The sequence below is a fragment of the Streptomyces sp. NPDC014891 genome (assembly GCF_043081085.1).
GTDB lineage: Bacteria > Actinomycetota > Actinomycetes > Streptomycetales > Streptomycetaceae > Streptomyces.
In genome coordinates this window covers 442,895-556,155 of record NZ_JBIBWF010000003.1, presented here as the reverse complement: position 1 = coordinate 556,155, position 113,261 = coordinate 442,895, and the positions used below count along the sequence as shown (strand labels likewise).

Below are 113,261 nucleotides of genomic sequence, written 5' to 3'. Positions count from 1 at the left end.
CGCGAGACGGCGAAGGAGCTGTCGGCCCGGCCCTCCGAGCCGGTCGTCCTCGCCTCCGGCAACCTCGGCCTCGTCTCCTTCCCCGACGTGCCGCACCGCATGACCCGCGAGGAGATCGACCTGCGCCACCCGGCCCTGCTCCGCACCCTCGCCCACCATCCGGGCGTCGGCTTCGTCCTCGTGGCGAGCGCCGAGCACGGCTCGGTGGTGCTCGCCCGCGACGGGGCGGAGGTGCCCGTCGCGGGCCTCGACGACGCGGGCCCCCTCGCCGCCTTCGGTCCCGGCGCGGCGCGGGCGGTGCGGCGCACGGACGGCTTCCCGCACGTCGCGGACATCATGGTCAATTCGATGTACGACCCGGCGACCGGCACCGTGCACGCCTTCGAGGAGCAGATCGGTTCGCACGGCGGCCTCGGCGGGGAGCAGTCGCGGCCCTTCCTCCTCTCGCCCCCGGAGCTGTCGCCGCCGGTCGGGGCGGGGGAGGAGCTGGTCGGCGCGGAGCAGGTGCACCGGGTGCTGCGGCGCTGGCTGCGGGAGTGCTCGGGTCCGCAGGTGCCCCTGGCGGCGCCGCCGACGGCGGAGGAGGACGCGGCACTCCACCGCCCGGCCGACCGGCCGGTCGCGCAGGACGAGAACCGCTGAGGGGACGTCGCCGGGGGGAGCCGCGGCGGAGCCGGCCGGCCCGCGGCTGTGCGGTGAACCGGTGAATCAGGGCTCCCATCCGTAGGCCGCTCGGGCGGATCCCGGACCGGGCGCGCGTGTCGGCACCCCTGCGGGGCAGTACGGATCTCCGTGAGCCCCGCGTCCGAACCGCCCGCCGCTCCCGCCGCCCCGGCGGGACGCCCGGCGCGCGCGAGGGCCGGTCGCACGAGGGCCCATTGCGCGGGGGCCGGCGGCGCGGAGCTCGGTTGTCCGAGCCCCGGGTGCGTGCGGCCCGGGTCCGCGGGGCCCGGGTGCGCAGAGCCCTGGTGGGCGATGCCCGGGGGTGCGAGGCGCGGGTGGGCAGGACCCGGTCGTGCGACGCCCGGTCGTGCCTCACCGCGCCCGGTCACCTGCCGGACCGGCGGGAGCGGGCCGCGGGCGACCGGCATCCCGCGGCGCCACCGCCGCCGCGGAGCGGGCCGGCCCCTCCGGATCGTGCTGCTCCTCGTCCTCGTCGCCCTGCTCGGCACCGGCGTGGCCGGTGTCCTCACCGGCGGGACCGAACTCCGGCCCGCCGCCGCCTCCCCGGCCTCCGACCCGGGCGGCGAGACCCACGACCCGGCCGCCACCGAGGCGGGACTGCCCGGCCGCTCCCGCCGGCACCGGACGGGCCTCCGCCCGGTCCGGCGCCCCGGCCGCCACCGGCCCGGCGCGCGGAACCCGCGCCGCGTCCCGGCCCCCGCCCCCGTCCCGGCCCCGCGCGGCGACGCGCTCCGGTGCGTGGTGATGCGCTGCTGAGAGGCCCGAACCTCCCCGCAGCCCCCCATCACCCCCGCACCACGAGGAGCTTCGCCATGCCCGTCGACCCGTTCGCCGTCCTCCAGGCCCTGGTACGCGCCGAGGCCTCCCGGGCCCAGCGCCCCGAACGCACGACGCCCGACTCCGCCGCCGACCCGGCCGCCGAACCCGGCCCGGCCCCCGCCCCCCAGCCGCCCGCGTACCGGGACGAACCCCTGCGCTGATCCTCCGTCACGCCCCGACGCGGGCCACGGCGAAACCCGATTCCGAACCGGTGTACGGACGTGCGAGGGTGTTCCGATGACCTCGACCGACCGGAACACCGGCCCCGATCGGTCCGCCGGACCCGCGTCCGGCGTCGAGTGGCGGGCGGTCCCGGGTCCCGGGGCCGCCGCCCCTCCCCGTCCGCCGCTCCCGCGCCGCGCCGCCCACCGGCTCCTCGCCTTCGCCCGCCGCCCCTACTGGGACCGCCCGGACCCCTCGTACCGCATCCGCCGCTGGCCCGACCTCACCGCCCTCTGCCTCGCCACGGTCTTCTTCTGGACGAGCCTGACCCCGTCCCTGGTGCCCCGGCCCTGGTACCTCCAGGGACTCGTCGGCGGGATCACCGCCGTCATCGGCTACGCCCTCGGCTCCGGACTCGCCTGGCTGTACCGGGCCCTCGCCCCCTGGCGGCCGCCCGCCCGCGTCCGGACCCGCTGCTGGCAGGCGTACTGGCTGCTCAGCCCGGTCCTCGCCGTGTGGTTCATCTCCGAGAGCGCCCGGATGCAACGTCAGCTCCGCGTCCTCCAGGACCTCCCGCCGGCCCTCACCTGGCACACCCCGATGATCGCGCTCATCGCCCTCGGCCTGCTGCTCGCCGCGCTCCTCGTCGCCCGGGCCGTACGCCTCGGCTCCGTCGCCCTGATACGGCAGCTCGGCCGGCTGCTTCCCCGGCCGCTCGCCTTCGCCGTCGGCGCGCTCGTCTCCACCCTCCTGGTCCTCGTCGGCGTCCGCGACATCGTCTTCGACCGGGGCGTCGTCGACCTCGCCGACCGGATCGCCGAGGCCACCAACGACGGCACCAAGGACGGCATCCGGCGCCCCGCCTCCCGGCTCGTCTCCGGCGGCCCCGGCTCCCTGATCCGCTGGGAGGACCTCGGCTACCAGGGCCGCAACTTCGCCGGCTCCACGCCCACCGCAGCCGCCCTCGGCGCCTGGACCGGGCGGCCCGCCCTCGCCCCCGTCCGCGTGTACGTCCCCTCCGCGCCGCCCGCCGCGTTCGACGACGAGAGTCCCTTCGCCGCCCAGGCCCGCCTCGCCGTCCGCGAACTCGACCGCACCGGCGCCTTCGACCGCGCCGTGCTCGCCGTCGCGGGCACCACCGGCACCGGCTGGATCGACCCGAACGTCACCGAGGCCCTGGAGTACATGTACGGAGGCGACACCGCGATCGTCGCCGTCCAGTACTCCTACCTCCCCAGCTGGGTGTCCTTCCTCGTCGACAAGGAGAAGGCGGGCCGGGCCACCCGGGCCCTCCTCGACGCCGTACGCGCCCGCCTCGACGCCCTCCCCGCCGCCCAGCGGCCCCGGCTCGTCGTCACCGGGGAGAGCCTCGGCGCCTACGCCGTCGAAGCCTCCTTCGACGGCCCCGACGACCTCCTCGCCTCCACCGACGGAGCCCTCCTGATGGGCGCCCCCGACTTCTCCCCGATCTCGCGCGAGATCCGCCGCGACCGCGACCCCGGCAGCCCCGTCTGGCGCCCCCAGTACCGGGGCGGCACCCACATCCGCTTCGCACAGTTCCCCGAGACCGACCTCGCCCGCCCGGCCGCCGCCGGGGAACACCCCCGCGCGGTCTACCTGCAGAACGCCTCCGACCCCGTCGTGTGGTGGTCGCCCGACCTCCTCCTCGAACGGCCGGCCTGGCTCGACGAACCCCTCGGCCCCGACATCACCCCCGAGATCACCTGGTTCCCCTTCGTCGCCTTCTGGCAGACCTCCGTCGACATGGCCGTCTCGTACGGGGTCGGCGCCCCGCACGGCCACCGCTACGGAGCGGGGGCCGTCGACGGCTGGGCCGCCGTCCTGCCGCCGCCCGGCTGGACGACCGCCGACACGACCCGGCTGCGCGCCCTCATCGGCGACCGGGCGGCGGCGTACTGAACCGCCGACACGGCCCCGGGCCCCTCGGGGGCGGGGCGCCGCCCGCATTACCCCGCACGTAATCGACCCCCGGCCACCCCCGGCGGCATGCTCGGGAGCACCGGGACCCGGGCGGCGCACTCCGCCCGGGCTCCGGGCCACCACCAGCCCGAACGTCCCCCCATGGAGGGTGATCCGCCATGTCCCAGGCCCTGCTCGCCGGTCTCGCCCGCACCAGCCGCCCCCAGTCCGCCGTGCGCAGGTTCCTCGCCCTCGACGCCGTCGTCACCGGGGCCAACGGAATCGCCTACGCCGTCGCCCCCGGCCCGCTCGGGGAGTTCCTCGGGGTCGACGCCGACCTGCTGCGCATCCTCGGTCTCCTGCTCGCCCTGTACGCCGCCGGGGTCGCCGGGCTGGCGAGCCGGCCCCGGCCGCCGGTGCTCGGCGTCAAGCTCGTCGTCGACATCAACGTGCTCTGGGCCGTCCTCAGCCTCGTCGCCCTCGCCGTCTGGCTGGAGCCGACCACCGCCGGCCTCGTCTGGACCCCCCTGCAGGCCGCCACCGTCGCCGGCTTCGCCCTCGCCCAGTGGGTCGCCCTGCGGGCCGTCGCCCGGACCCCCTAGGCGTCGAACGCGGGAAGCGACCGGAGATACGCCACCGTCGCCGGGTCGGCCGGGAGGAACGTCTCGATGGCCAGCTCGGCGACCGTCACGTCCAGCGGGGTGTTGAACGTCGAGATCGACGACACGAACGACAGCACCCGCCCGTCGTGCTCGATCCGCAGCGGCAGCGCGAAGTACGGGTACACCTCGTCCGGCCCCGGAGCGGTCGACCCGGGCCCCTCCTCCGAGCCCGGCGGCTGCGGATACGCCACCACCTCCTCGTACAGCGCGCGCAGCGATTCCGAGCGGGCCAGCGCGATCTGACGCTCCATCTGGTGCAGCAGATGCCCGCGCCACTCCGGCAGGTTCCTGATCCGGGGCGCGAGACCCTCCGGGTGCAGCGTGATCCGCATGGCGTTCAACGGCGGCGTCAGCAGGTGCTCCGGCAGCCCGTCGAGCAGCAGTCCGAGCGCCCGGTTCGCGGCCACCACCGTGTACGAGCCGTCCACCACGAGCGCCGGATACGGCTCGTACCCCTGCAGGAGCTGCTCGATGCCCACCCGCAGCGTCTCCAGACGCGGGGCGTCCATCGGCGACTCCGCGTAGCGGGGCGCGTAACCCGCCGCCAGCAGCAGCGCGTTCCGCTCCCGGACCGGCACCTCCAGGTGCTCGGCCAGCCGCAGGACCATCTCCTCGCTCGGCCGGGACCGGCCCGTCTCCACGAACGAGATGTGCCGCGCCGAGGAGTCCGCGCGCAGCGCCAGCTCCAGCTGGCTCAGCCTCCGCTGCTCCCGCCAACCGCGCAGCAGCGGACCCACTCCCGTGTCGCTCACCACCGTTGTCATGGCCAGACGGTATCCCAGAGGGGGACCCGGGTAGTTTCCCCCGGAGGCCCCAGTCAGCCACCCGCGCCACCCGACCGGAGGGAGCACCGCCGTGCCCACACAGCCGCTGTCGCAGAAGGAGATCGAGGACCGACTGCGGGAACTCCCCGGCTGGTCCGTCCAGGACGACCGGCTCACCCGCGAGTACCGGCTCGGCGACCACTTCGCGGCGACCGCGCTCGTCGTCCACGTGGCCCGCATCCAGCAGGAGCTCGACCACCACTCCGATCTGACCCTCGGCTACAACACCGTCGCCCTGTCGGTGCACACCCACTCCGCCGGCGGCGCGCTCACCGGGAAGGACTTCGAACTCGCCGAGCGCGTCGAGGGGATCGCCCCCGGCCACGGGATCGCCTGACCGGCGGTCACGCCCCCGGCCGGGGACGGCCACCCGCCCCTCCGACGGTCGTGCCGCACCCCTCGTACGATCGTCGTCATGGCGGAGACCGTGCTCGACTACGAGACCGAAGCGGCGCACTACGACCGGACCCGGGGCGGGGTGCCCCGGGCCGCCGCCGCGGCCGGGGCCGTGCTGCGGCTCGTGCCGCCCGGCGCCCGGACCCTGCTCGACCTCGCCTGCGGCACCGGCCTCGTCACCGAACGCCTCACCCGCCCCGGGCTGAGCGTCCTCGGGGCCGACGCCGCCCACGCCATGCTGCGGGTCGCCGCCGGCCGGGCACCGGGCCGCGTCCTGCGCGCGGACGCCCGGCGCCTGCCGCTGCCCGGCGCCTCCCTGGACGCGGTCGCCGCCGTCTGGCTGCTGCACCTCGTCCCCTTCGCCGCGGAGATCGTCGCCGAGGCCGCCCGCGTCCTGCGCCCCGGCGGGGTCCTCGTCGCCACCGTGGACAAGGACGCGTCCCACGACGTCGGCAGCGACATCGACGCGATCCTCCGCCCGCACCGCTCGGCCGCGACGGCCTCCGACCGGGGCGACCTGGTCGTCCGGTACGCCGCCGCCCACGGACTCGCCGCCGCCCCCGGGACCGGCTTCACGGGCCACGGCCAGGGCGCCACCCCGCGCGACACCGTACGGAAGCTGCGCGCCGGGTACTTCGCCTCCTGGTTCCCCGGCGACAGGGCCGCAGTCGAGCGGCTCGCCGCCGCCCTCGCGGCCCTCCCGGACCAGGACCGCCGCCGGCCCGACCCCCGGTACCGGCTGGCCTGCTTCGTCCGGCAGCGCTGAGCACGACGGACGGCGCGGCACACGGAGCGCCCGGATCGAGCGGGCTGCCGGAGGACCGGCCCGCACCGCTCCGGGCCCGCGCCGCTCCCCAGCCCGCGGCCTGCCCCGGCCGCCCGTCGGCGGTGCCGGGCGCTTTCAGGACCGCCCGCTCGCCCAGGTCGCGTCCGCGAACTCCGCGAAGGAGCGCGGCTCACGGCCCAGGACCCGCTTCACCCCGTCCGTCACCGAGGCGTTGTGGCCGTCGAGGAGCGTCGCGAACAGGGCCGCGAGCCACCGCGCCTCCGGCTCCGGCAGCCCGAACGCGGTGAGCATCCCGGCGTAGTCGGCCTGCGACACCGGCTCGTAGACCACCGGGCGACCCGAGGCGCGCGCGATCTCCGCCGCCACCTCCGCGAAGCCGATCGGACGGGGCCCCGTCAGCTCGTGCACCAGACCCGCGTGACCGCCCGTCGCCAGGGTCTCGACGACCACGTCCGCGAGGTCGTCGAGATCGACGAACGGCTCCGCCGTGTCTCCCGCCGGGAAGACGACCGCACCCTCCGCGACCCCCTCCGCGAGCAGCCCCTCGGAGAAGTTCTGTGCGAAGAACGCGGCCCGCACCACCGTCAGTTCCACGCCGACGGCCGCCGCCCGCAGGGCCTCCTCGGCCACGACCGCCTCCGGCTCGCCCCGGCCGGACAGCACCGTCACGCGCCGCACGCCGTGCTCCGCGGCCAGCCGGCCGAACGTCTCCATCGCCCCGACCCCGCCCGGCGCGGCCAGATCCGGGTAGTAGGCCACGTACGCGGCGTCCGCGCCCCGCAGCGCCGGACCCCAGGTCTCGGGCGCCTCCCAGTCGAACCGGGTGGCGCCGCTCCGCGACCCGGCCCGGACGACCGCCCCACGCGCCGTCAGCCGCTCGGCCACCCGGCGTCCCGTCTTGCCCGTGGCACTCGTCACCAGGACGGTGCCGCCCCGCCCGCCGGTGCCCTGCTCGTTCCGCGTGTCGTTCGTCTGCTTCGTCATGGGTCAAGACTCCCGCCCGGGACGCCCCCCGCCCATGCGGGGCCGTCTCGCGCACCTGTGTCTCCGTCTCACGCACCCGCTCAGGCCCTGCCGTCGGGCGTCCGCCGCCCTCGTGCGACGAGGGGAGTTCGACGACAGGTCCTACCCTGTTGCCCCATGGACGCACTCGCCGGACTCCTCGACGGACCCCGCGCCCGGGGCGCCTTCCTGCTCCGCATGGTCATGGAGCCGCCGTGGTCGGTGCGCATCGAGGACGGCGCACCGATCTGCGTGATGTGCGTGACCGCGGGCGAGGCCTGGGTCGTCCCCGACACCGGGGAGGCCGTTCCGCTGAGGCCCGGGGACATCGCCGTCGTCCGGGGCCCGGCGCCGTACACGGTCGCCGACGTCCCCGACGCCCCGCCCCGGGCGGTGATCGGGCCCGACGGCGTCTGCACCACCCTCAGCGGGGAGCCGCTCGCCGACAGCATGCGGCTCGGCGTCCGCACCTGGGGCAACGCCTCCGACGGCGGCACCACCGTCCTCGTCGGCACCTACCGGATGGACGGCGAGGTCGGCCGCCGGCTCCTCGACGCCCTGCCCGGGCTGATCCACCTCCCCGCGGACGCGTGGAACTGCCCCCTCATGCCGTTCCTCGGCGAGGAGATCGCCCGCGACGAACCCGGCCAGTCCGTCGTCCTCGACCGGGTCCTCGACCTGCTGCTCATCTCCGGCGTCCGCGCCTGGTTCTCCCGGCCCGGGGCCGAGGCCCCCGCCTGGTACCGGGCCATGGGCGACCCCGTCGTCGGCCGCGCCCTCCGGCTGCTCCAGGACGACCCGGCGCACCCCTGGACCGTCGCCTCGCTCGCCGCGAAGACGGGGGTGTCCCGGGCCGCGCTCGCCCGCCGCTTCACGGAACTGGTCGGCGAGCCCCCGATGGGCTACCTCACCGGCTGGCGGCTCGCCCTCGCCGCCGACCTGCTGCGCGACAGCGACGCCACCGTGGAGGCGGTCGCCCGGCAGGTCGGCTACAGCGGTGCCTTCGCACTGAGCGCCGCCTTCAAGCGGGTCAGGGGCGTCAGCCCGCAGGAGCACCGCGCCGGGGCGTGACCAGGACCCGGAACAGCAGGTCGGAGCGGGCCGGCCGGCCCGAGCGGGTCCCGGGTCCGCGTGCCCCGGGGCGGGCCCGACGTCCCGGAGTATGACGATCGGAGCAACAAAGGATCGAATTTCTTGCCGGATCGGCAACCCTTCTCGCGCTCGCCGCGGACGGACCGCACGCTGGACCCATGAGCCAGCACACCGCAACGCACCACGGCCACGCCCACGGCGACGGGCACGGCCACCAGCACACTCCCGGTGACCCGCACAGCACCGGGCACCAGCACCGCCCCTGCTCCCACCACAGCGGAGCCCCCCTCGACTGGAACGAGATCGCCCCGCTCCTGGAGCAGCAGGCGGAGACGGAGAGCCCCGCCTACGCCGACGCCGCCGCCTGGCTCGGCACCCTCGCGCCCGTGCAGGGCGTCCGCCGGGTCCTGGACGTGGGCAGCGGTCCCGGTGTCGTCACCGGGGTCCTCGCCGAGGCCTTCCCCGCGGCGGAGGCCGTCGCCGTCGACGGCTCCCCGGAGCTCCTGGCCCGCGCCCGGGAGCGCGCCGGGGAACGCGGACTCGGCGCGCGCGTCTCCACCCTGCACACCGAACTCCCCGCGGGCATCGCCGAGCTGGGCAAGGCCGACCTGATCTGGGCGGGCAACTCCCTGCACCACATCGGCGACCAGCGGGCCGCGCTCGTCGAGTTCGCCGGCCTGCTGAACCCCGGCGGTCTGATGGTGCTCGTCGAGGGCGGGCTGCCCGCCCGGCACCTGCCCTGGCACATCGGCTTCGGCCGGCCCGGCCTGGAGGCGCGCCTCGACGCCGCCAACGCCGACCGGTTCGCCGAGATGCGGGCCGAGACCCCCGGGCACAAGGACGAGCCGGACGACTGGCGGGCCCTGCTCGCCGACGCGGGCCTCACCCCCGCCGGCACCCGCACCTTCCTCACCGACGTCCCCGCGCCGGTGTCCCCGGTCGTCCGCGGCCTGGCCCTCGCCCACTTCGCCCGGGTCCGGGACGGCTTCGACGACCGGATCGACGCGGAGGACCGCGCGGCCCTCGACCGGCTCCTCGACCCGGCCGACGACCTGTCGCTCCACCACCGCACGGACCTGTTCTACCTGGCGGCCCGCACGGTCCACACCGCCCGCAAGGGCTGAGGACCGCGCGGCCCCCGCCGCGCCGTCCGCCGGAGGGTCAGGACACCGGCTCCAACCGCCACCACTGGAACGGGGAGTCGGTGTCCTCCCACTGCCGCACGTTGCCGCCGTCCTCCTCGGAGGCGTCGGCCACCTCCAGGAACAGCCCGCTGATGAAGCTCACCAGCGCGACCGTCCCGGGCGACTGCAGGTCCTGCTCGATGATCCACTCCTGCGCGCCGAAGTTGTTCGCCTTCCACTGCTGGATGTCGGCGCCGTTCTCCGTGGAGGCGTTGGCGACGTCGAGGCGCTTGCCGCTGGCGGCGTTGACCAGGTGGTAGAGCCCGCCGCCGTTCGGCACGGCCGTGATGTGCCAGTGCTGGCCGGGCGTGCCCCGCTCGGTGCCCTGCTGCACCTTGGCACCGCTGCGGCCCGACCCCTCGTACACCTCGAGGAGCAGCCCGCTGGCCACGTTCCGCACCCGGTACAGACCCTCCTCCACGGGCACCGGAGAACCACCACTCACCGCATCGACTCCCTCGCTCGCACCCGCGACCCGCCCGCACCGGCCGGCTCCGCGGTCCTCCGCCGACTCTATGCCGGGGGTACGACAGCGGCGCCGGGGCCCGGAAGGACCTCGGCGCCGTTGTCGTACCGCGACCGGTCAGGCGGCGAACTCCGCCGGGTCCGGGCCCAGCCGGCGGTCCTCGTCGAGGGCGGCGATCGCCGACAGGTCCTCGGCGTCCAGCTCGAAGCCGAAGACGTCGATGTTCTCCCGGATGCGGGACGGGGTGACCGACTTGGGGATCACCACGTTCCCCAGCTGGAGGTGCCAGCGCAGGACGACCTGGGCCGGGGTGCGCCCGTGCTTGCGGCCGATCGCGATGATCGCCGGCACGTCCAGGAGCCCCTTGCCCGAGCCGAGCGGCGACCACGCCTCGGTCGCGATGCCGTGCCGGGCGTGCACCTCCCGGGAGGCCTGCTGGGAGAGCTGCGGGTGGAGCTCGATCTGGTTGACGGCCGGCACGACGGAGGTCTCGCCGACGAGCCGCTCCAGGTGCTCCGGGAGGAAGTTCGAGACGCCGATCGCCTTGGCGCGGCCCTCCGCGGCGATCTTCTCGAACGCGCGGTACGTGTCGACGTACGCGTCCTTCGAGGGGACCGGCCAGTGGATCAGGTACAGGTCGACGTAGTCGAGACCGAGCTTGTCGAGCGAGGCGTCGAAGGCCTTCAGGGTCGAGTCGAAGCCCTGGTCGCTGTTCCACAGCTTGGTCGTGACGAACAGGTCCTCGCGGGGGACCCCGGACGCGGCGAGGGCACGGCCGGTGCCCTCCTCGTTCTCGTAGACCGCGGCGGTGTCGATCGAGCGGTAGCCGGCCTCCAGGGCCGTCGCCACCGCGGTCTCGGCCTCGGCGTCCGGCACCTGCCAGACGCCGAAGCCCAGCTGCGGCATCCGCACGCCGTTGTTCAGGGTGACCTGGGGAACCTTGCTGTCCGTGCTCACGTGGAGGGGATCCTTCTCTTCTCGCGGGTCGTGCCTGACTTCTCCCACCTTCAATGATCCGGGAGGCTCGTGCATTCCGTACGCGGATCCCGGCCTCCGGGGCGGGCCCGGAGCCGTACGGCGGACACGGCCCCCCGGCGGGACCGGGGGGCGGGCGTCCGCGGTGCGGCCGGGCTCAGCCGTAGAGCGCGGCGACCTCCGCCGCGTACGCCCGCTCGATCGCCTTCCGCTTGAGCTTCAGCGAAGGGGTCAGCAGCCCGTGCTCCTCGCTGAACGGATGCGCCAGGATCCGGAAGGTGCGGATGGACTCGGCCTGCGAGACGAGGGTGTTCGCCGCCACCACCCCCCGCCGGATCTCCGTCTCCAGCGACGGATCGCGGACCAGCTCCGCGGGCGAGAGCGGTGCCCGTCCCTGCATGGCCAGCCAGTGCTCCACCGCCTCCTGGTCGATGGTCACCAGGGCGGCGATGTACGGCCGGTCGTTGCCGACGACGATGCACTGGGCGATCAGGGGATGCGCCCGGACGCGTTCCTCCAGGGCCGTCGGCGCGACGCTCTTGCCGCCCGAGGTCACCAGGATCTCCTTCTTCCGCCCGGTGATCGTCAGATAGCCGTCCTCGTCGAGGGAGCCCAGGTCCCCGGTGGCCAGCCAGCCGTCGTTGAGGACCGCGGCGGTGGCCTCGGGGGCGTTGAGGTAGCCGGAGAACACCTGGCCGCCGTGGAGCCACACCTCCCCGTCGTCCGCGATGTGCACCGTGGTCCCCGGCACCGGCTGGCCCACCGTGCCGTACCGCGTCCGCTCCGGCGGATTGGCGGTCGCGGCCGCGGAGGACTCGGTCAGGCCGTACCCCTCGAAGACCGTGACCCCGGCGCCCGCGAAGAACAGCCCCTGCCGGCGGTCCATCGCGGAGCCGCCCGACATCGCGTGCCGGAGGCGTCCGCCGAGGGCGGCGCGGACCTTCGCGTACACCGTCTTCTCGAAGAACTGGTGCTGCACCCGCAGGGCCGCCGACGGCCCCGGCCCGGTGCCGAACGCCCGGTGTTCGAGGGCCTCCGCGTACGCGACCGCGACCTCGACCGCCTTGTCGAACGGACCGGTCTTCCCCTCCCGCTCGGCCTTGCGCCGCGCCGCGTCGAAGACCTTCTCGAAGACGTAGGGGACGGCCAGCACGAAGCTGGGCCGGAAGGCGGCGAGGTCCGGGATCAGTTCCGCCGCCGCCATCACCGGCTGGTGCCCGAGCTTCACCCCGGTGCGGACCGCCGCCACCTCCACCATCCGGCCGAAGACGTGCGCCAGCGGCAGGAACAGCAGCGTCGACGCCTCCTCGCCCGGCCGGGAGCGGAACACCGACTCCCACCGGCCGACCAGCATGTCCGTCTCGAACATGAAGTTGGCGTGGGTGATCACACAGCCCTTGGGACGCCCCGTCGTCCCCGAGGTGTAGATGACGGTCGCCACCGTCTCCGGGGTCACCGCCCGCCGGTGCCGGTGCACCACGTCCTCGCCGATGTCCGCCCCGGCGGCCGTCAGTTCGGCCACCGCACCCGCGTCCAGCTGCCACAGCCGCTGGAGCCGCGGCAGCCGGTCGATCACCGAGCCGATCGTCATGGCGTGGTCCTCGTGCTCCACCACGCAGGCCGTGACCTCGGAGTCGTAGAGCATCCAGAAGACCTGCTCGGCGGAGGACGTCGGGTAGACCGGCACGGGCTGCGCGCCGACGGCCCACAGCGCGAAGTCGAAGAGCGTCCACTCGTACCGGGTGCGGGACATCACGGCGACCCGGTCGCCGAACCGCACCCCCTCCGCGATCAGGCCCTTCGCCAGACCCAGGACCTCGTCCCGGAACCGCACGGCCGTCACGTCCCGCCACGCGCCGTCCGGCCCCTTCCGGCCGAACGTCACCCGGTCCGGCTCCGCCAGGGCACGCTCGAACACGGGGTCCGCCAGACCGCCGACCTGAGGCGCCGCCGCGACGGGCGGCACGGTGAACTCGCGCACTGACCTGCTCCTCGACGGCTCGATGGCTGGAAAAGCTCGTTGTAGCGCTCCGTACGGCGCGGGTGACGGTACCCCACCCGACTGCCCGGCGGGAGGGCCTTCACCAAGCCGGGACATTCCGTGTTCGCACAGGTCAGGGCGGGTGGGCGAACCAAGTCGCGGATGCCGCGGGTGCGTTACCGACCACCCGGTACGTCGACCGGGCGGGAATCTCCACGGAATCTGTACGGACCACTCACGCCCCGCCACCCGACGCGCCACCCCGCCTGCACCTGGACCCGCCGCCCCACGACGGCCCGACCATCCCCGCAGCGCCCGTACCGCGGCCCCCGCGGCTCCCCGGCCGCGCCCCGGAGGCGGCCCGGCCGAGCCCCGGAGGCCGACCCGGCCGCGGCTCACCGCCCAGGTCGCACCGCCCCGGTCAGCCCGGTCAGCCCGGCCGGTGCAGCCGGTCGCCGCCCGCCAGGATCGCCTCCGCCAGCGCGTCCGCCGCCTCCTGCGCCGCCCCGCCCCGCCGCCCCGCACGCAGCACGAAGCCGACCTCGCCGAGCTCCGGCAGCCCCGCCCGCGCCGGCACCGGCACCAGCCCCGGAGGCACCAGCCCCCGCGTGTGCGCCATCACCCCGAGCCCCGCCCGCGCCGCCGCCACGTTCGCGCTCAGGCTGGAACTCGTGCACGCGATCCGCCACGCCCGGCCCTGCGCCTCCAGGGCCTCCAGGGCCCGCGCCCGGGTGATCCCCGGCGGCGGATACAGGATGAGCGGCACCGGACGGTCGGGATCCAGGCGGAGCCCCGGCGCCCCGATCCAGATCAGGGAGTCCTCCCAGACCAGCCGCCCCTCGCTCTCCCCGCCGCGCCGCTTCGCCAGGATCAGATCCAGCCGCCCCGCGGCGAGCCGCGCCTGCAGCGTGCCGGACAGCTCCACCGTCAGCTCCAGATCGACCTCCGGGTGCTCGCGCCGGAACGACTCCAGGATCTCCGGCAGCCGGGTCGTCACGAAGTCCTCCGACGCCCCGAACCGCAGCCGTCCGCGCAGCCGCGTCCCGCCGAAGTACGCCGCCGCCCGCTCGTGCGCCTGGAGGATCGTGCCGGCGAAGCCGAGCATCGCCTCGCCGTCCTCGGTCAGCGCCACCCGATGGGTGTCCCGGGTGAACAGCGGCCGGCCCGTCGCCCCCTCCAGACGCCGCACGTGCTGGCTCACCGTGGACTGCCGCAGCCCGAGACGCTCCGCGGCCCGGGTGAAGCTCAGCGTCTGGGCCACGGCGAGGAAGGTGCGCAGATGCGCGGGCTCGTACACAGGACGACCGTAACCCCTGCCACGCCCTTCATCGCGCATCGCGATGACAGTCAGAGGACTGTGCGGGATTCCCGATCACCGGACCGTGGGCCAGGATGGACGGGCGCGACACCCCCGCACAGAGCAGTGGAGCCCATGACCGCCCGTACGCCCGCCCGCCCCCCACGCCACACCCCGGCCGGCACACCGCGCCGCATCCTCCGGCTGCCGTCACGGCTGCCCGTCGACGGGTACATCCTGGCGCTGCTCGGCACGGTCGCCCTCGCCGCGCTCCTCCCCGCCTCCGGCACCGCCGCCCACGTCGCGGAAGGCGCCTCCACCGGCGCCGTCGCCCTCCTCTTCTTCCTCTACGGGGCCCGGCTCTCCACCCGCGAGGCACTCGACGGCCTCAAGCACTGGCGACTCCACCTCACCGTCCTCGCCGGCACCTTCCTCCTCTTCCCCCTCCTCGGCCTCGCCGCCCGCGGCCTCGTCCCCACCGTGCTCACCCCGCAGCTCTACAGCGGCCTCCTCTTCCTCTGCCTCGTCCCCTCCACCATCCAGTCCTCCATCGCCTTCACCTCGATCGCCCGGGGCAACGTCCCCGCCGCGATCTGCGCCGGCTCCTTCTCCTCCCTCGCCGGCATCGTCCTCACCCCGCTGCTCGCCGCACTCCTCCTCGGCGGCAGCACGGGCGGCCTCTCCGCCGACGGACTCCTGAAGATCGTCCTCCAGCTCCTCGTACCGTTCCTCGCCGGACAATTCCTGCGCCGCTGGGTCGGCGGCCTCCTCACCCGCCACAAGAAGGTCCTCGGACGCGTCGACCGGGGCTCGATCCTCCTCGTCGTCTACACCGCCTTCAGCCAGGGCATGGTCGCCGGCATCTGGCACCTGGTGACCCCCGCCCGGCTCGGCCTCCTCCTCGCCGTCGAGGCCGTCCTGCTCGCCGCGATGCTCGCCCTGACCTGGTACGGAGCCGGACGCCTCGGCTTCGGCCGGGCCGACCGCATCGCCATCCAGTTCGCCGGCTCCAAGAAGAGCCTGGCGGCCGGACTCCCGATGGCCAGCGTCCTCTTCGGCCCCCAGGCCGCCCTCGCCGTCCTCCCCCTCATGCTCTTCCACCAGATGCAGCTGATGGTCTGCGCGGTCATCGCGAAACGCCGCGCCCGCGACCCGGAGGACGCCCCCGGGACGGAAGGGACCCCCGTGGCCCCCGCCGTAGGCCGGATCACACCCGCACCGACCACTGGATGATCATTCCGGCCGCTACGGTGCTCCCATGCCCGCACTCGATCCCGGCCGCACCGCGCTCGTCCTCGTCGACCTGATGGACCGCATCGTCGCGCTGCCCCTCGCACCCCGTCCCGGCACCGACGTCCTCACCGCCGCCAGCCGGCTCGCCGACACCTTCCGGGCCGCCGGCGCGCCCGTCGTCCACATCCGGGTCGAGCGGCCGAACGTCGCCGCCCAGCCGCCCGGCAGCGATCTCGTCGCCGGCCTCGTCCGGGACGGCGAGCCCGTCGTCGTCAAACGCACCATCGGCGGCTTCCAGGACACCGGACTCCACGAGCTCCTCACCGGGCTCGGCGCCACCACCCTCGTGTTCGGCGGCATCGCCACCAACCTCGGCGTCGAGTCCACCGCCCGCGCCGCCGGCGACCTCGGCTACGACCTCGTCTTCGCCGAGGACGCCATGAGCGCGCTCACCGCCGACGAACACCGCGCCTCCGTCGACCTCGACTTCCCGCGCCTCGGCACCGTCGCGCCCGTCGCCGCGATCACGCTGGACGGCCCCGAGTGACCCCCGCCCCGATACGCTACGGGGCCCGCCCCTGCTCCCTGGTCGTCTGCCGCGGCTGCTGCTGCGGCGACGCCCGCAAGAACCCCGGAACCGACCACGCCGGCCAGCTCACCCGCCTCCGGGAGGCCGCCGCGGCCTCCGGCGGCCGGCTCGCCGTCCGGACGAGCGACTGCCTCGGCCCCTGCGCCCAGGCCAACATCGTCGTCGTCCAGCCCTCCACCGAGGGCCGGCGGCGCGGCGGACGGGCCGCCTGGGTCGCCTTCACCCTCGACCAGGACTCCCTCGACGACATCCTCGCCTGGACGGCCGCCGGCGGCCCCGGCATCGCCCCGCCCCCCGCCACCCTCGCCCTCCAGATGATCGACCCGCCCAAGAACTGACCCCGGCCCGCGCCCCACGTGGAGCCGTGGGGCCCGTGGGGCGCCAGGGCCCTTGTCACGGTCGGCCAAGGGGTACGGGGGAATCTTGGTGGTTTACGTCACCTGTTACCCATCAGTCGCTGGCAACACTGGGACATCCTGCCGGACGATCGAACCACCGAGGGGGTCCCGGGATGACGGGCACTCGCATTGCCGCGCTCGGGCACTACCAGCCCGCCAAGGTGCTCACCAACCACGACCTCGCGGAGTTGGTCGACACCGACGACGCCTGGATCACCAGCCGGGTCGGCATCCGCACCCGCCACATCGGCGGCCCCGACGAACCCGTCGACGAACTCGCCGCCCACGCGGCGGGCAAGGCCCTCGCCACCGCCGGGCTCACCCCCGACGACATCGACCTCGTCCTCGTCGCGACCTCCACGGCGATCGACCGCTCGCCGAACACGGCCGCCCGCGTCGCGGCCCGCCTCGGCATGACCTCGCCCGCCACCATGGACCTCAACGTGGTCTGCGCCGGGTTCACCCACGCCCTCGCCACCGCCGACCACGCGGTACGGGCCGGCGGATCCCGCCGCGCGCTGGTGATCGGCGCCGACAAGATGAGCGCCGTGGCCGACTGGACCGACCGCACCACCTGTGTCCTCGTCGGGGACGGGGCGGGCGCCGCGATCGTCGAGGCCGTGGACGAGGAGACCCCGGGAGCCGCCCGGGGCGTCGGCCCCGTCCTCTGGGGATCGGTCCCCGAGATGGGCCACGCCGTCCGCATCGAGGGCACCCCGCCCCGCTTCGCGCAGGAGGGCCAGAGCGTCTACCGCTGGGCCACCCAGCAGCTGCCCGCCCTCGCCCGGCAGACCTGCGAGCGCTCCGGCATCGCCCCCGAGGACCTCGCGGGCGTCGTCCTGCACCAGGCCAACCTGCGGATCATCGAGCCGCTCGCCGCGAAGATCGGCGCCGTCAACGCGATCGTCGCCCGCGACGTCGTCGACTCCGGCAACACCTCGGCCGCGTCCATCCCGCTGGCCCTCGCCAAGCTCGTCGAACGCGGCGAACTCGCCTCCGGCGCACCGGTCCTCCTCTTCGGCTTCGGCGGAAACCTCTCGTACGCGGGCCAGGTCGTCCGGGTGCCGTAGGCCCCCGGGAGTGCGCCACCGCTGCCGTTCCGTCCGCCCGGCGGCGGCATGCCCCGTTCGGCGGAGCCCGGTGGCGGCCCGCCCCCGGCGCGCCTAGCTTCGATCGCGGTGAGGGTTGTCGCATTCCGGGCACGGAATCGCTCCGTGACCGACCCTCCCGCGATCTGGAGGACCGTCATGCGTGCGATACGTGCCGCATCCGCCGCCCTGCTGAGCGCCGCAGCCCTCGCGGCCACGACCGCGCCGGCCGCGTTCGCGGGCCAGGACGACCACGGCATCACGTCGTTCGGCTTCTCCGTCAGCCCCGAGACCGTCGCCCCCGGCGGCACCGTGACGCTCACGTCCGACGGCTGCGAAGAGCCGTCGGTGACCGTCACCTCCGGCGTGTTCGACACCGTCACCCTCGACGAGGGCCGGTCCGGCAGCGCCACCGTCGACCTCGACGCCAAGTCCGGGACCCAGTACCAGATCACCTTCGACTGCAAGGGCGAGCGCGGCACCGCCACCCTGACCATCGCCCAGGGCAAGCCCGACGGGAACACCCCGGGGCACCACGAGACCGTGCCGCCCGGAGCGCACAAGGGAGTGAAGGCGGGCTACGGCACCGCCGCCGCCTCCGGCGCCGAGAGCGAGGGCCTCGGCGTCACCGAGGTCGTCACCGGCGTGCTGCTCATCGTCGGGGCGCTCGGCGCCGCCGTCGTCCTGACCCGCCGCCGCGGCACGGGCGGCGGCGCCTGACAGCCGGGACCCAGGGGGCCCGAGACGGCCCCTCCGACCCGGTGTGACGAGGTCCGGGACGGAGGGGCGCCACCACCACCGGCGGCGCCCGCGCACGGGCGCCGCCGGCCGGACCCCCGGGTGCGCGACCGGGGCGCGCCCGCGCACCGGAGCCGGCGGGACGGCACGACAACGGCGCCGACGGAACGGGCCGGCGCGGAGGGCGTGCCCGGCACCGCCGGGCACGTGCGGTCACCCCGCCGGTCCCGGCGCGTACGGGGACCCCACGGACGGCACGACGACGCCGCGGACGGCGCGCCCGCGGCACGAGGAGGAGAGCGGGCGTGGGCAGCTCGGACGCGAGGGAACGGTACGGCCCGGCACGGCCCGACGGCCCCGGGCGGCGCGGCGCCTGGGGCCTCGTCGCCGTCGTGCTCCTCCTCGGCGTCCACCTGGTGCGCGGCGGCACCGACGCGCTCCGGGCCGAGGGCCCCCCGCAGCCCCTCACCGCCGCGGCGCCCGAGGGCCCCCGCGTGGCGGCCGCCCTCGCCCCCGCCTCCGCCCCCGCGCCGCTGCCGCCCTCGACGCCGCTCCGGGTCCGGGCCCCGGCCGTCCGGATCGACGCGCCGCTCACCCGGGTCGGCCTCGATCCGGACGGCTGGATCGAGGCCCCGCCGCCCGAGGAGGACCGCCTCGCCGGCTGGTTCACCGGGGCCGTCACCCCGGGGGAGCGCGGCACCGCCGTCGTCGTCGGCCACGTCGACGTCCCCGGCGGACGGGCCGTCTTCTACGACCTCGGCGCCCTCCGCACCGGGCACCGCGTGGAGATCGCGCGCCGCGACGGCCGTACCGCGGTCTTCACCGTCCACGGCGTCGAGGTCGTCCCCAAGGAGGGCTTCCCCGCCGAGCGCGTCTACGGCGACTCCGGCGTGCCCGAACTGCGCCTCATCACCTGCGGCGGCGCGTTCACCGAGGAGAACGGCTACGCCGGCAACGTGGTGGTGTCGGCCCGCCTGACCGAGGTCCGCTGACCGCTCGCCCGCACGGGCTCCCTTCCGGCGGGCGCGCCCTCCGCCCGCCTCCGACGCGAGCCGGACGCCCCTTCGCCCGCGCCCGACCCCGCCTTTGTCCTCGATCGGGAAGAAGTCGGAGCGGATTCCTGCGCAACTTCTTCCCACTCCGGTACGCCGCTGCTACGTTCCCCTCGAAAGCACGACGACGAGCGGGTACGAGAGGGAGGGGCGCGTGAGACGCATGACGGCACGACCTGCCAACCGGCATCAGGCGCGGCTCCTCAGACTGCTGCGCGACGGAGGACCCAACTCCCGTGCCCAGCTGGGGGACCAGATCGATCTCTCCCGCTCCAAGCTCGCCGTCGAGGTCGACCGGCTCCTGGAGACCGGTCTCGTCGTCGCCGACGGCTTCGCCGCCTCCCGGGGCGGCCGCCGTTCGCACAACATCCGGCTCGCGCCCGAACTCCGCTTCCTCGGCATCGACATCGGCGCCACCTCCATCGACGTCGCCGTCACCAACGCCGAGTTGGAGGTGCTCGGGCACCTCAACCACCCCATGGACGTCCGCGAGGGCCCCGTCGCCGTCTTCGAGCAGGCCCTGTCGATGGCGGCGAAACTCCGCTCCACCGGACTCGCCGAAGGCTTCGACGGCGCCGGCATCGGCGTCCCCGGCCCCGTCCGCTTCCCCGAGGGCGTCCCCGTCGCACCGCCGATCATGCCCGGCTGGGACGGCTTCCCCGTACGGGAGGCGCTCAGCCAGGAACTCGGCTGCCCCGTCATGGTCGACAACGACGTGAACCTTATGGCCATGGGGGAGCAGCACGCCGGTGTCGCCCGCTCCGTCGGCGACTTCCTCTGCGTCAAGATCGGCACCGGCATCGGCTGCGGCATCGTCGTCGGCGGCGAGGTCTACCGCGGTACGACGGGCAGCGCCGGCGACATCGGCCACATCCAGGTCGAACCCGACGGCCGGCCCTGCGCCTGCGGCAACAACGGCTGCCTGGAGGCCCACTTCAGCGGCGCCGCCCTGGCCAGGGACGCCGAGGACGCGGCCCGCGGCGGCAGGTCGGAGGAGCTCGCCGTCCGGCTCGCGGCGGCCGGCCACCTCACCGCCGTCGACGTCGCCGCGGCCGCGGCCGCCGGAGACGCCACCGCACTCGCCCTCATCCGCGAGGGCGGCAACCGGGTCGGGCAGGTCATCGCCGGACTCGTCAGCTTCTTCAATCCCGGTCTGGTGGTGATCGGGGGCGGTGTGACCGGCCTCGGCCACAACCTCCTCGCCAGCGTCCGCACCCAGGTCTACCGGCAGTCCCTGCCGCTGGCCACCGGCAACCTGCCCATCGTCCTCGGCGAACTGGGCCAGACGGCCGGGGTGACGGGCGCGGCCCGCCTCATCAGCGACCACCTCTTCTCGCCGGCGTAACCGCGTCCGACCGGCACCAGGCCCACCCCCGTCCCCGTCCGCCCCCGGGGCGCCAGGAGGCGGACGGACGGCACCCCCGCCGCCCCCCCCTGCGCCCCGCCACACCTCCGCACCCCCGCACACCCGCCCCGCCAGCCCCCGCCACGGCCGCACCCGGGCCCCGTCCCGCACCCGCAGGACCCACCCAGCCCCGTACCTGCAGGACCCGCCCAGCCCCGCACCCGCACGGCCCGCGCCGCACCCCCACGCGCCCCCGCCCACCCGCACCCCGCCGGACGGCCACCCGCACTCGCCGAGGGGATCTCCGCCATGCCCGAACACCCACTGTCCCTCCTCACCATGTCCGGAATCACCAAGTCGTTCCCCGGCGTCCGCGCCCTCGACGGCGTCGACCTCGACGTCCTGCCCGGCGAGGTGCACTGCCTCCTCGGCCAGAACGGCGCCGGCAAGTCCACCCTCATCAAGGTCCTCGCCGGCGCCCACCAGCCCGACGAGGGCCACATCACCTGGAACGGCGACCCCGTACGGCTCCGCTCCCCGAGCGCAGCCGTCCGCCTCGGCATCGCCACCATCTACCAGGAACTCGACCTCGTCGAAGGCCTCTCCGTCGCCGAGAACGTCCACCTCGGCCACGAACCCACCACCGCGGGCTTCGTCAGGGGCCGCGCGGCACGGGAGACCGCCGCAGCCCTCCTCGAACGCCTCGGCCACCCGGAGATCGACCCCGCCCGCCGCGTCGGCGAACTCTCCGCCGCCCAGCAGCAGATCGTCTCCATGGCCCGCGCCCTCTCGCACGAGGTCCGCCTCATCGTCATGGACGAACCCTCCGCCGCACTCGACCCCGACGAGGTCGCCAACCTCTTCCGGATCGTCGCGGACCTCACCGCCGCGGGCGTCGCCGTCGTCTACATCTCCCACCGCCTGGAGGAGATCCGCCGCATCGGCGACCGCGTCACCGTCCTCAAGGACGGGCGCGCCGTCGCCCGCGGACTGCCCGCCGCGACCACCCCCACCCGCGAGGTCGTCGCCCTCATGACCGGCCGGGACGTCCCGTACGTGTTCCCCGAGCGGCCCGACCGGCCGCCCACGGGCGAACCCGTCCTCCGCGTCCAGGGACTCGCCAGGAAAGGGGAGTTCGAGGCCCTCGACCTCGAACTCCGCCCCGGCGAGATCGTCGGCCTCGCCGGACTCGTCGGCTCGGGCCGCTCCGAGATCCTGGAGACCGTCTACGGAGCACGCAAACCCACCGCCGGCCGGGTGACCGTCGACGGACGGCCCCTGCGCCCCGGCAGCGTCCGCGCCGCCGTCACCGCCGGACTCGGCCTCGCCCCCGAGGAACGCAAGGCCCAGGGCCTGCTCCTCCTCGAATCCGTCACCCGCAACGTCTCCGTCTCCTCCCTCTCCCGCTTCTCCCGGGCCGGCTGGATCGACCGCGCCACCGAACGCGAGACCGCGAGGAACGCCACCCGCACCCTCTCGCTGCGCCCCGACCTCCCGGACGCCCCGGTCCGGACCCTGTCCGGCGGCAACCAGCAGAAGGCGGTCCTCGCCCGCTGGCTCCTCCGGGGCTGCCGCGTCCTCCTCCTCGACGAACCCACCCGCGGTGTCGACGTCGGCGCCCGCGCCGAGCTGTACGCCGTCATCCGGGGGCTCGCCGACGACGGCCTCGCCGTCCTCCTCGTCTCCAGCGAGGTCCCCGAGGTCCTCGGCCTCGCCGACCGCGTCCTGGTCCTCCGCGAAGGCCGGGTCGTCCACCGGGCCCCCGCCCGCGACCTCGACGAACACCGCGTACTCGACCTCGTGATGGAAGGGAGCCCAGCGGAATGACACTCACCACCCCGGCCAAGGCACCACCGGGCGAGAGCCGTTGGCGCACGCTCGGCCTCCGGGCCGACGTCCGCAACCTCTCGCTCCTCGGCGTACTCGCCGCACTCGTCGTCGTCGGCGGCCTCACCCGGCCCGCCGAGTTCCTCGCCACCTCCAACCTCCAACTCGTCCTCACCCAGGCCTCCGTGATCGGCGTCGTCACCGTCGGCATGACCTTCGTCATCACCAGCGGCGGCATCGACCTCTCCGTCGGCGCGATCGTCGCCCTCGCCTCCGTCTGGGCCACCACCCTCGCCACCCAGGAGTTCGGCTTCGCCGGGATCCTCTTCACGGCCGTCGCCGTCGGTCTCGGCTGCGGCCTCGTCAACGGCGTCCTCGTCGCCTACGGCGGCATGGTCCCCTTCATCGCCACCCTCGCCATGCTGGCCTCGGCCCGCGGCCTCGCCCTCCAGATCACCGACGGCAAGACGCAGATCGTCACCGTCCCCTCCGTCCTCGACCTCGGCCTCCCCGACGCCTACGTCCTCGGGATCCCGCCCCTCGTCCTCGTCTTCGCGGCCGTCACCGCCGCCGGCTGGCTCCTCCTCAACCGCACCACCTTCGGCCGCCGCACCCTCGCCGTCGGCGGCAACCCGGAGGCCGCCCGCCTCGCCGGCATCGACGTACGCCGCCAGCGCCTCTACCTCTACCTGCTCTCCGGACTGTGCTGCGGCATCGCCGCCTTCCTGCTCGTCGTCCTCGCCGGCTCCGGGCAGAACACCAACGGCAACCTGTACGAACTCGACGCCATCGCCGCCGCCATCATCGGCGGCACCCTCCTCAGCGGCGGCCGCGGCACCATCGTCGGCTCCGTCCTCGGCGTCCTCGTCTTCACCACGATCACCAACATCTTCGCCCTCAACAACCTGCAGAGCGACGTCCAGCAGATCGCCAAGGGCGCCATCATCGTCGCCGCCGTCCTGCTCCAGCGCCGCACGGTCCGCGACGGGACCTGACCGGACACCCGTCGCCCCGCACCACCACCGCCCCTCCACCCCACCCGCTCGGAAGGGATCCACCGCCATGCCCGAAACCAGCCGCAGACACCTCCTCCTCGGCGGCGCGGCCGTCTCCGCCGGCGCCCTGCTCACGGCCTGTACGAGCAACGAGCCGAAGAACCAGTCGCCGGTCGGCAGCGCCGCGCCCGCCGCCGACGACAAACCCGGCACCCCCGTCACCATCGGCTTCGCCGGCCCGCAGGCCGACCACGGCTGGCTCAACGCCATCAACGACAACGCCGAACGGCGCGCGAAGAAGTACTCCGACGTCACCCTGGAGATCACCGAGGGCTCCAACGACACCGCCACCCAGATCGGCCAGGTCCAGACCCTCATCAACAAGAAGGTCGACGTCCTCGTCATCCTCCCCGCCGACGGCAAGGCCCTCACCCAGATCGGCCTCCAGGCCATGAAGGCCGGCATCCCCGTCATCAACCTCGACCGGATCTTCGCCTCCCCGCAGGCCTACCGCTGCTGGATCGGCGGCGACAACTACGGCATGGGTCTCAACGCCGGCAACTTCATCGGCGAACGACTCAAGGACAAGCCGAACGCCACCGTCGTCGAACTCGCCGGCATGGACAGCCTCGAACTCACCAAGCAGCGCACCCAGGGCTTCGACGACGCCCTCAAGAACTACCCCAACATCCGCAAGGTCGCCCGCCAGGCCGCCGACTTCACCGTCGAGTCGGGACAGGCCAAGATGGCCCAGCTCCTCCAGGCCCAGCCGAAGTTCGACGCCCTGTGGAACCACGACGACGACCAGGGCGTGGGCGCCCTGCGGGCCGTCGCCCAGGCCGGCCGCAAGGACTTCCTCATGGTCGGCGGCGCCGGCGCCAAGGCCGCCATGGACGCCATCAAGGCCGACACCGGCGTCCTCAAGGCCACCGTCCTCTACCCGCCCACCATGGCCGCCTCCGCGATCGACCTCGCCCGCGCCCTCGGCCAGAACAAGGGCGTCGGCGGCATGTCCGAACTGGAGATCCCCGCCTCCATCACCCTCTACTCGGCCGTCGTCACCAAGGAGAACGTCGACGAGTACCTGCCCACCGGCTTCAGCTGACCGGCCGGGCCGCCGGGTCGGCCGGCCCGCACCGCGGCCGCCCGGCCGGACCGGCACCCCGGCGGCCCGACCGCCCCCGGGGAGCAGCAACCCGCCGCACCACGAAACGGAGGAACCGCATGGAACAGACGGAGAGCGAGGCCGCACCGCCGACGCTCGGCATCGGCATGGTCGGCTACGCCTTCATGGGCGCCGCCCACTCGCAGGGCTGGCGCACCGCGGGCCGGGTCTTCGACCTGCCGCTGCGCCCCGTCCTCGCCGCCGTCGCCGGCCGCGACGCCACCGCCGTCCGGGCCGCCGCCCGACGGCACGGCTGGGCCGCCGCCGAAACGGACTGGCGGGCCCTCGTCGCCCGCGACGACGTCCAGCTCGTCGACGTCTGCACCCCCGGCGACAGCCATGCGGAGATCGCCGTCGCCGCCCTGGAGGCCGGCAAGCACGTGCTGTGCGAGAAGCCGCTCGCCAACTCGGTCGCCGAGGCCGAGACCATGGCGGCCGCCGCCGAGGCCGCCGCCGCCCGCGGCCAGATCGCCATGGTCGGCTTCAACTACCGCCGGGTGCCCGCCCTCGCGTACGCCCGTCAGCTCGTGGCGGACGGCCGCCTCGGGGCCCTGCGGCACCTCCGCGTCACCTACCTCCAGGACTGGCTCGTCGACCCGGCCTTCCCGCTCACCTGGCGGCTGGAACGCGAACACGCCGGCTCCGGCGCGCTCGGAGACCTCGGGGCGCACGCCGTCGACCTCGCCCAGTACCTGGCGGGCGAGCCGCTCGTCGGCGTGTCCGCCCTCACCGAGACCTTCGTGCGGAAGCGCCCGCTGCTCGCGGGGGTGGCCGCGGGCGGGCTCGCCGGGGGAGCGGGATCGGAGGCCTACGGTCAGGTGACCGTCGACGACGCGGCCCTGTTCACCGGGCGCCTCGCCTCCGGGGCGCTCGCCTCCTTCGAGGCCACCCGGATGGCCGCGGGCCGCAAGAACGCCCTGCGGCTCGAACTCAACGGGGAGCGCGGCTCGCTCGCCTTCGACCTGGAGCGGCTCAACGAACTGTCCTTCCACGACCACACCGAGCCCGCGGTGTCGGCGGGCTTCCGCCGCATCCTGGTGACCGAACCCGCCCACCCCTATCTGGAGGGCTGGTGGCCGCCCGGGCACGCGCTGGGGTACGAGCACACCTTCGCGCACCAGGCCCGCGACCTGGTCCACGCCGTCGCGAGCGGCATCGCCCCGGCGCCCTCCTTCGCCGACGGCCTCCAGGTCCAGCGGGTCCTGGCGGCGGTGGAGGAGAGCGCCCGGAGCAACGCGGTCTACACCCCGGTCGGCGTCGCGGTCCGTTCCGCGCCCCGGGGTGCCACCGCCCCGTCCGACGACATGCCCGCCGATCCGTCCCTGCCGCGCTAGGAGGCGCCCGACCGTGTCACGACCCTTCACGCTGTTCACCGGCCAGTGGGCCGACCTGCCCCTGGAGGAGGTCTGCCGGCTCGCCCGGGACTTCGGCTACGACGGCCTCGAACTCGCCTGCTGGGGCGACCACTTCGAGGTCGACAAGGCCCTGGCGGATCCCGCGTACGTCAAGGGCAGGCGGGATCTGCTCGACGCGTACGGACTGAAGTGCTGGGCGATCTCCAACCATCTGGTGGGGCAGGCGGTCTGCGACCACCCGATCGACGAGCGCCACCAGGCGATCGTGCCCGCCCGGATCTGGGGCGACGGCGACGCCGAGGGGGTGCGGCGACGGGCCGCCCGCGAACTCGCCGACACCGCGCGGGCGGCGGCCGCGCTCGGCGTCGACACCGTCATCGGCTTCACCGGCTCCTCCATCTGGCACCTGGTGGCGATGTTCCCGCCGGTCCCCGAGCGGATGGTCGAGCGCGGCTTCGAGGACTTCGCGGAGCGGTGGAACCCGATCCTCGACGTCTTCGACGCCGAGGGCGTCCGCTTCGCCCACGAGGTCCACCCCAGCGAGATCGCCTACGACTACTGGACCACCCAGCGGGCCCTGGACGCCGTCGACCAGCGCCCGGCCTTCGGGCTCAACTTCGACCCCAGCCACTTCGTGTGGCAGGACCTCGACCCGGTCGGCTTCCTGTGGGACTTCCGTGATCGGATCTACCACGTGGACTGCAAGGAGGCCCGCCGCCGGCTCGACGGTCGCAACGGCCGGCTCGGCTCCCACCTGCCCTGGGGCGACCCGCGGCGCGGCTGGGACTTCGTCTCCGCGGGCCACGGCGACGTGCCCTGGGAGGACGTCTTCCGGATGCTCCGGTCCATCGGCTACGCGGGTCCCGTGTCCGTGGAGTGGGAGGACGCCGGCATGGACCGGCTGACCGGCGCACCCGAGGCGCTGTCCTTCCTGAAGCGGTACGACTTCGACCCCCCGGCGACCTCCTTCGACGCCGCCTTCGGGAGCGCCGACTGACGTGAACGCGCGGGTCCGTGCCCGGCGGCGAGGTGCCGCCGGGCCGGTCAGCGCTGCCCTCGGGAGCCTTTGTCCTCTCGCGGGGAAAAGTTCGACCGCACCGGTGCGCAAGGGCTTTCCGTGCTGGACGAACCCGGCTACGGTCCCTGATGTGTACATGACGTAACAGCGTGATGTGACCAGCGTGACGGCGCACGCCGGTCCCCGGACCACCCGCACACCCGGCCCGAATCCGGAGGACACCCGTGCACAGAAAACGACTCCGCCCCAGGACGTCGCTCGCCCTGCTCACCGTCGGACTGCTCGCCCTCGGCACCCCCCAGGGCCTCGCCGCCGAACCCGAGACCCCGAACACCCCCACCACCGCGACAGCCGCGGCCGCCGAGGAGTTCCAGCAGATCACCCTCGCCAAGGGCGGCGAGGAGGTCGGCGAACCCATGTCCCTCGCCGTCCTCCCGGACCGCAGCGTCCTCCACACCTCCCGCAACGGCGAACTCCGCCGCACCGACGCCGCCGGCAACACCACCGTCATCGGCACCGTCCCCGTCTACTCCCACGACGAGGAGGGCCTCCAGGGCATCGGCCTCGACCCGGACTTCGCCCAGAACAAGGCCCTCTACCTCTACTACGCCCCGCCCCTCGACACCCCCGCCGGGGACGCCCCCGAGAACGGCACCGCCGCCGACTTCGCCAAGTACGACGGCGTCAACCGCCTCTCCCGCTTCACGCTGAAGGCCGACGGCACCCTCGACAACGCCAGCGAGAAGAAGGTCATCGACATCCCCGCCACCCGCGGCATCTGCTGCCACGTCGGCGGCGACATCGACTTCGACGCCCAGGGGAACCTCTACCTCTCCACCGGCGACGACTCCAACCCCTTCGCCTCCGACGGCTTCACCCCCATCGACGAACGCCCCGGCCGCAACCCCGCCTTCGACGCCCGCCGCACCTCCGGCAACACCAACGACCTCCGCGGCAAGATCCTCCGCATCAAGGTCGCCGACGACGGCACCTACACCGTCCCCGACGGCAACCTCTTCGCCCCCGGCACCGCCAGGACCCGGCCCGAGATCTACGCCATGGGCTTCCGCAACCCCTTCCGCTTCAGCGTCGACAAGACCACCGGCATCCTCTACGTCGGCGACTACGGCCCCGACGCCGGCGCCGCCGACCCCGGCCGCGGACCCGCCGGACAGGTCGAGTTCGCCCGCGTCACCCGCCCCGGCAACTTCGGCTGGCCCTTCTGCACCGGCGACAACGACCCCTACGTCGCCTACGACTTCGCCACCAAGACCTCCGGCGCCCCCTACGACTGCGCCGCCCTCCGCAACGACTCCCCGTACAACACCGGACTCGTCGACCTGCCGCCCGCCGAACCCGCCTGGATCCCCTACGACGGCGGCTCCGTACCCGAGTTCGGCACCGGATCCGAATCCCCCATGGGCGGCCCCGTCTACCGTTACGACCCCGCCAACACCTCACCGGTCAAGTTCCCCGAGGCCTACGACGGAGACTTCTTCGCCGGCGAGTTCGGCCGCCGCTGGATCAAACGCATCGACCAGGACGCCGACGGCACCGTCGCCTCCATCGACGACGTCCCCTGGACCGGCACCCAGATCATGGACATGGCCTTCGGCCCCGACGGAGCCCTCTACGTCCTCGACTACGGCACCGCCTGGTTCGGCGGCGACCACAACTCCGGCCTCTACCGCATCGAGAACGCCACCGGCGGCCGGTCACCCGTCGCCCAGGCCACCGTGAACAAGACCTCCGGCACCGCCCCCCTCAGGGTCGCCTTCTCCTCCGCGGGCACCACCGACGGCGACGGCGACGCCCTCACCTACACCTGGGACTTCGGCGACGGCGGCACCTCCACGGCCGCCGACCCCACCCACAGCTACCGCAAGAACGGCACCTACACCGCCACCGTCACCGCCGAGGACACCACCGGCCGCACCGGCTCCGCCTCCGTCCGCGTCGTCGTCGGCAACACCGCCCCCAAGGTCACCCTCGAACTCCCCACGGAAGGAGCCCTCTTCTCCTTCGGCGACGACATCCCCTTCACCGTCAAGGTCAGCGACCCCGAAGACGGCCCCATCGACTGCACCAAGGTGAAGGTCACCTACGTCCTCGGCCACGACAGCCACGGCCACCCCGTCACCACCGCCAACGGCTGCACCGGCACCATCAAGACCTCCGCCGACGGCGGCCACGACGACGACGCCAACATCTTCGCCGTCTTCGACGCCGAGTACACCGACGCCGGAGCCGGCGGCCAAGCCCCCCTCACCACCCACGACCAGGCCAAACTCCAGCCCCGCCACCGCCAGGCCGAACACTTCGACACCCAGAGCGGCGTCAACCTCTTCGACAAGACCCAGGCCAACGGCGGTCGCACCGTCGGCGACATCAACGACGGCGACTGGATCGCCTTCACGCCCTACAACGTCACCGGAGCCACCAAGCTCACCGCCCGCATCTCCTCCGGCGGCAACGGCGGCTTCCTCGAAGTCCGCACCGGCTCACCCACCGGACCCCTCCACGGCTCCACACCCGTCCCCGTCACCGGAAGCTGGGAGACCTTCCAGAACGTCGACGTCCCGCTGCGGAACCTGCCCCGCAGGACCACCGAACTCTTCCTCGTCTTCAAGGGCGGCACCGGCGCCCTCTACGACCTCGACGACTTCACCTTCTCCAGCACCCCCGCGAACCGCGACGCCAAACGCGTCCTGGTCTTCTCCAGGACTGCCGGCTTCCGCCACGACTCCATCGGCACCGGAGTCACCGCCCTCACGGAACTCGGCGCAGCCCACGGCATCACCGTCGACCACACCGAGGAACCCCGCCAGTTCACCCCCGACAACCTTGCCCGCTACGACGCCGTCGTCTTCCTCTCCACCACCGGCGACGTCCTCGACACCGCACAGCAGACCGCCTTCGAGAACTACGTCTCCACCGGCGGCGGATACATGGGCGTCCACGCCGCCGCCGACACCGAATACGACTGGTCCTTCTACGGCGGACTCGTCGGCGCCTACTTCCAGTCCCACCCCCAGATCCAGCCCGCCACCGTCCGCGCCGAGGACCACACCCACCCCGCCACCGCCCACCTCGACGGCCCCTGGCAGCGCACCGACGAGTGGTACAACTACCGCACCAACCCCCGCGGCCAGGCCCGCGTCCTCGCCACCCTCGACGAGACCACCTACCAGGGCGGCACCATGAAGGGCGACCACCCCATCGCCTGGTGCCAGACCTACGGCGGCGGCCGCTCCTTCTACACCGGAGGCGGCCACACCAAGGAGTCCTACGCCGAACCCGCCTTCCGCCAGCACCTGCTGGGCGGCCTCCGCTACGCCACCGGCCAGGTCACGGCCGACTGCCGACCCCAGACCGGCCACCGCGACCTCTTCAACGGCGAGACCCACGAAGGCTGGAAGCAGGCCGGACCCGGCGGCTTCGACATCGCCGACCGCGCACTCCACTCCACCGGCGGCATGGGCATGCTCTGGTACCAGGCCAAGGAACTCCACTCCTACTCCCTCACCCTCGACTGGAAACTCACCGGCGACTCCAACTCCGGCGTCTTCGTCGGCTTCCCCGCGAGCGACGACCCCTGGTCCGCCGTGAACAAGGGCTACGAGATCCAGATCGACGCCACCGACGCCCCCGACCGCACCACCGGAGCCGTCTACGGCTTCAAGTCCGCCCACCTCAAGGCCCGCGACCTGGCCCTCAGGCCGCCCGGCCAGTGGAACACCTACGAGATCCGCGTCCAGGGCGAACGCCTCCAGGTCTTCCTCAACGGCACCAAGATCAACGACTTCACCAACACCGACCCCGCCCGCAGCCTCACCGACGGCCACATCGGCATCCAGAACCACGGAGCCACCGACGAGGCCGCGTTCCGCAACATCCGCCTGAAGGAACTCCCCTCCTGACGGGCCGGCCGCCGCGGCGGCCCTGACCGACCCTCACCGGCCTCCGCGACACACCCCCGCGGAAGCCCACCCGACGACGGTGGGCGGGGCGGCGCCGTACCCCCCGCCCACCGTCACCCACCCCACCAGCCCACCGCACAACCTGCACCGCACCGCCACCACCGCACCGCCTTCACCGCACCACCCCTTCTTTCCGCTGGACGAGCAGGGAGGCCGACGCCATGACCCACGCACCCCGGACCGGAATCTGGCTCATAGGCGCGAGAGGCTCCGTCGCCACCACCACCATGGCCGGCTGCGCCGCCCTCGTCGCAGGACTCCACCCACCCACCGGCATGGCCACCGAGACCCCCGCCCTCGCCGGCGCCGGCCTGCCCCCGCTCGACTCCCTCGTCTTCGGCGGACACGACACCACCGACTGCCCCCTCCCCAAACGGGCCGAACAGCTCACCACCGCCGGAGTCCTCCCGTACGGCCTCACCCGGACCGTCACCCGCGAACTGGAGACCGCCGACCGCGAGATCCGCCCCGGCGGCCCCGCCCCCGGCGACACCCGCACCACCGAGGAACTCGTCACCGCCTTCACCCGCGACCTGACGGACTTCCGGCGACGCTGTGGCCTGGACCGCGTCGTGGTCGTCAATGTGGCATCCACGGAGCCGGCGTCGGGGGGCGTCGGGCTCCCACCCAGCACCCTGTACGCGGCCGCCGCCCTGCGCGCGGGGTGCCCGTACGTCAACTTCACCCCGTCCACCGGACTGCGGCACCCCGCCCTCGCGGCCCCGCTCGCCGCGAGCGGACTGCCCCACGCGGGCCGGGACGGCAAGACCGGCCAGACCCTGCTCCGCGCCGTACTGGCCCCGATGTTCCACCAGCGCGCCCTGACCGTACGCGCCTGGTCCGGAAGCAACCTCCTCGGCGGCGGCGACGGAGCCGCCCTCGCCGACCCGGCCGCCGCCGCGGCCAAGAACGCCGGCAAGGAACGCGTCCTCACCGACACGCTCGGCCCCGGCGTCGAAGGCCAGGTCCACATCGACGACGTCCCCGCCCTGGGGGAGTGGAAGACCGCCTGGGACCACATCGCCTTCGACGGCTTCCTCGGCACCCGCATGATCCTCCAGACCCTCTGGCAGGGCTGCGACTCCGCCCTCGCGGCCCCCCTCGTCCTCGACCTCGCGCGCCTCACGGCCCGCGCGCACGAGCAGGGCCGCACCGGACCCCTGGAAGACCTCGCCTTCTACTTCAAGGACCCCGAAGGCACCCCGCCGGCCTCCCTGGCGGACCAGTACGACCGCCTCCTGACCTTCGGCCGCTCCCTGGCCGACCACCCGGAGCCGCGTGCCCCGGGCACGGCGGGCCGGGGGACGGACCCCGCCACCGGTACGGGCAGAAGCACGGACACCGCCACGGGTACGGCCAGGAGTACGGCAACGGGGACGGCCCGATGACCCGGCGCCGTACCGGCCGGGGACGGGCCTGGGCGGAACTCCTCCGCGTGTCGGCGCTGCTCTCGGTGCCCGGCGACGCCCTGGCGGGCGCGGCGGCGGCCGGGGCCCGCCCCGGCCGGGGGACGCTCTGCGCCCTCGGCGCCTCGCTCTGCCTGTACGAGGCGGGCATGGCCCTCAACGACTGGGCCGACCGCACCGAGGACTCCGTCGAACGCCCCCACCGTCCGCTCCCCTCCGGCCGCGTCGCCCCCGGCGCCGCCCTCGCCGCCTCCGCGGCCCTGACGGCCGCGGGCCTGGTCCTGGCCTCCCGCGCGGGCCGCCCGTCCCTCGCGGTCGCCACCGCCCTCGCCGGCACGGTCTGGGCCTACGACCTCCGCCTGAAGCACACCCCGGCCGGCCCCGGAGCCATGGCCACGGCCCGCGCGCTCGACCTGCTCCTGGGAGCCACGGCCTCGACCCGGGGGAGGGACACCCCTACCCGAGCCGCCCTCGACGCCCTCCCGTCCGCCGCCCTCCTCGGGGCGCACACCTACGCCGTCACCGCCGTCTCCCGCCACGAGACCCGGGGCGGCTCGACCCGCACCCCGCTCGCCGCGCTGGCCGTCACCCTGGCGGTGGCCGCCGCGGCGTCGGGAGGCCCGAGAGGTCCGCGGCCGGACACCGCCCGCCTCCGCCCGCTCCTCGCCCTGGCCTACGCCCGCACCCCGGCCCCGCTCCTCCTCCACGCCGCGCTCAACCCGTCCGCCGCCCTCACCGAGCGGGCCGTCGGCGGCGGGATCCGGGCGACCATCCCGCTCCAGGCCGCGCTCGCGGCACGCTCCGGGGCGCCCGCGACCGCGCTGGCGCTCCTCGGCCTGGTCCCGGCCGCCCGCGCCCTCGCCCGGAAGGTGAGCCCCACATGACCCCCGCCTCCTCCCCGCCCGCCGCGGGCCGGCCGCGGTTCGGTTACGGCACCAACGGCCTCACCGACCTGCGGCTCGACGACGCTCTCGGGCTGCTCGCCGACCTCGGCTACGACGGCGTCGGGCTGACCCTCGACCACATGCACCTCGACCCCCTCGCCCCCGACCTGGCCGCCCGTACCGCCCGGGTCGCCCGCCGCCTCGGCGAGCTGGGACTCGGCGCGACCGTCGAGACCGGCGGCCGCTACGTCCTCGACCCGCGGCGCAAGCACGGCCCGTCCCTGCTCGACCCGGACGCCGGCGGCCGGGCCGCCCGCGTCGGGCTCCTCCTGCGGGCCGTCCGGGTCGCGTCCGACCTCGGCGCGCACGCCGTGCACTGCTTCAGCGGAGTCCTCCCCGCCGACACCCCGCCGGACGAGGCCTGGAAACGGCTCGCCTCCTCCCTCGCCCCCGTCCTCGAAGCCGCCGAGGCCGCCCGTGTCCCCCTGGCCGTCGAACCCGAACCCGGCCACCTCCTCGCCACCCTCGACGACTTCCACCACCTGCGCGGACTCCTCGGCGATCCGGCACCCGCCGTCCTCGGCCTCACCCTCGACATCGGCCACTGCCAGTGCCTCGAACCCCTCCCTCCCGCCGACTGCCTCCGCGCCGCCGCTCCCTGGGTGCACCACCTCCAGATCGAGGACATGCGCCGGGGAGTCCACGAACACCTGCCCCTCGGCGACGGCGAGATCGACTTCCCGCCGGTGCTCGCCGCCCTCGCCGAACTCACCGCCGCCGGCTACCCCGGACTGACCGTCGTCGAGCTGCCCCGCCACTCCCACGCGGGACCCGACCTCGCCCGCAGCTCCCTCTCCTTCCTGCGCCGGAAGGCCCCCGCATGCTGACCGCCACCGCCCGCGCCTGGCTGGACACCGCCCTCGCCGAAGCCGAGGCCCATACCCCCGGCTGGGAGGAGCACTTCGTCACCGCCGGCCGGCACTGCGGGCGCGCGCACGCCGACGAGGCCCGCACCCGCCTCCTCCGGGCCGCCGCAGCCGACCCCGCCACCCTCACCCGCCTCTACCGGCACGGCGCCGCCGCCGAGCGCCGCGCCGTGCTGCTCGCCCTCCCCGCCCTCGTCACCGGCCCCGAGGCCGTCCCCCTCATCGAGGACGCCCTCCGCACACACGACACCTCCCTGATCGCCGCCGCCGTCGGCCCCTACGCCGCCGCACACCTCACCCCCCACGCCTGGCGGCACGCCCTCCTCAAGTGCCTCTTCACCGAGGTCCCCGTCACCGCCGTCGCCGGACTCGCCGAACGCGCCGCCGGCGACGCCGAACTCGTCCGGATGCTCGCCGACCACGCCGCCGAACGAACCGCGGCCGGCCGCGACGTCCCCGCAGACCTCACCCGCGTCCTCGCCCTCACCGCCCCCACCGAGGAGTCCTGATGCGCATCTTCGACCCCCACATCCACATGACCTCGCGCACCACGGACGACTACCGGGCGATGTACGACGCCGGTGTCCGCGCCCTCGTCGAGCCGTCGTTCTGGCTCGGCCAGCCGCGCACCTCGCCCGCCTCCTTCCGCGACTACTTCGACGCCCTCCTCGGCTGGGAGCCCTTCCGCGCCGCCCAGTACGGCATCGCCCACCACTGCGCCCTCGCCCTCAACCCGAAGGAGGCCAACGACCCCCGCTGCGCACCCGTCCTCGACGACCTGCCGCGCTATCTCGCCAAGGACGGCGTCGTCGCCGTCGGCGAGATCGGCTACGACTCCCTGACACCCGCCGAGGACACCGCGCTCGCCACCCAGCTCCAGCTCGCCGCCTACCACGGCCTCCCGGCCCTCGTGCACACCCCGCACCGCGACAAGCTCACCGGGCTGCGCCGCACCGTCGACGTCGTGCGCGAGTCCGCGCTCGCCCCCGACCGCGTCCTCCTCGACCACCTCAACGAGACCACCGTCAAGGAGGCCGCCGACAGCGGCGCCTGGCTCGGCTTCTCCGTCTACCCCGACACCAAGATGGACGAGGACCGGACCGTCGCGCTCCTCAAGGAGTACGGAACCGACCGGATCCTGGTGAACTCCGCCGCCGACTGGGGACGCAGCGACCCCCTCAAGACCCGCGCCGTCGCCCGCGCCATGCTCGCCTCCGGCTTCACACACGACGACGTCGACCAGGTCCTCTGGCGCAACCCCGTCGCCTTCTACGGACTCAGCGGACGCCTCCACCTCGACGTCCCCACACCGCCGGACCTCCACGAGGGCAACTCCGTCCTCCGCGGCGGGGAATGAGGCCCAGCTATGCGCTTCCGGCACCCCGACGGCTCCACCGTCCACCTCGCCTACTGCACCAACGTCCACCCCGCCGAGACCCTCGACGGCGTCCTCGCCCAGCTCCGCGACCACTGCGAGCCCGTCCGCCGACGTCTCGGCCGCGACCGCCTCGGCATCGGCCTCTGGCTCGCCCGGGACGCCGCCCGCTCCCTGATCACCGACCCGGCCTCGCTCCGCGCCCTCCGCGCCGAACTCGACCGCCGGGGACTCGAAGTGGTCACCCTGAACGGCTTCCCCTACGAGGGGTTCGGCGCCGACGAGGTCAAGTACCGCGTCTACCGGCCCGACTGGACCCACCCCGACCGCCTCGCGCACACCACCGACCTCGCCCGCCTCCTCGCCGCCCTGCTCCCCGAGGACGTCACCGAAGGCTCCGTCTCCACACTGCCCCTCGCCTGGCGCACCCCCTTCGACACCGAGGCGGCCGCCATCGCCCGCGCCGCCCTGACGACCCTCGCCGGACGCCTCGACGCCCTGGAGGAGCTCACCGGCCGGAGCATCCGCATCGGCCTCGAACCCGAGCCCGGATGCGTCGTCGAGACCGTCGCCGACGCCGTCGCCGCGCTCACCACCGCACCGGACGCGCACCCGCACCCCGGCCCCGCACCCGGCCCGACGGCCGGCCCCGGCCCCCGCATCGGCGTCTGCCTCGACACCTGCCACCTCGCGACCTCCTTCGAGGACCCGCGCACCGCCCTGGACGCGCTCGCCGCCGCCGGTCTGCCCGTCCCCAAGGCGCAGCTCTCCGCCGCGCTCCACGCGGAGCAGCCGCACCTCCCGGAGGTCAGGGCCGCGCTCGCCGCCTTCGCCGAACCCCGCTTCCTCCACCAGACCCGCACCCGGACCGCCGCCGGCCTCCGCGGCACCGACGACCTCCCCGAGGCGCTCGCCGCCTCCGGACACCGGGCCACGACCGCGCACGGCCTGCCCGACGCCACCCCCTGGCGCTCTCACTTCCACGTCCCCCTGCACGCGCCGCCCGCGCCCCCGCTCACCTCCACGCTGCCCGTCCTCCAGGACGCCCTCGCCCTGCTCGTCGGCGGCCCGCACCCGGTCACCCGCCACCTGGAGGTCGAGACCTACACCTGGCAGGCCCTGCCACCCGAGAGCCGCCCCCGCACCAGGGCCCGCCTCGCCGACGGCATCGCCGCCGAACTGACCCTGGCCCGCGACCTGCTGACCGACCTCGGCCTCAAGGAACTCCCATGACCGACCCCGCGCCCACAGCACCGCCCGCACCCGCACCCACCCCTCTCCTGGTCCTCGACGTCGTCGGCCTCACCCCGCGGCTCCTGCCGCACATGCCGCACCTGGCCGCCCTCGCCCGCAGCGGCTCCCAGGCCCCGCTCTCCACCGTCCTGCCCGCCGTCACCTGCGCGGCGCAGACCACCTTCCTCACCGGCACCCTCCCCGCCGAGCACGGAATCGTCGGCAACGGCTGGTACTTCCGCGACCTCGGCGACGTCCTGCTGTGGCGCCAGCACAACGGCCTGGTCTCCGGCGACCGCCTCTGGGACGCGGCCCGCCGCAGCCACCCCGACTACACCGTCGCCAACATCTGCTGGTGGTACGCGATGGGCGCCGACACCGACATCACCGTCACCCCCCGTCCCGTCTACTACGCCGACGGACGCAAGGAACCCGACTGCTACACCCGGCCCCCGGCCCTGCACGACGAACTCACCGAGAGGTTCGGCACCTTCCCCCTCTTCCACTTCTGGGGCCCCGGCGCCGACCTCGTCTCCAGCCGCTGGATCGTCGACGCCACCCGCCACATCCTGCGCACCCGCCGCCCCGACCTCGCCCTCTGCTACGTCCCGCACCTGGACTACGACCTCCAGCGCTACGGCCCCGACGACCCGCGCTCCTTCCGGGCCGCGGCCGCGCTCGACACCGTCCTCGCGCCGCTCCTCGCGGAGGCGCGCGCCGAGGGCCGCACGGTCGTGGTGCTCTCCGAGTACGGCATCACCCGGGTCGAGCGGCCGGTCGACATCAACCGGGCCCTGCGGCGCGCCGGACTCCTGGAGGTCCACACCCAGGACGGCATGGAGTACCTGGACCCGATGGCCTCCCGGGCGTTCGCCGTCGCCGACCACCAGATCGCCCACGTCTACGTCAGGCGGCCGACCGACCTGCCGGCCGTGCGGGAGGCGCTCGCCGGGCTGCCCGGTCTGGAACGGCTCCTCGACGACGTCGGCAAGAAGGAGCACGGCCTCGACCATCCGCGCTCGGGGGAACTGGTCGCCCTGGCCGAGCCCGACGCCTGGTTCACGTACTACTACTGGCTCGACGACGCCCGTGCCCCCGACTTCGCGCAGCTGGTCGAGATCCACCGCAAACCCGGCTACGACCCCGCGGAACTCCTCATGGACCCGCTCGATCCCTACGTACGGATCAAGGCGGCCCGCGAGATCGCCCGCAAGAAGCTCGGTATGCGGTACCGGCTCGCGGTCGTCCCGCTCGATCCCTCACCGCTCCGCGGCAGCCACGGCCGCCTCCCCGCGAACGAGGACGAAGGTCCGCTCATCCTGTGCTCCACCCCCCGTGCCCTGGACGGCCGCGTCGCGGCCACCGATGTGAAGAAGCTGCTGCTCGGTCTGGCCGGGATCGCCGAGACCCCGGGCTGAACCCGCGCAGCCGGCCGGATCGGTCCGAACGCCCCGGCCCCCCGCCCTCGGAGTGCCCGGCCGGACGTCCCCGGTCGAATCCAGTGAAGCAGCCCCGACCGACAGCCAAGGAGTTGTCCACAGATGAATTTCCCTCGCCGCAACCAAGGCTCCGACGACCCCGAGCTCGGCCGGCGGCTCAGCCGCCGGAACATGCTGGGCGTCGCCGCCGGCGCGACCGCCGCCGCGCTCCTCGGCGCGGCGGCCCCCGCGGCCGCGGCCACCGCCTCCCCGGGCCCCCGCCAGGGCCACGGGCACGGCCGCCCCGTCCTGCCGCCCGGCCGCCTGGGCATCCAGCTCTACTCGCTCCGGGACAAGGTCTCGACCCTCGGTTTCGCCGCCGTCTTCGCCGAACTCCAGAAGTACGGATACGACGAGGTCGAGTACGCCGGCTACACCCAGGGATCCGCCGGCCCCATCAGCCTCTCCCAGCTCAAGCGCGTCACCCGTGACCACGGGCTGCGCCCGATCGGCAGCCACGTCGGCTACTACGCGAGCGATCCCGCCGCGTACACGTTCGCGCAGAACCTCGACCGCGTCCTCGACGACGCGGCGGCCCTCGGCCTGCCGCACATCGGCACCGCCTCGGGGCCCTGGCGCTACGGCTCGACCGTCGACGGGTGGAAGCGGTGCGCCGAGGAGTTCAACCGGTACGGCGAGGCGGCGAGGAGGCGCGGCATGAAGTTCTACCAGCACAACCACTCGGAGGAGTTCTCCTTCGCGAGCGACCGGCCCGACGTGCGCCTGTACGACGTGCTGCTCGCCGAGACCGACCCCGACCTGGTGCACCTGGAGATGGACATCTTCTGGGCGTACGTCGGCCAGTACCGCTACTCGGTCCGCCCGGACGGGACGCCCGCCCCGTTCGACCCGCTCGACTACGTCCTCGACCGGCCGGACCGCTATCCGCTGTTCCACGTCAAGGACGGCGACCGGGACGACACGGCCGTTCCCTACGGCTACCGGATGACGGACGTGGGGGACGGGGACATCGACTACCGGCGCTTCATCTCGGCGGTCAACCGCACCCGCCACGGCCGGCACGCGCACCACTGGCAGGCGGAGCACGACAACCCCGTCGACTCCCTCGCCTTCGCCCGCAAGTCCAGCGCCCACCTGCACGGGCTGCGCGAGCGCGGTCGCTGACCCCGGACCGGGGGTGCGGCACCGCCGCACCCCCCCGCCGTCCGCACTCCCCGTGAGCGGACGGCGGCGCCCCGTGCACACCGTCCCGCGATCCAACGCCCGCCCGTGGGCCGCGAGGCGGCGCCACCCCACTGACCACGGAAAACGCTGGTGAAAGCCACCTGGAACCCCTGGTAGAGTTACATCTGTCGCCGCGGGGAGAACCCGCAGCGGCAGACACCTTGTCCGGGTGGCGGAATGGCAGACGCGCTAGCTTGAGGTGCTAGTGCCCTTTATCGGGCGTGGGGGTTCAAGTCCCCCCTCGGACACCAGTGGAAATGCCGGTCGATCTCGTATCGACCGGCATTTCGCGTAGTGGGGGCCGGTCCGTCACGCCTTACGTGCCACGACCAGGCGGCAGCGCGGGCTGCCGCCCTCGCGGGTGCCCAGGGGGGTCACGGGGGCGAGGCCGACCTCGAAGCCCGCGTCCTCCAGGCGGCGGCGGACGTCGGCGAGGCGGAAGGTGCGGTAGTACATGACGAAGGGCGGGCGCCACAGGGCGTTGCGGACCCGCATCGTGGCGTCGAAGCCCCACAGCATCCAGTAGAGGCGGGAGCCGACCCGGGGCGGCGCCCCGACGGGGAAGGCGAACGTGCCGCCCGGCCGCAGGGAGGCGTGGACCTGCTGGAACAGGGTGCGCTGCTCGCCCGGCAGGAAGTGGCCGAAGGCGCCGAAGCTGACGGCCAGGTCGAAGACCGGCGCGAAGGGCAGGGCCAGGGCGTCGGCGCGGACCAGTCCGGCCGAGGGGTGGGCCGCGCGGGCCCGGGTGAGCATGCCCGTACTGAAGTCCACGCCGGTCACCGGTCCCGCGCACACGGAGCGGAGGACGCCGAGCCCGGCGCCGGTGCCGGTGCACACGTCGAGGCCGGAGTCGAAGGGGCCGAGGCCCTCCAGTGTGTGGGAGACCGCGCCGAGGAGGCGGTCGGAGGTGCGGAACGGGGTCGCGTCGAACTTGTCCGCGAGCAGGTCGTAGCCGTGCTCGACGGAGGAGAGGGCCTGGGCGGTCAGCTCGCGGAGGCTGGGGCCCTGCGGGGTGAACATGCCTCCGACCCTATGCGCTCGGGGGCCGCCCGGGGCGGGGATCGCCCGGGCCCGGGACGCCGCCGGCCGGGAGCGGAGGGCGGACGCGGCCGGCCCGAGGGGCCGGGCCGGGTCGGAGCGTGCTGCCCAACGAGGGGCAGGCCGGGTCAGAGGGCACTGCCCACCGGGGGGCCGGCCCAGGAGGGGGCGATGCCCGTCAGCTGGCAGACCAGCAGGTAGAGCGGGATGGGCGGGGTGTAGGGCGAGGTGCCGTCCGGGTGGTGGATGAGGCGCGGGCGGCGGTCGGGGATCTCGGCGCCCGGTGCGTAGCAGGCGGGCAGGGGCCAGCTGACGTCGTGGTCGGAGCCGGCCGGCACCAGCCACCACCACCAGTCGGAGTCCGCGTAGACGCAGCCCTTGGAGGGGAGCCGGGAGAGGATCTTGAAGCCGAAGCGGGCGGGGACGCCGACGGCGTCGCAGCCGAGGCCGGTGCGGAGGCCGACGGGGACGGCGAGGCGGGTCGCGGCCAGTTCGCGGGGGCGGCCGGCGCCGAGGAGGTCGGGGGCGCGGCGGGGGTCCGGCAGGCGGTCGCCGGGGAGGGGGCCGCGGATTCCGGGGAGCAGGGGGATCGTGCGGGCACTCCTGGACCTCAGCACGTTTCCCCCATGCCGTGGGCCAGCTCGGCCCAGACGACCTGGGCGGTGCCGTGTCCGGTGCGGTCGGCGCCCCAGGCGGTGCAGAGCGCGTCGACGATGAGGAGACCGCGGCCCCGCTCGTCCTCGCCGCAGTCGCGTATCCGGGGGTCGGCCGGACCGCCCTCGTCGCGCACGGATATCCGGAGGGTGTCCTCGCCCTCGCGGATCTCGCATATGAAGCGGTCGCTCGCGGTGTGCACCACGGCGTTGGTGACGAGCTCGGAGACGATCAGGGCCACCGTGTCGCGGATGTCGGGGCCGCAGCCCCAGAGGATGAGGCGTTCCTCCGCGAGCCTGCGGGCGCGCGCGACCGAGGACGTGAGGGCGGGGAGCTCGAAGGCGAAGCGGCGGACGCCATCGGTATCGGTCTGGGGCTGCGGGCGCGGGGCCATGACTCGGGGACTCATGAGACCTGAAGGCTGCGCGTTACCAGAAGCCACGACCGGTTCCTCACAACAGTGGGCAGGAGTGCCGTACGAAGCTGTCGCCGTGGCGCGGGGGCGCACGGCGGCAGCGTGTACTGGTTCACACCGGAACACTGTCCTCCTGAGTCGGACACTTGGCAAGTGGCACTCTGGAAATTCCAGAGTGCTGTGTTCTCTCTGGCTCGGCTTCGTGGCACACTCGTCGAAACAGTGCGTCGGGGAGGTCTGAGAGTGAGCGAGCCGCGGTCCGCCCCGACGGTGGGACAGGTCGTTCTCGGCAGGCGCCTGCAGGATCTGCGGGAGCGGGCCGGCCTGAAGAGGGAAGAGGCCGCGAAGGTCCTCCGGGTGGCCCCCGCCACCGTACGGCGGATGGAGACCGCCGAAGTCGCACTGAAGATCCCGTACGTGCAGCTCCTCCTGAGGGAGTACGGGATCACGGACTCCGAGGCGGAGGGGTTCATCGCCCTCGCGGAGGAGGCCAATCTCCCCGGCTGGTGGCAGCGGTTCCACGACGTGCTGCCCGGCTGGTTCTCCATGTACGTGAGTCTGGAGGGGGCGGCCAGCCTCATCCGGGCGTACGAGCCCCAGTTCGTCCCCGGTCTCCTCCAGACCGAGGACTACGCCCGCGCCATTCTGCGCAGCGGGGCGGTCGGTGGCGGCAGCGATGCCGCCAAGGACGAGGACGCCGAGCGGCATGTAGCCCTGCGGATGGAGCGCCAGTCCCTGTTGACCAGGGAGGACGCCCCGAAGTTCTGGGTGATCATGGACGAGACGGTGTTCCGCCGACCGGTCGGCGCCGGGCCCGAAGTGATGCGCGACCAGCTCGACCGGCTGCTCGAAGCGTCGGAGCTGCCGAACGTCACCCTGCAGATCGCGGAGTTCGCGTCCGGCCACCACCCCGGCACCTACGGACCGTTCGTCCTCTTCCGCTTCGCCATGCCCGAACTCCCGGACATGGTCTACAGCGAGTACCTGACCGGCGCCGTCTATCTCGACGCGCGCCCCGAGGTGGCATCCCACCTGGAGGTCATGGACCGCATGGCGGCGCAGGCCGCGACTGCACAACGCACGAAGGAGGTTCTCCGGAATCTCCGCAAGGAGCTGTGAATGGATCGCATATACAACGGCATGCCCGCCGCTGAGCTCGGTGCCGAGGGCTGGCACAAGCCATGGAGCGGCGGGAACGGGGGCAACTGCGTGGAGGCCATGAAGCTGGCCGACGGCAGAGTCGCCGTGCGACAGTCCGCAGACCCTGAAGGACCAGCGCTCATCTACACCCACGGGGAGATCGCGGCATTCATCCAGGGGGCTAAATCCGGTCAGGCTGACTTTCTCCTCACCTGACCCCTTCCGTACCACCCCTACCGTCGCGTAACTCTTGCTGCAGTGCCATTCGTTCATCCCGACCAGGAGCGCCGATGACCCAGGACCCCGCGTCCCCGCGGAGTGAGATACGGATCGACACCAGCACGCCGCACCCGGCGCGCATGTACGACTGGTTCCTGGGCGGCAAGGACAACTACCCGGTCGACGAGGCGATGGCACGCCAGCTGCTCACCGTCGACGCCCGCGGCCGGGACATGGCCCGCGTCAACCGGGCCTTCATGCACCGCGCCATCCGCTGGCTCAGCGCCCACGGCGTCCGCCAGTACCTGGACATCGGTACGGGCATCCCGACCGAGCCCAACCTGCACCAGATCGCGCAGGAGGCCGCCCCGGACTCCCGCATCGTCTACTGCGACAACGACCCGATCGTGCTCGCGCACGCGGCCGCCCTGCTGCGCTCGACCCCGCAGGGGGCCACCGAGTACATCCAGGCGGACGCCCGCGAGCCCGAGGTCATCCTCGAAAGGGCCGGAAAGGTCCTTGACTTCGACCAGCCCATCGCGCTGTCGATGCTCGCCCTGCTGCACTTCGTGGGCGACGAGGACAACGCGTACGAGCTGGTCGGCAAGCTCGTGGACCAGCTCGCGCCGGGCAGCTACCTGGTCCTCTCCCACGTCACCGGGGACTTCAACCCCGAGGGCGCGGCCGAGGCGGTCGCGATGTACAAGGCGCGGGGGCTGACCCTGCGGCCCCGGTCGCGGGACGAGCTGGCGGCGTTCTTCGACGGCCTGGAGTTCGTCGAGCCGGGCGTCTCCCTCACCGCGGAGTGGCACCCGGAGCTCGGCGAGCCGGTCCCGGTGCCGGGCGACGAGCCCATCCCCGGATGGGCCGCGGTCGCCCGCAAGCCCTGACCGTTCCGCACCGGGTGAGGCCCCGCCGACCGAGTCGGCGGGGCCTCACCCGTGTCCCGCGTCCGCCGGGAGCGTCACGGCTCGACGAGGATCACGGCTCGACGAGCGTCACCAGGAACTCCCGCGGCCGGCTGATGTTGCCGGCCGCGTCGACGGTGCGGTACTCGATCCGGTGGGTGCCGTAGTCGGGCGTCGCGTCGTCCCAGGGCACCGCGCGGCTCCGGCCCAGCTTCCCGTACACGAGGTCGTCGATCACCGTGCCGCCGGGGGTGAAGCGGAACGGCGCGTCCGCGTCCGTCGGCCAGCCGTAGTACGTGTACCAGCCGTCGCCGTCCACCCGGAACTGGCTGACCACCGCGCCCTCCTGGTCGTCCCGCGCGGTCAGCCTCATCGTGAACGGCCCGTCGTACACGTACTCCACGGGCCGCCCGTGCCGCCCCACCGTGCGCAACGGCGCGGAGAGTTCGTACGAGACCGCGGCCGGCCGGGCGTCCACGGTCCAGGTCAACTCCTCGTCCGTCCCCGCGATGCGGGCGGTCAGGGTGTGGGTGCCCGTACTCACCGCGAGCGAACGCAGGTCCAGGTCACGGTCGTTGGGGCCGGTCGCGACGGGCCGGCCGTCAAGGCGCCAGCGCACGGCCGGAGTGCGGTCCACCGGATGCGTGGTGTCCGCGTGGACCACCGACCGGGCCCCGACGGGAGCGCCGAGCGGGGTGTGCCCGGTGAACGCCGGAACCGGCCCGTCGCGCGCCGTGGTGAGCGACGGGTCCACGGTCCAGGTGACGGTACGGGTGAGAGCCGCCGACGCGCGGACCGCCGGGTCGCGTACGAAGGGCGTCGGGTCCGTGACGGTCGCGGTGAGGGTGTGCGGCCCGGGGGAGAGCCGCAGGCGGCGCAGATCGACGCTGCGGGCCCCGCGCGTGGGCAGCGCCCGCCCGTCCAGGCGCCAGGTCACGGCGAGCGCGCCGCCCACCGGGTGGAGGGTGTCCACCCAGACCGTCCGGTCGGCCCCGATCGGGGCCGTGTCGGGCGTGTGGTCCTGGACCAGGTTCACCTTGGCGGAGATCGCCTTGACCATCACCTCGCGCTCGACCTGGTCGAAGGCGTAGCCGAGGGTCTTCATCAGGGAGTGCCGGCTCGGCCGCCACACGCCCTTCGTGCGGTACATCCCGCTTTCGTGGCGGCCGATGACTCCGCCGGACTCGCTCTCCTCGCCGAGCCAGCGCCACCACTTGGCGCGCCGGTCGCGCATCTGCCGCTCCGTCAGCAGCGTGTGGTGCGGGGAGGAGGGCTCGGGCCCGGAGTACGTATCGCCGGGGACGCCCCGCGCGTAGTAGTCGTACTCGTCCTGGAGGCCGCCGAGCGAATGGCCGATCTCGTGCGGCGTGATGAGCGAGGAGAGCGCGTTGCCGCCGGACGCGGTGGCGTAACCGCCGCCCGCGCCGCCGTAGGTGGAGCTGTGGGCGAGGGCCACGACCTGCCGGTTGGCGGCGCTCGTGCCGGGGACGAGGTCGGCGAGCGCGGCGGCCTTCCGGCTGTCGACGGTCAGCAGCCGCTGCACACTGCCCGGATCGCAGCCGCCCCAGAATCCCATGTCGAGGGCCGTGTCACGGGCGGGGGCGTCCAGGCCGGGGTCGCAGTCCACCCCCGACTCGGCCGAAGGGACCTCGACCGCCCAGACGTTGATGTACGAGCGGTAGGAGGCGAAGGGCTCGATGCTCCACAGGGTGTTCAGGTGCCGGTCGAGGTCCGCCCGGAACGCCGGCAGCTCCGCCGCGGTGTAGCCGTCGCCCATGAACACCAGGTTGAACCGCCGGTCCGCGGGTCCGGTGCTCTGCACGGGGACGACGGCCGGACCGTCGGCGGGCGTCGGCGTCCCGGCGGCCGCCGGGACGGTTCCCACCAGGCCGGCGGCCAGCAGGCAGACCGCGAGGACGCGGGCCACCTCTCGTCGAACTCCCGTGCGCTGTGAGGTCATGGGGCGCGAGCCTAGGCCGCGCCCCCGCCCGCGTAAAGCCGTTCGCCCGCCGTTCGACGCGACGACGGCCGCGCCGCGGTCCGCGGCCTTCTCAGTGCCGTAGATAGGCCAGGCCCGCGTGCTCCGCGGTGTACCCCTCCACCAGGCGGCGGGCCACCGCCACCGAGTCGACCAGCGGGTGCAGGGCGAAGGCCTTGACGGCGGTCGCCCGCGAGCCGCTCTCCGCCGCCGCCAGGACCTCCCGCTCCACCGCCTTCACGGCGGTCACCAGGCCGACCGCGTGGTACGGCAGAGGGGACACCGCGACCGGATGGGCGCCGTTCGCGTCCACGAAGCAGGGGACCTCGATCACGGCGTCCGTGTCGAGCGCGGAGAGGGTCGTGCCGTTGCGCACGTTGAGGATGAGCGTCGCCCGCTCCCCCCGCGCGATGGCCCGCATCAGCGCCAGGGCCACCTTCTCGTAGCCGCCGGACTCCAGGTCCTCCTCGTCGCGCTCCCCGATCCCGGCGGCCTCCCGGTTGGCCGCCATGTAGGTGGCCTCGCGGTCGGCGAGCGTACGGTGCCAGGCGGCGAGCGCCGGGGTGTCCGGCCTGCCCATCTCCTCGTAGAACGCGCCCTGCTGGTCGCGGAGGTAGGCGCCGCGGGTCCGCCCGGCCGACCGGTAGGCCGCCACGGCCTCCCGGTTGAAGTAGTAGTAGTGCAGGTACTCGTTGGGGATCGCGCCCAGGGACCGCAGCCACTCCGGTCCGAAGAGCCTGCCCTCCTCGAAGGAACCGAGCGCCTTCTCGTCGGCGAGCAGCCGGGGCAGCTCGTCCCGGCCGTCGATCCTGAGGCCCCGCAGCCAGCCGAGGTGGTTGAGCCCCACGTAGTCGATCGAGGCCCGGTCCGGGTCGGCCCCCAGGATGCGGGCGACCCGGCGGCCCAGTCCGACGGGGGAGTCGCAGATGCCGACGACCCGGTCGCCGAGGATCCGCGACATCGCCTCGGTGACGAGCCCGGCCGGGTTGGTGAAGTTGATGACCCAGGCGTCCGGGGCGAGTTCGGCGATCCGGCGCGCGATGTGCACCGCGACCGGCACGGTCCGCAGCCCGTACGCGATGCCGCCGGCGCCCACCGTCTCCTGGCCGAGCACGCCCTCGGCCAGCGCGATCCGCTCGTCCGCGGCCCGGCCTTCGAGTCCGCCGACGCGGATCGCGGAGAACACGAAGTCGGCGCCCCGCAGCGCCTCGTCCAGATCGGTCGTCGCCGTGACGGCCGGCGCGTCCGGCACCCCGGCGCCCTGCTCCGCGAGGACCCGGGCGATCGCCGAGAGCCGCCCCGCGTCGAGGTCGTACAGGGTGACACGGGTGACCCGCCCCTCGGCGCGGTCGCCGAGGAGAGCGCCGTACACCAGCGGTACCCGGAACCCGCCGCCTCCGAGAATCGTCAGTTTCATGCCCGTACGCTACTCGGACCCGCCCCCTGAGCAGCGGGATCCGGCTCCGGCGTCCACCCGGCCGTCCACATGCCGGGCGCCCCGGCCCCTCGCCCGCCGGCCCGCCGTATCCCCGCCGCGCCCGCCTGTCCCGCCGGCCTCCGTCCCGCCCCACCGCTCGACGGCGCCGTCCACCCGGTGGGAGACAATGGCGGCATGTCCCGACGCAAGACCCGCCCCCGTACCGCCCCGGCCCGTCCGGCCGCGCCCTCCGTCACCCCGGAGTCACCCTGCCCGTGCGGCCTCGACGCCGCGTACGGTGCGTGCTGCGGCCGGTTCCACTCGGGGACGGGCGGCGGCGCGCCGACCGCCGAGCTGCTCATGCGCTCCCGCTACAGCGCCTTCGTCGTCCGCGACGAGGCCTATCTGCTGCGCAGCTGGGCACCGGAGACCCGCCCCGGCGCGGTCGACTTCGACCCGGGGATGCGCTGGACGGGCCTGGAGATCGAGTCGGCCACCGACGGCACCGCCTTCCACCAGCACGGCACCGTCACCTTCACCGCCCGCTACGTCCACGGCGGCGAGTCCGGCGCGATGCGCGAGCGGAGCCGCTTCGCCCGCCACGAGGGCGCCTGGGTGTACGTGGACGGGGACGTCGACGCGTAGCCGCCGGGGGTGACCGGTGGCCGGGCGCGGTCCGTTGCCGTGCGGCCCCGGCCTCCGCCCCGGCCTCCACCTCGGCCCCGGCCTCCGGCCCCGGCTCAGGCTCCCGTCGTCCGGGTCAGGGCGCGCCCGCCGTCGCGGTCGAGCGACCGGTCGGGGAGTCCGTTCGCGAGGTCCTCGGCGACGACCTTCTTGGCGATGGCGTCCGTCGCCACCCGCAGTTCGGGTCCGCTGGGCCGGCCGATCTCCTGCTCGACGCGGTCGGACAGCCAGTCGCCCCACGCGTGCGTGATGACGTCCGCCTCGCGCTTGCCGGCCGGCGTGTGGGAGAGCAGGTGTCCGTCGCGGGTCAGGAACCCCTCGTCGACCATCCGGTCGAAGACCGGCAGCAGTACCTCGGGCGGGACCCGCCGGCCCGCCGAGATGAGCCCCAGACTCGCGTGGCCGACCGTCCGTGTGTAGAGCTCGACCTGCATGACCGCCCACGCGCCGGCCGTGTCGAGCCGGGTGTCGGAGGTGTCGAGGATCCGCCGCGCGGTGGCGAGGTCGATCCGGCGCATGATCCTGCCCACGGCCAGTTCGAGGTGCTGGGCGGAGTCGCCCGACGAGGTCGGGGAGGAGAAGCCCTCGCCCATGTCGGGTGCGGCGGCCCGGGCCGAGTCGCGGAGCGTCACCTGCTTGAGGAAGAGCGCGACGACGAAGCCGACGGCGGCGACCGGGACCGTCCAGAGGAAGACGGTGTGGAGCGTGTCGGCGTAGGCGTTGACGATGGGCTCCGCGACCTGCTCCGGCAGCCCGTGCACCCCGTCCGGGCTCTGCGCCGCCCGTGCGACGGCCGCCGGGTCCAGTCCCTGGCCCGCGGCCACGGCCGAGGCCTCGGCGACGCCGGTCCGGAGGTTGGGCGTGAGGGAGTTGACGTAGATCGTGCCGAAGACCGCGGTCCCGAACGAGCTGCCGAGGGTGCGGAAGAAGGTGACGCCCGAGGTGGCGGTGCCGAGGTCGGCGTACTCGACCGTGTTCTGCACGGCGATGGTGAGGACCTGCATGCACAGGCCGATGCCGACGCCCAGCACGAACATGTACAGCGACGCGAGCCAGGTGCCGGTCCCCGGTTCCATCAGCGACAGGAGGTAGAGCCCGAGGCCCATCACCAGGCAGCCGACGATCGGGAACGTCCGGTAGTGGCCGGTCTTGCTGACCACGTTTCCGCTGAAGATCGAGGCGATGAGCAGACCGACGACCATCGGCAGGGTGCGGATTCCGGAGACGGTCGCCGAGTCTCCGTCGACGTACTGGAGGTACGTCGGCAGGAACGTCATGGCGCCGAGCATGGCGAAGCCGACGACGAAGCTCAGCACCGAGCAGACGGTGAAGACCGGGTTGCCGAACAGCCGCATGGGCAGCATGGGCTCGGCCGCCCGGGTCTCCACCCAGCAGAACAGACCGAGCGCGACGACGCCGCCGGCGAACAGCCCGATGATGACCCCGGACGTCCAGGCGTACTCGTTGCCGCCCCAACTGGTCGCCAGGATCAGCGCGCTGGCGCCGGCGGCGACCAGCGCGATGCCCGCGTAGTCGATCACCGGCTTGCTCGCCGACCGCACGGAGGGGATCGTGCGGGCCGCGGCGATCACGACCAGGATCGCGATGGGCACGTTGACGTAGAAGGCCCAGCGCCAGCTGAGGTGGTCGGTGAACAGGCCGCCGAGCAGCGGGCCGATGACGGTGGAGACCCCGAACACCGCCCCGATCGCACCCTGGTACTTGCCGCGCTCGCGCAGCGGGATCACATCGGCGATCAGCGCCATCGAGGTGACCATCAGACCGCCCGCGCCGACCCCCTGGAGGCCGCGCCAGACGATCAGCAGCGTCATGTTGGTGGCGAGTCCGCAGAGGAACGATCCGGTGATGAAGACGACCGCCGAGATCTGGAAGATCACCTTGCGGCCGAACAGGTCGCCGAACTTGCCGACCAGCACGGTCGCGACCGTCTCGGCCAGCAGGTAGGAGGTGACCACCCACGACATGTGGGCGGCGCCGCCGAGGTCCGAGACGATCGTGGGCAGGGCGGTGCCGACGATCGTCTGGTCGAGCGCGGCGAGGAGGACACCCAGCATGATCGTGCCGAAGACGATGTTGCGGCGGCGGCGGTCGAGCACGGGAGGCTCGGTGGCGGCCGGGGGCGCGGGCGCTGCGTCGCTGGTCGTGGTCACTCTCGCAGCGTCACACCGGCCCCGACCGGGTGCATGCGGGGGTCGGCCGAACGGCGGACCGGCGGGGACGGCGCCGGCCGGACTCGTCAGGGCGTGACGGGCAGCTTGGGGTGGTGCTTGGCGAGGATCTTGTTGGCCCGCGCGAGCGCGGAGAGCGCGTGCTCCCGGTCGGCCCGGTCCTCCGCGCAGAGCGGCCCCCGGAAGCGGTACACCTCGCGCGCCGCGCAGTCCGCGTCGATCTCGGCCTGGAGGACGTGCAGCGGCAGGCAGGAGCCGATCAGCGCGGCCACACGGTCGGGGATCGGGACGGGTACGAGGCGCGAGGGCGAGGTGATCACGGGTCAGTCCTAGTGGGTCCGGGAAGCATTCGGAAGGGTTCAGCCCTCCATACGTACCGGATCGCCGTACGGGTTCCGGCACGGCGATGTCGCGGTGGGGCAACGACGCGACGGCGCTCCGGAGGGGCGCACGGACGGTCCGGCGGAAGACCCGGTGCGCCCCCGTGACGCCTGTGGGGGCGTTCCCGCAGGTACGGGCACGGCTCGTGGCCGCGGGATTGTGCACCGTCCCTGCGTATCGGCCGTACGTGCGACGAACGCATGGCCGATCGAGGGTGGTTGGCGGCGCCGGGAGCCCTGGGGAGTGTGCCGCATCTCACTCGGCGGACCGGCGCCCTCCGGACAGCGTCCGGACACTATGTCAGGATCTCCGACAGGTCGTACGAGACCGGCTCGTCCAGCTGTCCGTATCCGCAGGACTCCGGCGTCCGGTCCGGGCGCCACCGCTTGAACTGCGCCGTGTGCCGGAACCGGTCGCCCTCCATGTGGTCGTACCCGACCTCGCAGACCCGCTCGGGCCGCAGCGCCACCCAGGACAGGTCCTTCTTCCCCGACCAGCGGCTCGGCGCGCCCGGCAGCCGCGCGCCCGCGTGTGCCGCCTCCTCCGCCCACGCCGCCCAGGGGTGCCCGTCGGGCGGGTCCATCCGGAGGGGTTCGAGCTCCTCGACGAGCTCGGCCCGCCGCAGCGCGGTGAACGCCGCGCACACGCCGACGTGCTGGAGGGAGCCCCGGTCGTCGTACAGACCGAGGAGCAGCGAGCCGACCACCGGCCCGCTCTTGTGGAAGCGGTAGCCGGCCACCACGACGTCCGCCGTCCGCTCGTGCTTGATCTTGTACATGAGGCGCGCGTCCGGCCGGTACGGCAGGTCGAGCGGCTTGGCCACGACCCCGTCGAGGCCCGCTCCCTCGTACTGCTCGAACCAGCGGGCGGCCAGCTCCGCGTCCCGGGTCGCGGGCGCGAGGTGCACGGGCGCGTCCACGCCGGCGAGCATCCGCTCCAGGGCCTCCCGCCGCTCGGCCAGCGGCGTGTCGAGCAGGGACTCGTCGCCGACGGCGAGCAGGTCGAAGGCCACGAACAGCGCCGGGGTCTTCTCGGCGAGCATCCGGACCCGGGACTCCGCCGGATGGATCCGCTCGCTGAGCCGGTCGAAGTCCAGGTGCCCGCCGTGCTCCACGACGATCTCGCCGTCGACCACGCAGCGCTCCGGCAGCCGGGCCGCGAGCGCCTCCACCAACTCGGGGAAGTAGCGGGTGAGCGGCTTGCCCGTACGGCTGCCGATGACGAGCTCCGGCCCGTCCCGGTGCACGATCGCGCGGAAGCCGTCCCACTTCGCCTCGTACTGCATCCCGGGCGGGATCCGCTTCACCGACTTGGCCAGCATCGGTTTCACGGGCGGCATCACCGGAAGATCCATGAGCCGATTGTCCGGTATGCGGGAGTTGTCGGCGAGCCCTAGGCTGGCCGGCATGGCAGGCAAGGCGGCAGCGGTGGAACTGGAAGTCGGCGACCGGACCGTACGCGTGTCCAATCCGGACAAGGTGTACTTCCCCGAACCCGGCTACACCAAGCTCGACATGGTCAGCTACTACCTGGCCGTCGGCGACGGCATCACCCGGGCCCTGCGCGACCGCCCCACCACCCTGGAGCGCTACCCCGACGGGGTGACCGGGGAGTCGTTCTTCCAGAAGCGGGCCCCCAAGTACCTCCCCGACTGGATCCCGACCGCCCACATCACCTTCCCCAGCGGCCGCTCCGCCGACGAGATGTGCCCCACCGAGCCGGCGGCCGTGCTCTGGGCGGCCAACCTCGGCGCCGTCACCTTCCACCCCTGGCCGGTGCGCCGCGAGGACACCGACCACCCCGACGAACTCCGCATCGACCTGGACCCCCAGCCGGGGACGGACTACGCGGACGCGGTGCGCGCCGCCCATGAACTGCGGGCCGTCCTCGACGAGCACGGACTGCGCGGCTGGCCGAAGACCTCCGGCGGACGGGGGCTCCACGTCTTCGTCCCGATCCTGCCGAACTGGACGTTCACCCAGGTCAGGCGAGCGGCCATCGCCTGCGGTCGGGAGCTGGAGCGGCGGATGCCGCAGGAGGTCACCATCAAGTGGTGGAAGGAGGAGCGCGGCGAGCGGATCTTCGTCGACTACAACCAGACCGCCCGCGACCGCACGATCGCCTCCGCCTACTCCGTACGCCCGAGGGCCCACGCGCCCGTGTCGGCGCCGCTGCGGTGGGAGGAGGTCGACGACGCCGTGCCGCGGGACTTCGACATCAGGACGATGCCGGCCCGGTACGCCGAGGTGGGTGACGTCCACGCCGACATGGACGACGAGCGGTTCAGCCTGGAGCCGCTGCTGGAACTGGCCCGGCGCGACGAGGCGGACCACGGCCTCGGGGACCTGCCGTACCCGCCGGAGTACCCGAAGATGCCGGGGGAGCCCAAGCGGGTGCAGCCGAGCAGGGCCCGTAAGGAACCGGACGGGGCGGAGTAGGGCGGAGCGGGGCGCCGGGCCGGCCGGCGCCTCTTGCCTTCCACCAGAAACAACACGAACGATCGTGCTAGCATTTTCTCATCGGTGGGTCGCCGTGCCCGCAGGACGATCGAGGAGATCCCGGCATGTATCCGATGGCTCCGCTCATCCGCACCGCCCTGAACGCCGCCGCCCGCGTCGCCCCCGGGGCGGCCGGGCGGCAGGCCTTCCGGCTCTTCGTCCGGCCGCTCGGCCGGGCGCGACTCAAGCCGGGGGAGCGGGCGCTCTTCGACGCCGCCCGCACCGGGCATGTGCGGGTCGGCGGCGAGGAGGTCGTCACCTACGCCTGGGGCGACGGACGGCGGCCCGTGCTGATCGTCCACGGCTGGTCCTCGCGGGCCTCGCGGCTCGGCGCCTTCGTCGACGCGCTCCTCGCGCGCGGCTTCAGCCCCGTCGCCTTCGACGCGCCCGGCCACGGCGCATCCCCGGGGCGGGCGAGCAACATCCTCGAATACCGTCGGATCATCCGGGAGCTGCACGCGCGCCACGGCGACTTCGACGCGATCGTCGCCCACTCCTTCGGTGTCATCGCCTCCCTCTTCGCCCTCCGGGGCGGCGTCCGCACGACCCGCCTCGTCGGCATCGGCGGCGTGTCCTCCTTCGATCTGCTGGTCCAGGGCTTCCAGACCGGCCTGGGTGTCGACGACCGGGTCGTCCGGCGCATGCGCGAGCACGTCGAGCGGAGGCTCGCGCCCACCGAGCCCGGCATCTGGGACCGCTTCGACGCCGACCGCGACACGGGGCGACCCGACCTGGACCTCCTGCTGTTCCACGACGAGGACGACGACATGGTGCCGGTCGTCCATGCGCGGCGCCTCGCGCGTGTGCACGGCGACCGGGCCCGACTCGTCGTCACCCGGGGCCTCGGCCACCGGCGCATCCTGCGGGACCCGGAGGTCGTCCGTGAGGCGGTGGAGTTCCTGACGGCGCCGGCGGCGGGGGCGACGGAGGCTGCGACGGCTCCGGTCGGAGCGGCGACGGGGACGGCTCCGGTCGGCGCGGCGACGGGCGAGGGGGAGAGGCGGGCGGTCGCCGGCTGAGTTGGGGAGGCCGGAGCGGAGGGGACGGCCGGCCGGGCGGGGGTGGTGAGGGCAGTCGGAGGCTCCGCGTGCACGCGGAGAGCCGTCGCCCTCCCGTTCCCTACTCGGCCTCGTCCCCGGCGTCCAGGCCGGCCAGGCCCCTGTCCGTGGCCGACGCGCGCAGCCGGGCGGTGATCCCCTGCTCGGCCCGCTCGTACGCCCGCTTCTCGCCGAACAGTACGGACTGGGCGTTGGCCGCCTCCATCAGGGCGATCACCTCGAAGGCCGACTGCTCCACGTCGAGGTCCGCGTCGAAGTCCCCGGCGGCGCGGGCCTCCGTGAGGGACTGCTCCACGTACGCGGTCCAGTCGTGGCGGGCCCGCGCGACGGCGTCGTGGACCGGGCCCGTCCGCGCGTCGAACTCGGCCGAGACGGCGTAGAAGAAGCAGCCGCCGGAGAAGACCCGCTCGGAGGAGTACGTGAGCCAGTTCCGGCAGAGTGCGCGCACCCGCCGCGCCCCGGGCGGCACGTCCCTGAGGGGGACGACGACGTTCTCGGCGAAGACGGCGGCGGCGGCCCTGATCGTCGCGAGCTGAAGCTCCTCCTTGGAGCCGAACAGGGCGAAGACGCCGCTCTTGCTCAGCCGGAGCTCGGTGGCGATCCGTCCGAGGGAGAGGCCGTCGAGCCCCTCCACCGAGGCGATGTCCATGGTCCGGCCGAGCACGAGCCGCCGGGTCTGGTTCCCGCGCTCGACGCGCCCGTCCGTCTTGGTGCCGGTGTCGCTCATGCCCCCATCGTACTGAACGCACGACCGTGCGGAGAGTTTGCGCGGCCGTCGCCGGGACGGCGAACGGGGGAGGTCGCGGGGGCTCTCAGCCCGCCTGCCGGCCCGGGTCCCGGCGCTCCGCCGGAGCGAGGAGCAGCACCTCCAGGGCGCGGGCGCAGGAACGCGCCTGGGCCAGGTACCAGTCGAGCCGTGCGTCGGTGATCAGATCGGGGGTCCCGCGCACCGCGAGCGCGAACCGCGCGTGCCCCGTGCGCTCCAGGACCGGTACGGCGACCGTCCGCACCCCGTGGGCCGACTCCCCGTCGTTGAGCGCGTACCCGGCCTCCCGTACGCGCGCCAACTCGGCCGTGAGGGCCGGGGGTTCGACGATGGTCCGCTCGGTGAACGCGTACAGCGGAGGAAGGGAGTGCGGGCCCGGCTCGCCCGCCCGGGGCCAGGCCAGCAGCACCTTGCCGAGCGCCGTCGAGTGCAGCGGTCGGCGCAGCCCCACCTTGGGCGTCACCGAACCCCCCGCCACGATCACCACGTGCGGGCCGCTGCGCAGGGCCAGGTCGGCCGTCGCCCCGGTCCGCTCGGCGAGGTCGGACAGCTCGGGGGCGGCCAGATGCAGACCCCGCTGGTGGTACGAGAGCCGTCCCAGCTCCGTCATCGCCGGGCCGAGCCGGTACCGGGCGGTCCGGGCGTCCTGCTCCAGGAAGCCCGCCCCGAGCAGGGTCCGGGCCAGCCGGTGCGCGGTGGAGGTGGAGAGTCCGAGCCGCCGTGCCAGGTCGGAGGCGCTCAGGTCGGGTCCGTTGTCGTGGAAGCAGTGCAGTACATCGAGTGCGCGGCGGACCGCCTGGGCGCCCGCCGGGGGTCGGACGGTGCCGGCCTCGGTCGTCATAGGGTTCGCTCCCCGTGGGTGATCGGGCCCCCACGCTCCCACATGGCGGGAGCCGAATCGGGGCTCGAACGAGGTCGGAAACACGCCGTTCATACGCAATCCCACATGGTGGGAGGCGAGTTGTGGGCGGTCGGAACTCCATGGCAGGGTTCCGGCCAAGCCACCGCGGCGGCACCGAGCCGGAGGGAGCAGGACCCGTCATGAACGCACGACGTACCGACCGGTACACCGCACGATGTGCGACCACGGCCTCTCCCACGCCGCTCGCCCTCACCCGGCGCCGCCACATCGACCTGGCGCGCGTCGCGGGGGCCGGCTGTCGCTGACGCCCCCGGGGACGGCGCGGGAGGCCGGAACGTCGGACCGGCGCTCCGGTCCGACGCGCCGCCCGGCAGCCTCCTGGCGGGTGCGGTACGACGGCGGCACACCTGTGCGGTGCGCGCTCGGCGTGCGAGGCGGTCACCCGTGCGGTGTCGTGTCGCTCGCGTGGGGCCTTCGCACCGGCCCGCCGGGCGGCGGACCGGACGCGTACGGGGCGGATTTCGGTCCGCGGTGCCTCTTTCGCGCGGCAGGCGGCCGTTCCCACGCGGCACCACCCTCTGAGGTGGGAGCGCGATCCCACAGAGAGCCAGGCTCCCGGCGCCCGCCCTTCCCCGGCGGCCGGTGGCGCCGGCGCGAGTCCCACCCGCGCGCCGGGCTCCTCTCCTCCCCCTCACTCCGCGGTGCGGCACGGGTCGCAGCGCAGCCGCTCCCGGAGCGGTCGCGGTCGCCCCGGCGGGACCCGTGCCGTCGCAGGAGCCGCATCCACCCGTCGCCCCTGTCCCGGCACCCGCCCCCCCCGGTCCTCCGCCCTCCTCCTCCTCCGATCCCTCCCGCCCTCCGTCCCCGTCCTCCGCCCTCCCGCCCATCTCACCCCCGGGAAGCCCTCCATGACGCCTGCCCGCGTTCCCGACACCCTCTGGTTCACCCGCTGCCCCGTGCCCACCGCCACCGGCGTCGCCGCCGACCGCGGCTGGCTGGAAGGGGAGTTCGCTCCCGACGGCATCGCCGTCCGCTCCCTCCAGGACGCCGACCCCGGCGCCGACCGTGCCACCCACTTCACCCACGCGCTGCCCGGACTGTTCCGCGAGGGCGGCAACGTCCCCGCACTCTGGGCCCGTTCGCGGGGCGAACGGACCCGGCTCGTCGGACTCACCTGGATCGAGGAGCGGCAGGTGGTGCTCGTCGCACCGGGCTCACCGGTCCGGGGAGCCGCCGCGCTCCGGGGGCTGCGGCTCGCCCTGCCCCGGCACCAGGTCCCCATCGACTTCTGGCGGGCCATGGCCCTGCGCGGCTTCGAAGGGGCGCTGGCCTCCGCCGGGCTCGGGCTCGGCGACGCCCGCCTCGTCGACGTACCCGCCGACGGGCGTCGGGGCCAGTGGGCCTCCGAGCTCGACGCCCTGCGCCGGGGCGACGTCGACGCCGTCTACGTGAAGGGAGCGCTCGCCGTCGAGGCGGCCCGCCGGGCCGGTGCCGAGGTGGCCCTGGAACTGGACGGGCTCCCCGACCCCGCGCACCGCGTCAACAACGGCACCCCCCGCCCCCTCACCGTGCACCAGGACCTCCTGGACGAGCACCCCGAGCTCGTCACCCGCTTCCTCGCCGTGCTGCTCCGCGCGGCCGACTGGGCCGCCGACGAGCCGGACGAGGTCGCCCGGATCCTCGGTGCCGAGACGGGGGCGGGCGCCGAGGGGGTCGCCGGGGCCTACCGGCCCGGCACCCACCGCACCCTCCATCCGGACCTGTCCGAGACCCGCCTCGGCCTCCTCGCTCGACAGGAGGAGGCCCTGCGGGCCCACGGATTCCTGCCCGAGGCCGTGGACGTACGCGCCTGGGCCGACCCCGAGCCGCTGCGACAGGCCCGCCTGCGGGCCGCCGCCGCACCAGAACGCACGTCCCCGCAGCCCATCCCGTAACGCGGTCACCCCCGCCCCTCCCCGCAGCGGACCCGTAGCCCGGCGCAGCCCAGGCCCCTCCCCGCAGCCCGTCCGTAACGCGGCCGCTCGCGCGCCTCCCCGACCCCCCCCGTCTTCCCCGCACTCCCGTCCTCCCCGCGCTCCCGCCTTCCCCGTACCCCCGCCTTCCCCGTACCCCCGCCTTCCCCGTACCCCGCCCCTTCCGCGGCCGTTCGCCCCCGCGCCCACCCCGTCTCCCGAAGGACCCCGACATGCGCCCACTCGCCCCCGCCACCCCGCCCGCCGGCCGCACCGCGCGCGCGGCCCTCGTGGTCCTCGCCGCCCTCTCCCTCCTCACCGCGTGCGGCGGGAGCCCCGCCGCGGAATCGGCCGTCGGGCCGGCCTCCGGAAGCGGGAAGAGCGGAGCGAAGGGCACCGTCACCCTCCGCATCCCGGACCCCGGGAACGCCGGCGTCCTCGCCCGCGGAAAGAAGGACGGCAGCCTCGACAAGGCCCTCGCGGCCGTCGGCGCCAAGGTCGCGTGGACCGGCAGCGCCGGTCCCTTCGCGCCCGCCGCCCAGGCGATGAACGCCGACCAGCTCGACATCGCGACCGGTTCGATCACCTCCGGCATCACCTCCCTGTCGCAGAGCCCCGGCTTCGCCTTCTTCACCGCCACGGCCCCCGACCCCGTCGGCGAGGGCATCCTCGTCCGCGAGGGCTCGGACATCGACTCCGTCGAGGACCTCGTCGGCCGCAAGGTCGCCGTCAACAAGGGCGGCACCGGCGAGTACCTGCTGCTCAAGGCCCTCGCCAAGGCCGGCGTCCCCGCCGACCGGGTCGAGCGCGTCTATCTGCGCCCCGACCAGACCGCCGCCGTCTTCAACGCCGGCCAGGTCGACGCCTGGTCCGTGTGGTCCACCTACGCCGTCGCCGAGATCGGCGCCGGCAAGGCCCGCTTCCTCGCCGACGGAGCCGCCATCGGCTCCGACAACTACAGCCTCAACGCCGTCCGTTCGGGCTTCGCCAAGGAGCACCCCGAGGTCGTCCGGGCGCTCTACGACTACCTCCACGAGAACAGCGCGAAGGAGAAGAAGGACCCGGCCGCCTACCTCAACGTCTTCACCGACGCCGGGCCCACCGCCGTCAACGGCAAGGCGCGCGACGTCCAGATCTCCTTCGTCGGCAAGGGCGGCACCGTCGACCCGATCCGCCCGGAGGACATCAAGCGCTTCGAGACGGTCGCCCGGTTCTACGCCGACCAGAAGGTCACCCCGAACAGGGTCGACATCGCCGCCCACCTCCTCGACGTCGAGAAGCTGTCATGACGGCCACGACCACGGCCCCCGACGTCCCGACCGCACCGGCCGGGGAGAAGCCGGCGGACGCCCCGGACACCGTCGGACTCGTCAGCCCCCGGCCCCCCGTCCGCCGCGCCCCCTCCCGCACCCGCTCCCTCACCGTCCGCGCACTCGGCCCCGTCGCCCTGCTCGGCCTCTGGTGGGCCTCCTCCGCGACCGGCCTCCTCACCCCCGACGTGCTCGCCTCGCCCGCCCAGGTGATCGGCGCCGTCGGAGAACTCTGGGGGAACGGACAGCTGCCTGCCGCGCTCGCCACCTCCCTGACCCGCTCGGGCATCGGGCTGGTCATCGGCCTCGCCGCCGGACTGACCCTCGGCATCACCACCGGCTTCACCCGGCTCGGCGACGAACTGCTCGACTCCTCGCTCCAGACCCTCCGCACCATCCCGTTCCTCTCCCTCGTCCCCCTCTTCATGGTCTGGTTCGGCATCAACGAGACCGCGAAGATCCTTCTCATCGCGGTCGCCACCACCTTCCCGATGTACGTGTCCACCAGCGGCGGCGTCCGCAACACCGACCGCAAACTCGTCGAGGCCATGCGGAGCTTCGGCCTCGGCCGGCTCGCCCTCGTCCGCCAGGTGGTCCTCCCCGGGGCCCTGCCCTCGCTCCTCGCCGGGCTCCGGCTCTCCATGACGCTGAGCGTCATCGCGCTGATCGCCGCCGAGGAGATCAACGCCACCGAGGGCATCGGCTACCTGATGTCGCAGGCCCAGAGCTACGCCCGCACCGACATCCTCGCCGTCTGCATCCTCGTCTACGGACTGCTCGGACTCACCGCCGACGTCCTCGTCCGCGGCCTGGAGCGGATCCTCATGCCCTGGCGCACGGCCGGCCCCGGAGGAGGAACCCGATGACCCCGACCGCCCGGCCCACCCCGACCACCCCGACCACCCCGCCCCCCACGGCGGTACGCGTCCGTGGACTGCGCCGCGTCTTCGGCACCCGGCCCGTCCTCGACGGACTCGAACTCACTCTGCGACGTGGGGAGTTCCTGGCCCTGCTCGGTGCGAGCGGCAGCGGCAAGACGACGCTGCTCCGCATCCTCGGCGCCCTCGACGGCGCCGACGCGGGGGAGGCCCTCGTCCCCGAGGCCCGCACCATCGTCTTCCAGGAACCCCGGCTCATCCCGTCCAAGAAGGTCCTCGCCAACGTGACCGTCGGCCTTCCGCGCGGCCCCGCGACCCGCGCCACCGGACTGCGCGCCCTCGCCGAGGTCGGACTCGAACGGCACGCCGGCGCCTGGCCCGCCACCCTCTCCGGGGGCGAGGCCCAACGCGTCGCGCTCGCCCGCGCCCTCGTCAGGGAGCCCGAACTCCTCCTGCTCGACGAGCCGTTCGCCGCCCTCGACGCCCTCACCCGGCTCCGGATGCAGGACCTCGTGGGCGAGCTGCGCCGGATCCACCGCCCGGCCGTGCTCCTCGTCACCCACGACGTCGACGAGGCCGTCCGCCTGGCCGACCGGGTCGCCGTCCTGAGGGACGGCCGACTGGTCACCGACGAGCCCGTCACCGTGCCCCGTCCCCGGGACCCCGGCGACCCCGCCTTCGTGGCCCTGCGTCACCGCCTCCTCGCCGACCTGGGCGTCCACGCGCCCCACGAACCCCCGGCCTCCACCACCCACTCCGCCACCCCCGAAGGAGCCTCCGCATGACCGTCGTCATCGGCGTCCACCGCAGCAACCCGTCCCTCTACCACCTCTCCCGGCTCGGCTACGCGGAGGAGGAGCTGGCCGCACTCGGCGAGACCGTGACCTGGCACCCGTACACCGACGGCGTCCGCACCGGCGCCCATCTCGCCGACGGCACCATCGACTTCGGCGGCACCGGCTCCACCCCGCCCGTGACCGCGCAGGCCGCCGGGCACGACATCGTCTACACCGCCGTCTCGGCACCCCGCCCCGACCACGGCGCCCTCCTGGTCACCGAGGACGGCCCGGTCCGCACCGTCGCCGACCTCAAGGGCGGCACCGTCCACCTGGCCGTCGGATCCTGGCAGACCCACCTCCTCGCCAAGGCCCTGGACGACGCGGGCCTCTCGTACGCCACCGACATCACCGCCGTACGCGCCGACGCCGGCAGCGAGGAGAAGCTCCGCGGCGGCGCCGTCACCGCGTGGGTGGCCCAGGGCGCCGAGCTCGCCGCCGCCCGCCGCACCGGCGGACTGCGCACCCTGATCCCCACCGGCGAGGTCATCACCGACCGGTCCGTCTTCTTCACCCGGCGCGACCTCGCCGAGCAGCGCCCCGAGGTCGTGGCGGCGCTCATCCGGGCCCTCCGGCGGGCCGACGCGTGGGCCGCGGAGAACCCCCGCGAGGCCGCCGCGATCGCCGCCGCCGACCAGGGCGGCACGGTCGACGACTGGGAGACGGCCCTGCGCGCCCTGCCCTGGACGATCGAGGAGGTCGGCGCGGACTTCGTCGCCGAGCAGCAGCAGGCGGCCGACATCTTCCACCGCACCGGGTTCGTCGACCGCGCGGTCACCGTCGCCGACGCCCTGCCCCGGAAGGCCGGATCCCGATGACCTCTCCGGCACCCGAAGTCCTCTGGTACGTCATCCCCCGCGAGGGCGCGTACCCCTGGGAGCCGGCCGGCCGCCGCCCCGTCGACCTCGGCTACCTCACGCAACTCGCCGGAGCCGTCGAACGCCTCGGCTACTCAGGCGCCCTGCTGGCCACGGACCTCTACGACGTGTGGCCGCTGGGCTCGGCGCTCGCCGCCTCCACGAGCACCCGGTTCAAGCCGCTGCTCGCCGTCCACCCGGGACTCATCGCCCCGACCCTGCTGGCCAAGATGGCGCTGAGCTTCGACCGGCTCTTCGGGGGACGGCTCCGCTTCAACGTCGTCAACGGCTCCACCGCCGCGCTGCGTGAGTACGGGCTCCACGTCGAGCACGACGAGCGGTACGAACTGAGCGCCGAGTACTGGTCGATCGTCAAGCGCCTCACCGCGGGCGAGGTCTTCGACCACAAGGGACGCTTCTACGACCTCCGGAACGCGGGCGCCTCCTTCCGCGACCTGCGGCCCGTCCAGGAGTCGCACGTCCCGCTCTGGTTCGGCGGCTCCTCGGCGGCCGGGATCGAGATGGCCGCCGAACACGTCGACGTCTACCTCACCTGGGGCGAGCCGCCGCACCTGCTGAGGGAGAAGCTCGACCACGTACGCGCGCGGGCCGCCGCCCACGGCCGCACCCTCCGCATCGGCCTGCGGCTCCACCTCATCGTCCGCGACACCGAGGACGAGGCGTGGGCGGCCGCCGACCGGCTCCTGGACGTCACCAGCCAGGCGACGTACGCCCGGCAGCTCGGCGAGCGGTCCGGCGAGGACGGCGTGGGCTGGCAGCGCCAGTTCCGCCAGCACGGCGGCAAGGTGCCGGCCAGGGCCCGCGAGCTGGAGACCCACCCGAACCTGTGGCCCGGCATGAGCCTGTTCCGCCCCGGCCCCGGCACGGCGGTCGTCGGCTCCACGGCCCAGGTCGTGGAGCGGCTGAAGGAGTACCAGGACCTGGGCGTGGACACCTTCATCCTCTCCGGCAACCCCCTCCTGGAGGAGGCCTACCGGGTGGCCGAGACGGTCCTCCCCGCCCTGGGGGTCACCCGCTGAGGTCCGGGACGCGCGTACGGCACAAGGGCCGGAGCGTCTCGGCGCGCCGCTTTGCGCGCGCGGGGAGATGACGCATTGATCGAACGTTGATGGCTCGTTTACGGCCCTCCGGCAGCGTGTGCGTCATGCAGACCTACACCACCGTACTGACCGCCCCGGAGCCCGACATGTCCTGGCAGGAGGACGCGCTGTGTGCCCAGGCCGGGCCGGAGTTCTTCTTCCCCGCGCCCGGTTCGTCCACCCGCGAGGCCAAGCAGCTCTGCGGCGCCTGCGAGGGGCGGGTGGCGTGCCTGGAGTACGCGCTGCGTCACGACGAGCGGTTCGGCGTGTGGGGCGGGCTGTCCGAGAAGGAGCGGATCCGGCTCAAGCGCCGTCAGGGCTGAGCGGGGCGGCGGACGCCTCGGCGCGGGGGTACGAGGGGTCCGGGAGGACGGCGGACGGGCGCGGCGGGCCGATCTCGGCCCGCCGCGCCCGTCTCGTCCTGCCTCTGCCGTCCGTCACCGTCAGCGGTCCGCCGTCGGTCGCCGTCAGCGGTCCGCCGCCGTCAGGAGCGGCGGCCCGCCGTCTGGAGTGCGCGCCGGGGCGCGCTAGGGCCCGGTCGTGTCCCTCGGGTCGCTCAGCCGGCCTTGCGGGCGGCCATGCGGGCCTTGCGGGCGGCGAGCTTCTCGTCGAACTTGCTCGCCTCGGTGTCCAGGCCGTTCATGTACAGCCCCAGCTCCTCCTGCGCCTGCAGGCCCTCGGGGCCGAGGCCCTCGATCTGGAGGACCTTCAGGAAGCGGAGGACGGGCTGGAGCACGTCGTCGTGGTGGATGCGCATGTTGTAGATCTCGCCGATCGCCATCTGCGCCGCGGCCCGCTCGAAGCCGGGCATGCCGTGTCCCGGCATCCGGAAGTTGACGACGACGTCCCGCACGGCCTGCATGGTCAGGTCGGGGGCGATCTCGAAGGCCGCGCCGAGGAGGTTGCGGTAGAAGACCATGTGCAGGTTCTCGTCGGTGGCGATCCGGGCCAGCATCCGGTCGCAGACCGGGTCGCCGGACTGGTGGCCGGTGTTCCGGTGCGAGATGCGGGTCGCGAGCTCCTGGAAGGCCACGTACGCCACGGAGTGCAGCATCGAGTGGCGGTTGTCGGACTCGAAGCCCTCGCTCATGTGCGCCATCCGGAACTGCTCCAGCTTGTCCGGGTCGACGGCGCGGGAGGCGAGCAGGTAGTCGCGCATCACGATGCCGTGGCGGCCCTCCTCGGCGGTCCAGCGGTGCACCCAGGTGCCCCAGGCGCCGTCGCGTCCGAAGAGGCTGGCGATCTCGTGGTGGTAGCTCGGGAGGTTGTCCTCGGTGAGCAGGTTGACGACGAGCGCGATCTTGCCGATCTCGGTGACCTTGGACTGCGACGGGTCCCAGGCCTCACCGTCCTCGAAGAAGCCGGGGAAGTTGCGGCCGTCGGACCACGGCACGTACTCGTGCGGCATCCAGTCCTTGGTGACCTTGAGGTGCCGGTTGAGTTCCTTCTCCACGACCTCTTCCAGCGCGTAGAGCAGCCGCGCATCGGTCCACCCTGTCGAGCTGCCGAGGTGGGGAGAGGTGAGCGTCACGGGGACTCCTGGGGACGGAGAAGGGCAAACGGGCATACCTACGGCTACGTAGGTTACGAGACCGTAGGTTAAGGCTCCGTAAGGCGTCGGCCAAGCCCGTCCCGGCGATGTCCGGTTACGTTCCGTTATGTGTGCTGCTCCGTCGGGGTGCTGGAGACACAGGTCACGTCTCGGGTGGCCCGTACCCGTCACCCGGGCGACTACGCAGCGCAGAGGACCCGCGGCGCGGCGCAGTCGGCCGGCGGCCCAAGCGGATGGCTATCCGGAGCCGGTGAGGCGGGTGCGGCGTGGGTGGCGCCGCCCCATGGACCCCGCCGCCACCTCCACCGCGGGCCCGGCGCCGCCAGCCCCACCACGGGCCCGGCGCCGCCGCCTCAGCGCGGGCTCGACGCCGCCTCCCGTACCTCCTCCGCCGTCGTCGGACGCAGCGCGCCGTCGAGGAGCAGCCAGCGGGTGATCCCCAGCGACTCCAGGAACGACACGTCGTGACTCGCCACGATCAGCGCACCTTCGTACGCCTCCAGGGCCGCCGTCAGCTTCCGCACCGACGCCATGTCCAGGTTGTTCGTCGGCTCGTCCAGCATCAGCAGCTGCGGGGCCGGCTCCGCGAGGAGCAGCGCCGCGAGCGTCGCGCGGAACCGCTCCCCGCCGGACAGGGTGCCGACGGCCTGGTCCGCCCGCGCTCCCCGGAACAGGAAGCGCGCGAGCCGGGCCCTGATCGCGTTGCCCGTCGCCGAGGGGGCGAACCGGGCCACGTTCTCCACCACGCTCAGGCCGTCGTCGAGCAGGTCGAGCCGCTGGGGCAGGAAGCGCAGCGGCACCCGTGCCTCCGTCTCGCCCGAGAGCGGTTCGAGCTCCCCGGCGATGGTCCGCAGCAGCGTGGTCTTCCCGGCGCCGTTCCTGCCGACCAGGGCGATCCGCTCCGGACCGCGCAGCTCGAACTCGCCTTCCACCCGGGCTCCGTAGCGCAGCCGGGGGCTGCGCAGGAACAGCACCTCGCGGCCCGGCGGCACCGAGGTCCGCGGCAGCTCGACACGGATCTCGTCGTCGTCCCTGACCGCCTCCACCGCGGCGTCCAGCCGCTCCCGGGCCTCCGAGAGGCGCTCGGTGTGCAGCGCCTTGTGCTTCCCGGCGGAGACCTGGGCCGAGCTCCTGAGGTTGTTCGCCACGATCTTCGGGACGACCCTGTTCTCGAAGCTCTTCTGTCCGTACCGCCGCCGGCGGGCCAACTTCATCTGGGAGTCGGCCAGTTCCCGCTTCTGCCGCTGGACGTCCGCTTCGGCGACCCGGACCATCCGCTCCGCCGCGTCCTGCTCCGCCGCGAGCGCCGCCTCGTAGTCCGAGTAGGCGCCCCCGTACCAGGCGACGGAGCCGTCCCGCAGATCGGCGATCTGGTCCACGTGCTCCAGGAGTTCACGGTCGTGGCTGACCACGACCAGGACCCCGGACCAGTTCTCCACGGCCTCGTAGAGCCGTGCCCTGGCATGCAGATCCAGGTTGTTGGTCGGTTCGTCGAGCAGCAGGACGTCGGGCCGGGCGAGGAGCAGCGCGGCGAGCCGCAGCAGTACGGACTCGCCGCCCGACACCTCGCCGACGGTGCGGTCCAGGCCGACGGCCCCGAGCCCGAGCTGGTCGAGGGTGGCGCGGGCCCGCTCCTCCACGTCCCAGTCGTCGGCGAGGACGGTGAAGTGCTCCTCGGCCGCGTCGCCCGCCTCGATGGCGTGCAGGGCCGCCCGCTTCGCGGCGATGCCGAGGATCTCGTCCACCCGCCGCGAGGTGTCCAGCACGAGGTTCTGGGGGAGGTGGCCGAGCTCGCCGGTGACCCGGACACTGCCGGAGGCGGGGGTCAGTTCACCGGCGATCAGCTTCAGGAGCGTGGACTTGCCGGAGCCGTTGAGGCCGACGAGCCCGGTGCGGCCGGGGCCGATCGTGAGCCGGAAGTCGTCGAGGACCTCGGTGCCGTCGGGCCAGGAGAAGGAGAGCGAGGTGCAGGTGACGAAGGTGGGGTGATGCGCCATGGAGGCCTCCGGGATGCGTGAGCGCAGACGTGCGGGGATGCGACGCGTGGAGACACCGGGGCGCGGGCGGTCTGTCGTCAGAACGGCTCGTACGCCGAGGTCGAGAACGGCACACGCGGCACAGGGGGCACGCGCGGCGCGGTGTCTCGCAACCTCAGACGAGCAACGTCCTTCTCCGATCAGACGGCGACTGGTACGTGGGGAACGGTAGGCCGGGGAACGGGAGGGCGGCAAACGAATTACGGGCCGGCCCGTGGGGGCGGCCCGTACGGCCGGGCCGGTCGGCCGGACCCGTGGTCGTCGGTTCCACCGGTCGGGCGGGCGCGTCGCCCGGGCCGTGGTCGTCGTCTCCGTCGGTCGGCCGGTCCCGCCGCCGGGACGCCGGCGCGGCGCTACGGGTGCTCGCGCAGCAGGTCCGACAGGTCCTGGTCCCAGTCCAGGTACTGGTGCTCGCGTCCGGCCGGTACCAGGTGCTGCGAACGCTCCAGGAAACGGCGCAGTTCCGACGTCCGCACGTGGACCATCGCGACGCCCTCGGGAGCGTGGAACTCGACCACCGTGCGGTCGTACCCGTACGGCCGGAGACGGACGTCCCCGACGCCGGCCGGGCGCTCGACGCCCTGGACGAGCAGCTCACGCGCGAAGGCCCACGAGACCTCGACGCCCTCCAGGGTGGCCGGGGGCGGGAACGCCATGCTCACGGCGTACGGGTCCTCGCGGTCGTACCGCAGGGTGGCGGGGACGGTCTCCATCCGCGGAGCGGATGCGACGAGACGGGCCTGGACGGCCTGCTCGATGACGGCGGACACGACCGGCTCCTTTCACGCGGACTTTCGGATCCTGTGCGTCTCCCCGACACCGGGGCACCTGACACCTGAGAAGACGAGCGGAACGGCCGGAACGTGCACTCCGGATACGCGTGAGCTGCGTCACGGAGGCGGGCGGGATCGCGCGCCGCCGCACGCCCGGTGCGTCGTCGCAGATCAGAGCGGGTGCGGATCGGGTCAGCGTTGTTCCGGTACGTCGTCGTCCGGGCCGGCGCACGGACCGGAGTGATCGCAGTACGGCTGGTTTCCGGAGGCTCCGCAGCCGCAGAGGACGACCCGCGTCGCGCGCCGGTCGCCGTGCGCGCCGCTCATGCGCGGGTCTCCGCGACCAGACCGGCCTCGGCGGCGTTCGGGCAGCACCCACGGACGCCGGGAGACGTCGAAGACCTCGGGCAGCCCCCGCACGCTCTCGGCCGCGTGCAGACACCGGCGCGGCTCGAAGGTGACGGTGATGCCCTCGCCCTCGTACTCCTTGAGCACCGGCGCCCCACCGGGCGCCGACTCGCCCGTACGGTCGGCCATGCCACCCAGCCTGGGAACGACCCGGCGGGGACGCACCCTGGACGAGGAGCGGCCGGGGGCGCTAGCTTCCGGCGCCATGACGTCCATGGGGATCACGAGACGAATGATGTCGGTGGGACTGATCGGGGCGGCGCTCGCGCTGACCCTGGCCGCGCCCGCGCGCGCCGGGGAGACCCCCACGGCGGCGACCGGCGGCACGACGGCCGGCTGGGAGCTCACGCCGACCGGTACCGACGCCCGGTTCCGCGGACTGGCGCCCGTCGACCGCAGGACCGCCTGGGCCGCGGGCTCCAAGGGGACGGTCCTGCGGACCACCGACGGCGGCCGGAGCTGGCGGAACGTGTCGCCGCCGGGCGCGGCCGCACTGGAGTTCCGCGACGTGGAGGCCTTCGACGCACGCCGGGCCGTCGTCCTCGCCATCGGCGAGGGCGAGGCCTCCCGCGTCCTGCGCACCGAGGACGGCGGCGCCACCTGGACCGAGTCCTTCCGGAACACCGATCCGCGTGCCTTCTACGACTGCATGACCTTCTTCGACCGCCGGCACGGACTCGCCATGAGCGACCCGGTCGACGGCAGGTACCGCATCCTCGCCACCCGCGACGGCGGCCGCTCCTGGCGGGTACTGCCGAACGCGGGGATGCCCGAGGCGCTGCCCGGCGAGGCGGGCTTCGCGGCGAGCGGGCAGTGCCTGGTGTCGGCCGGTCCGCGCGACGTGTGGCTGGCGACGGGCGGCGGCGCCACCGCGCGCGTGCTCCACTCCGGGGACCGCGGCCTGACCTGGACCGCCACCGCGACGACCGTCCCGGCCGGAGACCCGGCCCGCGGCGTCTTCGGCCTCGCCTTCCGCGACCGGGCCCACGGCATCGCCGTCGGCGGCGACTACCGCGCGGACCAGCCGTCCCCGCAGGCCGCCGCGGTCACCGGGGACGGGGGACGCGGCTGGCGCGCCTCGGCGACGCCGCCGCCCGCCTACCGCTCCGGGGTCGCCTGGCTCCCGCACAGCAGGAACGCCGCACTCGCCGTCGGCCCGACCGGCACGGACCTCACCACCGACGGGGGCCGCACCTGGCGCACCGTGGACCGCGGCTCGTTCGACACGGTCGACTGCACGCCGGACGGCTCGTGCTGGGCGGCGGGGGAGAAGGGCCGGATCGCCCGACTGGGCCGCCCGTAGGACCTGCCGTCAGGAGGGCAGCTGCTCCCGGAACGCCTCGAGTCCCCCGGCCGTCTTGGTCGCGTAGAACTCCGTGATCCGGTACGCGCACACGCCCTCGGCGCTGAACGGGTCGGCCGCCGCGATCTTCTCGATCTCCGCGCGGTCGACCCCGGCGGCCAGGATCACCCCGCCGTCCCGCGGGTTCTTGCGCCCCGAGGCGATGAAGACACCCGCGGCGTACTGCGCGTCGAGCCACTCGACGTGGGCGTCGAGGAGCGCGTCCACCCGCTCGACGGGGGCGGTGTAGGTCAATTCCAAAACGAACATGACCGGCAGGCTACCGGGCCCCTCCCGGGCCGGACGGCCCGTCCCAGCCCCCGGACGCGGCGCGTGCGCACCGGCCCGGGACCCCCACGCGCGGGCCCCTGCCGCCGTCGGGATCCGGCGGCAGGGGCCCGTCGCCGTCCGGGCCGTGCATAGGGTGGCCGCATCATGACGATCATCGACATTCCGGCGGGCTGGCCCGCCGACGAGACCGCCGCCCTGGCCGTCCAGGAGGAGCTGAGCGGACGCCTCGTCCGCGACGAGGAGGGCCCCGCGGTCGGCGAGGGGCACGTCACGGGGGTCGACGTGGCCTACGACGACGCACGCGATCTCGTCGCCGCCGCGGCCGTCGTCCTGGACGCCCGGACCCTGCGCGTGGTGGAGGAGGCCACGGCGGTCGGCCGCGTCTCCTTCCCGTACGTCCCCGGGCTGCTCGCCTTCCGCGAGATCCCCACGGTCCTCGCCGCGCTCGACGGACTGACCGCAGACCCCGGCCTCCTCGTCTGCGACGGCTACGGCCTCGCCCACCCCCGCCGCTTCGGCCTCGCCAGCCACCTGGGGGTCCTCACGGGCCGGCCGTCGATCGGCGTCGCGAAGAACCCGTTCACCTTCACCTACGAGCAACCCGGCCCGGATCAGGGCGACTTCGCTCCGCTGATGGCCGACGGCGAGGAGGTCGGCCGGGCCCTGCGCACCCGGGCCGGGGTGAAGCCGGTCTTCGTCTCCGCCGGTCACCGGGTCTCCCTGGCCAACGCCTGCGCCCACACCCTCCGTCTCGCGCCGCGCTACCGCATCCCCGAAACGACCCGTCACGCGGACGCGTCGTGCCGCCGGGCCCTGAAGGAGGCGCTCGGCTGAGTAGCCTGAGTACCTGTACGGATACCGGGCCGCCCGGGAGACCACCAGAGTGGGGGCATGACAACACCCCCTTCCGTCTCGTCGCGTTCCGCGGAGCGCGGCCCGAACCCGATCCCCGCCCCGGCCGTTCCGGTCGCCCCGGCCGGGATCCGCGCCTTTCCGTCCCCCTTCGCCGATCGGGCGTCGGTGTGATCGGGCGTCTGCGGTGCCTCGTCCTCGACTGCCCGGACGCCTGGGAACTCGCCGAGTTCTACCGGAAGTTGATCGGGGGAGAGGTGGACAGCCCCGAGCCCCGGTGGACGGTCGGCGAGGGCTCGGCGGTGCTGCGGGGCGTCGGCGGACCCGTCCTCGGCTTCCAGAGCGTGGCCGATCACCGGCCGCCCGTCTGGGGGGCGCCCGAGCAGCAGTTCCACCTCGACGTGCGGGTGGACGACCTCGACACCGCCCACGAGGCCGTCCTCGCGCTCGGGGCCGAGCCGCTCGACGACGGCGGGGCCGGCGCGGCCTGGCGGATCTACGCCGACCCCGCCGGACACCCCTTCCGCCTCGTGCGGCCCTGACCCCTCCCGTACCGCCGGCTCGGGCGGCGCGGCCCGCGGCTCAGCCCCGGTGCGCCACCCGGAAGCGGATGCCCGCCGCCCGGAGCCGGTCGATCAGCGCGTCACCCATCGCCACCGCCGTCGTCACCTGGCCCGATGTCTTAGGCAGCGGGTCGAAGGCGAGGCTGAGCGCCGCCTCGGCCAGCATCTTCGCCGTCTCGTCGTAGCCCGGATCGCCGCCCGAGACCTCGGTGAACACCCGCCGCCCGCCGCCCTCGCCGACGAAGCGGACCGAGAACCAGCTGCGGGCCCGCCGCTCGGCCGACGGCCCCTGACCGGCCTGGTAGCGATCCATCAGCCATGACCGTACTGGGGGGAGTTGGGCGAGCGCCACACTCGCGCCCGCGGCCGTCGCGCCGCCGAGAGCCATCGGGAGCGTCTTCACGGAGGCGTAGTGGCGGTAGCGGAAGTCGGGTCCGTACCGTTCGAGGGACGCCGCCGAACGCGCCACGATCTGCGGGTCGATGGTCGGGAGCGGCAGCGCCCAGGTCCCGGTCTCCCGGCTGAACCGCGGCCCGGACAGCGGCGCACGGGTCCGCCGCCCCACCAACCGCGGCTCGTGCAGCCGCCGTTCGTGGGCCGCACGCAGGATCTCCCGCCCCCGGCCGAGGGCGGTCAGGGCGGAGGCGAAGGTGCCGCCGGAGAACTGCGCCCCGGCGCGCACGAAGCCGTCCACCCGGAGCGGTACGCCCTCCGGGAGCTGCTGGACGGTGAAGTACGCGCCCAGGTCGTGCGGGACGGAGTCGAAGCCGCAGGCGTGGACGATACGGGCGCCGGTCTCCCGGGCCCGCGCGTCGTGCCGCACGTACGTCTGGTCGACGAACTCGGACTCGCCGGTCAGGTCCAGGTAGTCGGTGCCCGCCTCGGCGCACGCGCCGACGAGTCCGTCGCCGTACCAGACGTACGGACCGACCGTCGTCGCCACCACCCGTGCGGACTCGGCGAGTTCGCGCAGCGAGCCGGGGTCGGCCGCGTCCGCGACGACCAGCGGCAGCTCGGCGCAGTGCGGCCACCGGGCGGCGAGCCGGGTGCGCAGGGCGGCGAGCCCGGCCCGGTTGCGGCCCGCGAGCGCCCAGCGGCACCCCGCGGGCGCATGGGCGGCGAGGTACTCGGCGGTCAGCTCGCCGACGAACCCGGTGGCCCCGAAGAGGACCACGTCGTAGGGGCGGTCCGGCCCGTTCCCACCCGCGCGCCCGGCCTCGGCACCCGGCCCGACACCGGCACCCGGCCCGACACCGACACCGGCACCCGGCCCCGCCTGGGCGCCCCGCCCGCCCCCGGTCTCCCGCCCGGCCCCGGCGCCCGGCCCGGACGCCGCTCCGGCTCCGGCCTCCCGGCCGGCCCCGTCCCCGGCCCCACGCCCCGCGTCCGCCGCCCCTGTGTCCATACAGCCCCTCGATTCGGCCGTACCGCGCCGCCCTGCGCGGTGCTCGTCGGCGGAGGATAGCGGGTCCCGAGCCCTGCGCCACCCCCGCCCTACTCCCGAGTAGACGCCTCGGGGCGGCGTGTCCGGATCCGTCCGGACCCGCCTGCCCGCCCCGCCTTCCCCCTCCGGTAATTTCCAAGCGCTTGCTCGGCCGGGGGGCTTGTGCCGAGTGGAACACGTTCCTAGCATCTCCGGTGTTACATCATTGGTGTCACACACGTCTGGGGGCTCGATGAGCACGACGCACACCGCCGGGAACGGCCCGCTCGCCGGGGTTCGCGTGGTCGAGCTCGCCGGCATCGGCCCCGGCCCCTTCGCGGCCATGCTGCTCGCCGACCTCGGCGCCGACGTCGTCCGCGTCGACCGCCCCGGCGGCCCCGGCCTGGGCATCGACCCGGCCCGCGACCTCACCAACCGCAACAAGCGCTCCGCCGTCGTCGACCTCAAGGCGGCGGACGGCGCCGCCACCGTCCTCGACCTGGCCGAACGCGCCGACATCCTCATCGAGGGCTACCGCCCCGGCGTCGCCGAGCGCCTCGGCGTCGGACCCGACGCCTGCCTCGCCCGCAACCCGCGCCTCGTCTACGGCCGGATGACCGGCTGGGGCCAGGACGGACCGCTCGCCGCGACCGCCGGACACGACATCGGCTACATCGCGATCACCGGCGCCCTCGGCATGATCGGCCCCGACCCCGACAGCCCGCCCAGCATCCCCGCCAACCTCCTCGGCGACTACGCCGGCGGCTCGCTCTACCTGGTCGTCGGCGTCCTCGCCGCCCTGCAGCACGCCCGCGCGCACGGCGAGGGCCAGGTCGTCGACGCCGCGATCGTCGACGGCACCGCCCACCTCACCACCATGATCCACGCCATGCTGTCCGCCGGCGGCTGGCAGGACCGGCGGGGCGTCAACCTGCTGGACGGCGGATGCCCGTTCTACGGCGTGTACGAGACCTCCGACGGCGGACACATGGCCGTCGGCGCCCTGGAGGAGCGGTTCTACGCGGAGTTCGCCCGCATCCTCGGCATCGAGGAGGCCGCCCCCGCCCGCCACGACCTCGGGCGCTGGCCCGCACTGCGCAAGGCCGTCGCCGACCGCTTCCTCCGCCGTACCCGCGAGGAGTGGACCGCCCTCTTCGAGGGCAGCGACGCCTGCGTGGCCCCCGTCCTCTCGATGCGCGAGGCACCGTCCCACCCCCACCTCGCCGCCCGCGGCACCTTCACCGAGCGGGACGGCGTCGCCCAGCCGGCCCCCGCGCCCCGCTTCTCCGTCACCCCCGGCACCCTGCGCCGCGGACCCGCGCTGCCCGGCGCGGACACGGCCGAGGTCGCCGTCGACTGGGCCGTACCCGCTCTGACGCGCGGGACCCCGGAGCCCGACGCGTGACCCGGACGGCCGGACCCGGAGGACCGACCCGCGGGCGCACCGGCCACGACCGCCGCGTCCGAACCGCGCACCGCCCGCCCCAGACCCAGGAGACCGCCGCATGAAGCGCCAGCTCTACTCCGCCGACCACGAGGCCTTCCGGGCCACCGTCCGCACCTTCCTGGAGAAGGAGGTCCTGCCCCACTACGAGCAGTGGGAGAAGGACGGCATCGTCTCCCGCGAGGCCTGGCTCGCCGCCGGACGACAGGGCCTGCTGGGCCTCGCCGTCGACGAGGAGTACGGGGGCGGGGGCAACCCCGACTTCCGCTACGCGTCCGTGCTCGCCGAGGAGTTCACCCGGGCCGGCACCCCCGGACTCGCCATCGGCCTGCACAACGACATCATCGGCCCCTACCTCACCTCGCTCGGCACCGAGGAGCAGAAGCGGCGCTGGCTGCCCGGCTTCTGCTCGGGCGAGACGATCACCGCCATCGCCATGACGGAACCCGGCGCGGGCTCCGACCTCCAGGGCATCCGCACCACGGCCGAGGACCACGGCGACCACTGGATCCTCAACGGCTCCAAGACCTTCATCTCCAACGGCATCCTCGCCGACCTCGTGGTCGTCGTCGCCCGCACCACCCCCGAGGGCGGTGCCCACGGCCTCTCCCTCCTCGTCGTGGAGCGCGGCGCGGAGGGCTTCGAGCGCGGCCGGAACCTCGACAAGATCGGCCAGAAGTCGCAGGACACCGCCGAACTGTTCTTCCACGACGTGCGCGTCCCCAAGGAGAACCTGCTCGGCGAGCTGAACGGCGCCTTCGTCCACCTGATGACCAACCTGGCCCAGGAGCGGATGGCCATCGCCGTCGCCGGCATCGCCGCCGCCGAGCACCTGCTGGAGATCACCACCGCGTACGTCAAGGAGCGCGAGGCCTTCGGCCGCCCGCTCTCCCGGCTCCAGCACATCCGCTTCGAGATCGCCGAGATGGCCACCGAGTGCGCCGTCACCCGGACGTTCGTCGACCGCTGCATCGTGGAGCACAGCGATCCCGACGGGGCCGGACTCGACGCCGTCCACGCCTCCATGGCCAAGTGGTGGGCGACCGAGCTCCAGAAGCGGGTCGCCGACCGCTGCCTGCAACTGCACGGAGGGTACGGCTACATGAGCGAGTTCCCGGTCGCACGCGCCTACACCGACGGCCGGATCCAGACCATCTACGGAGGCACGACCGAGATCATGAAGGAGATCATCGGCCGTTCCCTCCTCGGCTGACCCCCTCCCCCCGTTCCCCTCCGCTCCGCCATCCGTTCCAGCCACCCTCATCGCCCTCATCGCGAAAGGCCTCCCGTGAGCACCGAAGCGTACGTGTACGACGCGATCCGCACCCCGCGCGGACGCGGCAAGGCCAACGGCTCCCTCCACGGCACCAAGCCGATCGACCTGGTCGTCGGCCTCATCCGGGAGATCCAGACCCGCAACCCCGGCCTCGACCCGGCCGCCGTCGACGACATCGTCCTCGGCGTCGTCGGCCCCGTCGGCGACCAGGGCTCCGACATCGCCCGGATCGCCGCCATCGCCGCCGGACTCCCCGACACCGTCGCCGGCGTCCAGGAGAACCGCTTCTGCGCCTCCGGCCTCGAAGCGGTCAACATGGCCGCCATGAAGATCCGCTCCGGCTGGGAGGACCTCGTCCTCGCCGGCGGCGTCGAGTCCATGTCCCGGGTCCCGATGGCCTCCGACGGCGGCGCCTGGTTCGCCGACCCGATGACCAACCTGGAGACCAACTTCGTCCCCCAGGGCATCGGCGCCGACCTCATCGCCACCATCGAGGGCTTCTCCCGCCGCGACGTCGACGAGTACGCCGCGCTCTCCCAGGAGCGCGCCGCCGCCGCCGTCAAGGACGGGCGCTTCGACCGCTCGATCATCCCCGTGAAGGACCGCGCGGGCCTCACCGTCCTCGACCACGACGAGTTCCTGCGGCCCGGCACCACCGCCGACTCCCTCGCGCGGCTCAAGCCCTCCTTCGCCGACATCGGCGAGCTCGGCGGCTTCGACGCCGTCGCGCTGCAGAAGTACCACTGGATCGAGGAGATCGACCACGTCCACCACGCCGGCAACTCCTCCGGCATCGTCGACGGCGCCTCGCTCGTCGCCATCGGCTCCAAGGAGGCCGGCGAGCGGAACGGACTCGCCCCCCGCGCGCGGATCGTCTCGGCCGCCGTCTCCGGCTCCGAGCCGACGATCATGCTGACCGGCCCCGCGCCGGCCGCCCGCAAGGCCCTCGCCAAGGCCGGCCTGACCATCGACGACATCGACCTCGTCGAGATCAACGAGGCCTTCGCCGCCGTCGTCCTGCGCTTCGTCAAGGACATGGGCATCACGCTGGACAAGGTCAACGTCAACGGCGGCGCCATCGCGCTCGGCCACCCGCTCGGCGCCACCGGCGCCATGATCCTCGGCACCCTCGTCGACGAGCTGGAGCGGCAGGACAAGCGCTACGGCCTCGCCACCCTCTGCGTCGGCGGCGGCATGGGCATCGCCACCGTCGTCGAGCGCGTCTGACCGTCCCGTCCGAACCCCTCTTCACGGATCCACGGAGAAGCAGAGACATGAGCGAGAGCACCACCATCCGCTGGGAGCAGGACGCGACCGGGATCGTCACCCTCGTCCTCGACGACCCGAACCAGTCCGCCAACACCATGAACCAGGCCTTCCGGGCCTCGATCGTCGCCGTCGCCGACCGTGTCGAGGCCGAGAAGGACTCCATCCGCGGCATCATCTACACCTCGGCGAAGAAGACCTTCTTCGCCGGCGGCGACCTCAAGGACATGGTCCAGGCGGGCCCCGAGCACGCCCAGGACATCTTCGAGGGCGGCCTCGGCATCAAGAACGCGCTGCGCCGGATCGAGACCCTCGGCAAGCCCGTCGTGGCCGCGATCAACGGAGCCGCGCTGGGCGGCGGCTACGAGATCGCCCTCGCCTCGCACCACCGCGTCGCCCTCGACGCCCCGGGCTCCAAGATCGGCCTCCCCGAGGTCACCCTCGGCCTGCTGCCGGGCGGCGGCGGCGTCACCCGCGCCGTCCGCCTCATGGGCATCACCGACGCCCTGCTGAAGGTGCTGCTCCAGGGCACCCAGTACCCGCCGAAGCGCGCCCTCGACAACGGACTCGTCCACGAGCTCGCCGCCACCCACGAGGAGATGATGGCCAAGGCCATCGCCTTCATCGACGCGAACCCCGAGTCCCGGCAGCCCTGGGACGTCCCCGGCCACCGGATCCCCGGCGGCACCCCCTCGAACCCGAAGTTCGCCGCCAACCTCCCCGCATTCCCGGCGAACCTGCGCAAGCAGCTCAACGGCGCGCCCTACCCGGCGCCGCGCGCCATCATGGCCGCCGCCGTCGAGGGCTCCCAGGTCGACTTCGAGACCGCGGCCGTCATCGAGAGCCGCTACTTCACCGAGCTCGTCACCGGGCAGACGGCGAAGAACATGATCCAGGCGTTCTTCTTCGACCTCCAGGCCGTCAACTCCGGCGCCAGCCGCCCCAAGGGCGTCGAGGCCCGCCCGGTCCGCAAGGTCGCCGTCCTCGGCGCGGGGATGATGGGCGCGGGCATCGCGTACTCCTGCGCCCGCGCCGGCATCGAGGTCGTCCTCAAGGACGTCTCCGCCGAGTCCGCCGCGAAGGGCAAGGCGTACTCCGAGGCCCTCTGCGCCAAGGCCGTCTCCCGCGGCCGCACCACCCAGGAGAAGGCCGACGCCCTCCTCGCCCGGATCACCCCGACCGCCGAGGTCCGCGACCTCGCCGGCTGCGACGCGGTCATCGAGGCGGTCTTCGAGGACACGGCGCTCAAGCACAAGGTGTTCCAGGAGATCCAGGACGTCGTCGAGCCCGACGCGCTGCTCTGCTCCAACACCTCGACCCTGCCGATCTCCGTCCTCGCCGAGGGCGTGCGGCGCCAGGGCGACTTCATCGGCCTGCACTTCTTCTCGCCCGTCGACAAGATGCCGCTGGTCGAGATCATCAAGGGCGAGCGGACCGGCGACGAGGCGCTCGCCCGCGCCTTCGACCTGGTGCGGCAGATCAACAAGACGCCGATCGTGGTCAACGACTCGCGGGGCTTCTTCACCTCCCGGGTCATCGGGCACTTCATCAACGAGGGCGTCGCCATGGTCGGCGAGGGCATCGAGCCCGCCTCCGTCGAGCAGGCCGCCGCGCAGGCGGGCTACCCGGCGAAGGTGCTCTCCCTGATGGACGAGCTGACCCTGACCCTCCCGCGCAAGATCCGCAACGAGACGCGGCGGGCGGTCGAGGAGGCCGGCGGGACCTGGGCCACCCACCCGGGTGAGGCGGTCATCGACCGCATGGTCGACGAGTTCGACCGCCCCGGCCGCAGCGGCGGCGCCGGGTTCTACGAGTACGGCGAGGACGGCAGGCGCGGACGGCTCTGGCCCGGTCTGCGCGAGCACTTCACGAAGCCCGGCCACGAGATCCCCTTCCGCGACATGCAGGAGCGGATGCTCTTCGCCGAGGCCCTGGACACCGTCCGCCTCCTGGAGGAGGGCGTCCTGACCTCGGTCGCCGACGCCAACATCGGCTCGATCATGGGCATCGGCTTCCCGGCCTGGACGGGCGGCGTCCTCCAGTACGTCAACGGGTACGAGGGCGGCGTCGCGGGCTTCGTCGCCCGGGCCCGCGAACTGGCGGAGGCCTACGGCGAGCGGTTCGCCCCGCCGGCGCTGCTGGTGGAGAAGGCCGAGCGCGGCGAGGTCTTCACCGACGCGTGACGCCCCCGGGGAGCCGGCGCCCGGCCGGCTCCCCTCACCGGCGCCCGAACGCCGCCCGCAGCTCCTCGCTCAGCGAGCGCTGGAAGGCCGTGAGGAGGGCCTGGACCACCATCGGCTGCATATGGGCCGAGAGCGACCTCATCGCGCTCAGGTGGTTCGGGTCCTCGCCGCTCTCCCGGTACGGGCTCCACACCTCGTCCCGGAACAGCCGGGAGAGCTCCTGCGCCGCGGCGCGCGCGTGCTCCAGGAGGACGGTGCGGGAGGCGAGGATCGTCTCGTGCTCGATGGGCACGTCGAGCAGCTCGACGCCGAGCCGGAGCAGCGACCCGTCGAGCCGGAAGGTGTCCTCGTCGGCGGTCCGGTCGAGCACGCCCATCGCGGCCAGCCGGTCCACGTCCGTCTCCGTCAGCTCCCGGCCGGCCCGCCGCTCCAGCTCCCGCCGGGTGGTGCACTCGGCGGACTCCGGAGCCCACGAGGCCACCAGGGCCCGGTGGATCGCCAGGTCCTGGGCGCTGAGGTCGGCCGGCAGCTGCTCCAGGTACCGCTCGATCGCGGCCAGCGTCATCCCCTGCCGCTGGAGCTCCTCGATCAGCGCGAGCCGCGACAGATGGCCCTGCCCGTAGTGCCCGACGCGCCGCGCCCCGATGACGGGCGGCGGGAGGAGACCGCGGGTCCCGTAGAACCGCACGGTCCGCACCGTGACGCCGGCCCGCGCGGCCAGCTCGTCGACGGTGTAGCTGGCCCCGCCCTCCGCGTCGCTCCCGACGTCCATCCGAGCCGCCTCGCTTCCGCTCCCCTGCCGAATCCGGCCGCTGAGGCCGACCGGGACAGTATTGCTGTCTCACCAGAGCTGTAGAAGACCGCCGGGCGTTGTCAGTGCCGGGTCGTAGCGTGATCGTCATGAACGGGATCACCTACGTCCGGGGGACGCGACCGCACCGCGGGGCAAGGGCACCAGTGGTCCGGCGGCTGGTGGAGCGGGGGATAGCGGTCACCGTGTACGACTTCGGCGCGTAACGGGCGGCGGGCCGGGGGTGTGGCGCGGGGTGTCGGTCCCGGCGGCTAGAGTCTGCGGCTGTTCGAACTGGGGGAACGGGAACAGGGGAGTCAGATGTACACGCAACTCAGGGAGACGGCCGATCAGTTGGCCGGAGTCCTGTGGCGGGAGCACACCGTCTACCGGGAGCGGGGCGGCGGTGTGGTGATCCGGGGCGAGCACGTGCGCCGCTGGATAAGCCTGGGTCCGACCGGGGGCAAGGACCAGGCGCTGCTGCGTGCCGGGCGGCTCCTCGACGGGGGCACCACCGCGCCCGCCCGCACCGAGGTGGTCGTCGACCTGACGGCCGGGACGGCCGAGCTCGCGGCGGTCTGCCGCCGGATGCTCGCCGAGGTCGCGGCGGTCGCCGAGCCCGCCGCCGCGCAGCCGGCGCGTGCGGGGCGCACGGCCGGCTCCGGGAAGCAGGGCAGGCCGGGCAGACAGCGGAAGCCGGGCCGCGCGGCCCGCACCGCACGGCCCGGCCGCCCCCGCAGGGAGCGGCACACGAGCCTCGGCTCCTTCGTGGTGCTGCTCTGTGTCGCCGGGGTGCTGGGCGCCTGGCTGTACAGCCTCTTCGGCGGCGGGTACGGGTACTGAGCGCCCCGCGCCCGCCGCCGTCGAGCGGTCGGCCGGGGCTCAGAAACCGGTGACCGGGTAGTGGTCGCTCAGGTTGGTGTACGTGTAGCTCGTGCCCCAGCTGGAGACCGTCCAGGGCGCGCTCTTCTCCAGGACCACGTGGTTGGTCCAGTTCGCCGGCCGGGCGTTCCCCGAGCGGTAGAGGACGTGGTCGAGGTCCTCGCGCGGGTCGTCCGGGTAGCGCTCGGAGGCGATCGAGTTCAGGTCGGTGTCGAAGGAGTACGGGTGGCCGGTGCGGGCGTCGGCCCCCGCCAGGCCCGCGTCGGCGAGCATCGTGCCGTACTCGGGGGTGTGCGAGTCGACGTTCATGTCGCCGGCGACGATCACCTGCTCGTTCGCCGGGATGCTCTTGGCGTCGAGGAAGGCGTCGATCGCCTTGAACTGGCGGCTGCGCATCTGCGCCGCCTCGCCCGCCGAGCAGCCCGGGTCGGTGGACTGGGCGTGGGTGCCGAGCACGTGCACCCGGCTGCCGTTCACGTCGAGCACCGCGTAGGCGAAGCCCTTGTTCGACCACCAGTCGGCGCCGCACGCGTCCTTGTAGACGTGCTGCTCCTTGCGGATGATCGGCCACTTGCTGAGGATCGTCACCCCGCCGTCCTCGGGGGTGGTCGCGGAGTAGGAGCCGCCGGTGGCGTCCCAGCCGCTCTTGCTGCGGCCCACGACCGGCGTCTGGTACGGGTACCGGCCGGCCGAGTTCGCCTTGAGGGCGTCGGAGGCGGCGTTGTCGAAGGCCTCCTGGATCACGACCACGTCCTGCCCCTGGTACCAGGGGGCGGCCGGGATCGCCTTGGCCCGGTGGTCCTGCCCCCAGTTCGGGTACAGCGTCTTCGAGAAGAGGAACGCGTTGTACGTGAGCACCTTCAGGCGCGGGGCCTCCGCGGCCGCTCCGGCGGAGGCGGCGGACGCACCCGGGGCGGTCACGGCCAGGGTGGCCGCGGCGAGGGCCAGGGACAGGGCGGCGCCGGGGGCGCGGCGGAGCGCGGCGAACGACACAGGAACTCCCATGAGGGTGTGGGGGGTTGTGCTGGCGCGGCACATACAATCAGCCGGAGTTACCTTCCGGTAGCCTTTGGGTGCCGGGAATCTGGCCGAGCCCGCACGAACGCGACAACTCTCGCCGGGTAGCCCGAATTGTCGCTTTTTCTAGCAGGTAGAATGCGCGCATGACCCTCGCTTCGAACTCGACCGTCTTCAAGATGGACCTCGGTCCGCTCAACCCTGTCTGGGCGGAGCTCATCCTCGGCCTCGTGCTGTTCGCCCTCACCTTCCTCATCCTGGCGAAGGGCATCCTGCCGAAGATCCGGCGCACGCTCGACGAGCGCGAGGACGCCATCGACGGCGGCACCGGGCGCGCCGACGACCTGCGCGCCGAGGCCACGCAGATCCGCGAGCAGTACGAGGCCGAGCTGGCCGAGGCCCGCCACGAGGCGGCCCGTATCCGCGCCAAGGCCGTCGAGGAGGGCTCGGTCGCCATCGCCGCCGCCCGCGCCGAGGGCAACACCGAGCGCGAGTCGATCATCGCCGCCGGTTCCGCGAAGATCGCCGAGGAGCGCGCCGCCGCCGAGCGCGAGCTCAACGCCGACGTCGACGCCTGGGCCCACGCCCTCGCCGCCCGCATCGTCGGCGAGCCGGTCGGCGCCGACCGCGGCTGACCCGTACTCCCCGGAAGGGGCCGTCACCAGGGGCCGAGCAGCCCGGGTGACGGCCCCTTCGTCGTGGGTGCAGCCTGGAGTGTGAGGAGAGAGCCCCATGGAATCCCAGAAGTCCGCCGACCGGGTCACCGGCGCCGATCCGGCGCCGCCGCCCGTCGGGGGCGTGCTGTGGAGCGTCGCCGGTGACGTCCGCGCGCTCCTGATGCTTCCCGCCGCCCTCACGATGCAGGTCGCCCACCCCGCCATCGGCGCCGGCGTCGACGCCCACTCGGTCTTCCGCACCGACCCCTGGGGCCGCGGCGAGCGCTCCCTTCGCTCGCTCCAGCTGTGGATCTACGGAGGCGAGGACGCCGCGCGCGAGGGGCGGCGGCTCCGCCGGCTGCACCGCGACATCCAGGGCACGGACACCCGGGGCCGCCGCTACCACGCGCTGACGCCCGCCTACTACGCCTGGGTCCACGCGACCGGCTTCCCCGTCTACACCCACGGCCTCCGTCTCCTCGCCCGGCCCCTCACCGAGGCGCAGGAGCGGCAGCTCTACACCGAGTGGCTCCAGGTCGGCCGGATCCTCGGCATCCACGACCGGGACATGCCGCAGACGATCGAGGAGTTCTGGCCGTACTACCGGAAGGTCCTCGCGGACGAGCTGGAGGCGACCGTCGTCGTCCGGGAGCTGCTCGACCCCGGGCAGCCCGTGCCCGCCCCCGACCGGGGCCCGCTGCCGCTCCGGCTCGCGCTCAGGCTGCTCTGGCCGGTTCTGCGCCGCCCGTTCCTGCGGTTGCGTGCCTTCTTCACCGTCGGCCTGATGCCGCCGGACGCCCGGGCGGCCATCGGGCTCACCTGGACGGACGGACAGGAGCGGACGCTGCGCCGCTTCGCGCGGGCGGTCCGCTGGGTGGTCCCCGTCCTGCCGGAGCGACTGCGCTACCTGCCGCTGGCCCGAAAGGCCCGCGAGGCCGCCCGCCGAGCCGGCCGCTGACGTCCGCCCGGGGCCGCACCGATACGGGCCCCGCACGCAGGCGGGGCCCGTATCGGTGACCCGGGTTCCTGCGGACCGGGTCACCGCACCGCTCAGTGGTCGCCGTGCCGCCCCGACTCGTGGACCGAGTTCGTCGCCGCGATCTTCTTCCACGACTTAGGCTGGGCCGGCTTCGGCGCCGCCGCGGCCCGCGCGGCCGGGGCGCCCGACGCCGGCGCGGCCAGGCCGGCCGCCGCCGCGGTCGAGGCGGACGGCTTCGACGGCTCGTACAGCCAGGTGTCGAAGAGCTCGGCCAGCGGCTTGCCGGAGACCTTCTCCGCGTACCGCACGAAGTCGGCCACCCGCGCGTTGCCGTGGGCGAACTTCTGCGGCCAGCCCTTCAGGATGGCGAAGAAGTCCTCGTCGCCGATCTCGTTGCGCAGCGCCTGGAGGGCCAGCGCGCCCCGGTCGTAGACGGCGATGTGGAACTGGTTCTCCGGACCGGGGTCGCCCGGCTTCACCGTCCAGAACGGGTCCTCGGCGGTCCGGAGGGCGTACAGGTAGTCCGCCAGCTCCTGCGCCGTGCCCTCGCCCTCCTTCTCCGACCACAGCCACTGGCTGTAGCGGGCGAAGCCCTCGTTGACCCAGATGTCCTTCCAGTCCCGGACCGACACGCTGTCGCCGTACCACTGGTGCGCCAGCTCGTGGACGACCACCGACACGTTCGCGCCGTTGGCGAACTGCCGAGGGCTGTAGAACGGCCGGGTCTGGGTCTCCAGGGCGAAGCCGCTGGTCACGTTCGGCACGTAGCCGCCGAGGGCGTTGAAGGGGTACGGCCCGAAGACCCCCTCCAGCCACTCCGCGACCTCCGTCGTCCGCTCGATCGAGGCGCGGGCGGCGCCGTCGTTGTCGCCGAGGTCCTTGCTGTACGCGTTGAGGACCGGCAGCCCGTTCGCGGTCCGGTCCGTCGTGATGTCGAACTTCCCGACGGCGAGCGTGGCCAGGTACGTCGCCTGCGGCTTGTTCGAGCGCCAGTTGAAGCGGGTCCAGCCGAGCCGCGAGGACTGCGACTGCAGCACCCCGTTACTGATGGCCTGGGTGCCGTCCGGGACGGCGACGGAGACGTCGAAGGTCGCCTTGTCCAGCGGGTGGTCGTTGGAGGGGAACCACCAGGCCGCCGAGTCCGGCTCCTGCGCGGCGACGCCGCCGTCCGGGGTCCGGGCCCAGGCCGTCCAGCCGTCGATCTTCACCTCGGAGGGCTTGCCCGCGTAGCGGACGACGATCGAGAGCGGCTTGTTCTTCTCCAGCGGGGTCGCCGGGGTGACCTCCAGCTCGTGCGAGCCCGAGGCGGCGAACGTCGCCACCCGTCCGTTGACCCGGACCTCGCTGACCTTCAGGCCGAGGTCGAGGTTGAACCGGGAGAGGTTCTGCCTGGTGGTGGCGACGATCGTCGCGGTGCCCTCCAGGAGGTCGGTGGCGGGCTGGTACGTCAGACGCAGGTCGTAGTGCGAGACGTCGTAGCCGCCGTTGCCACTGTTCGGATAGTAGGAGTCGCCGATGCCCGGGGCCCCAGGGACGTAATCGGCCGCCGATGCCGGGATCGCCAGCAGCAGGGAGGCCGCGAGGGCGCTCGGAACGATGATTCTGCGGTGCACGGGTGCTCCCCAAGTCATAAGAAACGTAAGACGCGCGGGTGGTCGTCGGTCCTTAGCCAGGACACTATTCAGGGCCCCGACGCACCGTCACGTCCAGAGGACCCGCTGTCACACGATCGCCATTCGGCCGACATGAACCCATCCGCCTCCGGAATCGACCCGAATCACGCCCGATCGCCTCCGGCACTCTTTTGCAGGGGAGTTGACCGGGGTACGTTCCCGCCCATGCCGATGCGAACGCGGAGAACCCGCGGAGCCCGACTGCCGTACGGAACGCTGGTGACCGCCGCCACGGCCGCCCTGCTCGCGACCCTGGTCACACCCGCCGGCGCCCGCCCGGAACCCGCCGCACCGGCCACGGCCTCCGGGCCCGCCACGGCCTCCGGGCCCGCCACGGCTGCCGGACGATCCGTCAGGGAGTCCCGGCCCGTCCACTCGTACGCCGACGCCGTCCGCGAGTCCGTCTGGGTCGACACCGGGCTCGACGGCGACGGCGACGGGCGCACGGACCGGGTCGCCGTCGACATCGTCCGCCCCCGTGAGCCCGCCGCGGCCGGCCGCAGGATCCCGGTCATCATGGACGCCAGCCCGTACTACGCCTGCTGCGGACGCGGCAACGAGAGCCAGAAGAAGACCTACGACGCCGAAGGGAACCCCGTCGGCCTCCCGCTGTTCTACGACAACTTCTTCGTCCCCCGCGGCTACGCCTTCGCCGCCGTCGACCTCGCCGGCACCAACCGCTCCGACGGCTGCGACGACGTCGGCGGACGCTCCGACGTCCAGTCGGCCAAGGCCGTCGTCGACTGGCTGAACGGCCGCGCCCGGGGCTACACCACCCGTACGGGCGACACCCGGTCCCGGGCCACCACCTGGAGCACCGGCGACGTCGGCATGATCGGCAAGAGCTGGGACGGCACCGTCGCCAACGGCGTCGCCGCCACCGGCGTCGAAGGGCTGAAAACGATCGTTCCGATCGGTGCCATCTCCTCCTGGTACGACTACTTCCACTCCCAGGGCGCCCCCCTGTACGACTCGAACCCGAGCTGGCTCTCCGACTACGTCAACAGCCCCGCGGCGCGGGCCCGCTGCGGCGCCGTCCAGGACCGCATCACCGCCGGTACCCCGTACAGCGGCGACCGCACGCCCGCCTGGACCGAGCGCGACCACGTCAGGAGCGCCGCCAAGGTCAAGGCCAGCGTCTTCGTCGTCCACGGTCAGCAGGACCTCAACGTGCGCGCCGGCCAGTTCGGCCGCTGGTGGGACGCCCTCGGCGCCCACGGCGTCGAGCGGAAGATCTGGCTCTCCCAGACCGGCCACGTCGACCCCTTCGACTTCCGGCGCGCCGAGTGGGTCCGCACCCTGCACCGCTGGTTCGACCACCACCTCCTCGGCTACGACAACGGCATCGACCGCGAACCCGTCGCCGACATCGAGCGCGCCCCGGACCGGTGGACCACCGACCGCCAGTGGCCGCCGCGCACCACCGCCCCCACCACCCTGCGCCCCGCCCCGGGCTCGGCCCCCGGGCCCGGCGTCCTCGGCCGCGCGCCGGCCGCCCCCGGCTCCGCCGCGACCTTCACCGACGACCCGGGCCTGGGCGAGCTCGACTGGGCGGCCCGGATCGACTCCGCGACCCCCGAGAAGGCCGGGTTCGTCACCCGCCCGCTCTCCCGGGACCTCAGGATCGCCGGCTCCTCCCAGGTGACGGTCACCGCCGTCCCGACCACCGCCACCGCCCACCTCACCGCCGTCCTGGTGGACCTCGGCCCGGACACGATCCGGGACTACGGCGCCGCCGGCGAGGGCATCACCACCCGCACCGACCGCACCTGCTGGGGCGCGAGCACCGCCGGGGACAGCGCCTGCTACCGGGAGACCGAGGCCCGCACGGCGGACGTCCGGCACACCGTCGTCAGCCGGGGCTGGGCCGACCTCGGCACCTGGGCCGACCCGGGCAGGGAACGCCCGCTGACCCCCGGCCGGGCGTACACGATGACCCTGGACCTCGCCGCCACCGACCACGTCGTGCCGGCCGGGCACCGCCTCGCCCTGATCGTCGGCGGCACGGACAAGGACCTCCTCGACCCTCCGTCGACGACCCCGACCCTGACCCTCGACCTCGCCCGCACCTCCGCCCGGCTGCCGCTGGTCGGCGGTGCCGGAGCCTTCGCCCTGGCCACCTCCGGACCGCACCCGGCCCCGCCGCCGACGCACCCCGCCGGCCCCGCGCGGCGGGACGCCGCACCGCCGGCCGCCGTCACCGGCCCGCGCCTGCCCGGAACGGGAGACGCCCGATGAACCGAACGGGAGACGCCCGATGAACCCCCCCAGCGGACACCGGAGTTCCCGGCGCGCTCTGCTCCTCGCCGCGGGCGCCGCGCTCCTCGCGCTGCCGCTCGTCACCGTTCCCGCGAAGGCGGCCGGCAGCGCGCCCGTACAGCCGCCGCCGCGCACCGGATTCGAGACGAGCAACGGGGCCCGGTGGACCTCCGAGGCGGAGGAGCGCGACTTCCTCGCGGCCGTGGACCGCGCGAGCGCCCGCCTCTCGGTGCGGGTCGTCGGCGCCACCGTCCAGGGCCGCCCGCTCCGGCTCGCCACCCTCGGCACCGGGCGCACCACCGTGCTGCTGGTCTGCAGCCAGCACGGCGACGAACCGGCCGGCCGGGAGGCCTGCCTCCGCACGGTGCGCGACCTCGCCACCGACCGGGACCGGGAGACCCTCCGCTTCCTCGCCCGGACGACCCTCCTGGTCGTCCCCACCGCCAACCCCGACGGGCGGGAGGCCGACACCCGGGGCAACGCCGACGGCGTCGACGTCAACCGCGACCACATCGCCCTGCGCACCGCCGAGGCGCGCGCGGTCGCCGCCGTCATCCGCGACCGGCGGCCCGAACTCGTCTACGACCTCCACGAGTACGGCGCCACGCCCCGCTACTACGACAAGGACCTGCTCGCCCTCTGGCCGCGCAGCCTCGACGCCGATCCGCACGTCCACGACGAGTCACGGACCCTCTCCGAGGCGTACGTCCGGCCCGCAGCCGGGCTCGCCGGGTACAGCAGCGGCATCTACGGCATCTGGACCGACCCCCTCACCGGCAAGCCGCTCAAGCAGGTCGCCGGCGACGGACAGGAGCGGATCCTGCGGAACACCGCCGGGATCAAGCACTCCGTGGGCCTGCTCGTGGAGACCCGGGTGGACGCCTTCGACGAGGCCGAGCAGAACGACCCCGCGCGCAACCACCGCCGCCGCGTCGCCACCCAGCACGCCGCCCTGGAGGGCGCCTTCGCCTACCTCGACGAGCGGCGCGGACCGCTCACGGCCGCCACCCTCGCGGCCCGGCGCGCCGGCTATGCCGACCGGGGCCCGGTCTTCCTCGGCGGCGCCGACAACGACCCGCCGGAGCCGGCGGAGATCCTGGCCGATCCGCCCTGCGGCTACCGGCTGTCCGCCGCCCAGTACGCCGAGGCGGGCGACGAACTCGCCCTGCACGGCGTCGCCGTACGACCGGAGGGCGCGGGCGCCTTCGTCCCGCTCGCGCAGTCGCGGCGCGCGCTCGTCCCGCTGCTCCTCGACGGCCGCGCCACCTATCACCTCGTCAGTGGGAGCCCTGTGGAGAGGTGTTGACGATCACGTGCCCGGGGGGCCGGGGTGGCGTGATTCCGTCGTTTGCCGAGGTAAAGTTACCGCCTGGTACTGACCATGCCTCGAACAGGTCCCCAGGGCCTGGAAGTTGGAGAACACCATGCGCACCACCACGACGGCACGTCGCGTCCTGACGTCGCTGCTCGCCACGACGCTGCTCGCCGGCGGCGTCCTGCTCGGCCAGACGATCACCGCCGAGCCGGCGGCCGCGGCCAAGATGACCTGCAACGTCACCCAGCTGCGGCACGACGCGGCCAAGGAGCGCAACCGCGCCGCGCAGCTCCGCGGCCTCGGCGCCCACGCGGAGGCCCGCAAGGCCAGCGCCCGCGCCAACGCCCTGGAGACCCGCGCCCGCCAGTGCGAGGACGCCGACAACAACAGCAAGCCGCCGCTCTGGAAGTAGCGGGCGCACACCGGGGAACGATCCGGTGAGCAAACACGGGGCGGGTGCGGTCCGACGGGACCGGGCCCGCCCCGTGCCCGTCCTCAGGCCCCGGCCGGCTCCGCCGGCGTCACCGCGGTCCTCAGACCGACGACCCCGCCACCCACCACGATCACGTCGCTCTCCCTGCCGGGGACCGTTCCGGGACCGGGACATTTCCGGGACGGGCCAGCCATGGAACGCGGACCCACGCCGCGGAATGCTGGACGCATGCCGGCCGTGTACACGACTCTCGACCTCGCCCCCGCCGCCCTCCCGGACGGCGGTGGCGTCCCTCCCCGGACCCCGGTCCGGCCCCGCCCCCGTCCCGAGGACCTCGACCTCGTCGTCGACGGCCGGGCGCTGCTCCACCGGCTCCACGGGGCCGAGGGCGCCGACACGGTCTCGCCGCTGGCCGGCGACCTGCCGCCGGCCCTCCGCGCCGAGCACGTCCGCGCCCTCCTCGCCCCCGACGCCGACGGCGCGCCCCCGCTCCCGGGCGGCCGCCGGGTGGTCTACTCCTGCCCCGACTGCGAGGACCTCGGGTGCGGAGCCGTCACCGCCGTCGTCGAGCACGACGGCCAGGACGTCGTCTGGCGCGACTTCGCCTGGCAGACCGGCCCCTCGGTGGACCTGGAGCGCGAGGGGTACCCCGGCGTCGGCCCCTACCGCTTCGACCGGACGACCCGCCTGACCGTCCTGCGGCGCCTCGGGGCCGGGCCCGCGGCGGCCGACTCCCGGCCCCGGCCCGAGACCGGCTCCGGGCCCGTCCCCGCGACCGGCCTCCCCGGCGGACCCCGCACGACCCCGCGCGACGCCCCCGCGGCCGGCCCCCGCGCGGTGCCCGCCGTCCCGCACCCCTGAGCGGCCGGGCCGGATCCCGGGTCGCCTAGGATTCGTACCCTGATGACTGCAACCCTCGTCGCCAAGGACCTCGCCGCCGGCCACGGCGAACGCACCCTCTTCGCCGGGCTCGACCTCGTCGTCGCCCCCGGCGACGTCATCGGCCTCGTCGGCGTCAACGGCGCCGGCAAGTCGACCCTGCTGAGGCTGCTCGCCGGGCTCGACACCCCCGAGGAGGGCGAGCTCAGGCTCTCGCCGCCCACCGCCTCCGTCGGCCACCTCCCGCAGGAGCCCGAGCGGCGCGCGGGGGAGACCGTGCGGGAGTTCCTCGCCCGGCGCACCGGCGTCGCCGCCGCCCAGACGGCGATGGACGAGGCCACCCAGGGCCTCGTCGACGGCACCCCGGGCGCCGACGACGCGTACGCGACCACCCTGGAGCGCTGGCTGAACCTGGGCGGCGCCGACCTGGACGAGCGCGCCGACGAGGTCGCCGGCTCGCTCGGCCTCACCGTCGGCCTCGACCAGCCGATGACCTCCCTCTCCGGCGGCCAGGCCGCCCGCGCCGGCCTCGCCTCGCTCCTGCTCTCCCGCTACGACGTCTTCCTGCTCGACGAGCCCACCAACGACCTCGACCTCGACGGCCTGGAGCGCCTCGAAGGGTTCGTGAAGGGACTCCGCGCCGGCACGGTCGTCATCAGCCACGACCGCGAGTTCCTCACCCGCACGGTCACCAAGGTCCTCGAACTCGACCTCGCCCAGCAGCAGATCACCCTGTACGGCGGCGGTTACGAGGCCTACCTGGAGGAGCGGGACCGGGCCCGGCGGCACGCCCGCGAGGACTACGAGGAGTACGCCGGCAAGAAGGCCGCCCTCGAAGCCCGCGGCCACATGCAGCGCTCCTGGATGGACAAGGGCGTCAGGAACGCCCGCCGCAAGGCCACCGACGGCGACAAGCTCGGACGCAACGCGCGCAGCGAGGCCAGCGAGAAGCAGGCCGCGAAGGCCCGCCAGACCCAGCGCATGATCGAGCGCCTCGACGTCGTCGACGAGCCCCGCAAGGAGTGGGAGCTGCGGATGGAGATCGCCGCCGCGCCCCGCTCCGGCTCCGTCGTCGCCACGCTCCGCGAGGCCGAGGTGCGCCGCGGCGACTTCGCCTTCGGCCCCGTCACCCTCCAGATCGACTGGGCCGACCGGGTCGCCGTCACCGGGGCCAACGGCGCCGGGAAGTCGACCCTGCTCGCCGCCCTGCTCGGCCGGCTGCCGCTGGACTCCGGGGACGCGGTCCTCGGCTCGGGCGTCGTCGTCGGCGAGGTCGACCAGGCCCGCCGGCTCTTCCACGGCACGGAGACGCTCCTGGAGGCGTTCTGCGCGGCCGTGCCCGACACCGAGCCCGCCGAGGTCCGCACCCTGCTGGCGAAGTTCGGCCTCAAGGCCGTCCACGTGATGCGGCCCGCGACCACGCTCTCCCCGGGGGAGCGGACCCGCGCCGCGCTCGCGCTGCTCCAGGGCCGGGGCGTGAACCTGCTCGTCCTCGACGAGCCGACGAACCACCTCGACCTGCCGGCCATCGAGCAGCTGGAGTCCGCGCTCGACTCGTACACCGGCACCCTGCTGCTCGTCACCCACGACCGGCGGATGCTCGACGCGGTCCGCACCACGCGGCGCGTCGAGGTCGCCGACGGCAAGGCCACCGAGCTCTGATGCCGACCTCGCAGCCGGCGGACCGGGGCCCGCGGTGACGGTCTCGTTCGGCTGGGGGCCCGTCGAAGCACGGGTCCTCGGCCCCTCGGCCGTCTGCGTGGTCGTCGTCGACGTCCTGTCCTTCACCACCGCCGTGGGCGTCGCCGTCGAGGCCGGCACGGCCGTCCACCCGTACCGGTGGCGGGACGCGACGGCCGCCGCCCACGCGCGCGACGTCGGCGCGACCCTCGCCGTCGGGCGCCGCGAGGCCACCCCCGACCACCCGTGGACGCTCTCCCCGGCGGCCCTTCGCGCCGCACCGGCGCCGGCCCGCCTCGTCCTGCCCTCGCCGAACGGCTCCACCATCGCCGCGGAGGCCGCGGGCGCGACCGTCGTCGCCGCCTCGCTGCGCAACCACACGGCGGTCGCCCGCTGGCTCGCCGAACGGGGGTACGGCTCCGCCGACCGCCCGGTCGCGGTCGTCGCGGCCGGCGAGCGGTGGCCGGACGGTTCGCTGCGTCCGGCGCTGGAGGACCTGCTCGGCGCGGGCGCCGTCCTCGCCGGGCTACGGGCCGCCGGCCCGCACCTCCTCACCCCGGAGGCGACCGCGGCGGCCGTGCTGTGGTCGGCCACCGAGGACCCCGTCGCCGCCTTGCAGGGCTGTGACTCGGGTCGTGAACTGTACGAGTACGGCTTTCCGCAGGACGTGGCCGTGGCCGCCGAGACCGACAGCTCGACGACCGTCCCCGTGCTCGTGGACGGCGCATTCCAGGAGGCACCATGACCGACCTACTGACCCGGCTGACCGAGATGCTGGACGACCTCGACGCCGACGTGGACGAGACGATCGACCTCGCCGACGAGATCGCCGCCTCGGGCGACGCCGGGCTGCTGCCGCGCCTCCAGGCGGAGCTCGACCGCGCCCTCGCCGAGCGCAACGCCTACGCGCGCGAGCTGCTGGGCGGCGTCCTCGCGGCGATCGGCGGCCCGGAGACCCTCCCGGCCCTGATCCGGGCCTCCGCGGTCGACCTCGGCGACGACCAGGACGGTCTGGCCACCGAGATCGTCGACCTGGTCCAGGCCGACCCGAAGACGGCCCGGGACCTCCTCCAGCCGCTGACGGGGGACGACGACCTCTCCGTCGCCCACCGCGCCGACTGGGCCCTCCGCTTCCTGCCGTAGGGCCCGCAGGGTGGCCGCCGCCCGGCGGGGGTGTCCCGCCGGGCGGCCCGCGAGACGCCCCCGCCGGCCCGGGCGGCCGGCGGGGACGATCCCGGTGCGGGCTCCGTCAGCGGCGCTTGCCGCCGCCCTCGCCCAGCAGCCCGGCCTTGCGGAGGGCGTCGGCCATCGCGCTGTTCGCGGGCGCGGGCGCGGACGACCGGTCCCGGCCGCCCCGCTCGGACTGCCCGCCGCGGCCGGCCTGGCCGCCCTGTCCGCTCCGGCCGCCCTGGCCCCCGCGCTCGGACCGGCGACCGCCGCCGCCACCGCCCTGCCGCTGCTGCGGCGGACGCCCGCCCCGGTCGCCGCGCTCGCGCCCGGACCCGCCGTCGGCCGCCGCCCCGGGCTCGTCGTCGAGCCGCAGGGTCAGCGAGATCCGCTTGCGCGGGATGTCGACGTCGAGCACCTTCACCTTCACCACGTCGCCGGGCTTCACCACGTCGCGCGGGTCCTTGACGAAGGTCTTCGACATCGCCGAGACGTGCACCAGGCCGTCCTGGTGCACACCGATGTCCACGAACGCCCCGAAGGCCGCCACGTTGGTGACGACGCCCTCCAGGACCATGCCGGACGCCAGGTCGCCGATCTTCTCGACGCCCTCCGCGAAGGTCGCCGTCCGGAACGCCGGACGCGGGTCGCGGCCCGGCTTCTCCAGCTCGCGGAGGATGTCCGTCACGGTGGGCAGACCGAAGGTCTCGTCGACGAAGTCGTCCGCCCGCAGCGAGCGCAGCGTCCCCGTGTCGCCGATGAGCGCCGCGACCTCGCCGCCGGTCGCCTTCACCATCCGGCGCACCACCGGGTAGGCCTCCGGGTGCACGGAGGAGGAGTCGAGCGGGTCGTCGCCGCCCCGGATGCGCAGGAAGCCCGCGCACTGCTCGTACGCCTTCGGGCCGAGGCGGGCCACGTCCTTGAGCGCACGCCGGGAGCGGAACGGGCCGTTGGTGTCCCGGTGCGCCACGATGTTCTCCGCGAGGCCCGAGCTGATGCCCGAGACCCGGGAGAGCAGCGGCGCGGAGGCGGTGTTGACGTCGACCCCGACACCGTTCACACAGTCCTCGACGACCGCGTCGAGCGAGCGCGAGAGCTTCACCTCGGCCAGGTCGTGCTGGTACTGGCCGACGCCGATGGACTTCGGGTCGATCTTCACCAGCTCCGCGAGCGGGTCCTGGAGCCGCCGGGCGATGGAGACCGCGCCCCGCAACGACACGTCGAGGCCCGGCAGTTCCTGCGAGGCGAACGCCGACGCCGAGTAGACCGAGGCGCCCGCCTCCGAGACCATCACCTTCGTCAGCTTCAACTCGGGGTGCTTGGCGAGGAGTTCGGCCGCCAGCTTGTCCGTCTCGCGGGAGGCCGTGCCGTTGCCGATGGCGACCAGCTCGACCGCGTGCTCCCGGGCGAGGCGGGCCAGCCGCTCCAGCGCCTGGTCCCACTTGTTCGCCGGCACGTGGGGGTGGATCGTGTCGGTGGCGACGACCTTGCCGGTCGCGTCGACCACGGCGACCTTCACGCCGGTGCGGAAGCCCGGGTCGAGGCCGAGCGTCGCCCTGGTGCCGGCCGGGGCGGCGAGCAGCAGGTCGCGCAGGTTGGTGGCGAAGACCCGGACCGCCTCGTCCTCGGCGGCCGTCCGCAGCCGCAGCCGCAGGTCGATCCCGAGGTGGACGAGGATGCGGGTCCGCCAGGCCCAGCGGACCGTGTCCTGGAGCCACTTGTCGCCGGGGCGCCCGCGGTCGGCCACCCCGAAGCGGTGCGCGACGATCCCCTCGTACGAGGAGGGGCCGGGGGTCTCGGAGGGCTCCTCCGGCTCCAGGTCGAGGCTGAGCACGTCCTCCTTCTCGCCGCGCAGCATGGCGAGCACCCGGTGCGAGGGCAGGGCGGTGAAGGGCTCGGCGAAGTCGAAGTAGTCGGCGAACTTCGATCCGGCCTCCTCCTGCCCCTCGCGCACCTTCGCCACCAGCCGGCCGCGGCCCCACATGCGCTCGCGCAGGTCGCCGATGAGGTCGGCGTCCTCGGAGAACGTCTCGGCGAGGATCGCCCGCGCGCCCTCCAGGGCCGCCGCGGCGTCGGCGACGCCCTTGTCCGCGTCCACGAAGGCGGCGGCGGCCGCGGCGGGCTCCACGGTCGGGTCGGCCAGCAGCCCCTCCGCCAGCGGCCCCAGACCGGCCTCGCGGGCGATCTGCGCCTTCGTCCGGCGCTTGGGCTTGAAGGGCAGGTAGATGTCCTCCAGGCGCGCCTTGGTGTCGGCCGCCCGGATGCGGGCCTCCAGCTCCTCGGTCAGCTTCCCCTGCTCGCGTACCGAGTCGAGGATCGCCGACCGGCGGTCCTCCAGCTCGCGCAGGTAGCGCAGCCGCTCCTCCAGGGTGCGGAGCTGCGCGTCGTCGAGCATCTCCGTCGCTTCCTTGCGGTAGCGGGCGATGAACGGCACGGTCGAACCGCCGTCGAGCAGCTCGACGGCTGCCTTCACCTGTCGCTCGCGTACGCCGAGCTCCTCGGCGATCCTTGCCTCGATGGACGTCGTCACGGTGTCCCGACTCGCCTTCTCGTGCCTCAAGCTTGCGAGTGCATTGTGCCGGGTCGGTCACCCGTACGCGGTAACCGGCCCGTTCCGCGCGCGTCCCCGGGCGCCGGCGGGGGCCCCGCGGTCAGCCCTTGCCGACGAGATCGGCCGGGAAGGCGCCCGCGCCGGCGGCCGTCGCCAGGAAGCCGCGCCCCAGCTCGGTGAGCCGCTCGACCCCGGGGGCCCCGAGGTGCTCGTACGGGGCGGTGTCGAGGCGGTCCGTGTGCTCCTCCACCGCGGCGCGGAGGGCGGTGCCCGCCTCGGTCAGTTCTCCCTCGGCGTCCAGGAGGCCGCGCCCGCGCAGCCGCTCCGCCGCGGCCTCCCAGTCGTTGCGCCGCCAGCCCCGGGAGCCGAGCACCCAGCGCGGGGTCATGCCCTTGCCCGTGGCGGTGTGCGAGACGAGGGCCTCGACGGGGTCGAGGCCGGCCGAGAGCAGGGCCGTGAGGTGGCCGTCGCCCCGGTGTTCGCGCAGCAGCGTGGCGGCGTGCCAGTAGGCGAGGTGGGGCTCCTCGGGCACCGGGAGGTCCGCGTGGGCCGAGTAGAGCGGCCGGGCGTGCCGGGTGCAGGCCTCGGCGGCGCGCAGGGCGAGCTCCGCGGCCTCGGCCATCTCGGCGGACACGACGGCCTCCGCGCCGAGCAGCCGTCGCAGCGTGGCGTCGGCGCTCCGCAGCCGCGCCTCCAGGACCCGGGCGGGGGAGGCGATGTCCCAGACGGCCGGGAGGTGCCGGGCGAGCAGCTCGTGGTTGTAGTTGTAGAAGGCCGCGGCGACCGTGCCGGGACCGACCGCGCCGAGGGCGGCGCTGCGCGCGGCCAGGCGCATCGAGGCCGGGTCGGTGAAGCCCAGCGCCCCGAACTCGCGGTCCAGGTCGGGCGAGAAGAAGAGCGTCGAGTGCAGCGGGTTGAGGGCGTTGTGGCAGCGGCGTCCCGCGCGGGGCGGCAGAGCAGTCGTCGTCATGCCCGTAGGTTACCGACTGGTCGGTACGACGGGAACCTCCGGACGGCGCGCGACGGACGATGGCAGGAAAGGTGGGGTCGGCGTCGTTGCGGCCGTCCCCGTACCCTCCCAGGATGGAGTCATGACGCAGCGACCCGTCCTCGTCGTCCTCTTCGACGGCGTGCAGAGCCTCGACGTCACCGGCCCCTACGAGGTGTTCGCCGGTGCCGGACGCGCCGCCGGAGACCCGGGGGCGTACCCGATCCGCACCGCCTCCCTGGACGGCGGACCCGTCCGCAGCCAGAGCGGACTGCGCCTGCTCCCCGACACCACCCTCGCCGGGGCGGTCGCCGGGGGAGCGCCGCACACCCTGGTCGTCCCCGGCGGGGAGGGCACCCGGGAGCCCGATCCGGCGCTGATCGACTGGCTGCGCACCCACGCCCCCGGCGCCGCCCGGCTGGTCTCCGTCTGCACCGGGGCCCTGCTCCTCGCCGAGGCCGGGCTCCTCGACGGACACCGGGCGACGACCCACTGGGCGGCCTGCGACCACCTGGCCCGCTGCTACCCCGACGTCGAGGTGGCCCCGGACCCGATCTTCGTCCGGGACGGGCGGCTCGCCACCTCCGCCGGCGTCACGGCCGGCATCGACCTGGCCCTCGCCCTGGTGGAGGACGACCTCGGCCGGGACGTCGCGCTCACCGTCGCCCGGCACCTGGTCGTCTTCCTGCGCCGCCCCGGCAACCAGGCCCAGTTCAGCGTCCAGCTCGCGGCCCAGACCGCCCGCCGGGAACCGCTGCGCGACCTCCAGCAGTGGATCACCGAGCACCCCGGCGACGACCTCTCCGTGGAGTCCCTCGCCGCCCGCGCCCGGCTCTCGCCCCGGCACTTCGCCCGTGCCTTCCAGGCCGAGACGGGCACCACGCCCGGCCGGTACGTCGACCGGGTGCGCCTCGAACACGCCCGCCGCCTCCTGGAGGAGACCTCCCGGGGCGTCGAGGAGGTCGCCCGCGCCTCGGGCTACGGCACGCCCGAGGCCATGCGCCGCGCCTTCACCCGGTCCCTCGGCACCGCGCCCGCCGACTACCGCCGCCGCTTCCACTCACCCGTCCGCTGACCCCGCGGCCGCCGGCCGGCCGCGATCCGCCGACCGGCCCCCGCCCGTCCCACCGAAAGGCAGCACCGTGCAGATCGCCGTTCTGATCTACCAGGGCTTCACCACGCTCGACGCCGTCGGCCCGTACGAGCTCCTCGCCCGGCTCCCCGGCGCCGAGACCGTCTTCGTGGCGAAGGAGGCCGGTCCCGTCCGCAACGACCAGGGCACCCTCGCCCTCGTCGCCGACAAGACCCTCGCCGAGGTACCGCGCCCGGACATCGTCCTGGTCCCCGGCGGGCCCGACTCCCGCGCGGTCATGCACGACCCGGAGATCCAGGAGTGGCTGCGGACCGCCGACCGGACCAGCACCTGGACCACCTCCGTCTGCACCGGATCCCTGATCCTGGCCGCCGCCGGCGTGCTGGACGGCCGCCGGGCCACCACCCACTGGCTCGCCTTCGACGAGCTGAAGGCGCTGGGCGTGGAGACCACCGGCGAGCGGGTCGTCTTCGACGGCAAGTACGTCACCGCCGCCGGGGTCTCCTCGGGCATCGACATGGCGCTGCACCTGCTCGGCCGGATCGGCGGCGACGAGGCCGCGCAGACGATCCAGCTGCTCACCGAGTACGACCCGCAGCCGCCGTACGACGCGGGTTCCCCGGAGAAGGCCCCCGCGGAGATCGTCGCGCGCTGGCGCGGGGTGCGGACGGAGGACCTGCCCCAGGGACGCTGACCGAGGCCCCGTCCGCCGTGCGTCACGCGGGCCCGGCGGTGCCTCGCCCAGGCTCCGGCCGCCGTGCGTCTCGCGGCCCAGTGGTGGCTCGCCCGGGCCCCGGCCGCCGTGCGTCTCGCGGGCCGAGCCGCGGTCCGGCCGGTCTCAGCCGCCGTAGGTGAAGCGGGGCGGCCGGCGTTCCAGGAAGGCGGCGACACCCTCCGCGGTGTCGCCGCTGCCCCGTGCCTGCTCCGCCCAGTGGGCGTCCCGGTCCAGGCGCCCGTCGGCGAACTCCTTGGCCGCCGCCTGGGTCAGCAGCGAGCGCGAGGCGAGGACCCGGGCGAACTCCGCGACCCGCTTGTCCAGCCCGCCCACCGGGTGCAGCTCGTCCACGAGGCCGGTCCGCAGTGCGCGCTCGGCGTCGATCAACTCTCCGGAGAACAGCAGGTACTTCGCGGCCGAGGGGCCCACCAGCGCGGTGAGCCGCCGGGTCGAAGAGGACGCGTAGACGATGCCGAGCTTCGACGGGGTGATCCCGAGGCGGGCACCCTCTTCGGCGAACCGCAGGTCGCAGGCGGCCGCGAGCTGGCTGCCGCCGCCCACGCAGAAGCCCCGGACGGCCGCCAGCGTCGGCCGGGGGAACGCGGCGAGCGCCTCCTCGGCCCGTACCGCCAGCGCCTGCTGCTCGTCCCCGGGCTCACGGAGCGCCGAGATGTCGGCCCCGGCGCAGAAGGTGTCGCCCTCGCCCGTCAGGACCAGCACCCGGACGGCGGGGTCGGCGGCCAGCCGGTCCAGGACGCCCGGCAGCGCCCGCCACATCCCGGCGCTCATCGCGTTGCGCTTGGCGGGGTTGGCGATGACGACGGTGGCGATCCCGTCGGTGACGCTGTCCTTCAGCTGCGGCTCCATGGGCCGGATGCTATCCGCCGCACCCGAACGTACGATCAGGAAGGGGTCGTCCCGAGGAGGCAGCGCATGGCCAAGGACGCCCACGAGCCGGACGGGGCGACGGACCCCGTCCGCGAGATGGCCCGCGAGGGCAAGCGGCTCAACCGGAACTTCAGCTGGCTGGCGGTGCTCGGCGTCCTGCTGGTGATCGGCGGGGTCGTCGGCCTCGTCTACACCGGCCTCGCCACGCTGACCTCGATGCTGCTCTTCGGCTGGCTGCTGCTGATCGGCGGGGTCGTCGGACTCCTCCAGGCGATCCAGTCGCGCGGCACGAGCTACTTCTGGCTCGCCGTGGTGGTGGCCGCCCTGAACATCGCGGCCGGTGTCGTGGTCATCCGCCATCCGGAGGGCTCGGCCGAGGCGCTGACCATGTTCGCCGCGCTGCTCTTCCTCACCGGCGGCCTCTTCCGCCTGGTCGGCAGCGTGGTGGTCCGCGGCCCGCAGTTCGGCTGGACCCTGCTCCAGGGCGCCTTCGGGCTGCTGCTCGGCCTGCTCGTCCTGTTCGACTGGCCGGACAGCAGCCGGTACGTCCTCGGGGTCTTCTTCTCGCTCGCGCTGCTCTTCGACGGCCTCGGCCTGATCGCGATCGGGGTGGGCGGGCGACGGATCGTCAGTATGGTGACGCCGACGCCGGTGTCCGGTGCGCCCCCGGAGCAGTCAGAAAGCGCGCCCGATCAGTCGAACAACTGACATCGACATCCTCACCCGATCGGAAAGCGGCCGATACGTGTCGACTTCTGGTCAGTAGGTCGGTCCGCCTGCGCGGATTGCCAAGACTCGATCCGTGGCGAGAATCGAGCACGAGGGTGGGAACCGTACCGTGGAGGACCACGGAGGTGGCCCCGCCCGGCAACCGTCCTACGAAGGAGTCTGGCGCTTCACCGCTGCCGCGGTCGACGTCTCCGTCCCGCAGGCCCGGCACGCCGTACGCGACCTGCTGGTCCGCCAGGGCGTCCCCGTCCATGAGGAGATCATGGACGGCCTGCTGCTGATCGTCTCCGAGCTGGTGACCAACGCCGTGCGGCACGCGGCGCTGCTGTCCCCGGAGATAGCGGTGGAGGTGGCCATCGGGCCCGAGTGGATCCGCGTGTCCGTCGAGGACAACCACCCGTACCGCCCCAAGGCGCTGGAGGCGGACTACGGGCAGACGGGCGGCCGCGGGCTGCTCCTGGTCCGCGAGATCGCCCAGGAGTCCGGGGGCGCGTGCGACGTCGAGCACACCGCGAGCGGCGGCAAGATCATCTGGGCGGCGCTGCCCCTGGCCCCGATGGCACCGGGGCCGGGGGCGACGATCCACCAGCCGGTCGTCACCAGCCCCCGGACGGACCCGTCAGTTCCCTGATCGCCGGACGCGCCGCGTCCAGCACCGTCATGAACCAGGCGGAGAAGGGCGCGGCGGCGTGGCGCTCGGCCAGCTCGCCCGCGGTGACGAACGCGGTGTCGTCGATCTCCTCCGGGTCCGGGCGCGGCGAGGCCTGCACCAGGCCGACGAAGAGGTGGTTGAACTCCTGCTCCACCAGGCCGGAGGCCGGGTCCGGGTGGTTGTACCGGACGGTGCCGGCCTCCGCGAGCAGGGTGGGCGAGACGCCCAGCTCCTCGAAGGTCCGCCGGGCGGCGGCCGCGAACGGCGCCTCGCCCGGGTAGGGGTGGCCGCAGCAGGTGTTCGACCAGACGCCGGGGGAGTGGTACTTCCCCAGGGCCCGGCGCTGGAGCAGCAGCCGGCCCGCCTCGTCGAAGAGGAAGACGGAGAAGGCGCGGTGCAGCAGCCCGGGCGCCTGGTGCGCGGCGAGCTTCTCCGCCGTACCGATGGTCGTCCCGTCCTCGTCGACCAGTTCGAGCATGATCGGCTCCGGGGATTCGGACGGCTGGACACCGTTCGACATGATCTCCGGCGAGATCTGCGCCGCGGTGGCTGGTGTGGTCGGCATACCCATCCTTCGCTTCGGTCCTCGCCCCGGTGGGGCCACCTCAGTCTGCCGTACAAAAGCGGCTTGTCCGTACTTCAGCGGCCGGACGTGGCCGCTCCCACCACACCGGAGTACAGCCGGTGCGGCGGGAGCGGAGCGGCGTCACGGGGCCGCTAGACCCCGAAAGCCGCCGGATAGGCGATCGTGCCGTGCGGGACGGGCGCGGCCCCGTCCAGGACGAGCGCCATCATCGCCTCGTCCGGAACCTCGAAACCTGGCCGGATTCCGTACGCGGACGCCCGTTCGAACCCGAACGTCGGGTAGTACTCCGGGTGCCCCAGGACGAGCACGAGCGACTCGCCGCGGAGCCGCGCCGCGTCGAGCAGCGCCCGGACGACGGCCTTGCCGGCCCCGGTCCGCTGGTGCCCGGGCGCCACCGCGACCGGAGCGAGCGCGGCCGCCGGGGCCCCGTCCACCCGGCAGCGGGTGAGCAGGGCGTGGGCCGCGATCGAGCCGTCCGGCGCCTCCGCCACGAACGACAGGCCGGGGAGCCAGGCGTCGGGGTCCCGCCGCAGGGCGTCGACCAGCTCGGCCTCCGCGTCCGAGCCGAAGGCGGCCGCCACCAGCGGCCGGATCTGCTCGGCCTCCCCGGCGGCCTCCGGGCGGGTCCGCCAGCGCGGATCGGCGGGCCGCAGGGCGAATCCCGCGTACCCGTAGTCGGAGCCGTGATCGCGCCGCATCGCGATCTCGGCGCGGGTCGCGTCCACCGCCCCGGCCATACCGGGCAGCGAGAGGTCGGCCGCGTCGGCGCGCGCCCCGAGCGGACCGTAGTACTCGTCCCAGTCGCCCTCGGGCTGCAGGACGGTCCCGAGGATGTGGTAGCCGGCGTCGACCGCCGCGGCCGTGTTCGCCCGGAGGGTGCGGAGCGGATAGTGCTCGTCCCAGAAGGCACGGGCCGCGGGGGCGGGCGCCTCGGTGGTCCACAGGCACTCGGTGAGCACCAGGGAACCTCCCGGCGCGAGCAGGCCGCGCCACGTGTCGAGGGCCCGGTCGAAGCCGATCGAGTAGGCCGAGCTCTCCGCCCAGACCAGGTCGAAGGAGCCGTCGGGGAACGGCAGCGCGCCCATGTCGGCGCGCAGGGTGCGGATCGAGCCGTCGAGCCCGCGGTCGGCGGCGGAGCGCCGCAGTTCCGCGAGGAACGGCTCGTGGAGGTCGACGGCGGTCACCTCGGCGCCCGCCTCGGCCGCCAGGAGCAGCGCGGAGCGACCGGGGCCGCAGCCCAGGTCGAGCACGCGCGGACGCTCGGGAAGCGGCCCGCAGAGCGCGAGGAGGCGACGCGTGGTGGCGTCGGAGCCGGGGCCCTGCCGCGGAAGACCGTGGTGCAGGGCGAAGAAGGAATCGCGTGAAGCGTTGTCGGACAACGTGGGAAACCCTTGGTGAGAGGGTCCCGGCCGACGACGTGACGTACCGGTGGGAACCGGGATCTCGTCAGCCGGAGACCCGGAGGCTGAGGAAGGACCGGGTGCTGCCGCTCGGGGCAGCCTCCATCGCGACGGTCATCAACCTCAGCTCCTCTCTCCACGCGTTCGTACGAAAAGACTAGCAGGGCGCCTTCCTCACAGGCACAGCCCGGCCTCGTGCTCGGCGTGCCCCGCGGGCTCCAGCTGGAAGGTGCAGTGCTCCACGTCGAAGTGCGAGCCCAGGCATCCCTGGAGCTGGTGCAGCATCTTCTCGTGCCCGACCGAGTCGAGCGCGTCCTGGTCCACCACCACGTGCGCCGAGAGCACCGGCATGCCGGAGGTGATCGTCCAGGCGTGCAGGTCGTGCACGTCCTCGACGCCCGGCAGGGCCAGGATGTGGGCCCGCACCTCCATCATGTCGACGCCCTTGGGGGCCGCCTCCAGGAGGACGTCCAGCGTCTCGCGGAGCAGCTTGACCGTCCGGGGGACGATCATCAGGCCGATCAGGATGGAGGCGATCGGGTCGGCGTACTGCCAGCCGGTCACGAGGATGACGCCGGCCGCGACGATGACCGTGACCGAGCCCAGCGCGTCCGCGAGCACCTCCAGGTACGCCCCGCGCACGTTGAGGCTGTCCTTCTGGCCCCGCATGAGCAGCGACAGCGAGACGATGTTCGCGACCAGGCCGATCGCCGCGACCGCGATCGCCAGGCCGCCCTTGGTCTCGGCCGGCTCGAAGAAGCGCTGGACCGCCTCGTAGAGCACGTAGCCGCCGACGCCGAGGAGCAGCAGGCAGTTGGCGAGCGCCGCGAGGATCTCGGCCCGGGCGAACCCGAAGGTGCGGTTCCCCGAGGGCGGCCGGTTGGCGAAGTGGATCGCCAGCAGCGCCATCGCGAGGCCGACCGCGTCGGTGGCCATGTGGGCCGCGTCCGCGATCAGCGCGAGCGAGTCGGAGAGCACTCCGCCGATGATTTCGATCACCATCACGGAGAGCGTGATGCCGAGCGCGACGCGCAACCGGTTCTTGTACGCGGCCCCGGCCGTACCCGTCGGCGCAGGGCCGCCGTGGTGATGCCCGTGGTCGTGTCCAGCCCCCATGACATGGCCTCCAGATCGTCGGTTCGCAGGTGCCCCGAGTCGCAAGTCAACTACGGGTGGGGGGTATGCGCAACACGGTACTGAACACCGTTGTCATATGCTCTGACCTGCGGCGATGCATTCCGGACCGGTGGCGGCCGGATCGGGCCGCCGGTGCCCGCTCCCGGGGCGCGGACGGGCACCCGGCCGGGGTTTGTGGCCGCCGTGCCGCCCGCCCGGCCCCCGATCGCCCGGGATGATCTCCACGGAACCGCGCGCGCCCGTGCGGACGTGGGTGGACCCGGGGGAGTCCGGCCCGCAAAGCCTCGGTGAACTCGTGCTCTGTTTCATCCGATAGCCTCAGCCGACGTGTCGCCGCCCCGTGCCGGGCCGCACCGCCGCGCCCGGGGCCGCCATGGGTCCCGCCGGCCCCTCCGTCAGCTCCAAGGAGTGAGTTCGTCTGTCGACCGCCATCCTCACCGGCCCGCCGGCACCCGGATCCTCGCTCGACGGAGATCTGCGGTCGCTCGGCTTCGACGTCCGGACCGCCGCGGGCCCCGAGGAGACCGGCGCCCTGCTCGCCACCGTCCCCGCGGGTGAGCGCGTCGCGCTCGTCGACCCCCGGTTCGTCGGCCATGTGCACGCGCTGCGCCTCGCCCTCACCGACCCCCGGTTCCCGGCGGCCGCCGCACCCGGCGCGCTCACCGTGCAGAACGGCGCCCGCCCGGCGCTCGCCCGCGCCCTGAGCACCGCCGCCGGTGACGACCTCACCGGGACGCTCGCCGACGCCCTCGACGCCGACGGCGTCGCCGTGCACCGGCCCCAGCTCGGCACCCTCGTCGCCACCGTGCCCGCCGACGCCGAGGCGCGCCACGAGGCCCGCGCCGCCGTGGACGCCGTCGACGACGAGGCGGTCCGCCTCCGCTCCGCGGTGAAGGCCCACGACGGCTTCTTCACCACCTTCTTCATCAGCCCGTACTCGCGCTACATCGCCCGCTGGTGCGCGCGACGCGGACTGACCCCCAACCAGGTCACCACCGCCTCGCTGCTCACCGCCCTGATCGCGGCCGGCTGCGCGGCGACCGGCACGCGCGGCGGCTACGTCGCCGCCGGCGTCCTCCTCCTCGTCTCCTTCGTCCTCGACTGCACCGACGGGCAGCTCGCCCGCTACGCGCTCAAGTACTCGACGATGGGGGCCTGGCTCGACGCCACCTTCGACCGCGCCAAGGAGTACGCCTTCTACGCCGGCCTCGCCCTCGGCGCGGCCCGCAACGGCGACGACGTCTGGGCCCTCGCGCTCGGCGCGATGATCCTCATGACCTGCCGGCACGTGGTCGACTTCGCGTTCAACGAGGCCAACGCCGAGAGCACGGGCGCCACGGCCAGGACGAGCCTCGCCGTCTCCAGCCGGCTCGACAGCCTGGGCTGGACCGTCTGGGCCCGCCGGATGATCATCCTGCCGATCGGCGAGCGCTGGGCCATGATCGCGGTCCTGACCGCCGTCACCACCCCGCGGATCGTCTTCTGGGCCCTGATCGCCGGCTGCGCCTTCGGCGCCTGCTACACCACGGCGGGACGCGTCCTGCGCTCCCTGGCACGCCGCAAGGCGAAGCGGACCGACCGGGCCGCCCAGGCCCTGGCGGACCTCACGGACTCCGGACCGCTCGCCGCGCTCACCCACCGCGTCCTCGGCCGCACCGGCATCCTGATGCTCCCGCCGCTGGTCCTCGCGCTGATCGCCACCGGCGCGCTGCTCGCCGCGGCCCTCGGCCGCCCCTTCGGTTCCGACCAGACCGTCGTCGCCGCCGTCTTCTACGCGGTCTTCGCCGGCGCCGCCGTCGCCCGCCCGCTCAAGGGCGCCCTCGACTGGCTGCTGCCGCCGCTCTTCCGTGCCGCGGAGTACGGCACGATCCTCGTCCTGGCGGCCCGGTCCGAGGTGAACGGGGCATTGCCCGCCGCCTACGGACTGGTGGCCGCCGTCGCCTACCATCACTACGACACGGTGTACCGCATCCGCGGCGGCACCGGCGCGCCGCCCACGTGGCTGGTGCGCACGATCGGCGGTCACGAGGGCCGCACGTTGCTGGTGACCGTCCTCGCCGCCCTGCTGGCGAGCCGTGGCAACGACTTCACCCTGGCGCTCACCGCCCTGGCGGTCACCATCGCGCTGGTGGTGCTCGTGGAGTCCATCCGCTTCTGGGTGTCCTCCGGAGCACCCGCCGTACATGACGAAGGAGAAACAGCATGATCGGTCTCGTACTGGCAGCCGGTGCCGGACGGCGTCTGCGCCCCTACACCGACACGCTCCCGAAGGCCCTGGTGCCTGTCGACGGCGAGACCACGATTCTCGACGGGACGCTGAAGAACTTCGCCGAGATCGGCCTCACCGAGGTCGCGATCGTCGTCGGCTACCGCAAGGAGGCCGTCTACGACCGCAAGGAGGCCCTGGAGGCGAAGTACGGGCTCGAGATCACCCTCGTCGACAACGACAAGGCCGAGGAGTGGAACAACGCCTACTCCCTGTGGTGCGCCCGTGAGGTCCTCAAGCGCGGTGTGATCCTCGCCAACGGCGACACCGTCCACCCCGTCTCCGTCGAGAAGACCCTGCTCGCCGCCCGCGGCGACGGCAAGAAGATCATCCTCGCCCTCGACACGGTGAAGAACCTCGCCGACGAGGAGATGAAGGTCATCACCGCCGAGGGCAAGGGCGTCCAGCGCATCACCAAGCTGATGGACCCGGCCACCGCCACCGGCGAGTACATCGGTGTCACCCTCATCGAGGCCGAGGCCGCCGAGGAGCTCGCCGACGCCCTCAAGGCCACCTTCGAGCGCGACCCCGACCTCTACTACGAGGACGGCTACCAGGAGCTGGTCAACCGCGGCTTCACCGTCGACGTCGAGCCCATCGGTGACGTCAAGTGGGTCGAGATCGACAACCACGACGACCTCGCGAAGGGCCGTGAGATCGCGTGCCAGTACTGACCCGACTGATTCCCTCACCGGTCGTCGTCGACATCCGCCGGGGAGCGCTGGACGACCTGTCCGCGCTCCTGGCGGACCAGCGCATCTCCAGCAACGGCAAGATCGCCGTCGCCATCAGCAGCGGCTCGGGCCTGAAGCTGCGCGACCACTTCGCGCCCGAGCTGCCCGGCGCCGACTGGTACCCGGTCTCCGGCGGCACCATCGACGAGGCCGTGAAGCTCGCCGACGCCATGCGCGGCAAGCGGTACGACGCCGTGGTCGCCCTCGGCGGCGGCAAGATCATCGACGTGACGAAGTACGCGGCGGCCCGGGTCGGGCTGCCGCTCGTGGCCATCGCCACCAACCTGTCGCATGACGGGATCTGCTCCCCGATCTCGACCCTGGACAACGACAACGGCCGGGGCTCGTACGGTGTGCCGACCCCGATCGCCCTGGTCATCGACCTGGACGTGATCAGGGACGCCCCGGTCCGCTTCGTGCGCTCCGGCATCGGCGACGCGATCTCCAACCTCTCCGCCATCGCGGACTGGGAGCTCTCCCACGAGGTGACCGGGGAGCCCGTCGACGGTCTCGCGGCCGCCATGGCCCGCAGCGCCGGAGAGGCCGTGCTCCGCCACCCCGGCGGCGTCGGCGACGACGACTTCCTCGTCACCCTCTCCGAGGGCCTGGTGATGTCCGGCATCGCGATGTCGATCAGCGGGGACAGCCGCCCCTCCTCGGGCGCCTGCCACGAGATCAGCCACGCGTTCGACCTGCTCTTCCCGGCCCGCGCCGCCAGCCACGGCGAGCAGTGCGGTCTCGGCGCGGCCTTCGCCATGCACCTGCGCGGAGCCCACGAGGGCTCCGGCCTGATGGTCGAGACCCTGCGCCGGCACGGGCTGCCGGTCACGCCGGAGGAGATGGGATTCAGCGTGGACGAGTTCGTCCAGGCGGTGTCCTTCGCCCCGCAGACCCGGCCGGGCCGCTTCACCATCCTCGAACACCTCGACCTGTCCGACGACCAGATCAGGGACGCGTACGCCGACTATGCCAAAGCCATCGGTAGCTGAGCTCCGCCCGGTCGTCCACCCCCCGGGCGTCAAGGACCGGCGCAGCGGGGAGCACTGGGGCGGCCGCCTGTACATGCGGGAGATCTCGCTCCGGATCACCCGGCGGCTCGTCGGCACCCGGATCACGCCGAACCAGCTCACGTACGTGATGACCCTCGCGGGCGTCCTCGCGGCACCGGCCCTGCTGGTGCCCGGGATCCCCGGCGCGGTGCTCGGCGCGCTCATGGTCCAGCTCTACCTGCTGCTCGACTGCGTCGACGGCGAGGTGGCCCGCTGGAAGAAGCAGTTCTCGCTGTCCGGCGTCTACCTGGACCGGGTCGGCGCCTACCTGTGCGACGCCGCGGTGCTGGTCGGATTCGGCCTCCGGGCCGCCGACCTGTGGGGCTCGGGCCGGATCGACTGGCTCTGGGCCTTCCTCGGCACCCTGGCCGCGCTCGGCGCGATCCTGATCAAGGCCGAGACCGACCTCGTCGGCGTCGCCCGGCACCAGGGCGGTCTGCCGCCGGTCAAGGAGGCGGCCTCCGAGCCGCGCTCCTCCGGCATGGCGCTGGCCCGCAGGGCCGCCGGCGCGCTGAAGTTCCACCGGCTGGTCCTCGGCATCGAGGCCTCGCTGCTGATCGTCGTCCTGGCGGTCGCGGACCAGATCAGGGGCGACCTGTTCTTCACCCGCCTCGGGGTGGCCGTCCTCGCCGGCATCGCACTGCTCCAGACCGTGCTGCACCTCGTGTCGATCATGGTTTCGAGCAGGCTGAAGTGAGGCCGGCCGTGAGCACGCCGCTCAGGGTGGGAGCCGTCGTCATCACGATGGGCAACCGCCCCGACGACCTGCGCGCGCTGATCGACTCGGTCGCCGCGCAGGACGGCGACCGCGTCGAGGTCGTCGTCGTCGGGCAGGGCACCCCGGTCACCGGGGTGCCCGACTGGGTGCGGACCGTCGACCTGCCGGAGAACGTCGGCATCCCCGCCGGCCGGAACACCGGCATCGAGGCCTTCGGCCCCGGCGGCACCGACGTCGACGTCCTGCTCTTCCTGGACGACGACGGGCGGCTCGCCCACCCGGACACCGCGGAACTGGTCCGGCAGGCCTTCACCGCCGACCCGCGCCTCGGCATCATCAGCTTCCGGATCGCCGATCCGGAGACCGGCGCCACCCAGCGCCGGCACGTGCCGAGGCTCCGCGCCTCCGATCCGCTGCGCTCCTCGCGGGTGACGACCTTCCTCGGCGGGGCCAACGCCGTCCGCACCAAGGTGTTCGCCGAAGTCGGCGGTCTGCCCGACGAGTTCTTCTACGCGCACGAGGAGACCGACCTCGCCTGGCGCGCGCTCGACGCCGACTGGATGATCGACTACCGTGCGGACATGGTGCTCCTGCACCCCACCACAGCACCCTCCCGGCACGCCTCGTACCACTTCAACGTGGCCCGCAACCGAGTCTGGCTGGCACGCCGCAATCTGCCCGCGCCCCTGGTGCCGGCCTATCTCGGCGTCTGGCTCCTCCTCACCCTGGCCCGCCGGCCCTCGCTCTCCGCACTGAAGGCGTGGTCCGGCGGTTTCCGCGAGGGCTGGAGGACCCCCTGCGGACCGCGCCGCCCCATGAGGTGGCGTACGGTGTGGCGGCTGACCCGGCTGGGTCGCCCCCCGGTCGTCTGACATCGTGGTACCGACGTGCCGCGCATCTTGAACACGAAAGTTTCGACTTGTGAGTGACACACAGCAGGGCGGGGCGGTCGCGACGAGCGCGCCCCCGTCCGTCGACGAGGGACTCCCGCCGGCCGCGCTGGCCGCGAAGTACGGCCTCTCGGTCAGCGGCGCCAGGCCCGGACTGTTCGAGTACGTCCGTGAGCTGTGGAGCCGCCGCCACTTCATCATGGCGTTCTCCTCGGCGAAGCTGACCGCCCAGTACAGCCAGGCCAAGCTCGGCCAGGTGTGGCAGGTGGCGACCCCGCTGCTGAACGCCCTGGTCTACTACCTGATCTTCGGGCTCATCCTGGGCGCGAGCCAGGGGATGTCCAAGGACGTGTACATCCCGTTCCTGGTCACCGGCATCTTCGTGTTCACCTTCACCCAGAGCTCGGTCATGGCCGGCGTCCGGGCGATCTCCGGGAACCTGGGCCTGGTGAGGGCCCTGCACTTCCCCCGGGCCTCCCTGCCGATCTCCTTCTCGCTCCAGCAGCTCCAGCAGCTGCTGTACTCGATGATCGTGCTCGTGGCGATCGTGGTCTCGTTCGGCAGCTACCCCTCCCTCCGGTGGCTGCTGGTGATCCCGGGCCTGTTCCTGCAGTTCGTGTTCAACGTCGGCCTGGCCATGATCATGGCCAGGATGGGGTCGAAGACCCCCGACCTCGCGCAGCTCATGCCGTTCGTGATGCGCACCTGGATGTACGCGTCCGGCGTGATGTTCTCGCTCCGCACGATGCTCGCCGACAAGCCGGCGTGGATCGGCGACATCCTCATGTACAACCCGGCGGCCGTCTACATGGACCTGATCCGGTACGCGCTGATCGACGGCTACGGCGCCGAGAACCTGCCGGCGCACGTCTGGATGACCGCGCTCGCCTGGGCCCTGGTCTTCGGCATCGGCGGCTTCGTCTACTTCTGGAAGGCCGAGGAGAGGTACGGCCGTGGCTGACACCGACACGAGCGCGAAGCGCTCCGACGTTCCCACCGTCATCTGCGACGACGTCCACATCGTCTACCGGGTCAACACCGGCGGCGGCGGCAAGGGCAGCGCCACGGCGGCGCTCAGCCGCATCGTCGGCCGCGGCAAGGCCGAGGTCAGCCGGGGCGTCCGCAAGGTCCACGCGGTCCGCGGCGTCACCTTCACCGCCTACCGCGGCGAGGCCATCGGCCTGATCGGCTCCAACGGCTCCGGGAAGTCCACCCTCCTGCGTGCCGTCGCCGGGCTGCTGCCCACCGAGAGCGGCAAGGTCTACACCGACGGCCAGCCCTCGCTCCTGGGCGTCAACGCGGCCCTCATGAACGACCTCACGGGTGAGCGCAACGTGATCCTGGGCGGTCTCGCCATGGGCATGAGCCGCGAGGAGGTGCGCTCGCGCTACGAGGGCATCGTCGACTTCTCCGGCATCAACGAGAAGGGCGACTTCATCAGCCTGCCCATGCGCACCTACTCCTCCGGCATGGGCGCCCGGCTCCGCTTCGCGATCGCCGCCGCCAAGAACCACGACGTCCTCCTCATCGATGAGGCGCTGGCGACGGGCGACCGCAAGTTCCAGATCCGCTCCGAGGAGCGCATCCGCGAGCTCCGCAAGGAGGCCGGCACGGTCTTCCTGGTGAGCCACAGCAACAAGTCCATCCGGGACACCTGCGACCGGGTGCTCTGGCTGGAGAAGGGCCAGCTCCTGATGGACGGGCCCACGGACGAGGTCCTCCGGGCGTACGAGCGGGAGACCGCCCGCTGACCCCCGCTCCCTCCCGGCGCGCCGCCCCCGCCCTCCCGGCGGGGGCGGTCCCTTTTCCGCGCGTCGTTCCGCCACCCGGAATGTTCATGCTGGCAACATCGGGCAGGATGAGCCCATGGCAGCGATCTCGGGGGGAAAGACCTACCACCACGGCGACCTGCGCAACGCGCTGATCTGCGCCGCCGTCGACCTCGCGACCGAGGGCGGCCCCGAGCGGGTCGTCCTGCGCGAGGCGGCCCGCCGGGTGGGCGTCTCGCCCACCGCCGCCTACCGGCACTTCGAGGGCCGGGGCGAACTCCTCCGGACCGTCAGGACACACGCCCGGTGCCTGCTCGCCGACGCCATGGAGCAGGCCGCGGGCCGCGAGCCCGGAGCCGACGACCCCGCCCTCGCGGCCGAGCGACGGCTGGTCGCCCTCTGCCGGGGCTACGTCGGCTTCGCCGTGGACCAGCCGGGCCTCTACCGGGCCGCGTTCTGCGTGCCCCGGCCGGACGGGACCCCCGGGCCGATGCCGGAGGGCCGGGCACCCGAGCCCGAGCTCCGCGCGTTCACCCTGCTCCGCGACGCCCTGGAGGGCCTCGCCCGCCTCGGCACCCCCCGTCCGGTCGTCCGTCCGGCCGCGGGCGCCGCCGCGTGGTCGGCCGTGCACGGACTGTCACTCCTGCTGCTCGAAGGGCCCCTCCGGCGCCTCCCGGCGCAGCGCAGGAACGCCGTCGTCGAGACCACCCTCGCCATGGTCGTCTCCGGCACCCGGGCGCTCTGACCGCACCGGAGGTTCGAACTCCCGCCCAGCTCAGGCGTGTTGACGAGGCGTGCGGCCGCACGCCCGGACGCCCGGCACCCCGGAATGGCGGCTGCCGCCGTGCCACGTAAGCTGGACCGGTCTGTTTCGCGGCAAGTAGGGCGATACTCCACGACCATCGAGCCTCCTGGCGGCGGCTCTACGGGCAGGGGTCGGCGGCGTGTCCGAAATAGGATGGATTGACTCGGCAGTGTAGAACGGGAGACGTGACGGCCATGACGCAGAATCTCCAGCTCCACGAGGGTCTCGCCGTCCCTCCGTCGGGCAGTGACCGGTGACGGACACCTGGCAGGCGCGCACCGACGCCTCCTCGCGCGCCACCCTCGGCAAGGCCGCGGACGAGAACTTCCCCGTGGCCCCCTTCTTCCTGCCCCGGGCCTGGCGGGACGACCTGATGGCGGTCTACGGCTTCGCCCGCCTCGTCGACGACATCGGAGACGGCGACCTCGCCCCCGGCGGCGCCGACGCCCGCCACCTCGGCCTCGACACGGCGACGGCGCGGGACCGGCTCGCCTTCCTCGACGCCTTCGAGGCCGACCTCCGCCGCGTCTTCGACGGCACCCCGCGCCACCCCCTCCTCCGGGGTCTCCAGCCGACCGTGCGCCGCCGCGGCCTCACCCCCGAACCCTTCCTCGGACTGATCGCCGCCAACCGCCAGGACCAGCAGGTCACCCGCTACGAGACCTACGACGACCTCCTCGCGTACTGCGAACTCTCCGCCAACCCCGTCGGCCGGCTGGTCCTCGCCATCACCGGCACCGACACCCCCGAGCGGATCCGGCGCTCAGACGAGATCTGCACCGCCCTCCAGATCGTCGAGCACCTCCAGGACGTGGCCGAGGACCTCGGCAACGACCGGATCTACCTCCCCGCCGAGGACCTCAAGCGGTTCCACGTCACCGAGAGCGACCTCGCCCGGCCCACCGCCGGAGCCTCCGTCCGCGCCCTGATCGCCTTCGAGGCCCAGCGGGCCCGCGACCTCCTCCACGCGGGCGCCCCGCTGGTCGGCAGCGTCCACGGGCGCCTCCGCCTCCTCCTGGCGGGCTTCACCGCCGGGGGACTCGCGGCCCTCGACGCGATCACCGACGCCGGACACGACGTGCTGACCGGCCCACCGAAGGCCACCAAGCCGAGCCTGATGCGCCAGGCGGGAGCGGTTGTGCTCCGGGCGCGGAGAGAGGGGTGAACGCGACCGTGGAGGCACAGCCCCAGCCGTCCGCACCGGTACTGGCCGCCTACAGCTACTGCGAGGCGGTCACCGGACAGCAGGCGCGGAACTTCGCCTACGGGATCCGGCTGCTGCCGACCGACAAGCGCCAGGCCATGTCCGCGCTCTACGCCTTCTCTCGGCGCGTCGACGACATCGGCGACGGCACCCTCGCGCCCGAGGACAAGCAGGAACGCCTGGAGGCCACCCGCGCGCTGCTCGACCGGGTCCGCGAGGGCAAGGTCGACGAGGACGACACCGACCCGGTCGCCGTCGCCCTCGCCGACTCGGCCCGCCGCTTCCCGATCCCGCTCGACGGCCTCGACGAGCTCATCGACGGCGTCCTCATGGACGTGCACGGCGCGACCTACGAGACCTGGGACGACCTCAGGACCTACTGCCGCTGCGTCGCCGGGGCGATCGGCCGCCTCTCCCTCGGCGTCTTCGGCACCCAGCCCGGCGCCCCCGGCGCCGACCGCGCCCCCGAGTACGCCGACACCCTGGGCCTCGCACTCCAACTCACCAACATCCTCAGGGACGTACGCGAGGACGCCGGGAACGGGCGGACCTACCTGCCCTCCGACGACCTCGCCAAGTTCGGCTGCGGCGAGGGATTCGGCGACGAGAAGCCGCCCGCCGGCTCCGACTTCACCGGGCTCGTCCACTTCGAAGTGCGCCGCGCCCGCGCCCTGTTCGCCGAGGGATACCGGCTGCTCCCCATGCTCGACCGGCGCAGCGGCGCCTGCGTCGCCGCCATGGCCGGCATCTACCGCCGGCTCCTCGACCGGATCGAACGCGACCCCGGGGCCGTGCTGCGCGGCCGGGTCTCGCTGCCGGGCCGCGAGAAGGCCTACGTCGCGGTCCGCGGGCTCTCCGGCCTGGACACCCGCACGATCGCCCGACGCACCGTCAGGAGGCGTGCCTGATGCGCCCGCACACCGCCTGCCAGGCCCGCCGGGCAACCCCGGCCGCCGCACCGGCGTCCCTGCGAGGGGCGACCGGGGCCGCGGGCACCCCGCACACGGCGCCCCGCCCGCGCCCCGCCGCGACGCACCGAACGGAGGTCGTGTGACCCACGAAGGAACCGGGCAGCACACCCGGCAGCCGCAGGCCGTCGTCGTCGGCGGCGGCCTCGCCGGGATCACCGCCGCCCTCCAGCTCGCCGACGCCGGCGTCGGGGTCACCCTCCTGGAGGGCCGGCCGCGGCTCGGCGGCCTCGCCTTCTCCTTCCGCCGGGGCGAGCTCACCGTCGACAACGGGCAGCACGTCTACCTGCGCTGCTGCACCGCCTACCGCTGGTTCCTC

The 113,261-nt window shown here is 73.9% G+C and carries 107 protein-coding genes and 1 tRNA gene (2 of these 108 running past the window's edge); 77 read left to right on the top strand and 31 right to left on the bottom strand.

Annotated elements, in window-relative coordinates:
- From ACF09E_RS10835 to ACF09E_RS10815, 5 genes are all read left to right on the top strand, one after another.
- Positions 1-642, top strand: partial view of a phage holin family protein gene (locus tag ACF09E_RS10835; RefSeq protein WP_392204837.1) — the 3' end only. It extends 1,521 nt beyond the left edge of the window; only the last 642 of its 2,163 coding nucleotides appear in the window; the start codon falls outside the window, past its left edge; the stop codon is at positions 640-642.
- 495 nt (positions 643-1,137) lie between these two features.
- Entirely contained in the window at positions 1,138-1,440 is a 303-nt protein-coding gene (locus ACF09E_RS10830; protein ID WP_392204836.1) for a hypothetical protein, read from the top strand.
- Between the two features lie 56 nt (positions 1,441-1,496).
- Positions 1,497-1,664: a hypothetical protein gene (locus ACF09E_RS10825; protein WP_392204835.1), complete on the top strand. Its 168-nt coding sequence runs from the start codon at positions 1,497-1,499 to the stop codon at positions 1,662-1,664.
- Positions 1,665-1,740: 76 nt separating this feature from the next.
- Positions 1,741-3,585: an alpha/beta hydrolase gene (locus tag ACF09E_RS10820; protein ID WP_392204834.1), complete on the top strand. Its 1,845-nt coding sequence runs from the start codon at positions 1,741-1,743 to the stop codon at positions 3,583-3,585.
- Between the two features lie 179 nt (positions 3,586-3,764).
- Positions 3,765-4,187, top strand: coding sequence for a hypothetical protein (locus ACF09E_RS10815; protein ID WP_392204833.1), 423 nt, complete (start codon positions 3,765-3,767; stop codon positions 4,185-4,187).
- Here ACF09E_RS10815 and ACF09E_RS10810 read toward each other — a convergent pair.
- Entirely contained in the window at positions 4,184-5,011 is an 828-nt protein-coding gene (locus ACF09E_RS10810) for a helix-turn-helix domain-containing protein (protein ID WP_392204832.1), read from the bottom strand. The genes ACF09E_RS10815 and ACF09E_RS10810 overlap by 4 nt on opposite strands.
- Positions 5,012-5,102: 91 nt before the next feature.
- Between ACF09E_RS10810 and ACF09E_RS10805 the strand changes: the two genes are divergently transcribed.
- Complete coding sequence (locus ACF09E_RS10805) at positions 5,103-5,408, top strand: 4a-hydroxytetrahydrobiopterin dehydratase (protein ID WP_392204831.1); 306 nt, start codon at positions 5,103-5,105, stop codon at positions 5,406-5,408.
- A gap of 78 nt (positions 5,409-5,486) precedes the next feature.
- A complete protein-coding gene (locus ACF09E_RS10800; RefSeq protein ID WP_392204830.1) occupies positions 5,487-6,233 on the top strand; it encodes a class I SAM-dependent methyltransferase in 747 nt (248 codons plus the stop codon).
- Positions 6,234-6,368: 135 nt separating this feature from the next.
- Here ACF09E_RS10800 and ACF09E_RS10795 read toward each other — a convergent pair whose 3' ends face one another.
- Positions 6,369-7,238 (bottom strand): NmrA family transcriptional regulator, encoded by an 870-nt coding sequence (locus ACF09E_RS10795; RefSeq protein WP_392204829.1) that lies wholly within the window; start codon positions 7,236-7,238, stop codon positions 6,369-6,371.
- Positions 7,239-7,394: 156 nt separating this feature from the next.
- On the opposite strand from ACF09E_RS10795, the gene ACF09E_RS10790 reads away from it, so the two are divergent.
- Both ACF09E_RS10790 and ACF09E_RS10785 read left to right on the top strand, forming a co-directional pair.
- Positions 7,395-8,327, top strand: a complete 933-nt coding sequence (locus tag ACF09E_RS10790) for an AraC family transcriptional regulator (RefSeq protein WP_392204828.1) — start codon at positions 7,395-7,397, stop codon at positions 8,325-8,327.
- A 179-nt stretch (positions 8,328-8,506) separates the two neighbouring features.
- Positions 8,507-9,472 carry a class I SAM-dependent methyltransferase gene (locus tag ACF09E_RS10785; RefSeq protein WP_392204827.1) on the top strand — a complete coding sequence of 322 codons (966 nt, stop codon included), beginning with the start codon at positions 8,507-8,509 and terminating at the stop codon, positions 9,470-9,472.
- A gap of 37 nt (positions 9,473-9,509) precedes the next feature.
- Here the strand turns inward: ACF09E_RS10785 and ACF09E_RS10780 are convergent, their stop codons facing one another.
- The 4 genes from ACF09E_RS10780 to ACF09E_RS10765 form a co-directional block, all read right to left on the bottom strand.
- A complete protein-coding gene (locus ACF09E_RS10780; RefSeq protein WP_392204826.1) occupies positions 9,510-9,977 on the bottom strand; it encodes an RICIN domain-containing protein in 468 nt (155 codons plus the stop codon).
- 138 nt (positions 9,978-10,115) lie between these two features.
- Positions 10,116-10,904, bottom strand: coding sequence for an aldo/keto reductase (locus ACF09E_RS10775; protein WP_392205016.1), 789 nt, complete (start codon positions 10,902-10,904; stop codon positions 10,116-10,118).
- A 226-nt stretch (positions 10,905-11,130) separates the two neighbouring features.
- Entirely contained in the window at positions 11,131-12,954 is a 1,824-nt protein-coding gene (locus ACF09E_RS10770; RefSeq protein ID WP_392204825.1) for an AMP-dependent synthetase/ligase, read from the bottom strand.
- A 430-nt stretch (positions 12,955-13,384) separates the two neighbouring features.
- Positions 13,385-14,251 (bottom strand): LysR substrate-binding domain-containing protein, encoded by an 867-nt coding sequence (locus tag ACF09E_RS10765; protein WP_392204824.1) that lies wholly within the window; start codon positions 14,249-14,251, stop codon positions 13,385-13,387.
- A 135-nt stretch (positions 14,252-14,386) separates the two neighbouring features.
- On the opposite strand from ACF09E_RS10765, the gene ACF09E_RS10760 reads away from it, so the two are divergent.
- From ACF09E_RS10760 to ACF09E_RS10655, 22 genes are all read left to right on the top strand, one after another.
- On the top strand, positions 14,387-15,484 hold the full coding sequence (locus tag ACF09E_RS10760; protein WP_392204823.1) for a bile acid:sodium symporter family protein: 1,098 nt from the start codon (positions 14,387-14,389) through the stop codon (positions 15,482-15,484).
- 25 nt (positions 15,485-15,509) lie between these two features.
- The gene (locus tag ACF09E_RS10755) at positions 15,510-16,031 is read left to right on the top strand and encodes an isochorismatase family protein (protein ID WP_392204822.1); all 522 of its coding nucleotides are present in this window, start codon (positions 15,510-15,512) and stop codon (positions 16,029-16,031) included.
- Positions 16,028-16,411 (top strand): (2Fe-2S) ferredoxin domain-containing protein, encoded by a 384-nt coding sequence (locus tag ACF09E_RS10750; protein ID WP_392204821.1) that lies wholly within the window; start codon positions 16,028-16,030, stop codon positions 16,409-16,411. The genes ACF09E_RS10755 and ACF09E_RS10750 overlap by 4 nt, the downstream gene beginning before the upstream one ends.
- A 173-nt stretch (positions 16,412-16,584) precedes the next feature.
- Positions 16,585-17,541, top strand: a complete 957-nt coding sequence (locus tag ACF09E_RS10745) for a beta-ketoacyl-ACP synthase III (protein ID WP_392204820.1) — start codon at positions 16,585-16,587, stop codon at positions 17,539-17,541.
- A gap of 177 nt (positions 17,542-17,718) precedes the next feature.
- Positions 17,719-18,279: a hypothetical protein gene (locus ACF09E_RS10740; RefSeq protein ID WP_392204819.1), complete on the top strand. Its 561-nt coding sequence runs from the start codon at positions 17,719-17,721 to the stop codon at positions 18,277-18,279.
- A 323-nt stretch (positions 18,280-18,602) separates the two neighbouring features.
- Positions 18,603-19,289 carry a class F sortase gene (locus ACF09E_RS10735; protein ID WP_392204818.1) on the top strand — a complete coding sequence of 229 codons (687 nt, stop codon included), beginning with the start codon at positions 18,603-18,605 and terminating at the stop codon, positions 19,287-19,289.
- 223 nt (positions 19,290-19,512) lie between these two features.
- The gene (locus ACF09E_RS10730; protein ID WP_148002998.1) at positions 19,513-20,694 is read left to right on the top strand and encodes an ROK family transcriptional regulator; all 1,182 of its coding nucleotides are present in this window, start codon (positions 19,513-19,515) and stop codon (positions 20,692-20,694) included.
- A 339-nt stretch (positions 20,695-21,033) separates the two neighbouring features.
- Positions 21,034-22,521, top strand: coding sequence for a sugar ABC transporter ATP-binding protein (locus ACF09E_RS10725; RefSeq protein ID WP_392205015.1), 1,488 nt, complete (start codon positions 21,034-21,036; stop codon positions 22,519-22,521).
- A complete protein-coding gene (locus tag ACF09E_RS10720; protein ID WP_392037813.1) occupies positions 22,518-23,516 on the top strand; it encodes an ABC transporter permease in 999 nt (332 codons plus the stop codon). Before ACF09E_RS10725 ends, ACF09E_RS10720 begins: the two co-directional genes overlap by 4 nt.
- Positions 23,517-23,583: 67 nt before the next feature.
- Positions 23,584-24,621: a substrate-binding domain-containing protein gene (locus tag ACF09E_RS10715; protein ID WP_392037815.1), complete on the top strand. Its 1,038-nt coding sequence runs from the start codon at positions 23,584-23,586 to the stop codon at positions 24,619-24,621.
- Positions 24,622-24,740: 119 nt separating this feature from the next.
- On the top strand, positions 24,741-26,015 hold the full coding sequence (locus ACF09E_RS10710) for a Gfo/Idh/MocA family protein (protein ID WP_392204817.1): 1,275 nt from the start codon (positions 24,741-24,743) through the stop codon (positions 26,013-26,015).
- A gap of 13 nt (positions 26,016-26,028) precedes the next feature.
- Positions 26,029-27,033 carry a sugar phosphate isomerase/epimerase family protein gene (locus ACF09E_RS10705; RefSeq protein WP_392204816.1) on the top strand — a complete coding sequence of 335 codons (1,005 nt, stop codon included), beginning with the start codon at positions 26,029-26,031 and terminating at the stop codon, positions 27,031-27,033.
- Positions 27,034-27,278: 245 nt separating this feature from the next.
- The gene (locus ACF09E_RS10700; RefSeq protein WP_392204815.1) at positions 27,279-30,974 is read left to right on the top strand and encodes a ThuA domain-containing protein; all 3,696 of its coding nucleotides are present in this window, start codon (positions 27,279-27,281) and stop codon (positions 30,972-30,974) included.
- Between the two features lie 221 nt (positions 30,975-31,195).
- Positions 31,196-32,422: an inositol-3-phosphate synthase gene (locus tag ACF09E_RS10695; RefSeq protein ID WP_392204814.1), complete on the top strand. Its 1,227-nt coding sequence runs from the start codon at positions 31,196-31,198 to the stop codon at positions 32,420-32,422.
- Positions 32,419-33,324 (top strand): SCO3242 family prenyltransferase, encoded by a 906-nt coding sequence (locus ACF09E_RS10690; protein ID WP_392204813.1) that lies wholly within the window; start codon positions 32,419-32,421, stop codon positions 33,322-33,324. Before ACF09E_RS10695 ends, ACF09E_RS10690 begins: the two co-directional genes overlap by 4 nt.
- Positions 33,321-34,211: a sugar phosphate isomerase/epimerase family protein gene (locus ACF09E_RS10685; RefSeq protein WP_392204812.1), complete on the top strand. Its 891-nt coding sequence runs from the start codon at positions 33,321-33,323 to the stop codon at positions 34,209-34,211. Before ACF09E_RS10690 ends, ACF09E_RS10685 begins: the two co-directional genes overlap by 4 nt.
- On the top strand, positions 34,205-34,759 hold the full coding sequence (locus ACF09E_RS10680; RefSeq protein WP_392204811.1) for an EboA domain-containing protein: 555 nt from the start codon (positions 34,205-34,207) through the stop codon (positions 34,757-34,759). Before ACF09E_RS10685 ends, ACF09E_RS10680 begins: the two co-directional genes overlap by 7 nt.
- Entirely contained in the window at positions 34,759-35,607 is an 849-nt protein-coding gene (locus ACF09E_RS10675; protein ID WP_392204810.1) for a TatD family hydrolase, read from the top strand. Before ACF09E_RS10680 ends, ACF09E_RS10675 begins: the two co-directional genes overlap by 1 nt.
- A gap of 9 nt (positions 35,608-35,616) precedes the next feature.
- Positions 35,617-36,858 carry a metabolite traffic protein EboE gene (eboE, locus tag ACF09E_RS10670; RefSeq protein WP_392204809.1) on the top strand — a complete coding sequence of 414 codons (1,242 nt, stop codon included), beginning with the start codon at positions 35,617-35,619 and terminating at the stop codon, positions 36,856-36,858.
- Positions 36,855-38,276, top strand: coding sequence for an alkaline phosphatase family protein (locus tag ACF09E_RS10665; RefSeq protein ID WP_392204808.1), 1,422 nt, complete (start codon positions 36,855-36,857; stop codon positions 38,274-38,276). The genes eboE and ACF09E_RS10665 overlap by 4 nt, the downstream gene beginning before the upstream one ends.
- 123 nt (positions 38,277-38,399) lie before the next feature.
- Positions 38,400-39,461, top strand: coding sequence for a sugar phosphate isomerase/epimerase family protein (locus ACF09E_RS10660; protein ID WP_392204807.1), 1,062 nt, complete (start codon positions 38,400-38,402; stop codon positions 39,459-39,461).
- Positions 39,462-39,684: 223 nt separating this feature from the next.
- Positions 39,685-39,772 (top strand) — tRNA-Leu (locus tag ACF09E_RS10655).
- A gap of 58 nt (positions 39,773-39,830) precedes the next feature.
- Here the strand turns inward: ACF09E_RS10655 and ACF09E_RS10650 are convergent.
- The 3 genes from ACF09E_RS10650 to ACF09E_RS10640 form a co-directional block, all read right to left on the bottom strand.
- Positions 39,831-40,541, bottom strand: coding sequence for a class I SAM-dependent methyltransferase (locus tag ACF09E_RS10650; RefSeq protein ID WP_392204806.1), 711 nt, complete (start codon positions 40,539-40,541; stop codon positions 39,831-39,833).
- A gap of 146 nt (positions 40,542-40,687) precedes the next feature.
- Positions 40,688-41,131 (bottom strand): hypothetical protein, encoded by a 444-nt coding sequence (locus tag ACF09E_RS10645; protein WP_392205014.1) that lies wholly within the window; start codon positions 41,129-41,131, stop codon positions 40,688-40,690.
- A 38-nt stretch (positions 41,132-41,169) separates the two neighbouring features.
- Entirely contained in the window at positions 41,170-41,607 is a 438-nt protein-coding gene (locus ACF09E_RS10640; RefSeq protein ID WP_392204805.1) for an ATP-binding protein, read from the bottom strand.
- A gap of 264 nt (positions 41,608-41,871) precedes the next feature.
- On the opposite strand from ACF09E_RS10640, the gene ACF09E_RS10635 reads away from it, so the two are divergent.
- The 3 genes from ACF09E_RS10635 (at position 41,872) to ACF09E_RS10625 (ending at position 43,877) form a co-directional block, all read left to right on the top strand.
- On the top strand, positions 41,872-42,747 hold the full coding sequence (locus ACF09E_RS10635) for a helix-turn-helix domain-containing protein (RefSeq protein WP_388795860.1): 876 nt from the start codon (positions 41,872-41,874) through the stop codon (positions 42,745-42,747).
- Positions 42,748-42,984, top strand: a complete 237-nt coding sequence (locus ACF09E_RS10630) for a DUF397 domain-containing protein (RefSeq protein WP_015037566.1) — start codon at positions 42,748-42,750, stop codon at positions 42,982-42,984. It abuts the gene before it with no gap.
- A 74-nt stretch (positions 42,985-43,058) separates the two neighbouring features.
- The gene (locus ACF09E_RS10625) at positions 43,059-43,877 is read left to right on the top strand and encodes an SAM-dependent methyltransferase (protein ID WP_361850882.1); all 819 of its coding nucleotides are present in this window, start codon (positions 43,059-43,061) and stop codon (positions 43,875-43,877) included.
- 91 nt (positions 43,878-43,968) lie between these two features.
- Here the strand turns inward: ACF09E_RS10625 and ACF09E_RS10620 are convergent, their stop codons facing one another.
- A complete protein-coding gene (locus ACF09E_RS10620; RefSeq protein ID WP_392204804.1) occupies positions 43,969-45,855 on the bottom strand; it encodes a M64 family metallopeptidase in 1,887 nt (628 codons plus the stop codon).
- A gap of 91 nt (positions 45,856-45,946) precedes the next feature.
- Complete coding sequence (locus tag ACF09E_RS10615; RefSeq protein WP_392204803.1) at positions 45,947-47,290, bottom strand: 6-phospho-beta-glucosidase; 1,344 nt, start codon at positions 47,288-47,290, stop codon at positions 45,947-45,949.
- A gap of 195 nt (positions 47,291-47,485) precedes the next feature.
- Here ACF09E_RS10615 and ACF09E_RS10610 point away from each other — a divergent pair, with 195 nt between their 5' ends.
- The gene (locus ACF09E_RS10610) at positions 47,486-47,935 is read left to right on the top strand and encodes a YchJ family protein (RefSeq protein WP_392204802.1); all 450 of its coding nucleotides are present in this window, start codon (positions 47,486-47,488) and stop codon (positions 47,933-47,935) included.
- A gap of 95 nt (positions 47,936-48,030) precedes the next feature.
- Here ACF09E_RS10610 and ACF09E_RS10605 read toward each other — a convergent pair whose 3' ends face one another.
- The 3 genes from ACF09E_RS10605 to ACF09E_RS10595 form a co-directional block, all read right to left on the bottom strand.
- Positions 48,031-50,145, bottom strand: a complete 2,115-nt coding sequence (locus ACF09E_RS10605; protein ID WP_392204801.1) for an MDR family MFS transporter — start codon at positions 50,143-50,145, stop codon at positions 48,031-48,033.
- An 86-nt stretch (positions 50,146-50,231) separates the two neighbouring features.
- A complete protein-coding gene (locus tag ACF09E_RS10600; protein WP_073904246.1) occupies positions 50,232-50,483 on the bottom strand; it encodes a hypothetical protein in 252 nt (83 codons plus the stop codon).
- Positions 50,484-50,839: 356 nt separating this feature from the next.
- Positions 50,840-51,898, bottom strand: a complete 1,059-nt coding sequence (locus ACF09E_RS10595) for an ATP-dependent DNA ligase (protein ID WP_392204800.1) — start codon at positions 51,896-51,898, stop codon at positions 50,840-50,842.
- 52 nt (positions 51,899-51,950) lie between these two features.
- Here ACF09E_RS10595 and ligD point away from each other — a divergent pair, with 52 nt between their 5' ends.
- On the top strand, positions 51,951-52,982 hold the full coding sequence (gene ligD, locus ACF09E_RS10590) for a non-homologous end-joining DNA ligase (protein ID WP_392204799.1): 1,032 nt from the start codon (positions 51,951-51,953) through the stop codon (positions 52,980-52,982).
- A gap of 125 nt (positions 52,983-53,107) precedes the next feature.
- On the top strand, positions 53,108-54,061 hold the full coding sequence (locus tag ACF09E_RS10585; RefSeq protein ID WP_392204798.1) for an alpha/beta hydrolase: 954 nt from the start codon (positions 53,108-53,110) through the stop codon (positions 54,059-54,061).
- Between the two features lie 100 nt (positions 54,062-54,161).
- Here ACF09E_RS10585 and ACF09E_RS10580 read toward each other — a convergent pair whose 3' ends face one another.
- Together ACF09E_RS10580 and ACF09E_RS10575 are read right to left on the bottom strand one after the other, a co-directional pair.
- Positions 54,162-54,827: a TetR/AcrR family transcriptional regulator gene (locus ACF09E_RS10580; protein ID WP_392204797.1), complete on the bottom strand. Its 666-nt coding sequence runs from the start codon at positions 54,825-54,827 to the stop codon at positions 54,162-54,164.
- Positions 54,828-54,912: 85 nt separating this feature from the next.
- Positions 54,913-55,707, bottom strand: coding sequence for an IclR family transcriptional regulator (locus tag ACF09E_RS10575; RefSeq protein WP_392204796.1), 795 nt, complete (start codon positions 55,705-55,707; stop codon positions 54,913-54,915).
- Positions 55,708-55,907: 200 nt separating this feature from the next.
- Between ACF09E_RS10575 and ACF09E_RS10570 the strand changes: the two genes are divergently transcribed.
- From ACF09E_RS10570 to ACF09E_RS10535, 8 genes are all read left to right on the top strand, one after another.
- Positions 55,908-56,033, top strand: a complete 126-nt coding sequence (locus ACF09E_RS10570; protein ID WP_392204795.1) for a putative leader peptide — start codon at positions 55,908-55,910, stop codon at positions 56,031-56,033.
- Positions 56,034-56,636: 603 nt separating this feature from the next.
- On the top strand, positions 56,637-57,662 hold the full coding sequence (locus tag ACF09E_RS10565; RefSeq protein ID WP_392204794.1) for an ABC transporter substrate-binding protein: 1,026 nt from the start codon (positions 56,637-56,639) through the stop codon (positions 57,660-57,662).
- 251 nt (positions 57,663-57,913) lie between these two features.
- Entirely contained in the window at positions 57,914-58,969 is a 1,056-nt protein-coding gene (locus tag ACF09E_RS10560; RefSeq protein WP_392204793.1) for an ABC transporter substrate-binding protein, read from the top strand.
- Positions 58,966-59,856: an ABC transporter permease gene (locus ACF09E_RS10555; protein WP_392204792.1), complete on the top strand. Its 891-nt coding sequence runs from the start codon at positions 58,966-58,968 to the stop codon at positions 59,854-59,856. The genes ACF09E_RS10560 and ACF09E_RS10555 overlap by 4 nt, the downstream gene beginning before the upstream one ends.
- Entirely contained in the window at positions 59,853-60,653 is an 801-nt protein-coding gene (locus ACF09E_RS10550) for an ABC transporter ATP-binding protein (RefSeq protein ID WP_392204791.1), read from the top strand. The genes ACF09E_RS10555 and ACF09E_RS10550 overlap by 4 nt, the downstream gene beginning before the upstream one ends.
- Positions 60,650-61,522, top strand: coding sequence for an ABC transporter substrate-binding protein (locus tag ACF09E_RS10545; protein WP_392204790.1), 873 nt, complete (start codon positions 60,650-60,652; stop codon positions 61,520-61,522). The genes ACF09E_RS10550 and ACF09E_RS10545 overlap by 4 nt, the downstream gene beginning before the upstream one ends.
- The gene (locus tag ACF09E_RS10540; RefSeq protein WP_392204789.1) at positions 61,519-62,601 is read left to right on the top strand and encodes an LLM class flavin-dependent oxidoreductase; all 1,083 of its coding nucleotides are present in this window, start codon (positions 61,519-61,521) and stop codon (positions 62,599-62,601) included. The genes ACF09E_RS10545 and ACF09E_RS10540 overlap by 4 nt, the downstream gene beginning before the upstream one ends.
- A gap of 125 nt (positions 62,602-62,726) precedes the next feature.
- Positions 62,727-62,984, top strand: a complete 258-nt coding sequence (locus ACF09E_RS10535; RefSeq protein WP_392204788.1) for a WhiB family transcriptional regulator — start codon at positions 62,727-62,729, stop codon at positions 62,982-62,984.
- Between the two features lie 233 nt (positions 62,985-63,217).
- Here the strand turns inward: ACF09E_RS10535 and ACF09E_RS10530 are convergent, their stop codons facing one another.
- The 4 genes from ACF09E_RS10530 to ACF09E_RS10515 all read right to left on the bottom strand — a co-directional run bounded on the left by ACF09E_RS10530 (position 63,218) and on the right by ACF09E_RS10515 (position 67,559).
- Positions 63,218-64,192: an acyl-ACP desaturase gene (locus ACF09E_RS10530; RefSeq protein ID WP_392204787.1), complete on the bottom strand. Its 975-nt coding sequence runs from the start codon at positions 64,190-64,192 to the stop codon at positions 63,218-63,220.
- A 374-nt stretch (positions 64,193-64,566) separates the two neighbouring features.
- Positions 64,567-66,210, bottom strand: coding sequence for an ABC-F family ATP-binding cassette domain-containing protein (locus tag ACF09E_RS10525; RefSeq protein ID WP_392204786.1), 1,644 nt, complete (start codon positions 66,208-66,210; stop codon positions 64,567-64,569).
- A 392-nt stretch (positions 66,211-66,602) separates the two neighbouring features.
- Positions 66,603-67,019, bottom strand: coding sequence for an SsgA family sporulation/cell division regulator (locus tag ACF09E_RS10520; protein WP_392204785.1), 417 nt, complete (start codon positions 67,017-67,019; stop codon positions 66,603-66,605).
- 195 nt (positions 67,020-67,214) lie between these two features.
- Positions 67,215-67,559: a (4Fe-4S)-binding protein gene (locus ACF09E_RS10515; RefSeq protein ID WP_392204784.1), complete on the bottom strand. Its 345-nt coding sequence runs from the start codon at positions 67,557-67,559 to the stop codon at positions 67,215-67,217.
- A 76-nt stretch (positions 67,560-67,635) separates the two neighbouring features.
- On the opposite strand from ACF09E_RS10515, the gene ACF09E_RS10510 reads away from it, so the two are divergent.
- Complete coding sequence (locus ACF09E_RS10510) at positions 67,636-68,733, top strand: WD40/YVTN/BNR-like repeat-containing protein (RefSeq protein WP_392204783.1); 1,098 nt, start codon at positions 67,636-67,638, stop codon at positions 68,731-68,733.
- Between the two features lie 9 nt (positions 68,734-68,742).
- Here the strand turns inward: ACF09E_RS10510 and ACF09E_RS10505 are convergent, their stop codons facing one another.
- On the bottom strand, positions 68,743-69,042 hold the full coding sequence (locus ACF09E_RS10505; protein WP_392204782.1) for a YciI family protein: 300 nt from the start codon (positions 69,040-69,042) through the stop codon (positions 68,743-68,745).
- 165 nt (positions 69,043-69,207) lie between these two features.
- Between ACF09E_RS10505 and ACF09E_RS10500 the strand changes: the two genes are divergently transcribed.
- Both ACF09E_RS10500 and ACF09E_RS10495 read left to right on the top strand, forming a co-directional pair.
- A complete protein-coding gene (locus ACF09E_RS10500) occupies positions 69,208-69,897 on the top strand; it encodes an endonuclease V (RefSeq protein ID WP_392204781.1) in 690 nt (229 codons plus the stop codon).
- A gap of 188 nt (positions 69,898-70,085) precedes the next feature.
- A complete protein-coding gene (locus ACF09E_RS10495; protein ID WP_392204780.1) occupies positions 70,086-70,457 on the top strand; it encodes a VOC family protein in 372 nt (123 codons plus the stop codon).
- A 40-nt stretch (positions 70,458-70,497) separates the two neighbouring features.
- Here ACF09E_RS10495 and ACF09E_RS10490 read toward each other — a convergent pair whose 3' ends face one another.
- A complete protein-coding gene (locus ACF09E_RS10490; protein WP_392204779.1) occupies positions 70,498-71,652 on the bottom strand; it encodes a saccharopine dehydrogenase family protein in 1,155 nt (384 codons plus the stop codon).
- Between the two features lie 502 nt (positions 71,653-72,154).
- On the opposite strand from ACF09E_RS10490, the gene ACF09E_RS10485 reads away from it, so the two are divergent.
- The 4 genes from ACF09E_RS10485 (at position 72,155) to ACF09E_RS10470 (ending at position 78,070) form a co-directional block, all read left to right on the top strand.
- On the top strand, positions 72,155-73,306 hold the full coding sequence (locus ACF09E_RS10485; protein WP_392204778.1) for a CaiB/BaiF CoA transferase family protein: 1,152 nt from the start codon (positions 72,155-72,157) through the stop codon (positions 73,304-73,306).
- A gap of 100 nt (positions 73,307-73,406) precedes the next feature.
- The gene (locus ACF09E_RS10480; protein WP_392204777.1) at positions 73,407-74,558 is read left to right on the top strand and encodes an acyl-CoA dehydrogenase family protein; all 1,152 of its coding nucleotides are present in this window, start codon (positions 73,407-73,409) and stop codon (positions 74,556-74,558) included.
- A 75-nt stretch (positions 74,559-74,633) separates the two neighbouring features.
- Positions 74,634-75,848, top strand: coding sequence for an acetyl-CoA C-acetyltransferase (locus ACF09E_RS10475; RefSeq protein WP_392204776.1), 1,215 nt, complete (start codon positions 74,634-74,636; stop codon positions 75,846-75,848).
- Positions 75,849-75,895: 47 nt separating this feature from the next.
- Positions 75,896-78,070 (top strand): 3-hydroxyacyl-CoA dehydrogenase NAD-binding domain-containing protein, encoded by a 2,175-nt coding sequence (locus ACF09E_RS10470; protein ID WP_392204775.1) that lies wholly within the window; start codon positions 75,896-75,898, stop codon positions 78,068-78,070.
- Between the two features lie 34 nt (positions 78,071-78,104).
- Here ACF09E_RS10470 and ACF09E_RS10465 read toward each other — a convergent pair whose 3' ends face one another.
- Positions 78,105-78,842, bottom strand: a complete 738-nt coding sequence (locus ACF09E_RS10465) for a MerR family transcriptional regulator (RefSeq protein WP_392204774.1) — start codon at positions 78,840-78,842, stop codon at positions 78,105-78,107.
- Between the two features lie 339 nt (positions 78,843-79,181).
- On the opposite strand from ACF09E_RS10465, the gene ACF09E_RS10460 reads away from it, so the two are divergent.
- Positions 79,182-79,703 (top strand): hypothetical protein, encoded by a 522-nt coding sequence (locus ACF09E_RS10460; RefSeq protein ID WP_392204773.1) that lies wholly within the window; start codon positions 79,182-79,184, stop codon positions 79,701-79,703.
- A 39-nt stretch (positions 79,704-79,742) separates the two neighbouring features.
- Here ACF09E_RS10460 and sph read toward each other — a convergent pair whose 3' ends face one another.
- Entirely contained in the window at positions 79,743-80,747 is a 1,005-nt protein-coding gene (gene sph / locus ACF09E_RS10455) for a sphingomyelin phosphodiesterase (RefSeq protein ID WP_392204772.1), read from the bottom strand.
- 158 nt (positions 80,748-80,905) lie between these two features.
- On the opposite strand from sph, the gene ACF09E_RS10450 reads away from it, so the two are divergent.
- Positions 80,906-81,394, top strand: coding sequence for a hypothetical protein (locus tag ACF09E_RS10450; RefSeq protein WP_361852339.1), 489 nt, complete (start codon positions 80,906-80,908; stop codon positions 81,392-81,394).
- 97 nt (positions 81,395-81,491) lie between these two features.
- Positions 81,492-82,373 carry an oxygenase MpaB family protein gene (locus ACF09E_RS10445; RefSeq protein ID WP_392204771.1) on the top strand — a complete coding sequence of 294 codons (882 nt, stop codon included), beginning with the start codon at positions 81,492-81,494 and terminating at the stop codon, positions 82,371-82,373.
- A gap of 92 nt (positions 82,374-82,465) precedes the next feature.
- Here ACF09E_RS10445 and ACF09E_RS10440 read toward each other — a convergent pair whose 3' ends face one another.
- Positions 82,466-84,007, bottom strand: coding sequence for a M1 family metallopeptidase (locus tag ACF09E_RS10440; RefSeq protein WP_392204770.1), 1,542 nt, complete (start codon positions 84,005-84,007; stop codon positions 82,466-82,468).
- 225 nt (positions 84,008-84,232) lie between these two features.
- Here ACF09E_RS10440 and ACF09E_RS10435 point away from each other — a divergent pair, with 225 nt between their 5' ends.
- The 7 genes from ACF09E_RS10435 to ACF09E_RS10405 all read left to right on the top strand — a co-directional run bounded on the left by ACF09E_RS10435 (position 84,233) and on the right by ACF09E_RS10405 (position 91,776).
- Positions 84,233-86,305: a Xaa-Pro dipeptidyl-peptidase gene (locus ACF09E_RS10435; RefSeq protein WP_392204769.1), complete on the top strand. Its 2,073-nt coding sequence runs from the start codon at positions 84,233-84,235 to the stop codon at positions 86,303-86,305.
- Between the two features lie 19 nt (positions 86,306-86,324).
- Positions 86,325-87,632 carry a M14 family metallocarboxypeptidase gene (locus ACF09E_RS10430; protein WP_392204768.1) on the top strand — a complete coding sequence of 436 codons (1,308 nt, stop codon included), beginning with the start codon at positions 86,325-86,327 and terminating at the stop codon, positions 87,630-87,632.
- A 118-nt stretch (positions 87,633-87,750) separates the two neighbouring features.
- The gene (locus ACF09E_RS10425) at positions 87,751-88,053 is read left to right on the top strand and encodes a hypothetical protein (RefSeq protein WP_392204767.1); all 303 of its coding nucleotides are present in this window, start codon (positions 87,751-87,753) and stop codon (positions 88,051-88,053) included.
- Positions 88,054-88,302: 249 nt separating this feature from the next.
- Positions 88,303-88,935: a hypothetical protein gene (locus ACF09E_RS10420; RefSeq protein WP_392204766.1), complete on the top strand. Its 633-nt coding sequence runs from the start codon at positions 88,303-88,305 to the stop codon at positions 88,933-88,935.
- A gap of 42 nt (positions 88,936-88,977) precedes the next feature.
- Entirely contained in the window at positions 88,978-90,615 is a 1,638-nt protein-coding gene (locus ACF09E_RS10415; protein ID WP_392204765.1) for an ABC-F family ATP-binding cassette domain-containing protein, read from the top strand.
- Between the two features lie 34 nt (positions 90,616-90,649).
- A complete protein-coding gene (locus ACF09E_RS10410) occupies positions 90,650-91,378 on the top strand; it encodes a 2-phosphosulfolactate phosphatase (protein WP_392204764.1) in 729 nt (242 codons plus the stop codon).
- Positions 91,375-91,776: a hypothetical protein gene (locus tag ACF09E_RS10405; RefSeq protein WP_392204763.1), complete on the top strand. Its 402-nt coding sequence runs from the start codon at positions 91,375-91,377 to the stop codon at positions 91,774-91,776. Before ACF09E_RS10410 ends, ACF09E_RS10405 begins: the two co-directional genes overlap by 4 nt.
- Before the next feature lie 106 nt (positions 91,777-91,882).
- Here ACF09E_RS10405 and ACF09E_RS10400 read toward each other — a convergent pair whose 3' ends face one another.
- Positions 91,883-94,330 carry a Tex family protein gene (locus tag ACF09E_RS10400; protein WP_392204762.1) on the bottom strand — a complete coding sequence of 816 codons (2,448 nt, stop codon included), beginning with the start codon at positions 94,328-94,330 and terminating at the stop codon, positions 91,883-91,885.
- Positions 94,331-94,451: 121 nt separating this feature from the next.
- Entirely contained in the window at positions 94,452-95,321 is an 870-nt protein-coding gene (locus ACF09E_RS10395) for a hypothetical protein (protein WP_392204761.1), read from the bottom strand.
- A gap of 121 nt (positions 95,322-95,442) precedes the next feature.
- Between ACF09E_RS10395 and ACF09E_RS10390 the strand changes: the two genes are divergently transcribed.
- Positions 95,443-96,414, top strand: coding sequence for a GlxA family transcriptional regulator (locus tag ACF09E_RS10390; RefSeq protein WP_392204760.1), 972 nt, complete (start codon positions 95,443-95,445; stop codon positions 96,412-96,414).
- A gap of 67 nt (positions 96,415-96,481) precedes the next feature.
- Complete coding sequence (locus ACF09E_RS10385) at positions 96,482-97,126, top strand: DJ-1/PfpI family protein (RefSeq protein WP_392204759.1); 645 nt, start codon at positions 96,482-96,484, stop codon at positions 97,124-97,126.
- Between the two features lie 144 nt (positions 97,127-97,270).
- On the opposite strand, the gene ACF09E_RS10380 is transcribed toward ACF09E_RS10385, so the two are convergent.
- Positions 97,271-98,014 carry an enoyl-CoA hydratase/isomerase family protein gene (locus tag ACF09E_RS10380; RefSeq protein ID WP_392204758.1) on the bottom strand — a complete coding sequence of 248 codons (744 nt, stop codon included), beginning with the start codon at positions 98,012-98,014 and terminating at the stop codon, positions 97,271-97,273.
- Positions 98,015-98,080: 66 nt separating this feature from the next.
- On the opposite strand from ACF09E_RS10380, the gene ACF09E_RS10375 reads away from it, so the two are divergent.
- Complete coding sequence (locus ACF09E_RS10375) at positions 98,081-98,743, top strand: HdeD family acid-resistance protein (protein ID WP_392204757.1); 663 nt, start codon at positions 98,081-98,083, stop codon at positions 98,741-98,743.
- Positions 98,744-98,837: 94 nt separating this feature from the next.
- A complete protein-coding gene (locus tag ACF09E_RS10370) occupies positions 98,838-99,395 on the top strand; it encodes an ATP-binding protein (RefSeq protein ID WP_361857540.1) in 558 nt (185 codons plus the stop codon).
- On the opposite strand, the gene idi is transcribed toward ACF09E_RS10370, so the two are convergent.
- The 3 genes from idi to ACF09E_RS10355 all read right to left on the bottom strand — a co-directional run bounded on the left by idi (position 99,361) and on the right by ACF09E_RS10355 (position 102,518).
- Positions 99,361-99,981 carry an isopentenyl-diphosphate Delta-isomerase gene (gene idi, locus ACF09E_RS10365; RefSeq protein WP_392204756.1) on the bottom strand — a complete coding sequence of 207 codons (621 nt, stop codon included), beginning with the start codon at positions 99,979-99,981 and terminating at the stop codon, positions 99,361-99,363. The genes ACF09E_RS10370 and idi overlap by 35 nt on opposite strands.
- 152 nt (positions 99,982-100,133) lie before the next feature.
- Positions 100,134-101,381 (bottom strand): bifunctional class I SAM-dependent methyltransferase/N-acetyltransferase, encoded by a 1,248-nt coding sequence (locus ACF09E_RS10360; RefSeq protein ID WP_392204755.1) that lies wholly within the window; start codon positions 101,379-101,381, stop codon positions 100,134-100,136.
- Positions 101,382-101,576: 195 nt separating this feature from the next.
- The gene (locus ACF09E_RS10355; protein WP_392204754.1) at positions 101,577-102,518 is read right to left on the bottom strand and encodes a cation diffusion facilitator family transporter; all 942 of its coding nucleotides are present in this window, start codon (positions 102,516-102,518) and stop codon (positions 101,577-101,579) included.
- Between the two features lie 439 nt (positions 102,519-102,957).
- Here ACF09E_RS10355 and ACF09E_RS10350 point away from each other — a divergent pair, with 439 nt between their 5' ends.
- The 11 genes from ACF09E_RS10350 to hpnE all read left to right on the top strand — a co-directional run.
- Positions 102,958-104,745 carry a DUF5941 domain-containing protein gene (locus ACF09E_RS10350; protein WP_392205013.1) on the top strand — a complete coding sequence of 596 codons (1,788 nt, stop codon included), beginning with the start codon at positions 102,958-102,960 and terminating at the stop codon, positions 104,743-104,745.
- On the top strand, positions 104,742-105,479 hold the full coding sequence (locus ACF09E_RS10345) for a sugar phosphate nucleotidyltransferase (protein WP_392204753.1): 738 nt from the start codon (positions 104,742-104,744) through the stop codon (positions 105,477-105,479). The genes ACF09E_RS10350 and ACF09E_RS10345 overlap by 4 nt, the downstream gene beginning before the upstream one ends.
- Positions 105,467-106,528: an iron-containing alcohol dehydrogenase family protein gene (locus tag ACF09E_RS10340; RefSeq protein ID WP_392204752.1), complete on the top strand. Its 1,062-nt coding sequence runs from the start codon at positions 105,467-105,469 to the stop codon at positions 106,526-106,528. Before ACF09E_RS10345 ends, ACF09E_RS10340 begins: the two co-directional genes overlap by 13 nt.
- Entirely contained in the window at positions 106,506-107,285 is a 780-nt protein-coding gene (locus tag ACF09E_RS10335) for a CDP-alcohol phosphatidyltransferase family protein (protein WP_361854632.1), read from the top strand. The genes ACF09E_RS10340 and ACF09E_RS10335 overlap by 23 nt, the downstream gene beginning before the upstream one ends.
- 47 nt (positions 107,286-107,332) lie before the next feature.
- Positions 107,333-108,178 carry a glycosyltransferase family 2 protein gene (locus ACF09E_RS10330; protein ID WP_392205012.1) on the top strand — a complete coding sequence of 282 codons (846 nt, stop codon included), beginning with the start codon at positions 107,333-107,335 and terminating at the stop codon, positions 108,176-108,178.
- A gap of 49 nt (positions 108,179-108,227) precedes the next feature.
- On the top strand, positions 108,228-109,157 hold the full coding sequence (locus ACF09E_RS10325; RefSeq protein WP_392204751.1) for an ABC transporter permease: 930 nt from the start codon (positions 108,228-108,230) through the stop codon (positions 109,155-109,157).
- Entirely contained in the window at positions 109,150-109,947 is a 798-nt protein-coding gene (locus ACF09E_RS10320) for an ABC transporter ATP-binding protein (RefSeq protein WP_383431652.1), read from the top strand. The genes ACF09E_RS10325 and ACF09E_RS10320 overlap by 8 nt, the downstream gene beginning before the upstream one ends.
- 115 nt (positions 109,948-110,062) lie before the next feature.
- Positions 110,063-110,710, top strand: a complete 648-nt coding sequence (locus ACF09E_RS10315) for a TetR/AcrR family transcriptional regulator (RefSeq protein WP_361854641.1) — start codon at positions 110,063-110,065, stop codon at positions 110,708-110,710.
- 313 nt (positions 110,711-111,023) lie between these two features.
- Positions 111,024-111,935 (top strand): squalene synthase HpnC, encoded by a 912-nt coding sequence (gene hpnC, locus ACF09E_RS10310; RefSeq protein ID WP_392204750.1) that lies wholly within the window; start codon positions 111,024-111,026, stop codon positions 111,933-111,935.
- Complete coding sequence (gene hpnD / locus ACF09E_RS10305; protein ID WP_392204749.1) at positions 111,932-112,882, top strand: presqualene diphosphate synthase HpnD; 951 nt, start codon at positions 111,932-111,934, stop codon at positions 112,880-112,882. Before hpnC ends, hpnD begins: the two co-directional genes overlap by 4 nt.
- 142 nt (positions 112,883-113,024) lie before the next feature.
- Positions 113,025-113,261, top strand: partial view of a hydroxysqualene dehydroxylase HpnE gene (hpnE, locus tag ACF09E_RS10300; protein WP_392204748.1) — the beginning only. It continues 1,164 nt past the right edge of the window; only the first 237 of its 1,401 coding nucleotides appear in the window; its start codon is at positions 113,025-113,027; its stop codon lies off the right edge, out of view.

Bases quoted from the DNA above. Each gene is read 5' to 3' on its own strand.
- ACF09E_RS10430 (WP_392204768.1), top strand. From the start codon at position 86,325: ATGAACCCCCCCAGCGGACACCGGAGTTCCCGGCGCGCTCTGCTCCTC.
- ACF09E_RS10575 (WP_392204796.1), bottom strand. From the start codon at position 55,707: ATGACGACCGAGGCCGGCACCGTCCGACCCCCGGCGGGCGCCCAGGCG.
- ACF09E_RS10720 (WP_392037813.1), top strand. From the start codon at position 22,518: ATGACACTCACCACCCCGGCCAAGGCACCACCGGGCGAGAGCCGTTGG.
- ACF09E_RS10760 (WP_392204823.1), top strand. From the start codon at position 14,387: ATGACCGCCCGTACGCCCGCCCGCCCCCCACGCCACACCCCGGCCGGC.
- ACF09E_RS10560 (WP_392204793.1), top strand. From the start codon at position 57,914: ATGCGCCCACTCGCCCCCGCCACCCCGCCCGCCGGCCGCACCGCGCGC.
- ACF09E_RS10725 (WP_392205015.1), top strand. From the start codon at position 21,034: ATGTCCGGAATCACCAAGTCGTTCCCCGGCGTCCGCGCCCTCGACGGC.
- ACF09E_RS10535 (WP_392204788.1), top strand. From the start codon at position 62,727: ATGCAGACCTACACCACCGTACTGACCGCCCCGGAGCCCGACATGTCC.
- ACF09E_RS10550 (WP_392204791.1), top strand. From the start codon at position 59,853: ATGACCCCGACCGCCCGGCCCACCCCGACCACCCCGACCACCCCGCCC.
- ACF09E_RS10330 (WP_392205012.1), top strand. From the start codon at position 107,333: ATGGGCAACCGCCCCGACGACCTGCGCGCGCTGATCGACTCGGTCGCC.
- ACF09E_RS10730 (WP_148002998.1), top strand. From the start codon at position 19,513: ATGACGGCACGACCTGCCAACCGGCATCAGGCGCGGCTCCTCAGACTG.
- ACF09E_RS10685 (WP_392204812.1), top strand. From the start codon at position 33,321: ATGACCCCCGCCTCCTCCCCGCCCGCCGCGGGCCGGCCGCGGTTCGGT.
- ACF09E_RS10680 (WP_392204811.1), top strand. From the start codon at position 34,205: ATGCTGACCGCCACCGCCCGCGCCTGGCTGGACACCGCCCTCGCCGAA.
- ACF09E_RS10435 (WP_392204769.1), top strand. From the start codon at position 84,233: ATGCCGATGCGAACGCGGAGAACCCGCGGAGCCCGACTGCCGTACGGA.
- ACF09E_RS10775 (WP_392205016.1), bottom strand. From the start codon at position 10,904: ATGCCGCAGCTGGGCTTCGGCGTCTGGCAGGTGCCGGACGCCGAGGCC.
- ACF09E_RS10585 (WP_392204798.1), top strand. From the start codon at position 53,108: ATGTATCCGATGGCTCCGCTCATCCGCACCGCCCTGAACGCCGCCGCC.
- ACF09E_RS10395 (WP_392204761.1), bottom strand. From the start codon at position 95,321: ATGACGACGACTGCTCTGCCGCCCCGCGCGGGACGCCGCTGCCACAAC.
- ACF09E_RS10665 (WP_392204808.1), top strand. From the start codon at position 36,855: ATGACCGACCCCGCGCCCACAGCACCGCCCGCACCCGCACCCACCCCT.
- ACF09E_RS10405 (WP_392204763.1), top strand. From the start codon at position 91,375: ATGACCGACCTACTGACCCGGCTGACCGAGATGCTGGACGACCTCGAC.
- ACF09E_RS10625 (WP_361850882.1), top strand. From the start codon at position 43,059: ATGACCCAGGACCCCGCGTCCCCGCGGAGTGAGATACGGATCGACACC.
- ACF09E_RS10510 (WP_392204783.1), top strand. From the start codon at position 67,636: ATGACGTCCATGGGGATCACGAGACGAATGATGTCGGTGGGACTGATC.
- ACF09E_RS10610 (WP_392204802.1), top strand. From the start codon at position 47,486: ATGTCCCGACGCAAGACCCGCCCCCGTACCGCCCCGGCCCGTCCGGCC.
- ACF09E_RS10315 (WP_361854641.1), top strand. From the start codon at position 110,063: ATGGCAGCGATCTCGGGGGGAAAGACCTACCACCACGGCGACCTGCGC.
- ACF09E_RS10695 (WP_392204814.1), top strand. From the start codon at position 31,196: ATGACCCACGCACCCCGGACCGGAATCTGGCTCATAGGCGCGAGAGGC.
- ACF09E_RS10355 (WP_392204754.1), bottom strand. From the start codon at position 102,518: ATGGGGGCTGGACACGACCACGGGCATCACCACGGCGGCCCTGCGCCG.
- ACF09E_RS10640 (WP_392204805.1), bottom strand. From the start codon at position 41,607: ATGGCCCCGCGCCCGCAGCCCCAGACCGATACCGATGGCGTCCGCCGC.
- ACF09E_RS10465 (WP_392204774.1), bottom strand. From the start codon at position 78,842: ATGGACGTCGGGAGCGACGCGGAGGGCGGGGCCAGCTACACCGTCGAC.
- ACF09E_RS10425 (WP_392204767.1), top strand. From the start codon at position 87,751: ATGCGCACCACCACGACGGCACGTCGCGTCCTGACGTCGCTGCTCGCC.
- ACF09E_RS10450 (WP_361852339.1), top strand. From the start codon at position 80,906: ATGACCCTCGCTTCGAACTCGACCGTCTTCAAGATGGACCTCGGTCCG.
- ACF09E_RS10630 (WP_015037566.1), top strand. From the start codon at position 42,748: ATGGATCGCATATACAACGGCATGCCCGCCGCTGAGCTCGGTGCCGAG.
- ACF09E_RS10795 (WP_392204829.1), bottom strand. From the start codon at position 7,238: ATGACGAAGCAGACGAACGACACGCGGAACGAGCAGGGCACCGGCGGG.
- ACF09E_RS10375 (WP_392204757.1), top strand. From the start codon at position 98,081: ATGGCCAAGGACGCCCACGAGCCGGACGGGGCGACGGACCCCGTCCGC.
- ACF09E_RS10460 (WP_392204773.1), top strand. From the start codon at position 79,182: ATGTACACGCAACTCAGGGAGACGGCCGATCAGTTGGCCGGAGTCCTG.
- ACF09E_RS10415 (WP_392204765.1), top strand. From the start codon at position 88,978: ATGACTGCAACCCTCGTCGCCAAGGACCTCGCCGCCGGCCACGGCGAA.
- ACF09E_RS10815 (WP_392204833.1), top strand. From the start codon at position 3,765: ATGTCCCAGGCCCTGCTCGCCGGTCTCGCCCGCACCAGCCGCCCCCAG.
- ACF09E_RS10810 (WP_392204832.1), bottom strand. From the start codon at position 5,011: ATGACAACGGTGGTGAGCGACACGGGAGTGGGTCCGCTGCTGCGCGGT.
- ACF09E_RS10335 (WP_361854632.1), top strand. From the start codon at position 106,506: ATGCCAAAGCCATCGGTAGCTGAGCTCCGCCCGGTCGTCCACCCCCCG.
- ACF09E_RS10345 (WP_392204753.1), top strand. From the start codon at position 104,742: ATGATCGGTCTCGTACTGGCAGCCGGTGCCGGACGGCGTCTGCGCCCC.
- ACF09E_RS10690 (WP_392204813.1), top strand. From the start codon at position 32,419: ATGACCCGGCGCCGTACCGGCCGGGGACGGGCCTGGGCGGAACTCCTC.
- ACF09E_RS10825 (WP_392204835.1), top strand. From the start codon at position 1,497: ATGCCCGTCGACCCGTTCGCCGTCCTCCAGGCCCTGGTACGCGCCGAG.
- ligD (WP_392204799.1), top strand. From the start codon at position 51,951: ATGGCAGGCAAGGCGGCAGCGGTGGAACTGGAAGTCGGCGACCGGACC.
- ACF09E_RS10595 (WP_392204800.1), bottom strand. From the start codon at position 51,898: ATGGATCTTCCGGTGATGCCGCCCGTGAAACCGATGCTGGCCAAGTCG.
- ACF09E_RS10580 (WP_392204797.1), bottom strand. From the start codon at position 54,827: ATGAGCGACACCGGCACCAAGACGGACGGGCGCGTCGAGCGCGGGAAC.
- ACF09E_RS10470 (WP_392204775.1), top strand. From the start codon at position 75,896: ATGAGCGAGAGCACCACCATCCGCTGGGAGCAGGACGCGACCGGGATC.
- ACF09E_RS10715 (WP_392037815.1), top strand. From the start codon at position 23,584: ATGCCCGAAACCAGCCGCAGACACCTCCTCCTCGGCGGCGCGGCCGTC.
- ACF09E_RS10740 (WP_392204819.1), top strand. From the start codon at position 17,719: ATGCGTGCGATACGTGCCGCATCCGCCGCCCTGCTGAGCGCCGCAGCC.
- ACF09E_RS10745 (WP_392204820.1), top strand. From the start codon at position 16,585: ATGACGGGCACTCGCATTGCCGCGCTCGGGCACTACCAGCCCGCCAAG.
- ACF09E_RS10420 (WP_392204766.1), top strand. From the start codon at position 88,303: ATGCCGGCCGTGTACACGACTCTCGACCTCGCCCCCGCCGCCCTCCCG.
- sph (WP_392204772.1), bottom strand. From the start codon at position 80,747: ATGGGAGTTCCTGTGTCGTTCGCCGCGCTCCGCCGCGCCCCCGGCGCC.
- ACF09E_RS10660 (WP_392204807.1), top strand. From the start codon at position 38,400: ATGAATTTCCCTCGCCGCAACCAAGGCTCCGACGACCCCGAGCTCGGC.
- ACF09E_RS10525 (WP_392204786.1), bottom strand. From the start codon at position 66,210: ATGGCGCATCACCCCACCTTCGTCACCTGCACCTCGCTCTCCTTCTCC.
- ACF09E_RS10820 (WP_392204834.1), top strand. From the start codon at position 1,741: ATGACCTCGACCGACCGGAACACCGGCCCCGATCGGTCCGCCGGACCC.
- ACF09E_RS10515 (WP_392204784.1), bottom strand. From the start codon at position 67,559: ATGGCCGACCGTACGGGCGAGTCGGCGCCCGGTGGGGCGCCGGTGCTC.
- ACF09E_RS10620 (WP_392204804.1), bottom strand. From the start codon at position 45,855: ATGACCTCACAGCGCACGGGAGTTCGACGAGAGGTGGCCCGCGTCCTC.
- ACF09E_RS10570 (WP_392204795.1), top strand. From the start codon at position 55,908: ATGAACGCACGACGTACCGACCGGTACACCGCACGATGTGCGACCACG.
- ACF09E_RS10615 (WP_392204803.1), bottom strand. From the start codon at position 47,290: ATGAAACTGACGATTCTCGGAGGCGGCGGGTTCCGGGTACCGCTGGTG.
- ACF09E_RS10710 (WP_392204817.1), top strand. From the start codon at position 24,741: ATGGAACAGACGGAGAGCGAGGCCGCACCGCCGACGCTCGGCATCGGC.
- ACF09E_RS10540 (WP_392204789.1), top strand. From the start codon at position 61,519: ATGACCTCTCCGGCACCCGAAGTCCTCTGGTACGTCATCCCCCGCGAG.
- ACF09E_RS10790 (WP_392204828.1), top strand. From the start codon at position 7,395: ATGGACGCACTCGCCGGACTCCTCGACGGACCCCGCGCCCGGGGCGCC.
- ACF09E_RS10755 (WP_392204822.1), top strand. From the start codon at position 15,510: ATGCCCGCACTCGATCCCGGCCGCACCGCGCTCGTCCTCGTCGACCTG.
- ACF09E_RS10445 (WP_392204771.1), top strand. From the start codon at position 81,492: ATGGAATCCCAGAAGTCCGCCGACCGGGTCACCGGCGCCGATCCGGCG.
- ACF09E_RS10500 (WP_392204781.1), top strand. From the start codon at position 69,208: ATGACGATCATCGACATTCCGGCGGGCTGGCCCGCCGACGAGACCGCC.
- ACF09E_RS10675 (WP_392204810.1), top strand. From the start codon at position 34,759: ATGCGCATCTTCGACCCCCACATCCACATGACCTCGCGCACCACGGAC.
- ACF09E_RS10785 (WP_392204827.1), top strand. From the start codon at position 8,507: ATGAGCCAGCACACCGCAACGCACCACGGCCACGCCCACGGCGACGGG.
- idi (WP_392204756.1), bottom strand. From the start codon at position 99,981: ATGCCGACCACACCAGCCACCGCGGCGCAGATCTCGCCGGAGATCATG.
- ACF09E_RS10380 (WP_392204758.1), bottom strand. From the start codon at position 98,014: ATGGAGCCGCAGCTGAAGGACAGCGTCACCGACGGGATCGCCACCGTC.
- ACF09E_RS10565 (WP_392204794.1), top strand. From the start codon at position 56,637: ATGACGCCTGCCCGCGTTCCCGACACCCTCTGGTTCACCCGCTGCCCC.
- ACF09E_RS10545 (WP_392204790.1), top strand. From the start codon at position 60,650: ATGACCGTCGTCATCGGCGTCCACCGCAGCAACCCGTCCCTCTACCAC.
- ACF09E_RS10485 (WP_392204778.1), top strand. From the start codon at position 72,155: ATGAGCACGACGCACACCGCCGGGAACGGCCCGCTCGCCGGGGTTCGC.
- ACF09E_RS10650 (WP_392204806.1), bottom strand. From the start codon at position 40,541: ATGTTCACCCCGCAGGGCCCCAGCCTCCGCGAGCTGACCGCCCAGGCC.
- eboE (WP_392204809.1), top strand. From the start codon at position 35,617: ATGCGCTTCCGGCACCCCGACGGCTCCACCGTCCACCTCGCCTACTGC.
- ACF09E_RS10480 (WP_392204777.1), top strand. From the start codon at position 73,407: ATGAAGCGCCAGCTCTACTCCGCCGACCACGAGGCCTTCCGGGCCACC.
- ACF09E_RS10555 (WP_392204792.1), top strand. From the start codon at position 58,966: ATGACGGCCACGACCACGGCCCCCGACGTCCCGACCGCACCGGCCGGG.
- ACF09E_RS10800 (WP_392204830.1), top strand. From the start codon at position 5,487: ATGGCGGAGACCGTGCTCGACTACGAGACCGAAGCGGCGCACTACGAC.
- ACF09E_RS10390 (WP_392204760.1), top strand. From the start codon at position 95,443: ATGACGCAGCGACCCGTCCTCGTCGTCCTCTTCGACGGCGTGCAGAGC.
- ACF09E_RS10505 (WP_392204782.1), bottom strand. From the start codon at position 69,042: ATGTTCGTTTTGGAATTGACCTACACCGCCCCCGTCGAGCGGGTGGAC.